99 protein-coding genes and 1 riboswitch (2 of these 100 only partly in view) are annotated in these 112,725 nt (G+C 71.7%); of the genes, 44 read left to right on the top strand and 55 right to left on the bottom strand.

Translation table 11 applies throughout. The features are described from left to right. Together AB0F38_RS18750 and AB0F38_RS18755 are read right to left on the bottom strand one after the other, a co-directional pair. On the bottom strand, nucleotides 1–754 hold the 5' portion of the coding sequence (locus tag AB0F38_RS18750) for a BMP family ABC transporter substrate-binding protein (protein ID WP_361894072.1). It extends 299 nt beyond the left edge of the window; only the first 754 of its 1,053 coding nucleotides appear in the window; it begins with the start codon at nucleotides 752–754; the stop codon falls past the left edge of the window. A gap of 138 nt (nucleotides 755–892) precedes the next feature. Next, entirely contained in the window at nucleotides 893–2,137 is a 1,245-nt protein-coding gene (locus tag AB0F38_RS18755; protein ID WP_361894382.1) for an amidohydrolase, read from the bottom strand. A 257-nt stretch (nucleotides 2,138–2,394) separates the two neighbouring features. Here AB0F38_RS18755 and AB0F38_RS18760 point away from each other — a divergent pair, with 257 nt between their 5' ends. From AB0F38_RS18760 to AB0F38_RS18785, 6 genes are all read left to right on the top strand, one after another. Continuing rightward, nucleotides 2,395–3,393 carry a DUF1648 domain-containing protein gene (locus tag AB0F38_RS18760; RefSeq protein WP_361894075.1) on the top strand — a complete coding sequence of 333 codons (999 nt, stop codon included), beginning with the start codon at nucleotides 2,395–2,397 and terminating at the stop codon, nucleotides 3,391–3,393. 1 nt (nucleotide 3,394) lies between these two features. Continuing rightward, complete coding sequence (locus tag AB0F38_RS18765; protein WP_361894078.1) at nucleotides 3,395–3,763, top strand: GntR family transcriptional regulator; 369 nt, start codon at nucleotides 3,395–3,397, stop codon at nucleotides 3,761–3,763. 442 nt (nucleotides 3,764–4,205) lie between these two features. After that, complete coding sequence (locus AB0F38_RS18770; RefSeq protein ID WP_361894080.1) at nucleotides 4,206–5,456, top strand: cytochrome P450; 1,251 nt, start codon at nucleotides 4,206–4,208, stop codon at nucleotides 5,454–5,456. A gap of 5 nt (nucleotides 5,457–5,461) precedes the next feature. Beyond that, entirely contained in the window at nucleotides 5,462–5,659 is a 198-nt protein-coding gene (locus tag AB0F38_RS18775) for a ferredoxin (protein WP_361894083.1), read from the top strand. A 152-nt stretch (nucleotides 5,660–5,811) separates the two neighbouring features. After that, entirely contained in the window at nucleotides 5,812–6,360 is a 549-nt protein-coding gene (locus tag AB0F38_RS18780) for a putative immunity protein (RefSeq protein WP_361894086.1), read from the top strand. 96 nt (nucleotides 6,361–6,456) lie between these two features. After that, a complete protein-coding gene (locus AB0F38_RS18785; RefSeq protein ID WP_361894385.1) occupies nucleotides 6,457–7,005 on the top strand; it encodes a YciI family protein in 549 nt (182 codons plus the stop codon). Nucleotides 7,006–7,188: 183 nt separating this feature from the next. Here AB0F38_RS18785 and AB0F38_RS18790 read toward each other — a convergent pair whose 3' ends face one another. Then, the gene (locus AB0F38_RS18790; RefSeq protein ID WP_361894089.1) at nucleotides 7,189–7,905 is read right to left on the bottom strand and encodes a hypothetical protein; all 717 of its coding nucleotides are present in this window, start codon (nucleotides 7,903–7,905) and stop codon (nucleotides 7,189–7,191) included. 338 nt (nucleotides 7,906–8,243) lie between these two features. Here AB0F38_RS18790 and AB0F38_RS18795 point away from each other — a divergent pair, with 338 nt between their 5' ends. Next, the gene (locus AB0F38_RS18795) at nucleotides 8,244–9,578 is read left to right on the top strand and encodes a helix-turn-helix transcriptional regulator (protein WP_361894091.1); all 1,335 of its coding nucleotides are present in this window, start codon (nucleotides 8,244–8,246) and stop codon (nucleotides 9,576–9,578) included. A gap of 2 nt (nucleotides 9,579–9,580) precedes the next feature. Here the strand turns inward: AB0F38_RS18795 and AB0F38_RS18800 are convergent, their stop codons facing one another. Next, the gene (locus tag AB0F38_RS18800) at nucleotides 9,581–10,255 is read right to left on the bottom strand and encodes a hypothetical protein (protein ID WP_361894094.1); all 675 of its coding nucleotides are present in this window, start codon (nucleotides 10,253–10,255) and stop codon (nucleotides 9,581–9,583) included. A gap of 136 nt (nucleotides 10,256–10,391) precedes the next feature. Next, nucleotides 10,392–11,000, bottom strand: a complete 609-nt coding sequence (locus AB0F38_RS18805; RefSeq protein ID WP_361894097.1) for a TetR/AcrR family transcriptional regulator — start codon at nucleotides 10,998–11,000, stop codon at nucleotides 10,392–10,394. A 79-nt stretch (nucleotides 11,001–11,079) separates the two neighbouring features. Between AB0F38_RS18805 and AB0F38_RS18810 the strand changes: the two genes are divergently transcribed. After that, nucleotides 11,080–11,832, top strand: a complete 753-nt coding sequence (locus tag AB0F38_RS18810) for an SDR family oxidoreductase (protein ID WP_361894100.1) — start codon at nucleotides 11,080–11,082, stop codon at nucleotides 11,830–11,832. Nucleotides 11,833–11,932: 100 nt separating this feature from the next. On the opposite strand, the gene AB0F38_RS18815 is transcribed toward AB0F38_RS18810, so the two are convergent. The 4 genes from AB0F38_RS18815 to AB0F38_RS18830 are packed head-to-tail and all read right to left on the bottom strand — an operon-like array spanning nucleotide 11,933 to nucleotide 16,616. Beyond that, nucleotides 11,933–12,979, bottom strand: a complete 1,047-nt coding sequence (locus AB0F38_RS18815; protein WP_361894103.1) for a hypothetical protein — start codon at nucleotides 12,977–12,979, stop codon at nucleotides 11,933–11,935. Nucleotides 12,980–12,990: 11 nt separating this feature from the next. Then, on the bottom strand, nucleotides 12,991–13,926 hold the full coding sequence (locus AB0F38_RS18820; RefSeq protein ID WP_361894106.1) for an N-acetylneuraminate synthase family protein: 936 nt from the start codon (nucleotides 13,924–13,926) through the stop codon (nucleotides 12,991–12,993). A 12-nt stretch (nucleotides 13,927–13,938) separates the two neighbouring features. After that, nucleotides 13,939–15,189, bottom strand: a complete 1,251-nt coding sequence (locus tag AB0F38_RS18825) for an acylneuraminate cytidylyltransferase (RefSeq protein WP_361894109.1) — start codon at nucleotides 15,187–15,189, stop codon at nucleotides 13,939–13,941. 41 nt (nucleotides 15,190–15,230) lie between these two features. After that, entirely contained in the window at nucleotides 15,231–16,616 is a 1,386-nt protein-coding gene (locus AB0F38_RS18830) for a DUF6716 putative glycosyltransferase (RefSeq protein WP_361894112.1), read from the bottom strand. 208 nt (nucleotides 16,617–16,824) lie between these two features. Between AB0F38_RS18830 and AB0F38_RS18835 the strand changes: the two genes are divergently transcribed. Both AB0F38_RS18835 and AB0F38_RS18840 read left to right on the top strand, forming a co-directional pair. Then, nucleotides 16,825–17,805, top strand: coding sequence for a glycosyltransferase family 2 protein (locus tag AB0F38_RS18835; RefSeq protein ID WP_361894115.1), 981 nt, complete (start codon nucleotides 16,825–16,827; stop codon nucleotides 17,803–17,805). Next, complete coding sequence (locus tag AB0F38_RS18840; RefSeq protein ID WP_361894118.1) at nucleotides 17,802–19,199, top strand: polysialyltransferase family glycosyltransferase; 1,398 nt, start codon at nucleotides 17,802–17,804, stop codon at nucleotides 19,197–19,199. The genes AB0F38_RS18835 and AB0F38_RS18840 overlap by 4 nt, the downstream gene beginning before the upstream one ends. Before the next feature lie 71 nt (nucleotides 19,200–19,270). Here AB0F38_RS18840 and AB0F38_RS18845 read toward each other — a convergent pair whose 3' ends face one another. Further along, entirely contained in the window at nucleotides 19,271–21,598 is a 2,328-nt protein-coding gene (locus AB0F38_RS18845; RefSeq protein ID WP_361894120.1) for a glycosyltransferase, read from the bottom strand. After that, the gene (locus tag AB0F38_RS18850; RefSeq protein WP_361894123.1) at nucleotides 21,595–23,145 is read right to left on the bottom strand and encodes a hypothetical protein; all 1,551 of its coding nucleotides are present in this window, start codon (nucleotides 23,143–23,145) and stop codon (nucleotides 21,595–21,597) included. Before AB0F38_RS18850 ends, AB0F38_RS18845 begins: the two co-directional genes overlap by 4 nt. Before the next feature lie 249 nt (nucleotides 23,146–23,394). On the opposite strand from AB0F38_RS18850, the gene AB0F38_RS18855 reads away from it, so the two are divergent. Together AB0F38_RS18855 and AB0F38_RS18860 are read left to right on the top strand one after the other, a co-directional pair. Then, complete coding sequence (locus AB0F38_RS18855; protein ID WP_361894126.1) at nucleotides 23,395–24,627, top strand: acyltransferase; 1,233 nt, start codon at nucleotides 23,395–23,397, stop codon at nucleotides 24,625–24,627. A gap of 34 nt (nucleotides 24,628–24,661) precedes the next feature. Next, nucleotides 24,662–25,120 carry a MarR family winged helix-turn-helix transcriptional regulator gene (locus AB0F38_RS18860; RefSeq protein WP_361894129.1) on the top strand — a complete coding sequence of 153 codons (459 nt, stop codon included), beginning with the start codon at nucleotides 24,662–24,664 and terminating at the stop codon, nucleotides 25,118–25,120. Between the two features lie 39 nt (nucleotides 25,121–25,159). Here AB0F38_RS18860 and leuE read toward each other — a convergent pair whose 3' ends face one another. The 3 genes from leuE to AB0F38_RS18875 all read right to left on the bottom strand — a co-directional run bounded on the left by leuE (nucleotide 25,160) and on the right by AB0F38_RS18875 (nucleotide 28,158). Continuing rightward, nucleotides 25,160–25,819 carry a leucine efflux protein LeuE gene (leuE, locus tag AB0F38_RS18865; protein WP_361894132.1) on the bottom strand — a complete coding sequence of 220 codons (660 nt, stop codon included), beginning with the start codon at nucleotides 25,817–25,819 and terminating at the stop codon, nucleotides 25,160–25,162. Between the two features lie 58 nt (nucleotides 25,820–25,877). Further along, nucleotides 25,878–26,486 carry a Uma2 family endonuclease gene (locus tag AB0F38_RS18870; protein ID WP_361894134.1) on the bottom strand — a complete coding sequence of 203 codons (609 nt, stop codon included), beginning with the start codon at nucleotides 26,484–26,486 and terminating at the stop codon, nucleotides 25,878–25,880. Nucleotides 26,487–26,577: 91 nt separating this feature from the next. After that, complete coding sequence (locus tag AB0F38_RS18875; protein ID WP_361894136.1) at nucleotides 26,578–28,158, bottom strand: methylmalonyl-CoA mutase family protein; 1,581 nt, start codon at nucleotides 28,156–28,158, stop codon at nucleotides 26,578–26,580. 259 nt (nucleotides 28,159–28,417) lie between these two features. On the opposite strand from AB0F38_RS18875, the gene AB0F38_RS18880 reads away from it, so the two are divergent. Continuing rightward, nucleotides 28,418–29,320 (top strand): L,D-transpeptidase family protein, encoded by a 903-nt coding sequence (locus tag AB0F38_RS18880; protein WP_361894139.1) that lies wholly within the window; start codon nucleotides 28,418–28,420, stop codon nucleotides 29,318–29,320. A 182-nt stretch (nucleotides 29,321–29,502) separates the two neighbouring features. Here AB0F38_RS18880 and AB0F38_RS18885 read toward each other — a convergent pair whose 3' ends face one another. Together AB0F38_RS18885 and AB0F38_RS18890 are read right to left on the bottom strand one after the other, a co-directional pair. Then, the gene (locus AB0F38_RS18885) at nucleotides 29,503–30,570 is read right to left on the bottom strand and encodes a hypothetical protein (RefSeq protein WP_361894141.1); all 1,068 of its coding nucleotides are present in this window, start codon (nucleotides 30,568–30,570) and stop codon (nucleotides 29,503–29,505) included. Further along, nucleotides 30,570–31,241: an RNA polymerase sigma factor gene (locus tag AB0F38_RS18890; RefSeq protein ID WP_361894144.1), complete on the bottom strand. Its 672-nt coding sequence runs from the start codon at nucleotides 31,239–31,241 to the stop codon at nucleotides 30,570–30,572. The genes AB0F38_RS18885 and AB0F38_RS18890 overlap by 1 nt, the downstream gene beginning before the upstream one ends. Nucleotides 31,242–31,920: 679 nt before the next feature. On the opposite strand from AB0F38_RS18890, the gene AB0F38_RS18895 reads away from it, so the two are divergent. Then, nucleotides 31,921–34,632 carry an FG-GAP-like repeat-containing protein gene (locus AB0F38_RS18895; RefSeq protein ID WP_361894147.1) on the top strand — a complete coding sequence of 904 codons (2,712 nt, stop codon included), beginning with the start codon at nucleotides 31,921–31,923 and terminating at the stop codon, nucleotides 34,630–34,632. Between the two features lie 75 nt (nucleotides 34,633–34,707). Here AB0F38_RS18895 and AB0F38_RS18900 read toward each other — a convergent pair whose 3' ends face one another. From AB0F38_RS18900 to AB0F38_RS18915, 4 genes are all read right to left on the bottom strand, one after another. After that, the gene (locus AB0F38_RS18900; protein ID WP_361894150.1) at nucleotides 34,708–35,304 is read right to left on the bottom strand and encodes a hypothetical protein; all 597 of its coding nucleotides are present in this window, start codon (nucleotides 35,302–35,304) and stop codon (nucleotides 34,708–34,710) included. 284 nt (nucleotides 35,305–35,588) lie between these two features. After that, nucleotides 35,589–36,446 (bottom strand): hypothetical protein, encoded by an 858-nt coding sequence (locus tag AB0F38_RS18905; protein WP_361894153.1) that lies wholly within the window; start codon nucleotides 36,444–36,446, stop codon nucleotides 35,589–35,591. Nucleotides 36,447–36,530: 84 nt separating this feature from the next. Beyond that, nucleotides 36,531–36,962 carry an ATP-binding protein gene (locus AB0F38_RS18910; RefSeq protein ID WP_361894156.1) on the bottom strand — a complete coding sequence of 144 codons (432 nt, stop codon included), beginning with the start codon at nucleotides 36,960–36,962 and terminating at the stop codon, nucleotides 36,531–36,533. Continuing rightward, nucleotides 36,962–37,189, bottom strand: a complete 228-nt coding sequence (locus tag AB0F38_RS18915) for a hypothetical protein (RefSeq protein ID WP_361894158.1) — start codon at nucleotides 37,187–37,189, stop codon at nucleotides 36,962–36,964. Before AB0F38_RS18915 ends, AB0F38_RS18910 begins: the two co-directional genes overlap by 1 nt. 196 nt (nucleotides 37,190–37,385) lie before the next feature. On the opposite strand from AB0F38_RS18915, the gene AB0F38_RS18920 reads away from it, so the two are divergent. The 3 genes from AB0F38_RS18920 to AB0F38_RS18930 are packed head-to-tail and all read left to right on the top strand — an operon-like array spanning nucleotide 37,386 to nucleotide 38,690. Next, on the top strand, nucleotides 37,386–38,240 hold the full coding sequence (locus tag AB0F38_RS18920; RefSeq protein WP_361894161.1) for a helix-turn-helix transcriptional regulator: 855 nt from the start codon (nucleotides 37,386–37,388) through the stop codon (nucleotides 38,238–38,240). Further along, nucleotides 38,221–38,442, top strand: coding sequence for a DUF397 domain-containing protein (locus tag AB0F38_RS18925; protein ID WP_361894164.1), 222 nt, complete (start codon nucleotides 38,221–38,223; stop codon nucleotides 38,440–38,442). Before AB0F38_RS18920 ends, AB0F38_RS18925 begins: the two co-directional genes overlap by 20 nt. A 29-nt stretch (nucleotides 38,443–38,471) precedes the next feature. After that, nucleotides 38,472–38,690, top strand: a complete 219-nt coding sequence (locus AB0F38_RS18930; RefSeq protein ID WP_361894167.1) for a hypothetical protein — start codon at nucleotides 38,472–38,474, stop codon at nucleotides 38,688–38,690. Between the two features lie 231 nt (nucleotides 38,691–38,921). On the opposite strand, the gene AB0F38_RS18935 is transcribed toward AB0F38_RS18930, so the two are convergent. Continuing rightward, nucleotides 38,922–40,514, bottom strand: a complete 1,593-nt coding sequence (locus AB0F38_RS18935; protein WP_361894170.1) for a family 20 glycosylhydrolase — start codon at nucleotides 40,512–40,514, stop codon at nucleotides 38,922–38,924. 242 nt (nucleotides 40,515–40,756) lie between these two features. Here AB0F38_RS18935 and AB0F38_RS18940 point away from each other — a divergent pair, with 242 nt between their 5' ends. The 10 genes from AB0F38_RS18940 to AB0F38_RS18985 all read left to right on the top strand — a co-directional run bounded on the left by AB0F38_RS18940 (nucleotide 40,757) and on the right by AB0F38_RS18985 (nucleotide 48,483). Then, nucleotides 40,757–41,440: a 2-oxo-4-hydroxy-4-carboxy-5-ureidoimidazoline decarboxylase gene (locus AB0F38_RS18940; RefSeq protein ID WP_361894387.1), complete on the top strand. Its 684-nt coding sequence runs from the start codon at nucleotides 40,757–40,759 to the stop codon at nucleotides 41,438–41,440. 166 nt (nucleotides 41,441–41,606) lie between these two features. After that, the gene (sdhC, locus tag AB0F38_RS18945; RefSeq protein WP_079099469.1) at nucleotides 41,607–41,987 is read left to right on the top strand and encodes a succinate dehydrogenase, cytochrome b556 subunit; all 381 of its coding nucleotides are present in this window, start codon (nucleotides 41,607–41,609) and stop codon (nucleotides 41,985–41,987) included. A gap of 5 nt (nucleotides 41,988–41,992) precedes the next feature. Further along, a complete protein-coding gene (locus tag AB0F38_RS18950; RefSeq protein WP_361894173.1) occupies nucleotides 41,993–42,472 on the top strand; it encodes a succinate dehydrogenase hydrophobic membrane anchor subunit in 480 nt (159 codons plus the stop codon). 29 nt (nucleotides 42,473–42,501) lie between these two features. Continuing rightward, nucleotides 42,502–44,256, top strand: coding sequence for a succinate dehydrogenase flavoprotein subunit (gene sdhA / locus AB0F38_RS18955; protein WP_361894176.1), 1,755 nt, complete (start codon nucleotides 42,502–42,504; stop codon nucleotides 44,254–44,256). Beyond that, nucleotides 44,256–45,023 (top strand): succinate dehydrogenase iron-sulfur subunit, encoded by a 768-nt coding sequence (locus tag AB0F38_RS18960; protein ID WP_361894179.1) that lies wholly within the window; start codon nucleotides 44,256–44,258, stop codon nucleotides 45,021–45,023. Before sdhA ends, AB0F38_RS18960 begins: the two co-directional genes overlap by 1 nt. Before the next feature lie 194 nt (nucleotides 45,024–45,217). Continuing rightward, complete coding sequence (locus AB0F38_RS18965) at nucleotides 45,218–45,814, top strand: hypothetical protein (RefSeq protein WP_361894182.1); 597 nt, start codon at nucleotides 45,218–45,220, stop codon at nucleotides 45,812–45,814. 19 nt (nucleotides 45,815–45,833) lie between these two features. Then, nucleotides 45,834–46,640, top strand: coding sequence for a hypothetical protein (locus AB0F38_RS18970; protein WP_361894185.1), 807 nt, complete (start codon nucleotides 45,834–45,836; stop codon nucleotides 46,638–46,640). A gap of 134 nt (nucleotides 46,641–46,774) precedes the next feature. Then, nucleotides 46,775–47,209, top strand: coding sequence for a hypothetical protein (locus AB0F38_RS18975; protein ID WP_361894188.1), 435 nt, complete (start codon nucleotides 46,775–46,777; stop codon nucleotides 47,207–47,209). Nucleotides 47,210–47,216: 7 nt separating this feature from the next. Continuing rightward, nucleotides 47,217–47,681 (top strand): DCC1-like thiol-disulfide oxidoreductase family protein, encoded by a 465-nt coding sequence (locus AB0F38_RS18980; protein ID WP_361894191.1) that lies wholly within the window; start codon nucleotides 47,217–47,219, stop codon nucleotides 47,679–47,681. 31 nt (nucleotides 47,682–47,712) lie between these two features. Further along, nucleotides 47,713–48,483, top strand: coding sequence for a TetR family transcriptional regulator (locus AB0F38_RS18985; RefSeq protein WP_361894194.1), 771 nt, complete (start codon nucleotides 47,713–47,715; stop codon nucleotides 48,481–48,483). On the opposite strand, the gene AB0F38_RS18990 is transcribed toward AB0F38_RS18985, so the two are convergent. From AB0F38_RS18990 to AB0F38_RS19000, 3 genes are all read right to left on the bottom strand, one after another. Continuing rightward, complete coding sequence (locus AB0F38_RS18990) at nucleotides 48,470–50,023, bottom strand: ABC transporter substrate-binding protein (protein ID WP_361894196.1); 1,554 nt, start codon at nucleotides 50,021–50,023, stop codon at nucleotides 48,470–48,472. The genes AB0F38_RS18985 and AB0F38_RS18990 overlap by 14 nt on opposite strands. 257 nt (nucleotides 50,024–50,280) lie before the next feature. After that, the gene (locus AB0F38_RS18995; protein WP_361894199.1) at nucleotides 50,281–51,585 is read right to left on the bottom strand and encodes a metallophosphoesterase; all 1,305 of its coding nucleotides are present in this window, start codon (nucleotides 51,583–51,585) and stop codon (nucleotides 50,281–50,283) included. A gap of 62 nt (nucleotides 51,586–51,647) precedes the next feature. Beyond that, nucleotides 51,648–51,893: a hypothetical protein gene (locus AB0F38_RS19000; protein WP_361894202.1), complete on the bottom strand. Its 246-nt coding sequence runs from the start codon at nucleotides 51,891–51,893 to the stop codon at nucleotides 51,648–51,650. 121 nt (nucleotides 51,894–52,014) lie between these two features. Between AB0F38_RS19000 and AB0F38_RS19005 the strand changes: the two genes are divergently transcribed. Next, nucleotides 52,015–53,259 (top strand): serine hydrolase, encoded by a 1,245-nt coding sequence (locus AB0F38_RS19005; protein ID WP_361894205.1) that lies wholly within the window; start codon nucleotides 52,015–52,017, stop codon nucleotides 53,257–53,259. Here AB0F38_RS19005 and AB0F38_RS19010 read toward each other — a convergent pair. Next, nucleotides 53,207–54,127, bottom strand: coding sequence for a YihY/virulence factor BrkB family protein (locus tag AB0F38_RS19010; RefSeq protein WP_361894208.1), 921 nt, complete (start codon nucleotides 54,125–54,127; stop codon nucleotides 53,207–53,209). The genes AB0F38_RS19005 and AB0F38_RS19010 overlap by 53 nt on opposite strands. A 127-nt stretch (nucleotides 54,128–54,254) precedes the next feature. Between AB0F38_RS19010 and AB0F38_RS19015 the strand changes: the two genes are divergently transcribed. Together AB0F38_RS19015 and AB0F38_RS19020 are read left to right on the top strand one after the other, a co-directional pair. Further along, nucleotides 54,255–55,604 (top strand): FAD-binding oxidoreductase, encoded by a 1,350-nt coding sequence (locus tag AB0F38_RS19015; RefSeq protein WP_361894210.1) that lies wholly within the window; start codon nucleotides 54,255–54,257, stop codon nucleotides 55,602–55,604. 100 nt (nucleotides 55,605–55,704) lie between these two features. Continuing rightward, nucleotides 55,705–56,463: a decaprenylphospho-beta-D-erythro-pentofuranosid-2-ulose 2-reductase gene (locus AB0F38_RS19020; protein ID WP_361894213.1), complete on the top strand. Its 759-nt coding sequence runs from the start codon at nucleotides 55,705–55,707 to the stop codon at nucleotides 56,461–56,463. A gap of 18 nt (nucleotides 56,464–56,481) precedes the next feature. On the opposite strand, the gene AB0F38_RS19025 is transcribed toward AB0F38_RS19020, so the two are convergent. Both AB0F38_RS19025 and trpS read right to left on the bottom strand, forming a co-directional pair. After that, nucleotides 56,482–57,072, bottom strand: coding sequence for a 2'-5' RNA ligase family protein (locus AB0F38_RS19025; RefSeq protein ID WP_361894216.1), 591 nt, complete (start codon nucleotides 57,070–57,072; stop codon nucleotides 56,482–56,484). Nucleotides 57,073–57,173: 101 nt separating this feature from the next. Then, nucleotides 57,174–58,187, bottom strand: coding sequence for a tryptophan--tRNA ligase (gene trpS / locus AB0F38_RS19030; RefSeq protein ID WP_361894219.1), 1,014 nt, complete (start codon nucleotides 58,185–58,187; stop codon nucleotides 57,174–57,176). Between the two features lie 222 nt (nucleotides 58,188–58,409). On the opposite strand from trpS, the gene rocD reads away from it, so the two are divergent. After that, nucleotides 58,410–59,615 (top strand): ornithine--oxo-acid transaminase, encoded by a 1,206-nt coding sequence (gene rocD, locus AB0F38_RS19035; protein ID WP_361894222.1) that lies wholly within the window; start codon nucleotides 58,410–58,412, stop codon nucleotides 59,613–59,615. A 73-nt stretch (nucleotides 59,616–59,688) separates the two neighbouring features. Here the strand turns inward: rocD and AB0F38_RS19040 are convergent, their stop codons facing one another. The 3 genes from AB0F38_RS19040 to AB0F38_RS19050 all read right to left on the bottom strand — a co-directional run bounded on the left by AB0F38_RS19040 (nucleotide 59,689) and on the right by AB0F38_RS19050 (nucleotide 62,691). Further along, complete coding sequence (locus AB0F38_RS19040; RefSeq protein ID WP_361894225.1) at nucleotides 59,689–60,876, bottom strand: glutathionylspermidine synthase family protein; 1,188 nt, start codon at nucleotides 60,874–60,876, stop codon at nucleotides 59,689–59,691. Nucleotides 60,877–60,882: 6 nt separating this feature from the next. Continuing rightward, complete coding sequence (locus AB0F38_RS19045; RefSeq protein WP_361894228.1) at nucleotides 60,883–61,158, bottom strand: hypothetical protein; 276 nt, start codon at nucleotides 61,156–61,158, stop codon at nucleotides 60,883–60,885. 135 nt (nucleotides 61,159–61,293) lie between these two features. Beyond that, complete coding sequence (locus AB0F38_RS19050; RefSeq protein WP_361894230.1) at nucleotides 61,294–62,691, bottom strand: PLP-dependent aminotransferase family protein; 1,398 nt, start codon at nucleotides 62,689–62,691, stop codon at nucleotides 61,294–61,296. A 47-nt stretch (nucleotides 62,692–62,738) separates the two neighbouring features. Between AB0F38_RS19050 and AB0F38_RS19055 the strand changes: the two genes are divergently transcribed. Next, nucleotides 62,739–63,251 carry a carboxymuconolactone decarboxylase family protein gene (locus tag AB0F38_RS19055; RefSeq protein ID WP_361894233.1) on the top strand — a complete coding sequence of 171 codons (513 nt, stop codon included), beginning with the start codon at nucleotides 62,739–62,741 and terminating at the stop codon, nucleotides 63,249–63,251. 105 nt (nucleotides 63,252–63,356) lie between these two features. Here AB0F38_RS19055 and AB0F38_RS19060 read toward each other — a convergent pair whose 3' ends face one another. From AB0F38_RS19060 to AB0F38_RS19070, 3 genes are all read right to left on the bottom strand, one after another. Next, nucleotides 63,357–64,346 (bottom strand): malate dehydrogenase, encoded by a 990-nt coding sequence (locus tag AB0F38_RS19060; protein WP_361894236.1) that lies wholly within the window; start codon nucleotides 64,344–64,346, stop codon nucleotides 63,357–63,359. A 484-nt stretch (nucleotides 64,347–64,830) separates the two neighbouring features. Next, on the bottom strand, nucleotides 64,831–65,391 hold the full coding sequence (locus tag AB0F38_RS19065) for a DUF3017 domain-containing protein (RefSeq protein WP_361894239.1): 561 nt from the start codon (nucleotides 65,389–65,391) through the stop codon (nucleotides 64,831–64,833). 20 nt (nucleotides 65,392–65,411) lie between these two features. After that, nucleotides 65,412–66,287: a bifunctional methylenetetrahydrofolate dehydrogenase/methenyltetrahydrofolate cyclohydrolase gene (locus AB0F38_RS19070; RefSeq protein ID WP_361894242.1), complete on the bottom strand. Its 876-nt coding sequence runs from the start codon at nucleotides 66,285–66,287 to the stop codon at nucleotides 65,412–65,414. Nucleotides 66,288–66,522: 235 nt separating this feature from the next. Between AB0F38_RS19070 and AB0F38_RS19075 the strand changes: the two genes are divergently transcribed. Beyond that, nucleotides 66,523–67,116 (top strand): hypothetical protein, encoded by a 594-nt coding sequence (locus AB0F38_RS19075; RefSeq protein WP_361894245.1) that lies wholly within the window; start codon nucleotides 66,523–66,525, stop codon nucleotides 67,114–67,116. Nucleotides 67,117–67,177: 61 nt separating this feature from the next. Here AB0F38_RS19075 and AB0F38_RS19080 read toward each other — a convergent pair whose 3' ends face one another. The 3 genes from AB0F38_RS19080 to purN form a co-directional block, all read right to left on the bottom strand. Continuing rightward, entirely contained in the window at nucleotides 67,178–68,674 is a 1,497-nt protein-coding gene (locus tag AB0F38_RS19080; RefSeq protein WP_361894247.1) for a DUF2079 domain-containing protein, read from the bottom strand. Between the two features lie 197 nt (nucleotides 68,675–68,871). After that, complete coding sequence (purH, locus tag AB0F38_RS19085) at nucleotides 68,872–70,425, bottom strand: bifunctional phosphoribosylaminoimidazolecarboxamide formyltransferase/IMP cyclohydrolase (RefSeq protein ID WP_361894250.1); 1,554 nt, start codon at nucleotides 70,423–70,425, stop codon at nucleotides 68,872–68,874. Beyond that, the gene (gene purN / locus AB0F38_RS19090) at nucleotides 70,412–71,068 is read right to left on the bottom strand and encodes a phosphoribosylglycinamide formyltransferase (protein WP_361894253.1); all 657 of its coding nucleotides are present in this window, start codon (nucleotides 71,066–71,068) and stop codon (nucleotides 70,412–70,414) included. The genes purH and purN overlap by 14 nt, the downstream gene beginning before the upstream one ends. Nucleotides 71,069–71,306: 238 nt before the next feature. On the opposite strand from purN, the gene AB0F38_RS19095 reads away from it, so the two are divergent. Further along, complete coding sequence (locus tag AB0F38_RS19095) at nucleotides 71,307–72,302, top strand: hypothetical protein (RefSeq protein ID WP_361894256.1); 996 nt, start codon at nucleotides 71,307–71,309, stop codon at nucleotides 72,300–72,302. Nucleotides 72,303–72,317: 15 nt separating this feature from the next. Here the strand turns inward: AB0F38_RS19095 and AB0F38_RS19100 are convergent, their stop codons facing one another. Further along, nucleotides 72,318–74,018, bottom strand: a complete 1,701-nt coding sequence (locus AB0F38_RS19100) for a DUF6350 family protein (RefSeq protein ID WP_361894390.1) — start codon at nucleotides 74,016–74,018, stop codon at nucleotides 72,318–72,320. 143 nt (nucleotides 74,019–74,161) lie between these two features. On the opposite strand from AB0F38_RS19100, the gene AB0F38_RS19105 reads away from it, so the two are divergent. After that, on the top strand, nucleotides 74,162–75,415 hold the full coding sequence (locus tag AB0F38_RS19105; protein ID WP_361894259.1) for a helix-turn-helix domain-containing protein: 1,254 nt from the start codon (nucleotides 74,162–74,164) through the stop codon (nucleotides 75,413–75,415). Between the two features lie 109 nt (nucleotides 75,416–75,524). Here the strand turns inward: AB0F38_RS19105 and sucD are convergent, their stop codons facing one another. The 5 genes from sucD to AB0F38_RS19130 form a co-directional block, all read right to left on the bottom strand. Beyond that, on the bottom strand, nucleotides 75,525–76,409 hold the full coding sequence (gene sucD, locus AB0F38_RS19110) for a succinate--CoA ligase subunit alpha (protein WP_361894262.1): 885 nt from the start codon (nucleotides 76,407–76,409) through the stop codon (nucleotides 75,525–75,527). A gap of 21 nt (nucleotides 76,410–76,430) precedes the next feature. Continuing rightward, the gene (sucC, locus tag AB0F38_RS19115) at nucleotides 76,431–77,612 is read right to left on the bottom strand and encodes an ADP-forming succinate--CoA ligase subunit beta (RefSeq protein WP_361894265.1); all 1,182 of its coding nucleotides are present in this window, start codon (nucleotides 77,610–77,612) and stop codon (nucleotides 76,431–76,433) included. 417 nt (nucleotides 77,613–78,029) lie between these two features. Further along, nucleotides 78,030–79,205: a VWA domain-containing protein gene (locus AB0F38_RS19120; RefSeq protein WP_361894268.1), complete on the bottom strand. Its 1,176-nt coding sequence runs from the start codon at nucleotides 79,203–79,205 to the stop codon at nucleotides 78,030–78,032. Nucleotides 79,206–79,243: 38 nt separating this feature from the next. After that, on the bottom strand, nucleotides 79,244–81,553 hold the full coding sequence (locus tag AB0F38_RS19125) for a DUF5682 family protein (protein ID WP_361894271.1): 2,310 nt from the start codon (nucleotides 81,551–81,553) through the stop codon (nucleotides 79,244–79,246). Continuing rightward, nucleotides 81,550–82,674, bottom strand: coding sequence for an AAA family ATPase (locus AB0F38_RS19130; protein WP_361894274.1), 1,125 nt, complete (start codon nucleotides 82,672–82,674; stop codon nucleotides 81,550–81,552). Before AB0F38_RS19130 ends, AB0F38_RS19125 begins: the two co-directional genes overlap by 4 nt. A 208-nt stretch (nucleotides 82,675–82,882) precedes the next feature. Between AB0F38_RS19130 and AB0F38_RS19135 the strand changes: the two genes are divergently transcribed. Both AB0F38_RS19135 and AB0F38_RS19140 read left to right on the top strand, forming a co-directional pair. Next, a complete protein-coding gene (locus tag AB0F38_RS19135) occupies nucleotides 82,883–84,271 on the top strand; it encodes an SWIM zinc finger family protein (RefSeq protein ID WP_361894276.1) in 1,389 nt (462 codons plus the stop codon). Nucleotides 84,272–84,326: 55 nt separating this feature from the next. Continuing rightward, nucleotides 84,327–86,012 carry a DUF5691 domain-containing protein gene (locus AB0F38_RS19140; RefSeq protein ID WP_361894279.1) on the top strand — a complete coding sequence of 562 codons (1,686 nt, stop codon included), beginning with the start codon at nucleotides 84,327–84,329 and terminating at the stop codon, nucleotides 86,010–86,012. A 242-nt stretch (nucleotides 86,013–86,254) separates the two neighbouring features. Here the strand turns inward: AB0F38_RS19140 and AB0F38_RS19145 are convergent, their stop codons facing one another. Next, nucleotides 86,255–86,668, bottom strand: a complete 414-nt coding sequence (locus tag AB0F38_RS19145; protein ID WP_361894282.1) for a cobalamin B12-binding domain-containing protein — start codon at nucleotides 86,666–86,668, stop codon at nucleotides 86,255–86,257. 345 nt (nucleotides 86,669–87,013) lie between these two features. On the opposite strand from AB0F38_RS19145, the gene AB0F38_RS19150 reads away from it, so the two are divergent. Further along, the gene (locus tag AB0F38_RS19150) at nucleotides 87,014–87,961 is read left to right on the top strand and encodes an alpha/beta fold hydrolase (protein WP_361894285.1); all 948 of its coding nucleotides are present in this window, start codon (nucleotides 87,014–87,016) and stop codon (nucleotides 87,959–87,961) included. 215 nt (nucleotides 87,962–88,176) lie between these two features. Beyond that, a complete protein-coding gene (locus tag AB0F38_RS19155; RefSeq protein WP_361894288.1) occupies nucleotides 88,177–89,835 on the top strand; it encodes a peptidoglycan DD-metalloendopeptidase family protein in 1,659 nt (552 codons plus the stop codon). Nucleotides 89,836–89,889: 54 nt separating this feature from the next. Here the strand turns inward: AB0F38_RS19155 and pcrA are convergent, their stop codons facing one another. Next, nucleotides 89,890–92,328, bottom strand: coding sequence for a DNA helicase PcrA (gene pcrA / locus AB0F38_RS19160; RefSeq protein ID WP_361894291.1), 2,439 nt, complete (start codon nucleotides 92,326–92,328; stop codon nucleotides 89,890–89,892). Between the two features lie 257 nt (nucleotides 92,329–92,585). Next, a riboswitch (cyclic di-AMP (ydaO/yuaA leader) is annotated at nucleotides 92,586–92,745 on the top strand. Between pcrA and AB0F38_RS19165 the strand changes: the two genes are divergently transcribed. Further along, the gene (locus AB0F38_RS19165; RefSeq protein WP_361894294.1) at nucleotides 92,744–93,904 is read left to right on the top strand and encodes a C40 family peptidase; all 1,161 of its coding nucleotides are present in this window, start codon (nucleotides 92,744–92,746) and stop codon (nucleotides 93,902–93,904) included. It overlaps the preceding riboswitch by 2 nt. A gap of 77 nt (nucleotides 93,905–93,981) precedes the next feature. Here AB0F38_RS19165 and AB0F38_RS19170 read toward each other — a convergent pair whose 3' ends face one another. Further along, nucleotides 93,982–94,335 (bottom strand): hypothetical protein, encoded by a 354-nt coding sequence (locus AB0F38_RS19170; protein ID WP_361894297.1) that lies wholly within the window; start codon nucleotides 94,333–94,335, stop codon nucleotides 93,982–93,984. Between the two features lie 356 nt (nucleotides 94,336–94,691). Between AB0F38_RS19170 and AB0F38_RS19175 the strand changes: the two genes are divergently transcribed. Continuing rightward, nucleotides 94,692–95,762, top strand: coding sequence for a C40 family peptidase (locus tag AB0F38_RS19175; protein ID WP_361894300.1), 1,071 nt, complete (start codon nucleotides 94,692–94,694; stop codon nucleotides 95,760–95,762). A 55-nt stretch (nucleotides 95,763–95,817) separates the two neighbouring features. Further along, nucleotides 95,818–96,597, top strand: coding sequence for a GNAT family N-acetyltransferase (locus tag AB0F38_RS19180; protein ID WP_361894303.1), 780 nt, complete (start codon nucleotides 95,818–95,820; stop codon nucleotides 96,595–96,597). Between the two features lie 30 nt (nucleotides 96,598–96,627). Here AB0F38_RS19180 and AB0F38_RS19185 read toward each other — a convergent pair whose 3' ends face one another. Together AB0F38_RS19185 and AB0F38_RS19190 are read right to left on the bottom strand one after the other, a co-directional pair. Further along, nucleotides 96,628–97,323 carry a response regulator transcription factor gene (locus AB0F38_RS19185; protein WP_361894306.1) on the bottom strand — a complete coding sequence of 232 codons (696 nt, stop codon included), beginning with the start codon at nucleotides 97,321–97,323 and terminating at the stop codon, nucleotides 96,628–96,630. After that, on the bottom strand, nucleotides 97,320–98,606 hold the full coding sequence (locus tag AB0F38_RS19190) for a PspC domain-containing protein (protein ID WP_361894309.1): 1,287 nt from the start codon (nucleotides 98,604–98,606) through the stop codon (nucleotides 97,320–97,322). The genes AB0F38_RS19185 and AB0F38_RS19190 overlap by 4 nt, the downstream gene beginning before the upstream one ends. 209 nt (nucleotides 98,607–98,815) lie before the next feature. Here AB0F38_RS19190 and AB0F38_RS19195 point away from each other — a divergent pair, with 209 nt between their 5' ends. Then, on the top strand, nucleotides 98,816–100,147 hold the full coding sequence (locus AB0F38_RS19195; protein ID WP_361894312.1) for a PspC domain-containing protein: 1,332 nt from the start codon (nucleotides 98,816–98,818) through the stop codon (nucleotides 100,145–100,147). Between the two features lie 156 nt (nucleotides 100,148–100,303). Here AB0F38_RS19195 and AB0F38_RS19200 read toward each other — a convergent pair whose 3' ends face one another. The 4 genes from AB0F38_RS19200 to guaA all read right to left on the bottom strand — a co-directional run bounded on the left by AB0F38_RS19200 (nucleotide 100,304) and on the right by guaA (nucleotide 104,797). Next, nucleotides 100,304–100,813, bottom strand: a complete 510-nt coding sequence (locus AB0F38_RS19200) for a DoxX family protein (protein ID WP_361894393.1) — start codon at nucleotides 100,811–100,813, stop codon at nucleotides 100,304–100,306. Between the two features lie 82 nt (nucleotides 100,814–100,895). Continuing rightward, entirely contained in the window at nucleotides 100,896–102,164 is a 1,269-nt protein-coding gene (locus AB0F38_RS19205; protein WP_361894315.1) for a hypothetical protein, read from the bottom strand. Between the two features lie 129 nt (nucleotides 102,165–102,293). Continuing rightward, nucleotides 102,294–103,049 (bottom strand): class I SAM-dependent methyltransferase, encoded by a 756-nt coding sequence (locus tag AB0F38_RS19210; RefSeq protein ID WP_361894318.1) that lies wholly within the window; start codon nucleotides 103,047–103,049, stop codon nucleotides 102,294–102,296. Between the two features lie 155 nt (nucleotides 103,050–103,204). Then, a complete protein-coding gene (gene guaA, locus AB0F38_RS19215; RefSeq protein ID WP_361894321.1) occupies nucleotides 103,205–104,797 on the bottom strand; it encodes a glutamine-hydrolyzing GMP synthase in 1,593 nt (530 codons plus the stop codon). Nucleotides 104,798–105,112: 315 nt separating this feature from the next. Between guaA and AB0F38_RS19220 the strand changes: the two genes are divergently transcribed. Next, nucleotides 105,113–105,415, top strand: a complete 303-nt coding sequence (locus tag AB0F38_RS19220) for a chorismate mutase (RefSeq protein WP_361894324.1) — start codon at nucleotides 105,113–105,115, stop codon at nucleotides 105,413–105,415. 295 nt (nucleotides 105,416–105,710) lie between these two features. Here AB0F38_RS19220 and AB0F38_RS19225 read toward each other — a convergent pair whose 3' ends face one another. The 4 genes from AB0F38_RS19225 to AB0F38_RS19240 form a co-directional block, all read right to left on the bottom strand. Continuing rightward, nucleotides 105,711–107,429: a peptidase gene (locus tag AB0F38_RS19225; RefSeq protein ID WP_361894327.1), complete on the bottom strand. Its 1,719-nt coding sequence runs from the start codon at nucleotides 107,427–107,429 to the stop codon at nucleotides 105,711–105,713. Between the two features lie 449 nt (nucleotides 107,430–107,878). Beyond that, nucleotides 107,879–109,762, bottom strand: coding sequence for a GMC family oxidoreductase (locus AB0F38_RS19230; RefSeq protein ID WP_361894330.1), 1,884 nt, complete (start codon nucleotides 109,760–109,762; stop codon nucleotides 107,879–107,881). Between the two features lie 74 nt (nucleotides 109,763–109,836). Beyond that, a complete protein-coding gene (locus tag AB0F38_RS19235; RefSeq protein WP_361894333.1) occupies nucleotides 109,837–111,468 on the bottom strand; it encodes a succinic semialdehyde dehydrogenase in 1,632 nt (543 codons plus the stop codon). A 270-nt stretch (nucleotides 111,469–111,738) separates the two neighbouring features. Then, nucleotides 111,739–112,725, bottom strand: partial view of a protein kinase gene (locus AB0F38_RS19240; RefSeq protein WP_361894336.1) — the 3' portion only. 693 nt of this gene lie beyond the right edge of the window; 987 of the gene's 1,680 nt are visible here — the last part of the coding sequence; its start codon lies beyond the right edge, outside the window; the stop codon is at nucleotides 111,739–111,741.

Genomic DNA, 112,725 nt, shown 5'->3' on the forward strand with positions numbered 1-112,725 from the left:
CGGCCTTGGAGACGGCCTCGATCGCACCGGAACCGGCCAGACCGGCCGCCGAGTAGACCACGTCGGCGCCCTTGTCGAGCTGGCCCTGGGCCGCGGCCTTGCCGAGGTCGGGCTTGGAGAAGCCGTCGAAGTTCGGCGGCTGGGTGAGGTACTGCGGGATCACCTTGACCGACGGGTCGGTGTCCTTGACGCCCTGCGCGTAGCCCGCCTCGAACTTCTTGATCAGCGGGGTCTCGACGCCACCGATGAAGCCGACCGTCTTGGTCTTGGTGACCTTGGCGGCGGCGACACCCGCGAGGTAGGAGCCCTGCTCCTCGTTGAAGACGATGTTGGCGATGTTGTCGCCGGTCACCGAGGCGTCGTCGATGATGCCGAAGGTGATCTTCGGGAACTTCGGCGCGACCTTCTTGATGGCGGGCGCGTAGGCGAACCCGACGCCGATCACCGGGTTGTTGCCGGCACGGGCCAGCGAGGTGAGGCGCTGGACCTTGTCCGCGTCCGACTCGCCCTCGGAGGGCTCGGCCTCGGTGCCCTTGACGCCGAGGTCCTTCTCGGCGCGGGCCAGACCCGCGTACGCGGCGTCGTTGAACGACTGGTCGCCGCGACCGCCGATGTCGTACGCGATGGCGGCCTTGTTGTCCTTGGAGTCGGAGCTGCTGCTCGACGAGGAGGACGAGTCGCCACACGCGGTGACGCTGAGCGCGAGCGCCGCGGACATAATGCCCACGGTGGCAATCCTGGTGATCCGGCGCAAGGGAAGGCTCCTTCAAACCTGACCGAAGCGCCTCTTCCGGCGCTGGTTTCGCCGAGATCGTAACGCGCGTAGATGTCAGATAATGACCTGTACGGAAGCCGTTATCGGATCGTCGCGAACAGAAGGTGTCCTGTCCGGTTACGAGTGGTTGCCGTCGAGCAGCGCCGAGGCGGTGAACAGCTCCACCCCGACGGTGATCGCCTCCTCGTCCACGTCGAAGTTCCCCCGGTGCAGGTCCAGGCCGCGGGTGTCTCCGGGTGTACGCACTCCGAGCCTGGCCATGGCGCCCGGGACGTGCTCCAGGTACCAGGAGAAGTCCTCCCCGCCCAGGCTCTGTTCGGTGTCCTCGATCGCATACGGTCCGCGCCGGGCGGTCATCGCGGCGTCCAGCAGGCCGATCGACTCGGCGTCGTTGACGACGGGCGGCACCCCGCGGATGTAGTTGATCACCGTCTTGGCCCGATGCATTCCGGCCACCTCGTCGATTGCCGCGTGGACCAGGTCCGGCGCCTCGCGCCACGCGTCCAGATCGAGGCAGCGAACCGTTCCGGACAGCTCGGCGTGTTGCGGGATGACGTTGGGCGCGTGCCCGGTCTCCAGCCGCCCCCAGGTGACGGCGAGACCGGCCCGTGCGTCGGCCCGGCGGGCGATCAGCGCGGGGACGTCGATGGCCACCCGGGCGGCGGCGGTGACCAGATCCGTGGTCAGGTGCGGCCGGGCGGTGTGCCCGCCGGGGCCGTCGAGGGTGACCTCCAGCCGGTCGCAGGCCGAGGTGATCGCACCGATCCGGAGCCCGATCTTCCCCACGTCCACCTTGGGGTCGCAGTGCACCCCGAGGATCCGCCCGACGCCTTCCAGCACCCCGGACTCGATGGCGTCGGCCGCCCCGCCGGGCAGCACCTCCTCGGCCGGCTGGAAGAGCAGGCGTACGGGGTGCGGCAGCAGCCCCTGCCGGTCGAGCTCGGTGAGTACGAGCCCGGCACCGAGGACGGCGGTCGTGTGGACGTCGTGACCGCAGGCGTGCGCCCGGTCGGGCACGGTGGACCGGTAGGGGACGCCCGCCTTGGTGTCGGGGATCGGCAGCGCGTCGATGTCGGCCCGCAGGGCCAGCATCGGCGTCACGCCGTCCCATTCCCCCACGTCACAGACGAGTCCGGTCCCGGTCGGGAGCACCTTCGGCGCCAGTCCCGCTCTCTCGAGCCGGGCCTTGATGGCCGCGGTGGTGCGGAACTCCTGGTTGCCGAGCTCGGGGTGCATGTGCAGATCACGCCGGAAGGCGATCAGCTCGGCACGCAGCTCGTCGGAGAGGCTGCCGGGCAGCGCGCCGGGCAGGCCGGCTCCCCCGGGCAGCTCGGCTTCGGTGTGGGGTGCGCGCGACTTCAACTGGTTCACCCAGTGAAGGGTAGGCCCCTTCCCCCCTCAACTGGCCACAGATCAACAAAACTTCAGCCGCTCAGGCGAACAAAAGAGGGTGTTGCGGCGTGTGACGGGCGATCTGGGTGGGTAAACTCACCCGCTTTTCGAGCGCGTCCCGACCCGGCCGCGAGGCCGTTCGCCTGCCTACGCCCCGCCCGGACCCCTCCCCGGTTGCCTCCATCCCCGCTCATTGTTCTATTATGATGCGAACAAGGGGGTAAAACATGCAGCAGATGACAGGGCGCGGCACCATGGCCGCGCTCACAGCCCTTCCCTTCGCCGTCGCGCTCGCGGTGGAACTGGCGCTCCTCGCCGTTCTCCGCGACCGGCTGCCCGACCCGCTCGCCACACATTTCTCCGGAATCGTCCCGGACGGGTTCACCGGACGGACCGGATTCGCCTTCCTGTGCGCCGGACTGACGGTGGGCATCGGCGCGCTCTTCGTCCTCGCCGGCACGCGACGCGCGACGTCCGCCCGCTGGTCGGTCGTCACCGGCTACGGGACCGCCGGTCTCGTGACGTCCGCCCTGGTCTCCGTGCTTCTGGTCAACGCCGATGCCGCCGATGCGGCGGCCGATGCCCGGACGCCGCTGTGGCACCAGATCGCCGCCCTGCTCGTCGGCATGGCCATGGGCCTCGTCGGATGGCTGGTCACCCGGTGCCTGAGGCTGCCGAACGGCCTCTCTGGTCAGGCTGGGGCCGATGCCGGCCGGCTCGACCTGGCCGAGGGCGAGGTCGCCGGATGGACCCGCACCGTCTCGTCCAGGCCGCTGGCCCTGCTCGGGCTCGTCCTCACCGTCCTGGGGTGCGCGCTGGCGGTGCCGACGGGCTGGCCGGTGGGCGTACCGCTCGCCCTCCTCGGGCTGCTGATGCTGAGCTTCTCCCGCATCACCGTCACCGTCGGCCCCCGCGGCCTGGGCGTCTCGTCGGCCGCGCTCCCCCGGCCCCGGATCCAGGTGCCTCTGGCCGGCATGTCCGGGGCGTCGAGCCGGCCGGTCAGTCCGCTCGGCGACTTCGGCGGATGGGGCTGGCGGATCCGTCCGGGCGCCACCGGGATCATCCTGCGCTCGGGGGAGGCGCTGGTGGTGAAGCGGGCGAACGGCCGCGAGATCGCCGTGACCGTGGACGACTCCGCCACCGCGGCGGCCCTGCTGAATTCGCTCATCCCACGGACCGTCCCGCCGGCCGGCACCACTCGGAACGAAGCGAGCGCGAGGCCCTGACATGCTCTTCCGCATCGAACCCGGCTCCGCCGTCCCGCTCGGCGACCAGATCGCCGCCCGGGTGCGGCGGGCCATCGCGGACGGGGAGGTGGCCCCGGGGGACCGCCTCCCGGCGGCCCGCGCCCTGTCCGACTCGCTGGGGATCAACATCCACACGGTCCTGCGCGGCTACCAGCGCCTGCGCGACGAAGGAATGATCGAACTGCGGCGCGGCCGCGGTGCGATGGTCCTGGACGCACCCGGCACCCAGGCCCGCGCCCAGCTCCTGGACCGGGTGCAGTCCCTCGTCGCCGACGCCCGGGGCCTGGGCCTCACGGACGAGGAGGTCCTGGCCCTGGTCCGCACGGGCATGGGCGTCTCGACGGACTGAGGCGCGACCGTTTTTCGAATACGGGCCTGCGGGCCTTCGTCGTCGGCCGGGCCACGGCAGCATGGTCCGGCCGCCGGCATTCCCGCCCCGCGCGGACGAGGCCGTGGACGTACCGCGACCACGAGAGTGCCCGGCGCGGCACCGACGCCACGGGAAACACACTGCGGCGACAGCGGACGGCATGATTCCGGTCGCGTTCCGGACCGGTTCCGGCCGCCGGCAGGCAGGTGACCTACCCGGCGCGAGCTCCCGGCACCCGCCGGAACTGAGCAAATGCCACACGATTCGAACGCGTACGAACAACCCTGGCCAGATCCGGCGTCAGAGTGAACTGGCCGGTCCGTCCGTCGACAGGTAGATGCCTGGGGCATCCAATGGCAGGTGAGGTGCGGACCGACCAGCTCCGCGCCCACGACCGAACAATGCGAGGCGATCCGCTCCCATGACGGAATCCACGACGGAACCGGTCCGCCAGGACCTCGACCCGACCGGCCCTGCCACCGCATCGAGCCCCGTGACGTCCTTCCCGCAGGACCGCAACTGTCCCTACCACCCGCCCGCCGGGTACGCGCCGCTGCGCACGGGCCGCCCGCTGAGCCGGATCACCCTCTTCGACGGACGTCCGGTCTGGGCGGTCACCGGACACGACCTGGCCCGCCGGCTGCTGGCCGATCCGCGGCTGTCCACCGACCGCACCCACCGCGACTTCCCCGTGATGACCGAACGGCTCGCCAACCTGCAGCAGCGCCGCGTGGCCCTGCTCGGTGTCGACGATCCCGAGCACAACACCCAGCGCAGGATGCTCATCCCGAGCTTTTCCCTGAAGCGGATCGGCGGGCTGCGTCCGCGTATCCAGGAGACCGTGGACCGGCTGCTCGACGCGATGGAACGGCAGGGGCCGCCGGCCGAACTCGTGAGCGCGTTCGCACTGCCGGTGCCGTCGATGGTGATCTGCGCGCTCCTCGGCGTGCCGTACGCCGACCACGATTTCTTCGAGGAGTGCTCGCGGCGGCTCCTGTGCGGCCCCGGTGCGGCCGATGTGGAAAGGGCCCGGGACGAACTCGAGGAGTACCTGGGTGCGTTGATCGACCGCAAACGGACGGATCCGGGGGACGGGCTCCTCGACGAGCTGATCCACCGGGACCACCCGGACGGGCCGATCGACCGCGAGCAACTGATTTCGTTCGCCGTGATCCTGCTCGTCGCCGGGCACGAGACGACGGCGAACATGATCTCGCTCGGCACGTTCACGTTGCTGCGCCACCCCGAGCAACTGGCGGCTCTGCGGGCCGGGGAGACGACGACGGCCGTCGTGGTCGAGGAGCTGCTGCGGTTCCTGTCCATCGCCGAGGGACTGCAGCGGTTGGCGGCCGAGGACATCGACGTGGCCGGGGTCACGATCCGCAAGGGTGAGGGTGTGGTCTTCGCGACCTCGCTCATCAATCGCGACGGCGACGTGTTCGCACAGCCGGAGACGCTCGACTGGGACCGGTCCGCCCGCCACCATCTCGCCTTCGGCTTCGGCATCCACCAGTGCCTGGGCCAGAACCTGGCCCGTGCCGAGCTCGACATCGCGCTGCGTACGCTCTTCGAACGGCTGCCGGACCTCAGGCTCGCTGTGCCCGCACAGGAGATCCCGCACAAACCCGGGGACACGATCCAGGGCCTGGTCGAACTGCCCGTGGCCTGGTGAGCGGTATGGGCATCCTGGTCGACAAGGACCTCTGTGTGGGGGCCGGCATGTGCGCGCTGACCGCTCCGGACGTGTTCACGCAGGACGACGACGGCTTCAGCGAGGTGCTCCCCGGCGGTGCGGGGGCACCCGGGGAGCATCCGCTGGTGAAGGAGGCCGTGCGGGCCTGTCCGGTGGGGGCGGTGACCCTCGCCGTCGACTGACGGGTGAGGACGCGGGGTGCGGCTCCACGGCTGCCGGGATCGGCACGTGGGGCGGCACCGCGTGGACGCCCCTCGTCCGGTGGTGACTCCGGCCGCTCCCCGGCGCGTGGAAACGGTGCGGCATTCCGGCGCGAGCGTGGAGGATGGAAACCATGACAGGGGACGCGAGCGAGATCGATCTGAGCAAGCAGGACCTTCGTGAGGTCACCGCGTTCGCCGCGGTGTGTGCAGAGGTGGTGCTTGAGATATTCGAGGCCGATCAGCCGGACGATTCGCGTCCTCGGGACGCTGTCGGCGCCGCGTGGGAGTTCGCTCGGGGCGGCGAACGCGGTAGGTCTCTGCGCGACACAGCCTCTGCGGCCCTCAAGGCGGCCAAGTGCGCGGACACCGCGGCGGCCCGCGAGGCGGCGTGGTCGGCGATGTCCGCGGCAGGCGCCGCCTACCTGCATCCGCTGGCCAAGGCCACCCAGGTCAAGCACATTCTCGGAGCCGGTGCCTACGCGGCCAGAGCAGCCGAACTCGTCGCGGGCGACGACCGGAGCGTCGGTGCCGAAACCCTTGAGCAAGTGGTACATCGTGCGACACCGGCCGTCGTCGCAGTGCTCAGGCGCTACCCGACGGCGCCGACCGGCGGCGGACGGGTCGGTGAGCTGATCCGTGCGCTGGACGCCGGCCTTCGTCCACTCCCCCTCGTGGAGTGACTTTCGGCGTCGGTCACCGTACCGGATCAGGACAGAGTGCGGTCGTCGCCGCGAAGCCCGTAGAGCTGCCGCCGTACGTCGGAGAAGGTCATGGGCATGGAGTTCTTCTGCTACCACCGCGACCGGCCCGACTCCCTCACCCTGCGCGACGCGCTGCTGCAGGAGCACTGGTCGTACATGGACCGGTACGCCGAGGAGATCATCGCTCGCGGCCCGGTCTTCGCCGCCGACGGCGAGACGCCCATCGGCAGCGTCCACGCCGTCGACCTGCCGGATCCCGCTGCCGCCCGCGCGTTCGCCTTCGACGAGCCCAACTACCAGGCCGGCGCGTACCGTGATGTGCTGCTGCGCCGGTGGCACAACATGCTGGGCCGCACCATGTGGGAGTTCCCCGGTGGCCCGGCCGGCGGCAACCGCTACCTGGTACTCGGCCTCGGTCCGGCCCGCCCTGCCGGCCTCGTCCTGCCGCCGGACCGGGACGGGCTGATCGCGTTCGGGCCGCTGCTGTCCGACGACGGCGACACCTGGCTGGGTACAGCGGTGCTGCTCGGTGCTCCTGACCCGGACACGGCACGCGCCGTCCTTGCTCCGGACAGGTACGCCGACGTCGAGGTGCACCTCTGGGAGTTCGGCGGGCGACGGTAATGAAGCAGGGAGGCAACGCACCGCCGAACCGCGCGGCAACGGGCACGAGCCGCGTGTACGGCCGCGTATGTACGGCGGGGGCGTCCTCCCGGCTCCCCCGCGGTGGGAGGACGCCCCGGCTTTCATGGTGGTCGTGCGTGCGTGCAGTCGGTCGGTCGGTTCGCGTTGCGGCCTGTCGGGGCGTCAGTGGAGCTTATTGACCGCCGTGGTCGTCGTGTTCTTGAAGGCGGCCTCCGACGCGTCGGCGAAGGTGCCCATCTGGCCCCAGCTCACGACGGTCACCGTCCGGCCGTCCCGGCCCACGGACAGCAGGTGGATGTCCGTGGCGCCGTAGGACGTCGTGGTGTGCAGACCGTGCACCCGCGCGCCCTCCTCGACCGGCAGCGAGCCGTAGTCCCGGCCCTCGGCCTCGATCTCCGGGTCGTTCTGTTCGAGCCGGTCCGCACAGGAGCTGATCTGCTCGTTCAGCAGGGCGGCGAGCGCCTTGCCCTTGGCGTCGGAGCCCGCGACGACGGTGACCTGCGCGGCGCCGGTGTCCAGATCGGTGGTGAAGACCCGGTGCCGGTAGTCGTAGGCCGGTACGCCCTCGCCCAGGCAGTAGGCGAGCTCCGCCGGGAAGCCGTCGGTGACCGGCCCCGCGATCCAGTCGGACGAGGGGTGCGGCGGCAGTTCGGACGCCTTGAGGAACGCGGGCGGGGCGGCCTTCGCCTGTGCGGCGGCCTCTGCCGGGGCCCCGGCCTCCTCGGATGTGTCGGCCTTGTCCGGCGCGGCGGCCTGCTGCGCTGCGGCGACCTTCCCCTGTGCCGAGCCCTCCTGAACCTGGGTCGGTGTGGTGCAGGCGGCGAGAGCGACGACGGAGAGCGCGGTGGCGAGCACGGCGGCGCGGGTGTGCATGGGCATGGGTGTCCCTCGTGTGGAGTGCGTGATGGGATGCGTCGTGGGATGCGGCGGTGACGACCCGACGTCTTCGCGCCGGCCGTCGTACGCCGAAGTCGCCGCGCCGGTCGCCGTGACGGTGCCGGTGCGTCAGGCGGGGTCGGGGCGGCACCACGAGCATCGGCGGTCGCGGCCGGGCGGCGCAAGGCCAGCCGCCGGATCGGCCGGGGTGGAACCATCCCAGCCCCTCTGACGTGCAGATATATGGGTGCCTGGGATGAGGTCCCCACCCCGGGACGCCTGCTCCCAGGACCGGCTCGAGCCTGACGAATGCGGAGGTGACGGTGCCGACACAGGACTCCGTGGCACAGTTCGCGGCGCTGCTGCGGGAGCTGAAGGAGCGTACGGACCGCAGTTACGGTTCGCTCGGCCGCCGTCTCCACATGAACACGTCCACGCTGCACCGCTACTGCACCGGCGAGGCCGTCCCGCTCGACTTCGCGCCCGTGGAGCGTTTCGCGGCCCTGTGCGGGGCGTCGGGTGCGGAACGTCTGGAGCTCCACCGCCGCTGGCTCCTGGCCGTGGCCGCCCGGCAACGCTCCAGCCCGGTCGGGGCCGTTGGGGAGGCGGAGGGGAGCTCGGACGACCCGGCGGACCGGCAGCCAGGCGACAGCGACAGCGACAGCGATGACGACGGCACCTCCACGACCGGGGACGCCGACGACCCGGCGGACACGGAAGACCTGGTGAGCGGCCCGGCGCCCACACCCCGCGATCCCCGCCCCCGCCCCTGGTACCGACGCAGGCGCGCCGCAGCCGCCGTATGTGCCGTGCTCGTCGGTGTGGGAGGTCTGTCCCTGCTGCCGGGCGGCCGGGACGCCGGCGACGGCGGTGCACGGACCGCATCGGCCGCCTCCGCGACCACGTCCGCGACCACTGGCCCCACGGCCTCGAACACCCGCTCCGCGTCGCCGTCCGGCGGTCCGAAGAACGGCACCGAGAGCTCTCCGGGACCCCGGCCCAAGCCCTCGGAACCGGCCGGTGCCACGAGCGCCCCGTCGGGCTCCGCATCCGCGGGGCCTCCCCTCACCTGGACCGTCGACTCCCATGCCTGGGCGTTCGGCTGCGGTCACGACTACGTCATCGCCGAGCCCCCGGAGCGCGTACCGCCGCCCCCGGCCGCGCAGGACGACGCCACCTGGGCGGCGACCCAGCGGGCGGTGCACGGCGGTGAGACGATCGTGAAACTGTCCGTGCAGGGGACGTCCGACACCGCTGTGGTCCTCGAAGCGTTACGGGTACGCGTGACCGGCCGTGCCGATCCCGCTCCTGGCAACGCGTACTCCATGGCCCAGGGCTGCGGCGGCTCCCTCACCCCGCGAACCTTCGCCGTGGACCTGGACAAGGACCGGCCCATCGCCCGCGCGACCGCCGGAAACGACGCAGGCACGCCGATCCCGGCGGTGAGCATGCCCTACAGGGTGTCCGCCGAGGACCCCGAGGTGCTGCTCGTCACCGCCAGGACCGGTTCCTGTGACTGCAGTTGGTACCTGGAGCTGGACTGGTCGTCCCAGGGCCGCGCGGGCACCGCACGGATCGACGACCGCGGCCGCCCGTTCCGCACCAGCGCCGTCGAGGGCCTGACCCCCTACGAGTACGACACCTCCGCCCGTGCCTGGGCGCCCCGCGTGGACTGAACTCAGTCCTTCCGCGCGTCCCAGGGACCGCCGATCCAGCCGTCGAAGGAGGGGATCAACGCGGTGAGGGCTGCTCCGAGCCGCCAGTCGAGGTCCGGCGCGTACAGCTTCACCGTGTTCCCGGACGACTTGAACTCCAGTGGGATCTGTCCCGCCGAGCGCCACTTGATGCGGCGGGGGCCGCGGGGGAAGTCCCCGCCGCCGCCGCCGAACAGGACGGCCACGAGCATGAGCGGCAGCAGGGGTGCGCAGAGCCACCACGCGCACCACCAGAAGAGCCGGCCCTTGTACCCCACCGCGTCGGGGGCACCGGAGCGGCTCACGGTCCAGCGCGTGCGCAGTCCCCGGCTGAACGCCTTGTCGCGCGTGAGCACACCGAGCAGTTCGCCCTGCGGGCCGAGGATTTGGAACTGTGCCCGTCCCCCGCTCGCGGAGACGGTGACCAGGGTGGCGACCCGTGCCTGGCGGTGCTCGTCCGCCCACAGGACGAAGGAGCGGGCGCCGCTCTTACGGGCCGCGAGGTAGGCGGGTATGCCACCGGGCGGCAACTCGCGTTCCACATGGGCGACCGTCCGCGACGTTCCCGGTCCGTCGGCGAAGGTGACCTGGCAGTCGAGCTGCCCACCAGGGGTGGTCCTCAGCTTCCCCAGGGCTTGCAGGGTCAGAGTGCTGGTCACCCGATGGGCTCCTTCGTATGTCCGTGCCGACGGTCAACAACCAATCTAATGCAGCCGGCTGCCGGTCCATCCAGGATGCGGCACCCGGGCCGCCGCCGAGATGTGAGGGCGTGGACCGGCCCCCTCGGCGGCACGTTCAGGTCCCGTCGGGTTCTGCCGGCCAGGCGCGCATGGCAAGTTCCGCGAGCGCTTCCAGTTCCTCCCGGCTCGCTCCGTCCCGCGACTGCTGGGACATTCCCTGGATGACGGCTCCGGTGTAGCGGGCGAGGGCCCCCGCATCGGCGTGGGGAGGCAGGACGCCCGAATCGATGTCCGCCTGGATCCGCCGCCGGAAGTCCCGCACGCTCTCGACCCGAAGCTCCCGCAGTGCCGCGACGACCTGGTCCGAGGTGCAGTTCTGCGCAGCGGTGATCACCATGCAACCGCGTGGGTGGCGAGGGTCGGTGTACTCCCGCGCCGCCTCCCGCAGCAGCCGCGCGACGCCGCGACGCGCGGTCGGCTCTTCGTCCATGGCCCGGCCGCCGAAGGTTCCGTAGGTGGCCTGGTAGGCCTCGACAGCTTCCCCGAAGAGCGCCCGCTTGTCACCGAAAGCGGCGTAGAGGCTCGGCGCCCCGATGCCCATCACGCGTGTCAGGTCCGCGATGGAGGTCGCCTCGTAACCCTGCGCCCAGAAAGTCAGCGTGGCCTCGCGGAGAGCCGCCTCCCTGTCGAAGGAGCGGGGCCTGCCACGCTGTTTCGTCGCCATCCGCCAATTCTATAGCGACCGCTAGCGAACGTGTTACGGTTTTTCTGTAGCGATCGATAGAGAAAGAGGGGGCGTAGCCATGGGCTCGCTGACGGGAAAGACGGCGCTGGTCACCGGCGGCAGCAGGGGAATCGGACGGGGCATCGCCGAACGGCTGGGGCGTGACGGAGCGGTCGTCGGCGTGCACTACGGGAGCAACGAAGCGGCGGCCGAGGAGACCGTGGCCACCATCGAGGCGGCGGGGGGCACGGCCTTCGCGATCGGTGCGGAACTGGGGACACCGGGCGACGCGGCGGCCCTCTGGGCTGCTTTCGACCAGCATGCGAACGGCCTGGACATCCTCGTCAACAACGCGGGGATCGGCACGTCACGAGCGTTCACGGAGATCGAGGAGGCGGAGTACGACCGGCTGTTCGCCGTCAACACGAAGGCGCCGTTCTTCCTCACGCGGCTTGGACTCGACCGGCTACGGGACGGTGGGCGCGTCATCAACATCTCGACGGGCCTCACACACGCGGCGGTGATGCCGGATCTGATCGCCTACGCCATGTCCAAGAGCGCACTGGACGTGTTCACCACGCACCTGTCCAAGGTGCTGGGCGACAGGGGAATCACCGTCAACGCGGTGGCACCCGGCATCGTGGACACCGACGTCAACGCGGACTGGCTGCGCGCCGACAGCGGGGCGTGGGCGGGCGCGGCCGCCATGTCGGCCCTGGGGCGGGTCGGCACCCCGGCCGACATCGCCGACGTCGTCGCATTCCTGGCCTCGGACGACGGCCGGTGGGTCACGGGCCATTGGATCGATGTGACCGGCGGTTCGCTTCCTTAGGTTCCGGCTGCTCCGTCGCCCTCGGTCATCCGCGGCCAGGAGCACTCGGGCCTCGTTGGTGACGGTGCGTCAGGACTTGGCCGGTCGTGTGCGGCCGGCCTCACCCCTCCGCCGTGACCGCCGTGACCCGCCACGGCGACAGCCGCTGCACGTCCCGGGCCGTTTCCGTGACCCCGCTCAGGAAGCCGTGCGCGCGCGGGGACGCCGTGTCACGGAGCCATTCCGGCGCTATGTCGCACACCGCGACCTTCACCCCGGTGCCCGCCAGGGCCAGCGGGAGGGTGTGGACCACCGTGGAGGGGAAGCTCAGGACCGTGTGGCCGATGGGGCCGCGGCGGGCGATGAGTTCCAGGGGGAGGTCCGGGCGGACGATCTCCAGGCCGGTGGCGGCTTCCAGGGCGTGGAGCTTCTCCGCGGATTCGCGGCGGTGGGCGAAGTAGCGGGTGGCGCCGTGGGTGCGGGCCAGGGCCGTGACCGCCTCCTGGTAGGGGACCGGGTCGACGACGCCGGTCTCGACCAGGGACGTGCCGACCAGGTCGGCGCCCTTGGTGATCAGGGGCGGGCCGAAGCGCTCGCGGGTCCAGGCGAAGGTGTTGGACGTGATGTCGACGCCCTGCGGTGCCTGAACCGGCATCGCGGTGAACACCTCGACCGTGCGGGTCGCCGAGGGGGTGAAGGTGCGGCGGGCCGCCGAGGTGACCGGGGCCAGGAGCAGTTCGCGCGGACCGAGGCTGCCGCGCCGGTGCCAGCGCACCAGGCGTTCGCCGCGAGCCAGTTGGGCGACGAACTCCATGGTGGCGGTGCCGTCGTCGACCACCGTGATCCGACGGGTGCGGACCAGGGAGAGGAGCAGTTGCACGTAGCGGGAGAACGGGTCCCCGATGACTATGCGGTCGGCCTTGCGGATCAGCCCGGTCAGGGCGCGCAGGGCCTTCAGAGGCGCGCCGGTCTCCCCGCGCGCCTCCTGCCAGCGGACGGTGATGCCCTCGTCGCGGGCCAGCTCCGCCATCCTGCGCAGCTGGCCGCGCGACATCGGGTCGACCGGGGGGAGGACGACGACCGTGGTGTCGGCCGGGCCTCCCCGCGTGTGGGTCCACTCCAGGACGTTCAGGAGCTGGACCGGGCTCTCGACGAAGGCGAGGTTCACCGGTCGGCCCGTCAGACCGCGGCCGGCTCGGCGGCCGGCGCGTTCTCGTTCTCGGCGACGACGCCCGTGACCCGGCGGAGCTTCTTCATCGGGCCGAGCTCCGACTCGTACACCTTCTTGACGCCGTCACCGAGGGAGGCCTCGATGGTGCGGATGTCGCGGACCAGGCGCTGCAGGCCCTGCGGCTCGACGGAGGCGGCCTGGTCCGAGCCCCACATGGCGCGGTCGAGGGTGATGTGGCGCTCGACGAACGCGGCGCCGAGCGCGACGGCGGCGAGGGTCGTCTGGAGGCCCGTCTCGTGGCCGCTGTAGCCGATCGGCACGTTCGGGAACTCGCCCTGCAGGGTGTTGATGACGCGCAGGTTGAGCTCCTCGGCCTTCGCCGGGTACGTCGACGTGGCGTGGCAGAGCAGGATGTTGTCGCTGCCGAGGACCTCGACCGCGTGGCGGATCTGGCGCGGGGTGGACATGCCGGTGGAGAGGATGACCGTGCGGCCGGTGGCGCGCAGCGAGCGCAGGAGCTCGTCGTCGGTGAGGGAGGCCGAGGCGACCTTGTGCGCCGGGACGTCGAACTTCTCCAGGAAGGCGACCGCCTCGGTGTCCCACGGGGAGGCGAACCAGTCGATGCCGCGCTTGGCGCAGTGGTCGGAGATGGCCTGGTACTCGGCCTCGCCGAACTCGACGCGGTGGCGGTAGTCGATGTACGTCATCCGGCCCCAGGGGGTGTCGCGCTCGATGTCCCACTGGTCGCGCGGGGTGCAGATCTCCGGGGTGCGCTTCTGGAACTTGACGGCGTCGCAGCCGGCCTCGGCGGCCACGTCGATCAGCGCGAGGGCGTTGTCGAGCTCGCCGTTGTGGTTGATGCCGATCTCACCCGTGATGTAGACGGGGTGGCCGGGGCCGGCGGTGCGGGTGCCGAGCGTACGCAGACGGGAGGTGCTGCTCATGGTGGTGCTTCCTTACTTGGCGGGGGTGTTGGCAGGGGTGGGGCTGGTGGTGAGGGTGGGACCCAGGAGCCAGGCCGCGATCTCGCGGATGGCGCCGAAGCCGCCGGGTGTGGTCGTGACGGCGCGCGCCGCGGCGCGTACCGAGTCGTGGGCGCTCGCGACGGCGACGGGCCAGCCCGCCAGACCGAAGCAGGGCAGGTCGTTGACGTCGTTGCCGACGTACAGGACGCGGGAGGGGTCGAAACCCTGCTCCTCGCACCACTGCTTGAGCGCCAGGTCCTTGCGGTCGATGCCGTGCAGGACGGGGACCTGGAGCTTGCGGGCGCGGGCGGCGACGACCGGGTTCTGCTCCGTGGACAGGATCAGGAGCGGTACGCCGGCCTTGCGCAGGGCGGCGATGCCGAGTCCGTCGCCGCGGTGCACGGCGACGATCTCGTGTCCGTCGGAGTCGATGAGGACGCGGTCGTCGGTCTGCGTGCCGTCGAAGTCGAGGACGACCGCGTCGACGTCCTCGCGGGTCGGCAGCGGCGACGGGTCCAGGAGCGGCGCGAGGGCGCGGGCGCGGGCCAGGTCGTGCGGGTCGTCGATCTCCAGCACCCGGGCGGGGTCGGTCCGCACGAGCGCGGTGCGGCCGAAGAAGCGGTGGCGGTGGGTGCGGAAGCCCGGGACGTCCATGGCGTACGCGGCGCCGGTCTCCAGCAGGTCCTGCGGGCGGTCCTGGCGGCGGGGGCGTACGGCCTTGTCGTGGTTGACGCCGTAGGTGTCGTCCTCCACCGCGCTGCCGTCGCGCCAGACGAAGCCGTGGAAGGGGGCGACGGTCACGGCCGTGTCCGCGCCTTCGCGGGCGACCGCGGCGGCGACGCCGTCGATGTCCTCGCGCGTGATGAAGGGGCTGGTGCACTGGACGAGGAGCACCACGTCGGCCTTCCGGCCGGGCTGCATCGACTCGTAGGCGTCCAGGGCGTGCAGGACCGCGGCCTCGCTGGTCGCGGTGTCGCCGGCGATGGCGGCGGGGCGGTGCACGCAGTGCAGCCGGCCGGACTCGCCGAGCGCGTCGCCCGCGGCCCGGGCCGCGTCCGCGATGGCCGGGTCGTCGGTGGTGACGACGACGTCCGTGATCTCCGGGGAGGCGAGGCAGGCCCGGACCGCGCGGGCCACCAGGGGGACGCCGCCGACCTGCGCGAGGTTCTTGGCGGGGACGCCCTTGGATCCGCCGCGGGCGGGGATCACGGCGAGCACGGTCGGGGCCGGGGGCGGGGTCATGGCTGCTCCTGAAGCGAGGGACGTGGCGGCGGGGTCGGCGGTCACAGCTCGCCCATCCGGCGGATCACGGGGGCGACCCGCTGGACGCCGTGGCGGTAGGCGCCGCGCGCCGCGTTGCGTACGGTCTGGCGCACCGCGCCCCTGACCCGGCCGGTCTCCTTGGGCGTCGCGGCGCCCGGCAGCGGCCGGCCGTCGGCGGAGAGGTGGTGGCGGGCGAGGATGCCCGGGAGGTATCCGGGGGCGGTGGCGGAGGTGTAGTACGGCGCGAGGCCGGGAAGGGTGCCGCGTTGGAGCAGGACGGCGACCTTGGCCCGGGCGGTGTCGTAGGCCGACTCGTACGAGCCGTCGGCGGCGACGCCCTGTCCGGACACCCATTCCTCGTCGGGCCGCGGGCGGTGTCCGCCGTCGAGCCGGTCCCAGGAGGTGACCAGGCCGGAGCCGATGAAGTGGTGGTTGCCGAGGTTCTCCCTGACGCCGAGGTCGGAGAGGATCGCGGTCGGGATACGGCGGTGCAGGGACTCCAGCGCCGCCGTCGAGGAGACCGTGACCAGCAGGTCGGTGCGGTCCAGGACCTCGCCCATGTGCCCGTACACCAGACGGAAGTTGGGCGGCAGCCCGCCCGGGAGCCGCTCCGCGAGCCGCTGGTAGGGGAGTTCCTCGATGTGGGTCGTGTGCTCGCCCGGCTTGGAGCGCAGCTTGAGGAGCACCTCGCGCTCGGGGTGCAGCCGGGCGTGCTCGACGAGCCTGCGCAGCAGGTAGGTGCGGTCCGCCCGGGAGGCCGGGACGGAGGGCTGGGCGGCGAACACGACGGTGTCGCGGCCCTCTTCCGGCCGGTACGGCGCCCCGCCGAGGAACGGCAGGGCGGCCTCGGTGACGGCCGACGGGTCGGCTCCGACCCCTTCGTACACCGCGCGGAACCGCCTGGCGTCGTCGCGGGAGTTGGCGAGGACGATGTCCGCGCCGTGGCGCAGCAGGAGCCCGTCGGCGAGCTTCTCGTAGACGACCCCCACGTACCCGGTGACGACCACGGGCCTGCGGGGCAGGCCGAGGGCGGCGAGGCCGTGCAGCATCGCCTGGACGGCGCCGCCGACGAGGGCGAGGACGAGGACGTCGTACCCCTCGTCCCGCACGGCGTGCAGGAATTCGACGGCCGTCACCTCGCGCACCCGGCCGGCGTCCACGCCGACCTCGCCGACCTCGGCGAGCTGCCGGGGGGTCGGGGTGGCACGGCCACGCAGCAGCAGCCCGCTGATCTCGACGGGGCGGTCGTCCTCGGCGGGTCCGGCTCCCGGGGCGGTCAGGCGGCGCGCGGTGAGCGCGCCCCACTTCCACCGGGTGTCGGAGTCGGCGAGCACGGCAACCCTGAGCGCCGGGGAGGCCGCTGCGGTGTCGGCCGGGTCAGCCGCATTACTGGTACGTGGAGGCACGTCCTAAAAGCTAGGAAGGCATTTCGATGGGCGGCCCAACGCGGGGGCAACAAATGGTTAACAGCCCACCGACGGTTGGCCAATCGGCTCCGGATCGGCTCCGATTCCGCCTGGAATCCGGCCGGTTCACCATTCCTACATTCGCCGTTCACCCACCGTCCTCGCCGGGGACAAGGCAAATGACAGGGCCGGCCCTAGCGTGATGCGGGTGGTTAAGCTCTCCGTCATCATGCCGTTCTTCAACGTGCAGACATACGCGCCCGACGCCCTGAGAAGCCTGCGGAACAACGCCCGCGAGGACTTCGAGTTCATCCTCGTCGACGACTGTTCGACCGACGGGACACGGGAGATCCTGGAGCGCGCGGCACGCGACCTCCCCGGCGCCGTTCACATCAGACGGGAGGAAAGCGGGGTGTCGGCCGCCCGCAATACGGGCCTGAATGCGGCACGCGGTGAATACATCACATTCCTGGACGGCGACGACTGGGTGGCCCCCGGATATTTCGAACAGCTGGTGGCGAACATCGAGGGTCTGGGCTGCGATTTCCTGCGTACGGACCATGTCAGGTGCACCGGCACCGAGCGCACCGTGTACCGGGTGCCGTACGGTCCGCGCGACACGGTGGTCGATCCGCGTTCGGTGATTCTGCCCGGGGACCGCTCGACACCGGTCGACTATCCGTACTCCTGGGCGGGCGTCTACCACCGCAGGCTCCTGGACGGCGGCCTGCTGCACTTCCCGGAGAACCTCCGCACGGCCGAGGACCGGCCGTGGATCTGGCGGCTGCACCGCGAGGCCGAGTCCTTCGCCGTGTCCGGTCTGCTGGGCGTCTTCTACCGGCGGGGTGTGACCTCCTCCCTCACGCAGATCGGCGACATGCGACAGCTCGACTTCATCCCGGCGTTCGACCAGGTCATCGCTGATACCTCCCAGGACCGCGACGCGGACCTGTTCCTGCCGAAGGCCGTACGTACCTACTGCGCGATCATCACGCACCACCTGTCCGAGATCTCGAAGTTCGAACCGGATGTGGCCCGGGCGCTGCGCGCCATGAGTGCGGCGGCGCTGCAGCGGATGCCGCAGCGGGTGCTGGACGACGCCCTCGACTCCCTGGACGTCGAGCGGGCGACCCGGCTGCGCCGCCTGCGGCGCCGGCCCGGCACCGCGAAGGAGGTGGCGGCGGCATGAGCACCTCCCGGACGAGCACTCCCCGCACCGGCACCGCACGCCGCACCACGCAGATCTTCCTGGCCTCCACCCTCTACGGAACGGCCACCCTCGCCGCCGCCCTCGACTCGGGCCACTTCGGCGAGGCCGGCCGGCGCATCCTGCTCGTCGCGAACAACGCGGCGGTCCCGGAGACGTCCCTGGCCGTCGACGCGATGCCGGGGTTCGAGCGGCTGCGCGGGCGGTTCGACGACGTGGTGTCCTGGAACGAGACCATCGCCCCCTTCCATCCGGGCAACTGGTCACCCCGGCCGGACGATCTTCCCCTGTGGGAGCGGCATCTGCGGCTCGCCTGGGACCTGGGCGACGACGACGTCGAGCTGACGATCGAGTCCATCCAGGTCAACCCGGCCATCGCGGTCGCCCAGATCTTCACCGGCGTCCCGATCGACGTGTACGCGGACGGGCTGATGAGCTACGGCCCCACCCGCAACAAGGTCGATCCGCTGGTCGGGACGCGGGTGCGGCGCGTGCTCCACCTCGACCTGGTGCCGGGGCTGAAGCCGCTGCTGCTCACCGAGTTCGGTGCGGCGCCGGTGGTCGTGGAGAGCGAGAGCTTCCTCAAGGTGCTGGGCGAACTGGCCGACGTGTCCGTGGACCTGCCGTCCGTGGACGCGCCGGCGCTGCTGCTCGGCCAGTACCTCTCCGCGCTGAAGCTGATCTCTCCGGACGAGGAGGAGGAACTGCACCTGCGGATGATGCGCGGCGCGGTCGCGCTCGGCCACACCCGCCTGGTGTTCAAGCCGCATCCGACCGCCCCGGCCCGGTGGACGCGGGGGATGGAGGCGGAAGCGGTCCGGCTCGGCGCCGAACTGACCGTGCTGGACGCCGGGATACTCACGACTCCGGTGCTCGCCGAGGTGCTCTACCAGCGGATGCGGCCCGCGCTGGTCGTCGGTTGCTTCTCGACCGCGCTGCTCACCGCGTCGGCGCTCTACGGGCTGCCGGTCGCACGGGTCGGTACGGAGATGCTCCTCGACCGGCTCGCCCCGTACGAGAACAGCAACCGGATGCCCGTCACCCTCGTGGACGCGCTGCTGCCCGAGCTGACCGACCGTGCGGCGGTCGAGGCCCAGCGGCCGTCCGCGGGTACGGAGCTGGATGTGCCCGCGCTGGTCAGGGCGGTCGGCTTCGCCATGCAGCCACGGATACACGCCGGTCTGCGGCCGGAGGCGGAGCGCTATCTCTCCACCCGGCTGGACGGCACGACCTGGCGGTACTTCAAGCGCCGCCGGCTCACCTCGCTGGGGCTGCCGGGCGGGGTGCCCGCGCAGTTCGCGTTCCTGCCCCGCAACGCCGCCGTGCGCCGGGTGGTGCGCCAGGCACGGTCGCTGCGGCGGGCCGTGCGGAAGTAGGACGGGCGTCCCACGACAGGAGCCGGGCGGACCTGGGACCAGGTCCGCCCGGCTCCGTGCGGTGAACGGGGTCAGACGGTCCGGCCGCCCAGGATGACCCGCAGGTCCGCGGCGTTCGCCTCGGTGATCTTCCACAGTTCCTGCTGACGGCCGTGGACATCGGCGACCGTCGCCGCGTGGTCGGACAGCAGCCCGGCCGCCCGCTCGACGAGACGTGCGCCGAGGTGCCGGTCGTGCACGGAGATCCCCCACTCGGGCCGCTCGATGTCCGCCAGGAAGTAGGCCATCTTGGGGTGCGAGATCAGGCTGATGATCGGTGTCCCGCAGCCGAACGGGATCATGCCCGCGTGGCCGCGCATCCCGATGACCAGCTTCGTACGGGCGTAGGTGTCCAGGATCGCGGCGTTGTCGAAGTCGTACATCGGGATCACCGGCAAGGAGATCCCGTGCTCGCGCCGCAGGTCGAACGCGATCCGCTCGTCGTCCAGCGAGTGCGCCACGCACTTCACCTCGGCGTACCCGCCGAGCCCCTTGACCGCGGCGGCCATCTCGCCGAGGAAGTGCCCGTAGTCGTGCCCGAAGCGGAGCCCGGCCCTGTCGTACGCGGCGTTCACCAGGATGGTGTTCTCGCGCTCCGCGGGGTCGGTCCAGCCCGCCACCGTCTGCCGGGTGACGGTCGTCGGGCAGGGCTGGAAACGCACCTTGTCCCGCAGGTCGGCCGGGAGCAGGTCCCGCACCTTCTCGATCGAGCCGTGGTTGCGCAGCCCGAAGAACGCGGAGCGCTCCACCAGCTTGCGCAGACTGGACAGGAAGCGGTCGCGGCTGCGGCCGTAGGCCTGTCCGTCGAAGGCGTTGAAGCCGACGGCGTAGACCATGACGGGGACGTCGATCCGGTCGAGGAGCGCGTCGGGGACGTTCCACTGCCAGCCGCTGTTGCCGTTGGGCGCGGTGTCCGGGATGAAGAGTCCTCCGCCGCCGATGACCAGGCCGCGGCGGGCGTTGACCCGTTCCAGCGCCGCCTCGTCGAAGAGGCGGTGGGCGTGCACGGAATGCCAGCGGGCCGGACCGGTGTCCTGGTCGAAGGCCAGGCGCACGCTCTCCGGCAGCAGCTTGTCCCCGGCGTTGCCCTGCTGCTCCATGTAGAAGGCGACATGGGCGAGCTGGTCGCCGGGAGCGCCTTCGGCGGGCCGCCGCGCGGTCGTGGTGCGCGTGTACATCAGCCGGTTCGCCCGGTGCGTCGGGTCGACTCCGAGCCCGTCCAGGGCGTAGTCCGCGGCCGCCTCGTCGTCGCCGTGGATCCAGGCGATCTGGGCGAGCCGCCCGAAGGAGGTCGCGGCCCGGTTGGGTGCGGCGGTGGCCAGCAGCAGCTCGGCGCGGGCCTCCGCGTAGCGGGAGACGCTCATCAGGGCGTGGCCGAGCACCTCGTGCGCCCAGGCCTCGTCCACGGGGATCCGGATCCCGCCCAGGAGGTCCACCGCCTCCTGGTACTCCCCCGCGCCGATGTGGGCACCGGCGACCCGGCGGGCGGTCTCCACGTCACCGGTCCGCCGGACGTGCGGGGTGCCGTAGTGCACCAGCAGGTCGTGGTGCTTGGCGCCCGGCAGGGAGACGTAGGCATCGTGGAACTCGGCGTCGGACAGCTCGTACGCGTGCCAGCGGTCCTCGGCCTGGCCGTAGCCGGCCTCACCGCCCTGCCACGGCTTGTGCCGCCCGGTGAAGTGCAGGATCGCGGTGTCCTCCGGGACCGGGAGGTCCCCCGAGAGCCGCCGCTTGACGAAGTTGTACCGGGCGTCGAGGTGGAGGAACCCGCCGTCGAGCACGGCGTTGAGGATGCCCTGGTCATGCTTGTCGAGCTCGTACGAACCGCTGCGCCCGACCTCGTCCAGCTTCGCGCAGAACGCGTCGCTCAGGAACTCCCGCTGGATGACGAGCAGACCGCTGTTGAGCTTGTGCTGCCCGTAGAAGAACTGCGGTACGGCGGCGAGGCCGTCGCGCAGCTCCAGCAGTTCACCCAGGTCGCCGAGGACCACCATGTCGGTGTCCAGGGTGATCACGGTGTCGTAGTCGCGCACCCGGAACACGTCGAGGATGAAGTACGCCTTGCGCACCAGGTAGTTGTCCTGGTCGCCCTTGGCGTAGCTGTCGTAGTGCGCGGCGTCGACCTGGCGGAAGGAGACGCGCGGGTGCAGGGCGCGGATCCTCGCGAGGGAGTCGGTGCGCAGGCCGTCGTGGAGGACGAGGAAGTCCTCGCAGACGGACGGGTTGGAGAGGGCGAGGCTGCGCAGCAGCGTGAGGAAGCCCGGGAGGTAGTTCTCGTCCACGAAGCTCGCGAAGGCGACCCGGCGCTTGCCGGTGAGCGCGTTGGCCGCGGTCGGAATGGAAGGCGCGGTCGTCGTCATCGCAGTCGGATCCTCGCATCGGTGACGCTCTGGGCGCGTTCCATGACCCACGCCTTCTCGCTGGTGTACTCGTGCACGGAGGTGATGGGCATCTTCATCGCGCCGGACAGCCGGTAGGCGCCGCTCTCGTAGAAGTCGAAGCCGATCAGGTCCAGTCGCGGGCTGACGTCCAGGAAATCCAGCAGCCACAGCATGTTGAAGCCGGTGGTGGGGATGGCGGGCCAGACGTCACTGCCGACCTTGCCGATCTCGCGCAGCGGCCAGCGCAGCGACTCGTCGCCCAGGCAGGTCTGCGCGCCGGGCACCAGCCTGCTGCGCAGCGACTGCTTCCAGCCGCCGGAGACCCCGCCGAAGACCAGTCTGGTGTCCACGCGCTGGTCCCAGTTGAAGCTGTGCTTGTGGATGGTGGCGTGGATGTCGGTACGCCGGCCGGTGGCCGCCGGGTCGATCTTGTACGAGTTGAAGCGGACGACGAGGTCGTATGCGTCGATCTCGGCGCCCATGGAACCGTTGCCGACGCGCTGCGAGTTGGCGATCAGGCAGATCGACCTGCCCGCGATGCGGTTGCGGAACTCACCCAGGGTGAGCCACTCGACGCCGCCGAAGGTGGGGTCCGCGACGGCACCGCGCGCCCGGTTCCTGCGCTGCTCGGCGTAGAGCTCGGTGAGCTCGGTGAGCTCGGTGAGCGGGGCGGGACCCGTGGGAGCGCCCGTGCCGCGTCCGCCGCCGATGACGCCGCTCGCCTCCCTCGCGAGGCCGAGGTACTGGGACGCCGTCTCCTGGATCTCCGTCACGGGGGTGCCGTCCCGGGTCTGCGCGAGCAGCGCTCCGACCAGCCGGGGCTGCGCCTCGGCCCAGTCGCCGCGCGCGTGCAGCTCCAGGCCCTCGGCCCAGGACTCGGTGACGGGGCGGTCGGCGAACCGGCGGGCGCCGGGGCAGTCGTCCTCCAGCCTCCGGACCAGCTCCTGCTGGATCTCCCCTCCCAGCCGCAGTCCGGCGACCTTGGCTGCCACGCCGAATCCGTCCTCGTCGGTCAGACCGAGGTAGCGCTCGTACGCGTCGACGGCGGCGGTCTCCGCGCCCATCGCCTCCAGGACCCGGGCGCGCAGCCGCCAGCCCGCGCGGGAGCGCTTGCGCTGGGTGAGCACGGTGTCCGCGACGAGCAGGGCGAGCTTCGTCTCGTCCTCGTAGCCGCACTCCAGCGCCTTGTTGCCGACCGCGAGCAGCGGGTCCATGAGCTCGTCGCCGAGTACGGGGCCGGTGCTCGGCCCGCCCTTGACGGTGCGCCGTATCAGCGGCAGCGGGGCGGCTGCCGCCGGAGCGGCGGGGGCCGTCGTCGCGTGGGTGGCGAGCAGGTGACGCAGCGCCTCCGCGAGTGCCGTGCGACGCCGGTCGAGTCCCGCGACGAGCTTTCCGCTGTGGGCTGCGCAGGCGCGCAGGCACACGTCCAGGTCGGTGGGGGTGACGGCGATGGAGGCAGTGCCTTCGCGTGGGGCCGGGACCTCCACGTCACGTGGCCGTTGCCAACGGGGGCGGGCTTTCGTCATGGCGCTCCAAGCGTCTGATGCCCGTGGGGGGAGGTGGGCGTCGGTTCGTACGCGGTCAAGGACACCTCCGCCGAAACGGTCCGGAGGTGACGTCCGCACAGCAGGTTGCGGTTCGGCGTCACGGTAGAAAACCCGTACGACTGCCAGATGAACTCGCCCTGTCAGCCCGGAAAACTGCGCGCTTCCTGACCGTTCTGTCCCTCTGCCCGGACCTACGCTGACGCCGCGCACCGGCTGAAGGGAGTGGCTGTGACCATCACACCGCAGGACGCGGAGAGGACCGGAGCGGGGTCGCGGGCGGCCGCCACGGCACCGGGAGCGGCCGGGACCTCCGCGCCGTCCCACCGCCGCGACGGCCCCGAGGAGTCCGCGCCGCCGCCCGGTCCGCCCCGGTCACGGCCGCGGTTGCGCGCCCTCGACGGGCTGCGGCTGCTCGCCGCGCTGATGGTCGCGGCCTACCACTACGGCGGCCGGGGCGGTGACATCACCGCGGCGTGGGGCAGTTCGCCCGCGGTCCAGTTCCCCACCGCCCACACGTGGTTCGCCTACGGCCCGCTGGGCGTGCAGATCTTCTTCGTCATCAGCGGCTTCGTGATCTGCATGAGCGGCTGGGGCCGGTCGCTGTCCTCCTTCTTCGCCTCGCGCGTGGCGCGCCTGATGCCCGCCTACTGGGCGGCGGTCGTGCTGGTGACCCTGGTCTTCGCACTGCCCGTGGTGGCGTACGAGGCGGTCTCGCCCAGCGACGCGCTGGTCAATCTGACCCTGCTCCAGCAGCCGTTGGGGGTGGACCGGGTGCTGGGGGTGTGCTGGACGCTGTGGGCGGAGATCCGCTTCTACGCGCTGTTCGCCCTGTTCGTCGTCCTGCCCGGGGCGGACCGGCGGCGGATCGTGCTGTTCTGCGCGGTGTGGACGCTGGCGGCGGCTCTCACGAAGGCGGCCGGAGAGCCGTTCCTCGACGTGCTCCTGATGCCGGAGCACGCCCCCTTCTTCATCGGGGGCATCGGCCTCTACCTGGTCCACCGCGACCGCCGGGACGCGGTGGCCTGGGGCATCGTCGGGGTGAGCTGGCTGCTGGGGCAGCACCACGCGGTGGCGGACCTGTGGCATCCGGCGGGCCAGGACGCCTTCTCGTACCGCTCGTCGGCGGTCATCATCCTGATCGTGACGGCCGGCTTCGCCGTGGTCGCCGCCATCGCCCTGGGCGCGCTGCACCGCGTCGACTGGCCCTGGCTGACGGTCGCGGGTGCGCTGACGTACCCCTTCTACCTGGTCCACGAGCACCTGGGGTGGGTGGTCGTGGGGGCTCTGCACCGGACCCTCGGTGTCCCGGCGGCACCGACGGCCGTGCTCACGGTCGGCGCGATGCTGGGGCTGGCCTGGCTGCTGCACCGGTATGTGGAGCGGTGGTCCACCCCGCTGCTGCGGAAGGCCCTCACCCCCTCGGCCGCCCCACGGAACCGCGGGCGCACCTCCGCCCCTTGACCTCAAGCGCGCTTGAGGTCCTACGTTCGGGGCCATGGACTACTCCCATGACGACGCGGGCCTGGCACGGCAGCCGATCGGCTACTGGAGCTGGGCGGCCCACGAGGCGACAGTCACCCACATCCGCAGCGCCCTGGCCGAGCACGGCCTCACCCAGCCACCCTGGTGGGTCCTCAACCAGCTCGTCAACGCGGACGACGCGGGCCGGCCGCGGGCCGAGGTGGTCGCGGTGCTCCGCGGCTATCTGAACGTCGGGGACAGGCTGGAACCCGAGATCGACGCCCTCGTCGTCAAGGGCCTGGTCACCCAGGACGCCACCACCCGGCTGCGGCTGACCGCGGAGGGGCACGCACTGCGCGAGAAGGCGCACGAACGGGTCAGCCGGGCGAGGGCCGAGATCCACGCCGGTATCCCGGACGAGGAGTTCGTCGCCGCGCTCAAGGTCCTCCAGCGCATGATCCACAACGTGGGAGGCAGGGCCTGGCACCACTGAGCGCCCGGGGCAACGGTCCGCCGAGCAGCCCCGGACCGCTCAGACGCTGCTGAACGTGAGCTTCGCCGCGAAGCCGAGGAACAGCACGCCCGCCGCCGAAGTGGCCCCCGCCGAAAGCCGCTTGCGGCGGCGGAAGGTGGCGGCCAGGCGGGTGCCGCCGAATATGAGCGCCGAGAGGTACAGGAAGCTGCCGATCTGCAGCAGGCCGCCCAGCAGCAGGAAGGACAGCGCCGGGTAGGCGTAGCCCGGATCGACGAACTGCACGAAGAAGGAGATCAGGAACAGGATGGCCTTCGGGTTGAGCAGGCTGACCACCAGCGCCCGCCGGTAGGGACGCTCGACCGCCGTAGCGGGCGCCGTGTCCGCCTCGGTCAGCTCGGCGACCCGCTGATGCCGCTCGCGCCACATCGACACGGCGGCTCGCAGCATCCCGATGGCCAGCCAGGTCAGATAGCCGGCGCCCGCGTACCTGACCACGGCGAAGAGCAGCGGTGTCGTCTGCAACAGGGAGGCGGCGCCCAGCGCGGACAGCGTCATCAGGACCGCGTCCCCGGTCCACACACCGGCGGCGGCCAGATAGCCCGTCCGCACCCCGCGCCGGGCGGCGACGGACAGCACGTACAGCGAATTGGGCCCCGGGAGCAGAATGATCAGCACCAGGCCGGCGAGATAGGTCGGAAGATCGGTCACACCCAGCATGGACGGAGTGTCGCACGCGGGTACGACACTCCGTCCGGGCGTTCCGCGATGCGGCGGATCAGCCCTCGTCGCCGTCCAGCAGCCGGTCCACGGAGAGTTCCATCTCCAGGCCGACGACCTCCGGCACGGAGAAGGACATCCCCCGCTTGTGGGGCGTCTGGTTCCGGTACTCGCCGCCCCGCGGGTCGGTACAGACCAGCACCTGGTCGTGCTTCCGGTCAGCCACCACGTAGACCGGGATGCCCGCCTGGGCGTAGTCCTCCACCTTGGGGCCGAGATCGTCCGCCCAGTTGGTGGAGGTGACCTCCAGGACCATGCGGAAGACGTGGGGGGCGTAGCAGTTCTTCATGACGTGCGCGTCACGGAAATCGGACTCGACAACCGCGAGATCGGGAATCGCGTAGTCGTCCGGGCCGGTGGGCAGCCAGAGCCCGACCGCCTGGACCAGTCTCAGCCCGACCCCACGCGCTCTGACACCGAATTCCTCGCTGAGCCAGGACAGTGCCAGAGCATGCGATCCGTCGGCCGGTGGTGTCGCAGTGAGCCTCCCCTGGAGGATCTCCACGCGATGCCCAGGCAGCGAGCGCGCGGCCTGTTCGGCCGCCTCGCCGATCGTCAGCTCGGACTGCATCGTCGTCACCTGCTCCTCGTGCTGTATCACAGCCACGGCATCCTCCTTTCGGAGACCACTGTTCACGAGCTTCTCCACGGGCGCGGGTGATCGGCGGGAGATCACCCGCGAGGGTGGACCCCGCCGATCAGAAGGCGTCCGTCGGGACGTACGTCCCCCAGACCTCCCGCAGCGCGTCGCAGACCTCGCCCACCGTCGCCCGCGCCCTGAGCGCGTCCTTCATCGGATAGAGGACGTTGTCCGTGCCCGCGGCCGCCTCCTTCAGCTCCGCCAGCGCCGCGTCCACGGCCCCCTGGTCGCGCTCGGCCCGGAGCTTGGCCAGCCGGGCGGCCTGCTGGGCCTCGATCGCCGGGTCGACGCGGAGGGGCTCGTACGGCTCCTCCTCGTCCAGGCGGAAGCGGTTGACGCCGACGACGACGCGTTCGCCGCTGTCGGTCTCCTGGGCGATCCGGTAGGCACTGCGCTCGATCTCGCCCTTCTGGAAGCCGCGTTCGATCGCGTTGACCGCGCCGCCCATGTCCTCGACCTTCAGCATCAGCTCCAGGGCCGCGGCTTCGACGTCGTCGGTCATCTTCTCGACGACGTACGACCCCGCGAAGGGGTCCACCGTCGCCGTCACGTCCGTCTCGTAGGCCAGGACCTGCTGGGTGCGCAGGGCCAGGCGGGCCGACTTGTCGGTGGGAAGGGCGATGGCCTCGTCGAAGGAGTTGGTGTGCAGCGACTGCGTGCCGCCGAGGACCGCGCCGAGGCCCTGTACGGCGACCCGGACCAGGTTGACCTCGGGCTGCTGGGCGGTGAGCTGGACGCCCGCGGTCTGGGTGTGGAAGCGGAGCATGAGCGACTTGGGGTTCTTCGCGCCGAACTCGTCCTTCATCACCTTCGCCCAGATCCGGCGCGCGGCACGGAACTTGGCGACCTCCTCCAGGATCGTCGTACGGGCGACGAAGAAGAAGGAGAGCCGCGGGGCGAAGTCGTCCACGTCCATGCCGGCCGCGACGGCCGTGCGGACGTACTCGATGCCGTCGGCCAGGGTGAAGGCGATCTCCTGCGCGGGCGAGGCTCCCGCCTCGGCCATGTGGTAGCCGGAGATCGAGATGGTGTTCCACTTCGGGATCTCGTCGCGGCAGTACCTGAAGATGTCGGCGATCAGCCGGAGCGAGGGCTTCGGCGGGAAGATGTAGGTGCCCCGGGCGATGTACTCCTTGAGGACGTCGTTCTGGATGGTGCCGGTCAGCCGGTCGGCCGGGACGCCCTGCTCCTCACCGACCAGCTGGTAGAGCAGGAGGAGGAGCGAGGCGGGGGCGTTGATGGTCATCGAGGTGGAGACCTTGTCCAGCGGGATCCCGCCGAACAGGACGCGCATGTCGTCGAGGGAGTCGATCGCCACGCCGACCTTGCCCACCTCTCCGGAGGCGATCGGGGCGTCCGAGTCGTGGCCCATCTGGGTGGGCAGGTCGAACGCGACCGACAGGCCCGTGGTGCCGTTGGCGATCAGCTGCTGGTAGCGGGCGTTCGACTCGACGGCGGTGCCGAAGCCGGCGTACTGCCGCATGGTCCAGGGCCGGCCGGTGTACATCGTGGGGTAGACACCGCGCGTGAAGGGGTACGCACCCGGCTCGCCCAGCTTCTCCTCGGGCTGCCAGCCTTCGAGTGCGTCCGGCCCGTACACCGGCTCGATGGGCAGTCCCGATTCGGACTCACGCGTCATGTGCAGTGCCTCCCGCTCAAGCTACTTATCGGTAACAAACCTCGCGACGGACTCTAGCGGCGGCGGGACCGCCCGGGAGAGCCACCGGCTGGGACCTTGCTCACAGCGCTCGCCCCACCGCGGGGCTGGACGCACGCTTCCCATCATGCGCAGGATTCGGCGACCGGGCAGGGCGGGAACCCTCCCCGTGAGACATCCGCGCCGCGCGCCACCCGGGCGCGGGGCACCGGGGCGGCGACGGACGGGCCAGGGGGTCGGAATGAGACGCATACGGACGAACGGCCGTGCGGGCGGGACGCGTACGGCGGTGTCGGCGGCCATCGGCGTGCTCGCCCTGGCCACGGTCACGGCGGGCTGCCGGACCGACGTGGGCGCGGCGCAGCCGACGGCCCCGGCCACGGCGGCGAGCCCCACGGACGGCGGCGGGCCGAGCGGCAGTCCGACGAGCGCCTCCCCGTCGGCCTCGCCGTCCGTGTCGCCGTCCGTCTCCGCCCCCGAGGAGACACCGGGCGCGCGGTCCTCACCCGTGCCGGAGACCCTGATGTCGACCGGTGACCGGGGCGAGCGGGTACGGGAGCTCCAGGCCCGGCTGCGCCAGATCGGCCACTTCGGCCGCACCCCCACCGGGTTCTACGGCACCGTGACCGTCGCGTCCGTGCGGTCCTTCCAGGGCAAGCGGGGCCTGCCCCGCACGGGGAGGACCGACACCGTGACCTGGGAGCGGCTGCTCGGGATGACCCGCAGGCCGACGGCCCAGGAGCTGGATCCGCCGACCGACAGGCCGGTGGCGACACCGGACGCGCGCTGCATGACGGGCCGGGTCCTGTGCATCAGCAAGAACAGCCGCACCCTGTCGTGGATGATCGACGGCCGCGTCCTCTCGTCGATGGACGTCCGCTTCGGTTCGCAGTACACGCCCACCCGGGACGGCACCTTCTCGGTGTACTGGAAGTCCCGCCACCACGTGTCGACGCTCTACGACTCCCCCATGCCGTACGCCATGTTCTTCAGCGGCGGCCAGGCGGTGCACTACTCGGCGGACTTCGCGGCCCGCGGCTACGACGGTGCCTCGCACGGCTGCGTGAACGTACGGGACGAGGGGAAGATCGCCTCGCTCTTCGCCCAGGTGAAGAACGGCGACAAGGTCGTCGTCCACCGGTGACCTGCGGAGAGGGGCGCGGGCGGGACCGGGGGAACGTGTCCCGCCCGCGCCTGATGCGCAGAGCCGAAGGTACGGGGGGAACCCCGGCTCATATGCGCTGCCGATGACCAGTCGGCACTCTGTACTGCGCCGGGCAGCCGGAAAATGTCACACCGTATGACCGCGGCGATTATCCGCGCAGGTCAGGGCGCTGCCGGTGAGAGAGCGGGAGGGCTGGACGCCGGGTCACCGAGGCCGTCGGGCGGCGGGGTGCGGAAGGAGACCGACGGGAGGGACGCCTCGCCGCCCTTGTTGCTCTCCGAACCTTCCGAGCCGCCCCCGGTGTCGCTTCCGCCGGCGGAACCGCCCTCGCTCCCGCCCCGGTCGGGGTCGCCCCTCAGGACGCGGTCGCAGAAGCGGTCCAGGTTGCTCTCGCCGTCCGCGAGTTCGAGGAGGCGGCGCTCGTCCTCCCGGCTCAGATCGTCGTCGCGGTAGTCGCGGCAGGCCTGGGCCGCCTTCTCGTACAGCTCGGCCGCGTTTCCGCCTGCGGAGCCGCCGGGCAGCTCGCGTCCGTCCGTGCCGTCCGGGGCGCCCTCCGCTCCGTCGGCATGGTCCGGGGCTCCGCCGGCGCCGTCCGTCCCGCCCGCGGCCGTGCCGTCCTCGGGGCTCCGCCCGTCGTCCGGATCCGTCCCGCTGCCCGCGCCGCCGGGGGCGGCCGGCGGCGTGGACACGTCCGGCGGCGTCGGCGCGGCCGAAGGTCCGCCGGTGTCCGGCACCCCGGCACCCAGCTCCTCCGGGGACGCCGCGACCGAGACGGACGAGGCGGGAGCCGGGGAGTCATGGCCGCCGAACGGCGCGGGAAGCATGCCCGTGCCCCCGGCGACCGCCACCCCGCCGAGTGCGCACCCGGCGAGCGAGACGGCGAGGCCGTAGCGCACGGGACGGGTCCAGCGGGGGCGCCGGGACGAAGGTGCGCGCGTGGCGCCGATCCGCACCGTGTGCACGCTGTCCTGCTGCCCCGCAGGGCCGGCGGCCCGCGCCGTGCCGTCCCGCTTCGTCCGGGCACCGGACACCTCACGGAAGGCGGCCATCACGGTCGCCTCGCCGGGCAGTTCACCGTCCGAGGGGCCCGGGGTGCGCACCTCGCGCAGCGCCGCCTCCAGCTGCCGGGCCACGGTGCGGGCGTGATCGGCGACGGGCTCGACACAGTCGCCGCGGAGCAAGGCCTCCGCAGCGTCCGCATCAAGCCACTCCTGCTGCTCGTCGGCCATCACATGTCCTTCTGCGTCCACGGACGCGAATGCGTCACACCGGCGGGCGCCGCCGCACCGTTGCGGGCGGGGCGCTGGGCGGGAACGGCACCGAGCCCCGGACCCTCGGCCGGATTCCCGTCCTCCGCTCCGACCAGCTCCGCCAGCCGCTTGAGTCCCCGGTGCGCGGCCGTGCGGACCGCGCCGGGGCGTTTGCCCAGCGTGCGGGCCGCGCTCTTCGCATCCAGCCCGACCACCACGCGCAGGACCACGGCCTCGGCCTGGTCCTGCGGCAGCTGCGCGATGAGGGACAGCGTACGGCCGGTGGCCAACGACTCCAGCGCCTCGACCGCCGTGTCCGATTCGGCCGCCCGGCCCGCCAGTTCGCTCTCGTCACCGCCGACCGCCGGGCGCCTGCCCCGCATCCGGATGTGGTCGAGCGAGCGGTTGCGCGCGATCCGGGCGGCCCAGCCGCGGAACCGGTCGGCGTCCCCGCTGAACCGGCCGAGATCGCGCGCTATCTGCAGCCACGCCTCGGACGCCACGTCCTCGGCGTCCGGTTCACCGACCAGCGTCCGTATGTACCCCAACAGCCGTGGGTGCACAGCGCGGTACACAGTACGGAAAGCGTCCTCGTCCCCGTCCTGTGCCGCGAGCACCGCGGCCGTCAGCTCCGCGTCGTCCCCCAGCACTCCCTCAACCCGCCCTGCTGATCTGAATCACAGCTGGTCACTGCTGCTGCGCCACCCTGCGCGACTCAGCACGCTACGTGGTCGGACGGTGTCACGTCCATGACTTGTACAACCCGCAACAGTCCCCTGACGCAGCGCGGTGTGACAGAAAACGCACGCGCGGCGCTGAGATGAGTACGGGGTCGCACTGCGGCCACGTGGAAGACGACCGGGGCCTCTCCTGTGGGGGGTGGCGGCCCCGGTCGTCGCCCCAGCCCTCTCCTGGCCGCCCGGATCACGCGGCTGAGCGAGCCGTCGGCCCGCCCCGTGGCACTGCGGCTCCCGCTCCCGCGATCAGTCGATCGGCATCGTTCCGTCCGCCCTTCTCCGCCCGGTCGTGTCGTATCCGGCTGTCCGGGGCCCCGAGGGCTCCCCCGGTGACACCGGCCGAGGAGTGCGCGCGGTGCCCGCACGGAGTGCCGGAGACCGTGCAGGGGCTGGAAGGGGCGGGGCGGCGGCATCACCTCAGCTGTGACACATGCCACGTTCACGAGGATCGATGTGACGTTTGAGGCCCGGGCTTCGCTGGGCGGGTCGAGCCGCTCGTGCGAGCGGGTGGGGCTCCTACGTACTTCTGATTGCTTAAACTCTCTTAAGGGGTGGGCATTTGAGCCCGCGCAGTTCGCATGCGTACAAACCGATGGGCCTGAAGCGCCGCGCCTGGCTGACCATCGGAGCAGTCGTGCTCGGTGGCGCGGGGGCGGTCACGGTCGCCGTCGCCAACCCCGAGGACGCGTCGCAGGCTCGCGGACCGAAGGTGCGCAAGGCCTCGGTCCACGAGCTGACGTTCAAGGGGACCGGCAGGTCCGAGCGGACGCTGCCGCGCACCGACACCGACCCGTTCTCCATGGTCGGTGTCGTCTGGGCGGACCCGGACGCGGAGATCGACGGCAAGGCCGAGGTCCGGACGCGCAATCGTGTGACGGGCCGGTGGGGCGGCTGGCTGGAGGTACATCTGGAACAGCACCTGGGCGCCGAGCGTGACGACGAGGACGCGAAGCTGCCCGGTCTGTCCGAGCCGCTGTGGGTCGGGCCCTCCGACGCCGTCGAGGCGCGGGTCGTGGGTGCCGACGGCACGGCCGCCGCCGGGCTGCCCAAGGGGCTCGAACTGTCCCTGGTCGACCCGGGCGTCACCGCCAAGGAGGCCGCGGCGCCGGGCGCCGACGCGCAGACCGCGTCGTTCGCCGTCGAGGAGACCGCGACACCCACGGACACCCCCACCGGGACGGCGACGGAAACGGCGCCCCCGGCGCCGGCAGACACGCCCACGGAGACGGCGACCGCGGCGCCGACCCAGACCGCCTCGGCCACGCCGACGGAAACCGCGACTCCCACCGGCACCCCGTCGCCGACGCCGACCGTCCCGACCGCGCCGCCGTCCACGGTGAACCGGCCCGCGATGACGCTGCGCGCGGGCTGGGGTCCGGACAGGTCGCTCGCCACGAACTACAGCGGCCCGGAGTACATCGAGAAGATCCAGGCCGCTTTCGTCCACCACACGGTGGGCTCGAACGACTACAGCTGCGCCGAGTCCGGTGCGCTCATCCGCGGCATCTACGCGTACCACGTCACGCCTCGGGGCAAGGACACCGCGACCACCGCCGACGACTACGACGGCTGGAAGGACATCGGCTACAACTTCCTCGTCGACAAGTGCGGCCAGATCTTCGAGGGCCGTGAGGGCGGCGCCGACCTGCCCGTCCTCGGCGCACACACCTACGGCTTCAACTCCTACTCGACCGGCATCGCGCTGCTCGGCGACTTCGAGAAGGGCAGGCCCACCCCCGCGGCGCTGAACTCGGCCGCCCGTGTGGCCGCCTGGAAGCTCGGCCAGTACGGCGTCAGCCCGACCACCACGGTCACGCTGACGGCCGCCGCCGACACCGGCAAGTACACCCAGGGCCAGAAGGCCACGCTGAACACCCTCTCCGGCCACCGCGACGGCTTCGCCACGGTGTGCCCCGGCGCCAACCTGTACAGCAAGCTGGGCACGATCCGTGCCTTCGCCGCCGGGGCGGGCCGCAACTCGGCCATCCCCACCTCCGACTTCGACCGGGACGGCACCAACGACCTGGTCGTCGGCCTGCCGAAGGCGACGAGCGCCAACGGGCGGATCACCGTCCTGCCCGGCACCAGGACCGGTCCCGACTCGGTCACGAAGAAGATCCTGACCCAGAACAGCGCGGGTGTGCCCGGTACCTCCGAGGCGGGCGACCAGTTCGGCGCCTCCAACGCCTGGGGCGACGTGAACGGTGACGGGTACGCCGACCTCGCGGTGGGTCTGCCCGGCGAGGACGGCACGCACGCCGACTCCGGCCAGGTCTCGGTGCTCTACGGCCCCGGTCTGAGCTCCGGCAGGGCCTACCTGACCGACGCCGCGACCCGCGTGGCGGGCGAGAAGCTCGGCACCACGGTCACCGTGGGCGACTTCAACGCGGACGGCAGGGCCGACGTCCTCTCCGTCGCTCCCGGAAAGCCCGGCCGCTGGTGGGCCTGGGACAGCAGGACGGGGGCCGTGAAGAAGGGCTACCTCAACAGCACCGCGTACACCGGCGCCGTCGGCTACGCGGCCGCTGTCACCGGTGACTTCAACAAGGACGGCTACGCCGACGTCGCCGTCAACTACCGCGACCCGAGCGGTATCGGACGACTGCTGTGGCTGAAGGGTTCGACGACCGGTCTCCAGCGGGTCGGGGTACTCTCGGCGCGCGGTGGACGGTCACTGGCAGCGGGCGATCTCAACGGTGACGGGTACGCCGACCTCGCGGTCGGCCAGCCGAGCGCGACCGAGTCCGGGCACACCTCCGTCGGCGGCGCCGTGACGGCCGTCTTCGGCTCCTCCACCGGGCTCACCTCCACGGGCCGCAAGACGATCAACCAGAACATGGTCGCCGCGGCCAACGGCGAGACCAGCGACGACATGGGCGCCGCGGTGTCCGTCGGTGACGCGAACCAGGACGGCTACGCCGACATCCTCGTCGGCATCCCGAACGAGGACCTCACCCGCAGCGGCGTCAGCCGGGTCAACACCGGCCGCGTCCTCCTGATCCGGTCCACCTCCACCGGCCCCACGGCCACCGGCGCGGTGAACTACTCCCAGGACACGTCCTACGTGCCCGGATCGACGGAGTCGGGCGACCGGTTCGGTTCCGCCGTCTCGCTCGCCGACCTGACCGGTGACGGTCTGGGCGACCCGGCCATCGGCGTGGACGGCGAGGACACGAACAGCGGAACGGTCCTCCAGCTCGACAACAGCTACGACAAGGGGATCAACCCGGCCGGCGTCCACTACGGCGTGACGCAGCTCGGAGCTCCCACCGGGATTCGGATCGGCTCGCTCCTGGCCCCGTAACCCGCACACCGACCCCGGCGCCCCTCGCCCTGACACGAGGGGCGCCGGCCTCTTTGGTCAGGACTCCGGGGCCGGTCAGCTCCGGCCGCGCGCGCGGCGCGACATCACCGCGCGCAGCACCCGCCGGCCCTCGGTCGACCGGTCCAGCGCACCGCGCAGTCCGCCGGCGCTGCCCGCCGTGCCCGCGGTCTCCGCGAGGGTTTCCAGGATCTTGATCTGCCGGTGGAGTTCACCCGCGACGAGCGGACCCGCGCCGTCCGCCTCGCCCGCGCTCCAGCGCTTCAGCTGCTCGGTGGAGTCCTGGACGCCGTCCCCGCCCGTGTCCCCACCCGTGGGGATGTCGAACTGACGGTGGATCTCCAGCGCGACCAGGGAGCACGCCCGCGCCCACTCCCGCAGCGGATCGGCGGACCAGTCGGAGGGGGCCGCGCCCAGCATCTTCCGTACCAGGGCCGCCGTCTCGTCCGCGACGTCCTCGCCCTCCATCGCCTCACGAGCGGCGGTCAGACGGGTGTCCCAGTCCCGGCCGTCCTCACAGCTCCCCCAGAGCGGCCGCAGCAGCTCGGGCTCGCCGCCGTCGGCGAGCAGTGGCAGGCAGCGGTCGAGGCAGGCAAGCCCGCTCGCGGCCAGCCCTCGCTCGTCGGCAACAGCGATGAGCTCCAGCAGGCTCATGGGCGTCTCCCCTCGGTCCGGAAGCCGGCGTGGTCGGGGGACCGACCGTGCCGGGACACAGCGGACGCTGTACTTCCTGATATCGCATACTGCGCCGGATGGCTGAAAAGCGTCACCCATAAGACAAGGAAACGGGCCGAGTGAGGCCCTTCAAGGACCCCGTGACTGGTTTCCGCCGCCCATCCACCGGCGCGGGCGCGACCTCCGGGCAGCCGCCGGGCTCTCGCGGACTAAGGCGGCCTAAAGGTTCCGCCCAGCGGCCTACGGCGTGGAGAAGCGATACGTCAGCGCACGCCGGCAGGAAGCTCGATACGGCCGGCGAACGGGCCCTGGTTCTCCTGCCGTACATCCTGCTCGAAGGTGATGTCCTGCCCGCCGTACGGGACGAGGAAGCCGAACTCGAAGTGATGGCTCCTGACGCGGTACGTCTTCGCGTCCAGGACCAGCACCTCCTTCAGGCCGGACAGGGTGAGCTGCGCGTCGTTCACGGCGATGCCGGCCGTGCGGAGCTGCTCGGCGGTGGGGGCGAACTCCCGTACCGCCTTCTTCACCCAGGCCCGGTCCTGGACGGCTGTCAGCTTCTGCTTGTCGCTGCCGACGCGGAGTTCGACCGTGCCGTCCGCCTCCGTCACGCCGACCTCGTCGCCGGTGGCAGCCTTCGCGTACGCCCGGAACTCCTCGACGACCGCGACCGGGTCCTCGATCTTGTTGCTCATCCCGGGGTCGGAGGCGGGCGCCTCCTTCCAGGGCGCTGCCCCCTGCTTGAGGTACGCCGTGCCGTCGACGACGTATATCTCCTCGTTCTCCTCGGCCCCCTTGCTGCTGGTGCTGACGCCCTGGGAGTGCAACGCCTCGGGCGCCATGCCCCGCCGGACCGTGGCCCGGTAGGAGGCGGTGCTCTTCTGGCCCTGGAGCGTCAGCCCTTCCTGCCCTGTCACGGAGAACGTCCACGGGCCTTCCTCGGCCATCGCCTTCTCGGCGAGGCCGAGGAAGTCCTCAGGGGACTCGGGCGAGGGAGCGGCGGCGGGCTTCGGCGACTGCTTCGCCTCCGCGCTCTTCGGCCCGTCCGTCCCGACCGGCTCCGTCTTCCCGTCGTCCGTGCCGCAAGCGGCGAGCGAGAACGACAGAGGGAGGACCAACACAGCACACCTGAAGCGATTTCGCACGTACCTGTTCCTTCGTCCGGACCACCGACCCTGCACAGCGGGCGGACGGTACAGCAACATTCACCGCGCGATCACGTCCACGGACAATCGTGGTGAATCGACCCGCCCGTGGACGCCCCCGTCCTCCACCGGCAGCTCGCACCACACCGTCTTGACGCCGGGCCCCTGCACCACGCCCCAGCGCAGGGCCAGGGCATCGAGCAGGGCGAGGCCGCGGCCGGCTTCGTCCTCGTCGGCCGCCGCGCACAGAATGGGCAGGGCCCGGGGATCGGGGTCGGCGACCTCCAGTCGCGCACGGCCTCGGGCGGCACAGAGCAGGCGGACGGTCACAGGAACGCCCTCGCCGAGGTGGCGGATGACGTTGGTGATCAGCTCACTGGCACACAGCTGGAGGTCGGCGCAGGGGCCGCCCATGTGCGCACGCAGGGCGCGGCGCACCTCGGCTACGGCTTGCGGGGCGGCGAGAAGCTCCAGGATCAGCGGTTGTCGCATCACGCGACTCCCTTACGGAGGGCGGCGACCAGGGCACGGGCGACGGGCAGGTTGCAGTTGCCCAGCGCGATGAGCGGCGGGGTGCGGTAGCGGGCCGCGAAGGTCGGCGGATCGACGCCGAGGGAAGGCAGCGTGATGCCGTGGGCGGCAAGGGCGGCCCGCAGGTCGTCCGTGCAGTCCCGCACATCCGTGTCCGCGTCCGTGCCGTCGTAGGGCTGGTCGTTCATGGGGGGTCACACCTTCCAGTGCGCTCTGTGACGAACAGATCACACTCTGACGTGTCGGGAAGTACCGTGAAAGAGGTTCGGACTCCCGGCCACGAAATGCGCGTATGCCCTGGGAAGTCGGTATCGGCGCGGAAATCGGGAGCCCTGGCCGGACACGTGGGGAAACGGGCGGCAACGGCACCAATGGCGGTGGGCGATGGGGCAGCGCAAGGACATCGACGGGTCGGCAAGCGTCCCGACCTTCTACGGCAAGGAGCTTCGCTGGAAACGGGAGGAGGCCGGGCTGACCCTCCAGCAGCTGGTCGAGGGCAGCTTCTACGGCCCCAGCCACCTCAGCGAGATCGAACGCGGTGAGCGCCGCATGCCGGCGGAACTGGCGGAGCACGTGGACCAGGCGCTCGGCACCGACGGCTTCTTCATGCGGCGCTGCGAGGACGTACGGAGGGCGAAGAGGCGAGGCCACGCCAGCTACTTCGAGCGCGTCCTGGGGGCGGAGAAGCACGCGAAGTCGATCGAAGAGTGGTGCCCAACCCTCGTTCCCGGCCTGCTGCAGACTGACGCGTATGCCCGAGCGCTGGTACGGGCAGCGATGCCGCTGGCGCCCGACGACGAGGTGGAGGAGAAGGTCAGCGCCCGGTTGGCGCGGGCTCGCCTCTTCGAGAACGACCACAGAACACCGATGTACTGGGCGATCCTGTCCGAGTCACTGCTGCGCCAGCCGATCCTTCCGCCGGAACAGACCGCCGAGCAGCTGGAGCGGATCGCTGCGCTGACAAGGCGTCGCCGGATCGTTCCACAGATCCTTCCGTGGAACTGCGGAGCGCATCCCCTCATGATGGGCATGGCCAAGATCATGGCCTTCCCCGACGCCCCGCCCCTGGTCTACCTGGAGTCCCAGCACAGCGGTGACACCATCGACGATCCAGCCCTCGTGGAGGAGTACCGAAGGTCGTACGATCTGCTCAGGGCCGCCGCACTGCCGCCGGAGGCGTCCCTCGCCATGATCGAGGAAGCGGCTGAGGATGATCGAAATGGCAAGCAACGGGATTGACTTGAGCACCACTGCCTGGCGCAAGAGCAGCTACAGCAACGGCACCGGAGGGGACTGCGTCGAGGTCGCCGACGGCCTCGCAGGCATCGTCCCCGTCCGCGACTCCAAGGTCCCCCACGGCCCGGTCCTGACGGTCGCGGCCCCCGCCTGGACATCGTTCGTCATCGCCCTCACGGACGGCCCGGCCCCGCTCGCTTCGTAGGGCGGGGCACAGAAGGCCGGGCGCACGTCGTGAAGAACGCAGCACTGCCGTGGAGGAAGACGGTGCGCGTGCCCCTCGGCACGCCCCCCGTCGTCGACATCACCCTCGGCGAGAAGGGCGGCGAAGCCGGCTGCACACTCGCCATCAGCGGCAAGCGCGTCCAACGCGCCACCGCATCGGGGGCCTTCGGACGCAGCACATGCACCACCGGCGAGCCCCCCACCCCCGAAGCATCCGCAAGCCCCTGAAGTGGGCCGGTGACGCCGGGCTCCCGCGTCGTGGTCAGGGGCGTGACTGACACCGCCGTCACCCTCTCGCGCCCCTCGGCATCACATGGGCCGACGCGCACGCCGGGCTCGGCCGCACGGCATGGGGCAGGGCGGCGGCACACGTGACATCGCGCTCCGAACCGCGCCCCTCCCCGGGGCGCGGCAGCGGAACCCGACCTCTCGCGGCGGTGTTGTCCTCGGAGTTGCGCATCAGTCCGACGAGTCGACCTCGTTCGCGAGCGTCCGGAACTGTGCCCAGGTCAGCTCCGGTTTCCTGGGGTCCCACAGCTTCTGGGAGACCGCGTTGAGCGGCATCCGGATGCCGTCGGCCACCTGCTGCGGGGTCTGCGCGTTCGGCAGGTCGCCCCAGACCGCGAACCGGCCGCCGAGGATCTGCTTCGAGTAGCGCGCGGACACCGGCTCGGTGCCGCGCAGGACGAGCGGGGTCCACCGCTGGTAGATCCGCTCACCCGTCGGGTAGACGAAGGCGTTGGGCTCGCCGAGCACGTAGTAGAGGAACTCGTCGTTGAGGTTGATGACCTTGCGGCCCTCCGCGAGGTAGTCCTGGGGCGGCCGGGCGCCGATCTCCTTGCCCGTCCAGTACTCGACCTCGATGCCCTGGTCGGCGGTGACCTGCCCGCCGCTGAAGAAGCCGTCGTTCCACGCCTTGGGCGTCTTGTCCGCCTCGCGGACCACCGCGGCGCGGTCGTTCAGCCAGCCCTCCGCCAGGTCCTGGATGGTGGCCCCGGCGCCGTACTTCTCGCGGGCCGCCGCGGCCAGCTGCGGGTAGGAGGCCTGCGGGTCGCTGACCGTGAGCGCCTGGTACTCGTCCGCGCCGACGTGGAACCACGCACCGGGAAACAGCTCGGTGTACTCGCGCAGCAGGTCGTCGACGATCTCGGCCGACGCGGTCCGGGAGATGTCGATGGCGCCCTGCCGGGCGACCCCCTGGGTGTCGCGCAGCTGGAGGTCGGGGTGGGCGCGGAGCACGGCACCGAGGTGTCCGGGGGAGTCGATCTCGCCGACGACTGTGATGTGGAGACTCTCGGCCAGCGCGATGATCCGCCGGATCTCGGCCTTGGTGAGGTGCTGCTCGGCGACCACTTCCGGGTGCGACTCGGACTCGATCCGGAAGGCCTGGTCGTCGGAGAAGTGCAGGCCCAGCTGGTTGAGCTTGAGGTCGGCCATCTCGCGCAGCCGGTCCTCGATCCAGTCCGCGGAGTAGTGCTTGCGTGCGATGTCGAGGTTGAGGCCGCGCTGCGGCCGGTCGGGGGTGTCACGCACCACGCCTTCCGGCACGGTGCTGTCGGCGCTCAACGACTGCTTGAGGGTGCGGGTCCCGTAGAAGACCCCTGCCTGGTCGGGCCCGCTGATCCTGACCCGGTCACCCGCCGTCTTCAGGGTGTACGACTCCGGGGCGCCCTTGCCGGGGGTCCCGAGCGCCAGCTCGACGTCACCGGCCCGGGCGGCGGCCTCGCCCCGGTAGCGGATCTTCAGCTCTTCGGCGAGCAGCTCGCCCTCGTCGGCGAGCTCGGGGTCGGCCACGACGACCGTGCTGTTCCCGGCGGGCTTCCAGCCGGGGCCGCGTGCGGGGGTGTGCTCGCGCACCGCGGGTATCGTCCGCGGCGTCGTGGAGAGGGGGTAGCTCCGCGAGGGGGACGGCGAGGCCGAGGTGCTGGACGAGGATGCCGCGCCCTGCGTCCCGGGGCCGGAGCCCTCGGGCCAGGCGACGACGGTGAGGGTGACTGCGGCTGCCACCGTGACGGCCGCGCCGGCCACCAGAACTCCGCGTGAGGGCGACATCAGTCAGAATCCTCCGATTTGGGGGCGAAAATCGATAAAAGGGGAGAAGGGTGGCAATTCACCCTTATAGAGACGTCCATCAAGTGTTCCGAAACTCTCCCGTCCGGGTGAATTTCGCGCAGGCTTCGGGCGCCCGTCGCCCGGCCTCGCTAGCGTTGCGTCACATTCATCTCAGCCTTCACTCTCTCCCCCGCGCAACCTGGTCGCTCTCCGGCCCCTCTCCCACGTCACAGAAGCCCTTCATCCGAGGAGTTCCGCTGTCCAGGTCCAGCGAGTCCCCCGCCGGCCTGCCGGAGCATCCGCAGCAGGCCGGACGGGCGGGCGTCCCCGTCCAGAGTCGCGGCACCGCTCCGCACGAGGCACAGACGCGGACCCCGGTTCCGGAACCAGTCTCGGCGAGTACCTGCGCGAACGCCCACTCGAGAGGGCTCGGCCGCTTCAACGGCTGGCGCCGCGACACCGCCTTGTCGGTCCTGCTGGAGTGCTTCGGCAGCCACCGCTGGGCGCTGCGGATGGCCGCCCACCGCCCGTACCCGGACCTCGGCGCGCTGCTCGCGGCCTCCGACGAGGCGGGGTACGACCTCTCCCCGGCGGACATCGCGGAGGCGCTCGCCGCGGAGAGTGCCCCCTGTCTGCACCATGCCGCGCCCCGCGCCGCCCATCTGGCGCTGCGCGCGGCGCACGCCGCCTACGAGAGCCGCTTCGGCCATGTGTTCGTCATCTGCCTGGACGGTCTGCCGCCCTCCCAGCACGTGGACCAGGTGCTCGCCGCCATCCGTACCCGGCTCGCGCACGACCCGGACGAGGAGCGGGCCCTCACCGCGGAGGAGATGCGACGACTCGCCCGGGGCCGGATCATCGACCTGGTGACCGAGGCGGGCAGTGCGCCGGGCCCGTTCCGGGCCGCCGGACAGCCTGTCGGGTAGCCCGTCCGTGGCTGTTTGATTGCCGCTTTGATCACACCGGAGGCCCCGCCGCCATCGAACCGACAAACCGTCGCTACGATGGCCGGGGCCGGTCGACCGTACCCGGCCGGGTCAGACCGACAGTCAAGCCGGCCGACCCCAATCCCCGCTCCCGGAGGGTTCTTCCGTGCCGGCTGGAACGCTGTACCGCGGCCGGGAAGGCATGTGGTCCTGGGTGGCTCATCGAGTCACCGGTGTCCTCATTTTCTTCTTCCTGTTCGTACACGTCCTGGACACCGCTCTCGTGCGTGTCTCCCCCGAGGCGTACGACGACGTCGTGGCCACCTACAAGACCCCGCTCGTCGCGCTGCTCGAGTACGGCCTGGTGGCCGCTATTCTCTTCCACGCGCTGAACGGTCTCCGCATCGTCGCCGTGGACTTCTGGGCCAAGGGCCCGCGCTACCAGAAGCAGATGCTCTGGACCGTCCTGGGTATCTGGGTCGTGCTGATGGTCGGGGCCCTGTACCCCGTCCTCGGTCACGCCGTACGCGAAGTCTTCGGGAGCTGAGGCCAATGTCCAGCGAGACCTCTTCCCCCGCGATCGGCGACGTCGAGGCCGTAGGCCTGTTCGACGTCGACAACCCCGCCCCGGTGATCGAGCCCCCGCGCAAGCGCACGGGCAAGACCCCCAAGGGATCGCGCACCAACTTCGAGATGTACGCCTGGCTCTTCATGCGCCTGTCGGGCATCGTGCTGGTCGTTCTCGTCATCGGCCACCTGCTGATCCAGCTGGTGCTGGACGGCGGCGTCTCCAAGATCGGCTTCGCCTTCGTGGCGGGCCGCTGGGCCTCGCCGTTCTGGCAGGTCTGGGACCTGGCGATGCTGTGGCTCGCCATGCTCCATGGCGCCAACGGCCTCCGTACGGTCATCAACGACTACGCCGAACGGGACAACACCCGCTTCTGGCTGAAGATGCTCCTGTACACCGCCACGGTGTTCACCGTCCTGCTGGGCACGCTGGTGATCTTCACCTTCGACCCGAACATCCGCTAGGCGCCGGGACAGAGGGACCAGAGGAAACCATGCAGATCCACAAGTACGACACCGTCATCGTCGGCGCCGGCGGCGCCGGCATGCGCGCGGCCATCGAGTCGACGAAGCGCAGCCGCACCGCCGTGCTGACGAAGCTCTACCCCACCCGCTCCCACACGGGCGCGGCGCAGGGCGGCATGGCCGCCGCGCTCGCCAACGTGGAGGAGGACAACTGGGAGTGGCACACCTTCGACACGATCAAGGGCGGCGACTACCTGGTCGACCAGGACGCCGCCGAGATCCTGGCGAAGGAGGCCATCGACGCGGTCCTCGACCTGGAGAAGATGGGCCTGCCGTTCAACCGCACGCCCGAGGGCCGCATCGACCAGCGCCGCTTCGGCGGTCACACCCGTAGCCACGGCGAGGCCCCGGTCCGCCGGTCCTGCTACGCGTCGGACCGCACCGGCCACATGATCCTCCAGACGCTGTACCAGAACTGCGTCAAGGAGGGCGTGGAGTTCTTCAACGAGTTCTACGTCCTGGACCTCCTGCTCCAGGACGTGGACGGGGTCAAGAAGTCCGCGGGCGTCGTCGCCTACGAGCTGGCGACCGGCGAGATCCACGTCTTCCAGGCGAAGTCGATCATCTTCGCCTCCGGCGGCACCGGCAAGTTCTTCAAGGTGACGTCGAACGCCCACACCCTGACCGGTGACGGCCAGGCCGCCGCGTACCGTCGTGGTCTGCCGCTGGAGGACATGGAGTTCTTCCAGTTCCACCCGACGGGCATCTGGCGCATGGGCATCCTGCTGACGGAGGGCGCCCGCGGTGAGGGCGGCATCCTCCGCAACAAGGACGGCGAGCGCTTCATGGAGAAGTACGCGCCGGTCATGAAGGACCTCGCGTCCCGTGACGTCGTGTCCCGCTCCATCTACACGGAGATCCGTGAGGGCCGCGGCTGCGGCCCCGAGGGCGACCACGTCTACCTCGACCTCACGCACCTCCCGCCGGAGCAGCTGGACGCGAAGCTCCCGGACATCACCGAGTTCGCGCGGACGTACCTCGGTATCGAGCCCTACACGGACCCGATCCCGATCCAGCCGACCGCGCACTACGCCATGGGCGGCATCCCGACCAACGTCGAGGGCGAGGTGCTGGCCGACAACACCACCGTCGTCCCGGGCCTGTACGCCGCCGGCGAGGTCGCCTGCGTCTCCGTGCACGGCGCCAACCGCCTCGGCACCAACTCGCTGCTCGACATCAACGTCTTCGGACGCCGGTCGGGCATCGCCGCCGCCGAGTACGCCGCGAAGAACGACTTCGTCGATCTTCCCGAGAACCCGGCGCAGCTGGTCCAGGACCAGGTCGAGCGGCTGCGCAACTCCACGGGCACCGAGCGCGTCGCCGCGCTCCGCCTGGAGCTGCAGGAGTGCATGGACGCCAACGTGATGGTGTTCCGCACCGAGCAGACCATCAAGACGGCGGTCGACAAGATCGCCGAACTGCGGGCGCGCTACCTCGACGTGTCCATCCAGGACAAGGGCAAGCGGTTCAACACCGACCTGCTGGAGGCCGTCGAGCTGGGCAACCTGCTCGACCTGGCCGAGGTCATGGCGACCTCCGCGCTGGCCCGCAAGGAGTCCCGCGGCGGTCACTACCGCGAGGACTACCCGAACCGCGACGACGTCAACTTCATGCGCCACACCATGGCGTACCGCGAGGTCGCGGACGACGGCACCGAGTCGATCCGGCTCGACTACAAGCCGGTCGTCACGACCCGCTACCAGCCGATGGAGCGTAAGTACTGATGGCTACCCCGACCCTGGACAAGACCGACAAGGCCGAGGCCGGCTTCGCCGACAGCCCGTACATCACGGCCACGTTCCGGATCCGCCGCTTCAACCCGGAGGTCTCCGACGAGGTCCAGTGGCAGGACTTCCAGATCTCGATCGACCCGAAGGAGCGTGTCCTCGACGCCCTTCACAAGATCAAGTGGGAGCTGGACGGCACCCTGACCTTCCGGCGCTCCTGTGCGCACGGCATCTGCGGTTCCGACGCGATGCGGATCAACGGCAAGAACAGGCTCGCCTGCAAGACGCTGATCAAGGACATCAACCCGGAGAAGCCGATCACGGTCGAGGCCATCAAGGGCCTCACGGTCCTCAAGGACCTCGTGGTCGACATGGACCCGTTCTTCCAGGCCTACCGCGACGTGATGCCCTTCCTCATCACCAAGGGGAACGAGCCGACGCGTGAGCGTCTGCAGTCCGCCGAGGACCGCGAGCGCTTCGACGACACCACCAAGTGCATCCTGTGCGCCGCGTGCACGTCCTCGTGCCCGGTGTTCTGGAACGACGGCCAGTACTTCGGCCCGGCGGCCATCGTCAACGCGCACCGCTTCATCTTCGACTCGCGTGACGAGGGCGGCGAGCAGCGCCTCGAGATCCTCAACGACCGTGACGGTGTGTGGCGCTGCCGCACCACGTTCAACTGCACGGACGCCTGCCCGCGTGGCATCGAGGTCACCAAGGCGATCCAGGAAGTGAAGCGCGCGCTGATCACGCGTCGCTTCTGACCCACGGGCCCCCGGGCCCACGGAGCGGTCTTCGAGAGGCCCCGTTTCCGCGCACCGACGGTGCGGGAAGCGGGGCCTCTTGGTGCGTCGGGGGTGCGGGGACGGTACGGTCGTGCGGGGCCGTCGACCGGCTCACGCTCTCCCGGCGCAGCACGGCACGGGAGCAGAAGGTCTGATGGAGAACGGGGAACGTCGTGAGCGATCCGAATCCGTACGCGGACGACTCATACAAGTGGGGCCCGCCCCAGCAGCCGGGCAACCCGCCCACGATGCCCGACGGGCAGGGCTACGGCTATCCGGCGCCGGGAGCCGCTCCGGCGTACGGCTACCCCCAGCCGCTGCCCGAGTCCGCCACCCAGCCCGGTCCCGGATACGGCTATCCGGGCACGGGGCAGCCGACGCAGCCCGGCTTCAACCTGCCGGTGCAGCACGGACAGCCGGGCGGTGGTGTGCCGATGCTGTCGTTCGGTGACATCACCGTCATGAACGACGGCATCGTGACACCGTCCGGCACGATGCCCCTCAAGGGCGCGGTGTGGACGGCGACCGACATGTCGCGCACGGAGGAGAAGATCCCCACCGTGGCGATCGTGCTCGCCATCGTCTTCGCGCTGTTCTGCCTGATCGGCCTGCTCTTCCTCCTCATGAAGGAGAAGCGGACGACCGGCTTCGTCCAGATCACGGTGACGAGCGGCGGCCGCCACCACTCGACGATGATTCCGGCGACGGGCCCCGAGACGTTCCAGATGGTCATGGCCCAGGTCAACACCGCGCGTTCCATGAGCGCCTGAGACCGGGTACGGCCTCCGTATGGCCCGCTTCGACCACACGGTCACCGTCGCGTCCCTGGACCGCGCCTGGTTCGAGGAGTGCGCACGGCTCGTCCTGGACACGGCCGAGTCCACGCGGGCGCGCGGTGGCGACATCGTGCTGGGGGACGCCGGGCCGCAGGTCGTGGGCATCCGGCTGCTGAAGGGCCGTCACCTGCGCCCGGGCGCCCGGTACGAGATCACCTCGGACGCCGGCGAGGCGGACGCCGCATGGGCCGACGGCCCCTCGGACGACCGGATCGTGACGACCGTACGGGAGTGGCGGCGCTCCACCGCGATCGCCGTCGAGCAGCGCATGGAGTCCGCCGGGCTGATCGCCCGGCTGGCCGTACGGCTGCGCACCCCCGAGCGGCCCGGGGCACTGGAGGTGGGCTTCGACGTGCGCGATCCCACCGGGGGTGCGCTGCAACGGGTCTCCGGACGGGCGAAGCTCGACCTGACGGCCTGGTGGGCGGCTGCGGCGGCCCGGCCCGGGTCCCTCCCGCCGGCGCGCGCCCCGCTGGCGGCCCGCGCCAGGCACCGGCTGGGGCGGGCGCGTCTCACCGTCACTCCGCGTCCTGCCGCCGACGGCGCGTGGGAGGTCGGCGTGACGCTGACCGTGCGCGGGCGGTCGCTGCTGCGGCCGGTGGCCGCGCTCGCCCTGTTCTTCGGGCAGGTGCCGGTGCGGCGTGCGTTCCGGTCCGGCGTCGACCGGGCGGCGGCCGGCTGGAACGAGGCACTGGCTTCCGCACCGCTCCCGGGCGCGGACGAACTGCGGGCCGAGCTGGTCAAGGCCCTCACCGACTGAATCCCGCGTCACCCCTCCCGGCTTACCGCCACCCCGGCGTTCCGGCAGTCACCGGGACGCTACTTGAACATGTTCAAAGACGGGTCTACAGTCACGACATCAGCATTTTGAACGCGTTCAAGGGAGGGTGGGGCATGGACCTCACTGTGCTCGCGTACGTCATCTACCTGCTCATCAGCGTGGCGCTCACCATCTGGGTCGCCCGCACACTCAGCCGCAACGGCAAGGTCTTCCTCGCCGACGTGCTCCAGGGCGACGCGAAGCTCGCGGACGCCGTGAACCACCTGCTGGTGGTCGGCTTCTACCTGGTCAACCTGGGCTTCGTGACCCTCTATCTGAAGAACGCCGACGGGGTCGCCGACGCCCGGGAGCTCTTCGAGGCGCTGTCGGTGAAGGTCGGCGTCGTCCTGCTGGTCCTGGGCGTGCTGCACCTGGGCAACGTCTACGTACTCAACAGGATCCGCCGCCGCGGCCTGATGGAGCGCGAGCAGACCCCGCCCGTGCCGCCGCAGGGCTGGGCGGGCCCCGCCGGCCAGGGGCCCTGGGCCGCGCCCGCCACCGGGCGGTGAGCGGGCCGTGACGGACGCCCCGGTCACGGACGGCAGTGCGCCCGCCCCGGTCGCGTACCCTCCGGTCACCCGGCTCACGGTGCTCTACGACGACCGGTGCCCGCTCTGCGTCCATCTGCGGCACTGGCTGGGCAGACAGCGCCAGCTCGTCCCGCTCGATCTCGTCCCGGCCGGTTCGCGGGAGGCGAGGGACCGCTTCCCCGGGCTCGACCACACGGCAACGCTCGAGGAGATCACGGTGGTCGGGGACGGGGGCCAGGTCTACCGGGGGACCGCCGCCTGGATCGTCTGCCTCTGGGCGCTGGCCGAGCACCGGCCCAGGGCCCACTGGCTGACCACCCCCCTTGGCCGCCCGTTCGCCCGCGCGACGGTGCTCGCCGCGGCGAAGTACCGGTCCGTCACGGCGGCGCCGTGCGGCTCCGCCGAGGGACGCTGCCGGGTGCCGGATCCGGCGGGCGGGTCTCCCGGATAGCCTGGGGACCGTGGTCAAGGAAGAGAAGAACGTGTCTGACGCGAACGCAGCGAAGCCGGCCGGAGCGGGCAGGACCGACAGGACCGCCAGAGCCCCGAAGAGCGAACAGACCCGCTCGCTGATCCTGGAGACCGCGCTCCGGCTCTTCGCGGAGCGCGGGTACGACCGGACGACGATGCGCGCCATCGCCCAGGAGGCCGGTGTCTCCGTCGGGAACGCCTACTACTACTTCTCCTCGAAGGAGCACCTGGTCCAGGGTTTCTACGACCGGATCGCCGCCGAACACGAGGCCGCGGTCCGGCCGGTCCTGGCAGGCGACACGGACCTCGCCGTACGCATCCGCGGTGTGCTGCTCTGCTGGCTGGACGTGGCCGAGCAGTACCACCGCTTCGCCGCCCAGTTCTTCAAGAACGCAGCCGACCCCGACAGCCCGCTCTCCCCCTTCTCCGAGGAGTCCGTGGCCGCTCGCGAGGCGGCGATCTCCGTGCACGAGCGGTGCCTCGCCGGATCCAGCACGAAGCACGACCCCGAACTGGCGCAACAGCTGCCGCAGTTGATGTGGCTGATGCAGATGGGTCTGGTGCTGTTCTGGGTCTACGACCGGACCGAGGGCACCGAGCGCAGCCGCCGGCTCGTCGAGCGCACCGCGCCGATCGCCGCACGGGCGATCGCGCTCTCCCGCTTCCGGGTGCTGCGACCGCTCGTACGGCAACTCCACGACGTCCTGGTGGAATTCATGCCAGGCGCGGTGCGCCGGCCGGAACGGGGCGCGCCCGACGCCGCGGACGTCAGATCCAGCTGAGTTCCCACAGCCGCCAGATCCCGGTGCCGTCCGAGAGGTACTGGGAGCCGGAAACACCGGCCTTGCTGACGACGTAGTCCTTCTTCTGCCACAGCGGGATCAGCGGCACGTCCTCGCCGACCAGTCGCTGGAGCTCCTTGAAGTCGGCCGAGGTGCGGCCGCGGTCGCTGTACTGCTGCGTGGCCGTGATCAGCGCGTCCATCTTCTCGCTGACGTAGCCGTTGTGGAGGGTGCTGTCGCGGCCGACCAGAGGCTGGCTGAAGGTGTCGGGGTCCGGGTAGTCGGGGAGCCAGCCGACGGTGTACGCGTCGTAGTCACCGGCCGCGTAGCCCTTCTGGAAGGCCTGCCACTCCACGGCCTTCTCCGTGACCTCGAACAGGCCGCTCTCCTCCAGCTGGCGGACCAGCTCGGCGCTCTCCTTCCTGTTCGCGTCCTCGTCGCGGTGGGCGAAGGTGAGGGGCAGCGGGATCTGCGCCCCGGCCTCTTCCATCAGCGCCCTGGCCCGCTTCGGGTCGGGCTCCGGGTAGGAGTCGAAGAAGGGGGTGCTGTGCCCGATGTAGCCCTGCGGGATCAGCGAGTAGAGCGGTTCGACGGTGCTCTTGTAGACGTCGGTGACCAGGGGGCCGCGGTCGATGATCCAGGCGATGGCCTGCCGGACCCTCTTGTCCGAGAGTGCCGAGCCGTCACGGACGTTGAAGACGAGGTTGCGGATCTCGGCGCTGTCCGCCTCGGTGACGCGCTGCTCGGTGGAGGCGACGTTCAGCTCGGCCAGGTCCTCGGGCGGGAGCTGACGGTGCGTGACGTCGACGTCGCCGGCCTTCCAGGCCGCCCGGAGCTGGTCCGAACCGTCGAAGTAGCGGATGTCGACGGCGACACCGGTCCGCTTCAGAGCGCCCCTGTACGTCGGATTCGGCACCAGCCGCGCGCGCACGCCCGGCTCGTACGACTCCAGGGTGTACGGCCCCGATCCGTCGACCTGGTCCCCCGTGCGGAGCTTGTCCTTCGGGTACTGGGTGGGGTCGACGATGGACCCGGCGCCCGTGGCGAGCTTCTGCGGGAAGGTGGCGTCCCGGGCCGAGAGGTTGAACGTGACGGTCCGCCCCTCGGCCACGATCGTGTCGAGGCTGGGGAAGAGCACCGAGGGACCGACGTCCGTCTTGATCTTCAGCATCCGGTCGAAGGAGTACTTGACGTCGCCGGCGGTGACCTTGCGGCCGTTGGCGAAGGTCAGGTCGTCCCGCAGCCTGCACTGGTAGGTCTGGAGCTTCTGGCCGACGAAGCCGCAGCTCTCGGCCGCGTCCGGCTCCGGCACGATCGCCCCGGACCTGAAGGTCATCAGGGACTGGTAGAGGTTGCTGTAGATCGCCCAGGAGCCGGCGTCGTAGGCGCCGGCCGGGTCGAGGGAGGTGACCTCGTCCGACGTACCGACCGCGATCGGGTCCTCGTTCACCTCGTCCGAGGGGAGCAGCTGCCAGGCGCCTACGCCGACGATGATCAATACCGCGAGAATCGCGAGAATCCGAAGCCGGATCAACCGCATGTGCCGTGCTCTCCCTTACCAGCCCTGCCACGGTCCATGTGCATGAATGCGCACATTGCCGCATGTTCAGACCCACCCAATCACACGATTTTCACATCGGGAAGAGCAAATCGTGCGCTCACGGCTTCTTGTTCGATATACGCCGAGAAATAGCCCGAATAGGGCATGGCACAGCCTCCCACCAGGCACTTTGGTGGCTGCACGTGATGACTGTGTGTGATTTCCGTGTGCGAGCAGGGCAGTTGCCCAGGCGATGCTCAGGCCTGTCGGGAGGCGAGCTCCACCACGGTGATGTCGGAGGGCGCGCCGACGCGGACCGGCGGCCCCCAGGCGCCCGCTCCGCGCGAGACGTAGAGCTGGGTGTCGCCGAAGCGTTCGAGTCCGGAGACGGTGGGATTGGCGAGACCGGCCAGCAGATTTCCCGGCCAGAGCTGTCCGCCGTGCGTATGGCCGGAGAGCTGGAGGTCGACGCCGTGCTCGACGGCCTCGTCGATGACGACGGGCTGGTGCGCGAGGAGGACGGAGGCACGGCTGCGGTCCCGGTCGCCGAGCGCCCGTACGAAGTCGGGTCCCTGGCCTTCGCTTTCACCCGCGACGTCGTTGACACCGGCGAGGTCGAAGCCGCCGATCTCGACCCGGGCGTTCTCCAGCGGGTGCAGGCCCAGCTCGCGTACGTGGTCGACCCACTCCGCTGCGCCGGAGAAGTACTCGTGGTTGCCGGTGACGAAGTAGCTGCCGTGGCGGGCTTCGAGTCCGGCCAGCGGTTCGGCGGCGGTACCGAGGTCGGCGACGGAACCGTCGACGAGGTCACCGACGACGGCGACCAGGTCGGGCCGGGTCGAGTTGATCGCGTCGACGATCCGCCGGGTGTGGGCGCGGCCCAGGATGGGGCCGAGGTGGATGTCGCTGACGACGGCGATCCGGAAGCCGTGCGCGGAACGCGGCAGTCTGGCCAGGGGCACGGTGACGCGCTTGACCCCGGGGCCGCGCAGCACACCGTAGGTGCCGTATCCGACCGTGCCGAGCCCGGCGAGGGCGGCCGCGCCGCCGACGGCCCGGGAGACGAACAGCCGCCGCGAGGGGTCGGCGACGGGCGGGGCCGCCGGGGCCTCGGTGCGGGGCGCGACATCCGTACGGGTGCCGCCCGTGCCGGCGTCCGCGCCCGTGACGGCGGCTTCGCCCGCCACCACGGCTCCGCTCGTGACGGTGCCCGCGGCGGGCACCTCCGTGCCCGCCGCGGCCCGGCGTGCGAGGACCCGGTGCAGCAGGGGGCGTACGGCCTCCCCCACCAGCAGAGCGAGCGTCAGATACATCAGCACGGCCAGCCACAGGTACCCCGGCCAGGCCAGCACCTGCTGCAGCCGGAACGGGAAGCCCGCGCGGGCCGACACCAGGGCACCCAGGCTCAGCAGGGGCAGCACGAACGCCGCGGCCGTGCCGGCACGGCGCGCGAGGCTGCCCTTCGCCGTGGTGTCACCGACCAGCCGGCGCCACACATAGCGGTGCGCGCCGGCGAGCAGGGCGAGGACCGCGACGATCACCAGTACAACGACCACAACCACTTACGCTCCCCCGCCCACCCGCTGGCCTGCTGCTGTCCGGACTCTCGCCTTTGCCCGGCTTGTCATGTGCGTTCGGACCGCAATGCCCTGACACCACGGAACCCGATGACTCCGACGGCCGTCCCCAGAAGAAACGACGTGATGGTGAGCAGCAGGTGGACCCAGAAGTACGCGGTCGGCTCACCGGCGTCGTCGAACGCGAGCCCGCTGCCGTCCTTCCACAAGTTCTTGGCGAAAGTGATCCAGATGAACCAGCTCCACACCCCGAAGGCGAGCAGGAACCAGGAGACGGGGCGGCTGAGCTTCATGGACCCAGTATCGCCGCCGCGTTCGAGTCCGGGTGCCCGGGGTGGGCTGTCCCGGCGGTACATACGGCGGGTCAGGCCATCCGGGTCCCCATCCTCATCCACGCCCTGTACGTTTCCGACCGTGCCTGCTCTGAAAAAGACCGTAGTGACGGTCCTCGCTGCCGCATTGCTGTCCGTATGTGTCGTCGGTCCCGCGAGGGCGGCCGACAGGGACAAGACCGACGACAAACAGCCGAAGCCGACGGGTCCGATGTCGACCGTGGGCGGCGAACGCCTGGGCGAGGTGGGCACCCAGGTCGAGCTGGGCCCCGGCGCACCGGTCCTGCCGAAGAAGCTCACCGGCAGGTCGTGGATCGTCGCGGACGCGGAGAACGGCGAGGTGCTGGCGTCCCACAACGCCCACTGGCGGCTGCCGCCCGCCTCCACCCTCAAGATGCTCTTCGCCGACACGGTCCTGCCCGCCCTGCAGCCGAAGACCATGACCCACATGGTGACCGAGGAGGAGCTCGCCGGGGTCGGCGAGGGCAGCAGCCTCGTGGGCGTCAAGGAGGACCACACCTACACGGTCCATGACCTGTGGCTCGGTGTGTTCCTGCAGTCGGGCAACGACGCGGTGCACGTCCTGGCCGAGATGTACGGCGGCGTGGACGCGACGGTCGCGGCGATGCAGCGGCACGCGGAGGAACTGCAGGCCCTCGACACGAAGGTCGTCTCGCCCGACGGCTACGACGCCCCGACCCAGGTCTCCAGCGCGTACGACCTCACCCTGTTCGCCCGCAGCGGTCTCCAGAAGGCCGACTTCCGCGAGTACAGCGCGACGGCCACCGCGCAGTTCCCCGGCGAGAAGAAGAAGGGCAAGAAGCGCGCGGTCTTCGGGATCCAGAACACCAACCGGCTGATCACCGGTGACATCGGGGTGGAGCCGTACAAGGGCATCGCGGGTGTCAAGAACGGCTACACCACGCATGCCGGCAACACCTTCACGGGAGTGGCCGAACGCGACGGCAAGGTGCTCCTCGTCACCGTCATGAACCCGTCGTCCGAGGAGAGCCACGCCGTCTACAAGGAGGCCGCCAGCCTGCTGGACTGGGGCTTCGCGTCGAGCGGCAAGGTGACCCCGGTCGGCGAGCTGGTGCCTCCCAGGTCGGCTGCGACGGGGACCGGGAAGGGTGCCCGGCCGGCCGGTGGCTCCAGCGAGGCGGAGGACAAGCAGGCGGCCACCGCCACGGCCCCCGCGGGCTCCAGCGGGGTCTGGATCGCGCTGTCGATCGTCGGCGGACTGCTGGTGGTCCTGGCGGCCGGGGTGTTCCTGGTCAACCGGCGCTGGCCGCTTCCCGACCTGGTGCGCCGTCTTCCTCGTCGCTGACGGTTGCGGCCGGTTCCTCCTTGCTCGGCGTCGCCGTCCAGGCGGCGCAGAGCAGCAGCAGCTTCGCGCTGAAGTTGATCCACAGGAGCAGCGCGACGGGCACCCCGAAGGCGCCGTACATGCTCTTCGACGCGACGCCCTTCATGTAGCTGCCCAGGAGCAGCTTGAGCAGTTCGAAGCCGACCGCGCCGACCAGCCCGGCGACGATCAGCCGCCGGCGCGGCGGCTCGACGCCGGGCAGCAGGGTCAGCAGGTAGATCAGCAGCAGGAAGTCGGCGAACACCGCCACGGCCAGGGCCGCGACCTGGAGCAGCACACCTCCCGCGCCGCCTCCGGGGATGCCCAGGAGGTCGGCCGTCCAGCCGATGGCGGTGGAGCCGGCCGTGGAGGCGGCCAGGGTCACGAGCGCCGCGCCGCCCAGACCGAGCAGCAGACCGGCGTCCTTGAGCTTGCGGACGACCGGGTTGCCCTCGTCCGTGTCGTCCTTCTCCCAGACGGCGCGCAGGCATTCCCGCATCGAGCCCACCCAGCCGATGCCGGTGAAGAGCAGCAGCACACCGGCGACCAGTCCGACCGTGCCCGCGTGCGCCACCAGGTTGTCGATGCCGAGCTGGTCCGAGATCCCCGGGACCTGTTCGGCGAGCTTGTCCTTGATCGTGTCCAGCTGCTCGGTGGAGAGCAGGGCGGCACCGATCGCCGCACCCACCGCGATCAGCGGGAAGAGCGCGAGGAAGCTGAGGAAGGTGATCGCCGCGGCGAGCCTCGTCCAATGGACCCGTTCCAGCGTCTCGTAGGAGCGCCAGGCGTGCGTCTCCATGAGCCGTGCGACGAGCGGCCCGATGACGGGTAGTTTTTTCAGCCAGTCCATGACGTACGCGTACCCTCCCGGGCGCAGAAAACCGTTCCCCGGGACGTCCCGGTGGACGGGTCACCCATTTCGGTGAGTGCTGTAACAAATCCCTCAAAAGGGTTTTCGCGGGCTATACGGTCACGTCATGTCTGTCGACACGGTGTCCATGACCGGCTGGGGCCGCACCGCCCCGACGACCGCGCTGCGGTTCCGCCCCCGCACGTACGAAGAGGCCGTGGTCGCCGTACGGGGCCGCGGGCCACGCGGGGTCGTCGCCCGCGGACTGGGCCGCGCCCACGGTGACGCCGCGCAGAACGCGGGCGGTTCGGTGGTCGACATGACCGCGCTGGACCGGATCCGGTCGGTCGACGCCGTCACGGGCACGGTGGTCTGTGACGCCGGGGTGAGCCTGCACCGCCTGATGGGGGTGCTCCTGCCGCTCGGCTGGTTCCTCCCCGTCACGCCCGCCACCCGTTATGTCACCGTCGGCGGGGCGATCGGCTCCGACATCCACGGCAGGAACCACCTGACCGCGGGTTCCTTCGCCCGGCACGTGCGCGCCCTGGAGCTGCTGACGGCGGAGGGCGAGGTGCGCACGGTGCTGCCGGGCACCGCTCTGTTCGACGCGACGGCGGGTGGTCTGGGGCTGACCGGGGTCATCCTCTCCGCCACCCTCGCCCTCCGTCCCGTCGCCACGACGCTGATGTCGGTCGACACCGAGCGGGCGGCCGATCTGGACGAGGCGATGGCCCGCCTCGCCTCGACCGCCGGCAGCGCCCCGTACGCGGCGGCCCGGATCGATCTCCTGGCACAAGGAAGGGCGACGGGCCGTGCCGTCCTCACCCGGGGGGAGCACGCACCCCTCGACGCACTCCCGGCGCACGCCCAGCGCACACCGCTGGTGTTCCGCCCGCTGCACCTGCCCACGGCCCCTGCCTTCCTTCCGGAAGGGCTGCTCGGGCGGGCCTCCGCGGCGCTCCTCAACGAGCTCCGCCACCGCGGAGCTCCCCTGTCCCGCACCGGGGAGCTCCGTAAGATCTCCTCGTTCTTCCACCCCATGGACGCCTTCGGGCACGGGAACCGCCCCTGCGGCCGGGGCGGCTTCGTGCAGTACCAGTTCACCGTCGGGGACAGGCACGGGGAGACGCTGTACCGCATCGTCCGGCGGCTCTCGACGCGCCGCTGTCCCGCCGTCCACGCCGTGCTCAAGCGGTTCGGCGAGGGCGGTACCGGCTGGCTCTCGTTCCCGGCGCCCGGCTGGACCCTCTCCTTCGGGCTGCCCGCCGGCCTGCCCGGCCTGGCACGCCTGCTGGACGGTCTCGACGAGGAGGTGGCGGCGGCCGGCGGCCGGGTCTGCCTGGCGAAGGACGCGCGGCTGCGGCCCGACGTGCTCGCCGCGATGTACCCGCGGCTGCCCGCCTTCCGGGCCCTGCGCCAGGAGCTGGATCCGGGCGGTGCCTTCCGGTCCGACCTGTCCCGCCGCCTCGCGCTCTGACCCCCGCGCCCCTGTCCCGGGGGCCGGCCTCGTGCTCCCGCCTCGCGTCGCGCTCCCTTTCCCGACCTCCCGCTCTGTCATCGTCGCTAGGAGTTTCCCTGTGAAGGACGCCTTCGGTGCCCCGCAGTCCCTGCTCGTCCTCGGCGGCACCTCGGAGATCGGTCTGGCCACCGCGCGCCGGCTGATCGCCCGCCGCACGCGCACGGTCCGGCTGGCCGGACGGCCCTCCCCCGCCCTGGAGCGGGCCGCCGCCGAACTGCGCGAGCTGGGCGCCGACGTCCGTACCGTCGCCTTCGACGCGCTCGACTCCGCGTCGCACGAAGAGGTGCTCGGGAAGCTCTTCACCGAGGGCGACATCGACATGGTGCTGCTGGCCTTCGGCATCCTCGGCGACCAGGCGCGCGACGAGGAGGAGCCGCTCCGGGCGGTCCGGGTCGCCCAGACCAACTACACGGGGGCGGTCTCCGCCGGCCTCGTGTGCGCGGGCGCACTCCAGGCGCAGGGGCATGGCTCGCTGGTGGTGCTCTCCTCGGTGGCGGGTGAACGCGCCCGGCGGGCCGACTTCATCTACGGCTCCAGCAAGGCGGGCCTGGACGCCTTCGCGCAGGGGCTCGGCGACGCCCTGCACGGGACCGGGGTGCACGTCATGGTCGTGCGCCCCGGCTTCGTACGGTCGAGCATGACGGCCGGACGCGAGGAGGCACCGCTCGCGACGACTCCGGGCGCGGTCGCGGACGCGATCGTGACGGGCCTGCGGCGGCGCTCGGAGACCGTGTGGGTGCCCGGCGCCCTGCGGGTGGTGATGTCGGCCCTTCGGCACGTGCCGCGTCCGCTGTTCCGGCGGCTTCCGGTGCGGTAGGCCGTGCCGCCGAGGGGGTCAGGACCGCAGAGAGGGCTGGTCCACGGAGCAGCCGCCCTGGACGGGTACGGCGGGTGTCCCGCCGCCCGCCCGGAACGGGAACTCGTTGATCTTGCGCCAGACGCCGTCCGCGCCCTGTTCGTACAGCGCGAAGGAACCGCAGGTCCAGGCCGCCTCGTACGAGGAGAGCTCCTCGTACGCGCGGTCCATGGCCTCCTCGGCGATGCCGTGCGCCACGGTCACGTGTGGGTGGTACGGGAACTGGAGCTCGCGGACCAGGGGGCCCGAGGCCTCCCGGATCCGCTCCTGGAGCCAGGAACAGGCCGAGGCGCCCTCGACGACCTGGACGAAGACGACCGGCGTCAGCGGCCGGAAGGTGCCCGTCCCGGACAGCCGCACCGGGAAAGGGCGGCCGGCCGTGGCGATCTGGGCGAGGTGCGCCTCGATCGCCGGCAGGTCGGCCGCCGCGGCCTCGGTCGGCGGGAGAAGGGTGACATGGGTGGGAATGCCGTATGCGGCAGGGTCCCCGAAGCTCGCGCGCCGCTCCTGGAGCAGGCTGCCGTAGGGCTCCGGGACCGCGATCGAAACGCCGAGCGTTACGGTCCCCACATCGTTCTCCTCAATCGTCGATGGTCGGTTTTCGGTCGTGCCGGCACGCGTGCCGACGTCAGTGTGACCCCTGGGCCGTCATCTCGCCAGGGTCCTGGGACTCAGTGCTTCGCGGGCAGGAGTCCCATGCGGTCGTAGGTCTGCGCCAGCGTCTCGGCGGCGACGGTCCTGGCCTTCTCCGCTCCCTTGGCCAGGAGCGAGTCCAGCGTCTCCGGGTCGTCCAGGTATTCCTGCGTACGGGTGCGGAAGGGGGTGACGAACTCCACCATGACCTCGGCGAGGTCGGTCTTGAGCGCGCCGTAGCCCTGGCCCTCGTACTTCTGTTCCAGATCGGCGACGGCGGTGCCGGTGAGCGTGGAGTAGATGGTCAGGAGGTTGCTGACGCCGGGCTTCTTCTCCGCGTCGAAGCGGATCACGGTGTCCGTGTCGGTGACCGCGCTCCTGACCTTCTTGGCGGTGACCTTCGGGTCGTCCAGGAGGTTGATGAGGCCCTTCGGCGTGGACGCCGACTTGCTCATCTTGACCGCCGGGTCCTGGAGGTCGAAGATCTTCGCCGTCTCCTTGAGGATGTACGGCGACGGAACGGTGAAGGTCTGCCCGAAGCGGCCGTTGAAGCGCTCGGCGAGGTCGCGCGTGAGCTCGATGTGCTGGCGCTGGTCCTCGCCGACCGGCACCTGGTTGGCCTGGTACAGCAGGATGTCGGCCACCTGGAGGATCGGGTAGGTGAAGAGGCCCACGGTCGCCCGGTCGGTGCCCTGCCTGGCGGACTTGTCCTTGAACTGGGTCATGCGGGACGCCTCGCCGAAACCGGTGAGGCAGTTCATGATCCAGCCGAGCTGGGCGTGTTCGGGCACATGACTCTGGACGAAGAGCGTGCAGCGATCGGGGTCGACCCCGGCGGCCAGCAGCTGGGCGGCGGCGAGCCGGGTGTTGGCCCGCAGCTCCGCGGGGTCCTGCGGGACGGTGATCGCGTGCAGGTCCACCACCATGTAGAAGGCGTCGTGGGACTCCTGCAGCGCCACCCACTGGCGGACCGCGCCGAGGTAGTTGCCGAGGTGGAACGAGCCTGCGGTGGGCTGGATTCCGGAGAGCACGCGGGGTCGATCAGAGGCCATGGACCCATTGTCTCAGGTGCGGAAGGGATCTCCGGCAGCCGGTGCGGCGAAGACCGGGGGCGCACGGGGGCCCGCCGACGGCGGACCGCGGCAGGCGGCGGGGGAATCGCGGCAGGGGCGCACGAGGGGCGCGCCGCGCGGCGGAGGTTTCCCCGGCCGTGGCGCGACCGACGATACAAAGTGGGCACACCCCGCCCACGCCGCACGACGAACGGAGATCCCGTGTCGACCACGGAGAACGCCATCGCCTCCGCCGAGGCGCACAGTGCGCACAACTACCACCCGTTGCCGGTCGTCATCGCCTCGGCGGACGGCGCCTGGATGACCGATGTCGAGGGCCGCCGGTACCTGGACATGCTCGCCGGCTATTCGGCGCTCAATTTCGGCCACGGCAACCGGCGCCTGATCGACGCCGCCAAGGCCCAGCTGGAGCGTGTGACGCTGACCTCGCGCGCCTTCCACCACGACCGGTTCGCCGACTTCTGCACGCAGCTCGCCGAGCTGTGCGGCATGGAGATGGTCCTGCCCATGAACACCGGGGCGGAGGCTGTGGAGACGGCCGTGAAGACCGCGCGCAAGTGGGGCTACCGCGTGAAGGGCGTCCCGGACGGCATGGCCAAGATCATCGTCGCCGCCGACAACTTCCACGGCAGGACGACCACCATCATCAGCTTCTCCACGGACCCCGAGGCGCGGGCCGACTTCGGTCCGTACACACCCGGGTTCGAGATCGTGCCGTACGGGGACCTGACCGCGCTCGCCGCCGCGATGACGGAGAACACGGTGGCGGTCCTGATGGAGCCGATCCAGGGCGAGGCCGGCGTGCTGGTGCCGCCGGCGGGCTATCTCGCCGGGGTACGGGAGCTGACCCGGGAACGGAACGTGCTGTTCGTCGCGGACGAGATCCAGTCGGGGCTCGGCCGCACCGGCCGGACCTTCGCGCTGGAGCACGAGGGCGTCGTACCCGACATGTACGTGCTGGGCAAGGCGCTGGGCGGCGGTGTCGTGCCGGTGTCGGCCGTGGTCTCGTCGGCCGCGGTGCTGGGTGTCCACCGCCCCGGCGAGCACGGATCCACGTTCGGCGGGAATCCGCTGGCGTGCGCCGTGGCCCTGGAGGTGATCGCGATGCTGCGCACCGGTGAGTTCCAGCAGCGGGCGGCGGAGCTGGGTGACCATCTGCACCGCGAGCTCGGGCTGCTGGCCGGCGGGGGCGCGGTGAAGGCCGTGCGGGGCCGGGGGCTGTGGGCGGGCGTCGACATCGCCCCGGAGCTCGGGACGGGCCGGGAGATCTCGGAGAAGCTGATGGACCGCGGCGTGCTGGTCAAGGACACCCACGGCTCCACGATCCGGATCGCCCCGCCGCTGATGATCAGCAAGGAGGACCTGGACTGGGGCCTGGACCAGCTCCGCGGCGTCCTGGCGGGCTAGGGGTCTCGTCCGGGTCAGGGCGCGAATTCAGGCCCGACCCGGACGAAAGGCCCGGGCCCGCCCGGGACGGGGGTCAGAGGATGACGTGGGGCAGGAAGCGGGCGTACTCGTCCGTGACCGGACCCGCCGATTCCCGGATGCCGAGCCCGGCGGCCTCGTTCTCGACCACCCAGGCGCCGAGCACGACGCGGTTGCCCGCGAAGTCGGGGAGCGGCGCGAGCTCCTGGTAGCAGCAGGGTTCGTCGCGGAGCACCGGTGCGCTGCCCGGCTCGTGGAGCGTGACTCCGGCGCCCTCGCGGCCGAGCAGGGGCTTGGCCACGTAGCCCGCGCCTTGCTCGGCGGCCAGTTCCCTGGGGCCGTCGAGGTAGGCGGGCAGCAGATTGGGGTGCCCTGGATACAGCTCCCACAGGACGGCCAGCAGCGCCTTGTTGGAGAGCAGCATCTTCCAGGCAGGCTCGATCCAGCAGGTGGTGCCGGTGCCGCCCCCGTTGTCGAGGGTGTCCAGGACGTGCGGCCCGAACCGGTCGGTCGTCAGCCACTCCCAGGGGTAGAGCTTGAAGCAGCTGCGGATGAAGCGGAGCTTCTCGTCGACGAAGCGGCCGGTCAGACGGTCCCAGCCGATCCTCTCGACGGAGAGCGCCTCGGTGTCGATCCCGGCCTGTGCCGCGGTCTCACGGAGGTAGGCGACCGTCATCAGGTCCTCGCCCAGCTCGTCGCCGTCGGAGTGGGCGAAGTGCAGGGGTCCTGGCGGCAGCAGCGCCGCCTGCCGCTTCCATGCGCCGACGAGGCGCTCGTGCAGGGAGTTCCACTGGTCGGCGCCGGGGAAGCGCTCCTCCATCCAGAACCACTGGGGGCTGGCGGCCTCCACCAGCGACGTGGGGGTGTCGGCGTTGTACTCCAGCATCTTCGCCGGGCCACCGCCGTCGTAGCGCAGGTCGAACCGGCCGTACAGGGAGGGGAGTTCGTCGCGGCGCCGCCAGGACTCGGCGACCAGTCCCGCCAGCCGGCGGTCGGTGATGCCCAGATCGGTGAAGCGGTCGTGCTCGACGATGTGCGCGGCCGCGGCCAGGCACATGGTGTGGAGCTCCTCCACGACTTCTTCCAGCGCTTCGACCTCGGGCAGCGAGAAGACGTAGTAGGCGCTCTCGTCCCAGTACGGGCGCAGCGTTCCGTCCGGGTAACGGGTCAGGGGGTAGATCAGCCCCTGTTCCTCGACGGTCTCCTGCCAGCCGGGCCGCGGCTCGACGGTGCGACGCTCCACGACGTCTCAGCCGCCGCTGGACCCGGAGGAACCGAATCCGCCGCTCTCGACCGCGGACTTGTTGAAGCTGCCTCCGGAGACCCGGTTGCCGGAGCTGCTGCCGCCGTAGTAGTACGAACCACTGCCGCTGCTGTCACTGCACTCGTAGCTCGGCAGGATCTCCTGGGTCACCGGGTCCACGCACCGCCTGTCCGGTTCCGACCCGCAGGAGGTGAGCGTCGCCGCGAGCACCCCCATGCCGCCGAGCATCACGGTGCCCGACCTCAGCCTGCGCCTGTCCATGTTCTGTTCTCCCCCGTCGTACCGCGAGACATGGGGCTGCCAGTCAGCCACCGAACTTGCAGTCAGATTAGATGCATGACTGTCTCGGCTGAAATCCGGTGCACCCGTCGCCCCCGCACGTACGGGCGTCCGCGCCTACGGCAGCACCCGGCAGAGCGCTTCCAGGGCACCCGCCCATCCGCTCTCCGACGGAGATCCGTAGCCGATCACCAGCCCCTCACGGCCGTCAACGTCGGGATGCCGGAAGCGCGAGAGCCGCTCCAGGGCGAGCCCCTGCCAGGCCGCTGCCTGGACCACCGCCTGTTCGGTGCCCTCGGGGAGTTCGAGCACGGCGTGCAGCCCGGCCGCGATCCCGCTCACCCGGAAGGCCGGGGCCCGTTCGGCGAGTGCCTCGACGAGCTGGTCGCGGCGGCGCCGGTAGCGCAGCCGCATCGCACGCACATGGCGGTCGTACGCCCCCGACGCGATGAACTCCGCGAGCGCCAGCTGCTCCAGCACCCCGGACGTCCAGCCGATACCGCCCTTCGCCGCTTCCACCTCCCCCACCAGTCCCCGCGGCAGCACCATCCAGCCCAGCCGCAGCGCGGGCGCCAGCGACTTGCTGGCCGTCCCCATGTAGACGACCCGTTCCGGATCGAGGGCCTGGAGCGCGCCCACCGGCTGCCGGTCGTAGCGGAACTCCCCGTCGTAGTCGTCCTCCAGGACCAGCCCCTGCGTGGACCGCGCCCAGTCGATCACCGCGGTCCGCCGCCCGGAATGGAGCGGGACGCCGGTCGGGAACTGGTGCGCGGGGGTCAGCAGCACCGCGCCCACACTCCGCATCCCGCCCAGCTCCCCGGTGACGGCGCCGAGCCCGTCCACGGGCAGGCACGGGGTGCGCAGTCCCGACCGGGCCAGCAGATCCCGGTGGATGTCGAGCCCGTACGACTCGACGGCCGTCTCCCGCACCCGGCGCTGCCGCATCACCTGTCCCATCAGCATCAGGCCGTGGACGAACCCGGAGCAGATCACGATGCGTCCGGGGTCGGCGTACACCCCGCGTGCCCGCGCCAGGTACTCCGCCAGTGCGGTGCGCAGCTCGATGCGGCCCTGCGGATCGGCGTACCCGAAGGACTCGTCCGGGGCGGCGGTGAGCGCGCGCCGGGCGGCCTTGAGCCATTGCGCGCGCGGGAACGAGGAGAGGTCCGGCGATCCGGGCACGAGGGTGTGAGCGGGCCGCCGCGCCTGCCGTGACGGCGGCGTCCGCGCGGCGGGCGCGGCCGCGGCGGCGGCACGCCGGGCGACCCTGGTCCCCGAGCCCTGCCGCGCGGTGAGCCAGCCCTCGGCGACGAGCTCGGCGTAGGCGTCGGCGACGGTGTTGCGGGCCACCCCGAGGTCGGCGGCGAGCGTCCGCGACGAGGGCAGCCTGGTGCCGGGGGCCAGCCGCCCCGTGCGCACGGCCTCCCTCAGCGCCCCCATCAGCCCGCTGCGCAGCCCCGCGCCGACGGGTTCGAGGTGCAGGTCGGCACCGAAAGCGGCCCAGGAATCCGTCATGGAAATGGACCATACCGCTGCGCCAACCGCGCCGTAGCGTCTTAGGCATGACACCCCGTGAACACCAGCACACGCCTACCGGTCACGCCCCCGAGCACCCCGCCCGTCTCGCGTGGGCCCAGCTCGCCCCCGATGTCTACAAGGCCATGGTCCGCCTCGACGTGGCCTCCCGTAAGGGCCTCGACCCGACGCTGCTCGAACTGGTGAAGGTACGCGCCTCGCAGCTCAACCGCTGCGCGCTCTGCCTGGACATGCACACCAAGGACGCGCTCGCCGCGGGCGAGTCCGTCGAACGGATCGTCCAGCTCAGCGCCTGGGAGGAGTCGCGGCACTTCTACACGGAGCGGGAGCTGGCGGCGATCGGGCTGACGGAGGCGGTGACGGTCCTGACCGACGGCTTCGTACCGGACGAGGTGTACGCGAAGGCCGCCGAGCACTTCGAGGAGGCGGAGCTGGCTCAGCTGATCGCCGCCATCACGGTGATCAACGCGTGGAACCGCTTCGGTGTGACCACCCGTCAGGTGCCCGGCCGTTACACGCCCGGTGACATCAAGCACTGACGGCGCCCGCTCCTCCGGACGGCCGCGCGACGGCCGGGCCCGTACGCGCGAAGGGGCGCCCCCGGCAGCGTGTGCTGCCCGGGGCGCCCCTTCAGGCGTGCCGGATCAGATCAGGCCGAGCTCGCGGACCGCGTCGCGCTCCTCGGTGAGCTCCTGCACCGACGCGTCGATGCGCGCACGGGAGAAGGCGTTGACGTCCAGGCCCTGGACGATCTCGTACGTGCCGTCCTTCGTGGTGACCGGGAAGGAGGAGATGATGCCCTCGGGGACGCCGTAGGAACCGTCCGACGGGACACCCATCGAGGTCCAGTTGCCCTCGGCCGTGCCGTTGACCCAGGTGTGCACGTGGTCGATGGCGGCGTTGGCCGCGGAGGCGGCCGAGGAGGCGCCACGGGCCTCGATGATCGCGGCGCCGCGCTTGGCGACGGTCGGGATGAAGGTGTCGGCCAGCCATGCCTCGTCGTTGACGACCTCGGCGGCGTTCTTGCCCGCGATCTCCGCGTGGAAGATGTCCGGGTACTGGGTCGCCGAGTGGTTGCCCCAGATCGTCAGCCGCTTGATGTCGGAGACGGCGGCGCCGGTCTTGGCGGCCAGCTGCGAGATCGCGCGGTTGTGGTCCAGACGGGTCATCGCCGTGAAGCGCTCCGCCGGTACGTCCGGGGCGGCGGCCTGCGCGATGAGCGCGTTGGTGTTGGCCGGGTTGCCGACGACGAGGACCTTGATGTCGTCCGCGGCGTTGTCGTTGATGGCCTTGCCCTGCGGCTTGAAGATGCCACCGTTGGCGGAGAGCAGGTCACCACGCTCCATGCCCTTCGTGCGCGGGCGCGCGCCGACCAGGAGGGCGACGTTCGCACCGGCGAAGCCGACGTTGGGGTCGTCCGTGATCTCGATGCCGCGCAGCAGCGGGAAGGCGCAGTCGTCGAGCTCCATCGCGGTGCCCTCGGCGGCCTTCAGGCCCTGCGGGATCTCGAGGAGTCGCAGGTTGACCGGCACGTCCGGGCCGAGCAGGTGGCCGGAGGCGATGCGGAAGAGCAGCGCGTAGCCGATCTGGCCGGCTGCGCCGGTCACGGTGACATTCACGGGAGTGCGGGTCATGGCGATCTCCGTTAGACAGCTGGCGGTGGGGGTCCCTGCCCCTGGTGTGGGATACCTCTGAATCTTGACGTGAAGAGATATCCAGCGGTCAGGCTATCCGACCCGCACCTTCCCGGCTGCCCGCCCCCCTGTGGGACCGCGCACAACCGGTCACGTACCGCATCCGGGGCTCCCCACCCGTCCGGCGTGGCGAAGCGGCCTGCCCGGCAGTGCGGGTCGCGCAGGCCCTCGCACATCGTTGCCGGGCGGTCACACGGTGGCGGAATGGTCACTTCCGTGCCACAGGCCCCAGGCATCCCTTGATCCAGGGACCTCATGTACATGACCCTGGAGGCAGGACGGGGCAAGGCCGCTCACGTCGCCTCACCACGGTGCTTCTCGCACCGGTACGCGCCGTCCGGTGTCCGTCCCTCCTCGGGGGAGGGGACGGACACCACCATCACTTCCGGCGGCCGGCCACCCGGCGCGGGGGGCCGGCGGTGTCCTAGCGGATCGTGAAGTGCACGACGTCCTGCAGGATCGGGACATGCAGCCACGGCTCGGGCTGCGCCATCAGCGCGAGCAGCACGATCAGCGCGCCCATGAGGCCGTACGTGACGATGTCGGTGAACCGGGACCGCACGGCCAGCATGCCGACCGAGGGAACGGCCCAGCGCAGCACCGCACCCGCGACGAGGGCCACGCCGATCAGCACCGCCCCGATCCGGAAGGCCTCGGTGAAGGGATCGGTCCCCACGATCAGCAGTCCGGCCCCTGCGGTGCAGAGCACCGTGAGCAGCGGCCACTGCCGCGCGGGGGCGGGCGCGTCCCCCGGTGCCGCCCGGCCGCCGCCTTCGGGGCGGGCGGTGTCGTGGGTCAGTGAGAAGCGGCGCGACGGCGCCCGGGTCGAGGCGCTGCCCTCGGAGCCGCTGCCCTCACCGGCCTCGGCCGTGCCGCCCGGCTCACCGGCCGTACCCGTGGCGGCCTTCTCCTCGGACCCGCCGTCGGCGTCCTCGGCCGCATCGGGGGCGTGCGAACCGTCCGCCGCACTCGTACCAGCACCCATGGCGTTCCTTCCGGTCCCGGTCAGCCGGCAGCCGGGGCAGCGGCCTCGGCGGCGAGTTCGGCCGCCTCGACCACGTTGACCAGCAGCTGGGCGCGGGTCATGGGGCCGACACCCCCGGGGTTCGGCGCGACCCAGGCGGCCACCTCGGCCACACCGGGGTGCACATCGCCGACGATCTTGCCGTTCTCGTCGCGGCTGACGCCGACGTCCAGCACGGCCGCGCCCGGCTTCACGTCCTCGGGCCTGATCAGGTGGGCGACACCGGCGGCGGCCACGATGATGTCCGCCCGGCGCAGGTGCGCCGAGAGGTCGCGGGTGCCGGTGTGGCACTGGGTGACCGTGGCGTTCTCGGACTTGCGGGTCAGCAGCAGCGGAAGCGGCCGCCCGATGGTGACGCCGCGGCCGACGACGACCACGTGCGCGCCGTTGATCTCCACACCGTGACGGCGGAGCAGGGTGACGACTCCCTGCGGGGTGCAGGGCAGCGGGCCGGACTCGTTCAGCACGAGCTTGCCCAGACTCATCGGGTGCAGCCCGTCGGCGTCCTTCGCCGGGTCCATCAGTTCCAGGACGCGGTTGGTGTCGATCCCCTCGGGAAGGGGGAGCTGCACGATGTAGCCCGTGCACTCGGGGTCGGCGTTGAGCTCCCGTACGACGTCCTCGATCTCCTCCTGGGTGGCGGTGCCGGGGAGTTCGCGCTGGATGGACCCCATGCCGACCTCGGCGCAGTCGCGGTGCTTGCCGTTGACGTACCACCGGCTGCCCGGGTCGTCGCCGACGAGGAGCGTCCCCAGGCCGGGTGTGACTCCCCGCGCCTTGAGGGCCGCCACGCGGACGGTCAGATCGGACTTGATCGCAGCTGCGGTGGCCTTGCCATCGAGAATCTGGGCAGTCATGGCACCCATCCTCGCGGATGACCCCGCCCGCGTACCAATTCCGGGTTGCCAGGTGGACGCTTGGTTGCACTTGCACAACACAATCGGCAATCGGCTGGACAGAAAGCCGATGTCAGGACGACGATGAGGCGCGCAGTACCGCGGACAGTGTCGGGGGGACCAGCCGTTCAGATTGCGCAGCGTTCCTCCGCCCGGGCCGCGTCGTCCCCGCACAGTGCAACGGAGGAAACTAGCCATGAGCTTCGGCGACCCCAACAACCCCTACGGCCAGCAGCCGGGCGGGCAGCAGCCGGGCTACGGCTATCCGCAGCAGGCCCCCCAGGGAGTCCCGCAGCAGGGCTACGGCTACCCGCAGGCACCGCCGGTCCAGGGCGGTTACGGCTACCCGGGCGTTCCCACGGAGATGCCCGGCGGAGTGAAGTCCGCGCGCGTCATGCTCTATGTGATCGCCGGTCTGCAGGTCATCGGCGCGATCATATTCGCGATCGCCGCCGCGGCCGTCAACGCCGCGAAGAACGACGCGACCCTGAAGGAGGACGTCCAGTTCCAGCAGCTCGCCGACTACTCCGGCAACGCTCTGTGGGGCATCGTCGCCTTCGCGGTCCTGTGGGGAGTCTTCGCCGTCGTCCTCGCCGCCAAGTTCGGGAAGGGCGGCAACGGGCTGCGCATCACGACCATCGTCTTCGGCGTGATCACCGCGATCCTCGGCATCTACCCGTTCCTCGTGATCGGGCTCGTCCACACGGTTCTCGCCGTCCTGATCATCGTCTTCGTCGCGAAGTCCGACGGCGGTGCGTGGTTCAACCGGCAGCAGCAGCCGCAGTACTGACGGGCGCGCCGGCGCTCCTCGCACGAAGGCCGTGACACCCGCACCCGCGGGTGTGCGGCCTTCAGCCCTTTCCGGGCACCGGCGTCGTCCGCTCCATCACGACGAAGGAACCCGACCGGTGCTTGAGCCGGTAGCGCGCCTCGGGATGGAGCTGCTCGGCGTACGCCACCGGGTCGTCGATCGGCATCGACCAGCCGAAGTCCAGGTTGATCGCGACGACATCGGGCGCGGTCCCCGGGGCTCCGCCGACCCAGTAGACCGTGCGGTCACCGGTCAGGTGCGCCATCAGTGTGATGTCGGTCTCCACGCGCGCACCCACGGGAATGGCGTCCAGCGCCTCTTCGGCCGCAGCGGTGCGCGCGTCGGCGCTGTACGTCTCCGGGCGCAGCAGCTCGCGCAGCGGAAGGTGCTGGGTGAGGGCCACGGCGATCGCGGTGGCGACGGGGACGGCTACGTTCGCGTACGAGACCAGCCAGGGCCGCTTCGAGGCGCGGCTACGGCGGATGCCGTCGGCCATGGCCAGGAAGACCACGGGCATGAGGATCGCGCTGTAGTGCCAGACCATGCCCCAGTGGTTGGCGTCCTGGGACAGCAGACGCCAGCCGAGCGTGGGCACGACGAGCAGGAGCAGCGGGGAGCGCAGCGCCATGAAGGCGGTGATGCCGACCAGGAAGATCAGCATCTCCACCTTGACGGAGGAGCCGAGCGCGCCGAGGACGGAGTCGAGCAGGGAGACCTCCCGCTCACCGTCCTTGTCGATCTTCTTCCAGTAGTCGTACGTCCCCGCACTGCTGGCCGCGGGTATGAGGACGAGGACGGTCAGCGCGAACGCGAACACTCCGTAGGCCGCCAGCAGGAAGCCCTGGACCCGCCGCCCGCGGAGGGCGAGGAGGGCGCCGACGACCGCGACGGTGACCCCGAGGTCCTCCTTGACCAGGACCAGGGGGAGGGACCAGAGGACGACGGCCCGCGAGTGCTCCAGGAGCAGGGCCCGGCAGACGAGTGCGATCAGCGGGACGGCGAGCGCTATCTCGTGGAAGTCGGCCTTCACGGCTTCCTGGAGGCCCCAGGAGAGCCCGTAGGCGACGGTGACACAGAGGCCGGAACGGCCGCCCAGGAGCTGCTGGGCGGTACGCCCGACGATGACGGCGGAGGCGGCGAACAGGGCGGCCTGCGCGAAGAGCAGGGCGACGGCGGACGGCCAGATCCAGTAGAGCGGGACCAGGAGCGCGACCAGCGGGCTGAAGTGGTCGCCGAGGATGAGGTAGCCGGGGCCCTTGATGTCGACGACCGGAGCGTTCAGCCCGGCGTACGCGCGGACCTCCTGCTCGAAGATCCCCAGGTCCCAGGAGGGCGACTGGAAGTGGCTGTACCGCAGGTAGCCGTAAAGGAAGTAGAGCGTGCACAGGAGGGCGGCGACGATCAGGCAGGGGCGCAGCGGTGCCGGGTGCGGCGGGCCGGCGGCCGTCTCCGGCGTGCCGTTCCCGGCCTCGTCCCCGTTCTTGTCGCCGTTCTGGTCCCCGGGCACGTCCGTCCCGCTCTGGTTCAGCTCAAGCAACGATGCCCCCGCAACGGAATTCCCTCACTGGTCACTGCCGACCGCACCGATCCCGCAGGCTGCGGCCCGGCGAAGGCCATTCATTAGAACAGAGGGGCGACCGACTTCCGTAGGCCGGGACATGCCGCAGGCCGTACCCGGAGCGGGCACGGCCTGCGGCGACTACGGCGGGTCCTCGCCGGGTCCGCGCCGGGACCTCAGTGGAAGAAGTGGCGCGTCCCGGTGAAGTACATGGTCACGCCCGCCTTCTTCGCGGCCTCGACGACGAGCTCGTCGCGGACCGAGCCGCCCGGCTGGGCCACGGCCTTGATGCCGGCGGCGGTGAGGATCTCCAGGCCGTCGGGGAAGGGGAAGAAGGCGTCCGACGCGGCGTACGCACCGCGCGCCCGCTCCTCACCGGCCCGCTCGACGGCGAGCTTGGCCGAGTCGACGCGGTTGACCTGGCCCATTCCGACGCCGACGGAGGCGCCGTCCTTGGCGAGCAGGATCGCGTTGGACTTGACCGCTCGGCAGGCCTTCCACGCGAAGGCGAGCTCCCTGAGCTCGTCCGCCAGGAGCGCCTCACCGGTGGCGAGGGTCCAGTTGGCCGGGTCGTCGCCGTCGGCCTGGAGCCGGTCGGTGACCTGGAGGAGCGCGCCGCCGTCGATCGGCTTGACCTCGACCGTGGAGGCCGGGGCGTCGGGGCAGCGCAGTACGCGGATGTTCTTCTTGCGGGCGAGGACCTCGACCGCGCCGGCCTCGTACGCCGGGGCGACGATGACCTCGGTGAAGATCTCCGCGACCTGCTCGGCCATCTCGACGGTCACCGGACGGTTGACGGCGATGACACCGCCGAAGGCCGACAGCGGGTCGCAGGCGTGCGCGTTGCGGTGCGCCTCGGCCACGTCGTCCGCGATCGCGATGCCGCACGGGTTGGCGTGCTTGATGATCGCGACGCACGGCTCGGCGTGGTCGTAGGCGGCACGGCGCGCGGCGTCCGTGTCCGTGTAGTTGTTGTAGGACATCTCCTTGCCGTGCAGCTGCTCGGCCTCGGCGAGGCCGCCCGCGCCGGAGGTGTAGAGCGCGGCGGGCTGGTGCGGGTTCTCGCCGTAGCGCAGGACGTTCTTGCGCGCGAAGGTCGCACCGGAGAAGTCGGGGAAGCCCGAGTCGTCGGCGGGGGCGTAACCGTCCGCGAACCAGGCGGCGACAGCCACGTCGTACGCGGCGGTGTGCTGGAAGGCCTCGGCCGCGAGCCGCTTGCGTGCGGTCAGGTCGAAGCCGCCGGCCCTGACCGCGGCCAGGACGTCGGCGTACCGCCCCGGGCTCGTCACGACGGCCACGGACGGGTGATTCTTGGCAGCGGCGCGGACCATCGACGGACCGCCGATGTCGATCTGCTCCACGCACTCGTCGTCGGAGGCGCCGGAGGCGACGGTCTCCTTGAACGGGTACAGGTTGACGACCACGAGGTCGAACGGCTCCACGCCGAGCTCGGCGAGCTGCTCTCGGTGGGCGTCCAGACGCAGGTCGGCGAGGATGCCTGCGTGCACCCGGGGGTGCAGGGTCTTGACGCGGCCGTCGAGGCACTCGGGGAAGCCGGTGAGCTCCTCGACCTTGGTGACCGGCACTCCGGCGGCAGAGATCCTCCCGGCGGTGGAGCCGGTGGAGACCAGCTCGACACCCGCCTCGTGCAGACCGCGGGCGAGGTCTTCGAGCCCCGTCTTGTCGTAGACACTGACCAGGGCGCGGCGGATGGGCTTATTCACCGACATGACCGAGATGAACCTTTCGTCCCTCAATGCGATAGCCGTCGCGGGCGAGCCGCCCTACGGCCTCGACGAGCAGCTTGCGCTCGACTTCCTTGATGCGTTCGTGGAGAGCGGCTTCGCCCTCCGCCGTGTCCTCTTCGGTCACCTCGACCACGCCCTGCGCGATGATCGGACCGGTGTCGACGCCGTCGTCGACGAAGTGGACGGTGCACCCGGTGACCTTCACGCCGTACGCGAGCGCGTCACGCACCCCGTGGGCACCGGGAAAGCTGGGGAGCAGGGCGGGGTGGGTGTTGACGATCCGGCCGCCGAACTCGGCGAGGAAGTCCTTGCCCACGATCTTCATGAATCCCGCGGACACGACGAGGTCCGGACCGTGCTCCGCCACGGCTGCGGTCAGCGCGGCGTCCCACTCCGCGCGGCTCGCGTGGGCGCCGAGCTTGCACACGAAGGTGGGAAGCCCGGCACGCTCGGCGCGCTCGAGTCCGACGGTGCCGTCGCGGTCGGCGCCGACAGCGACGACCTGGGCACCGTAGCGCTCGGGGTCGTCGCCGATCGCGTCGAGCAGCGCCTGCAGATTCGTACCGGAGCCGGAGACGAGCACGACCAGACGGGCCGGAGCGGCGGAGGGGGGCGGGGAGGCCACAGCAGGGCCCTTTCTCGCGTGGTAAGGCAGGTGCGATGTACCGAAGTTGCGTTTGTATGGTCGTACGAAAGAATCTCGCCCCTTGATACGGGGAACTCTACGAACGGGCCGACCGTCAGCAACGATACCGGCACACCCGGCGGCCCCCACGGGACGGGGGCGCGGCCGGGAGGTAGCGTCAGGTGACAGGCAACCGTCCTCAGGGCGGACATGACGAGATGGGGAAGACGTTCACCACATGCCGGACCGCCTCCGCACCGCTTTTGGCCACCCGCTGCCCGAGCGGACTTCCGCGCTGATGCGGGAGCGCCGGCCCTCGTCGCCGGACCCCTCCTCCTCGCCGGAGTCCTCCTCGGCGCCGGACTCCTCGCGGGCGTCCGGTTCCTCCTCGGACGCGGTTTCCGCCCCGGATTCCGGTTCCTCCTCGGATGCGGGTTCCGCTCCGGCCTCGGGTTCCGCCCCGGCCTCGGGTTCCTCCTCGCCGTCCTCGGACGACAACCCGTTCGCGGCGCCGCCCGAGGACCGGCCCGACCAGCCCTGGCAGCCCCGCCACCCCTCCCCCGGGGCGGGGAACGAGAGCGGCGGTGACGGCTCGTCCGGCGACCGCCCCGTCTGGGGCAGCAGGTGGAGCGACCAGCAGCCGGGCCGGCAGAACGGCGGCTTCGGCAGCCGTCCCGGAGGCACCGGCGGGCAGGGCGGCAAGGGCGGCCCCGACGGCAGCCCCGGTGGAATGCGCTGGGACCCCACCGATCCTGCTCAGCGGCGCGCACGCTACGCCGTACTGGGCGGCATGTGGGCGTTCTTCTTCGCCCTCTTCGACTTCCCCGAGATCGCCCTGCTCCTCGGCGCCCTCGCCGTGTACTGGTCGATCAGCGCCCTGCGCACGGGGCCGCGGAAGGCCGCGGCGCCCGGCGGGGCACAGGACCGTACCCCTGCCCCCACCGCGCCGTCCGGCACCGCTGCGGGAACCGCCCCTGGCGGAGCTGCCGGTGCCGTTCCCGGCGCCGTTCCCGGTGGCGGGCAGATCACCGGCCGGCAGCAGACGGCGGCGGCCGTGAGCGGCCTGGTGACCGCGCTGCTCGCGCTGACGATCGTCGCCACGAGCTTCACGGTCGAGCTGGTCTACCGCGACTACTACACGTGCGTGAACGACGCCCTCACCAAGTCCGGCGCCCTGGCCTGCAACGATCTGCTGCCCGAGCCGCTGGAGCCGTTCTTCGGCGTGAAGAAGTAGCCTCCGGAGCGACGGTCAGGCTCCGCTCTCCCCGGCCGGATTCCGGTGCCCCTCGGCATCCGGGACCCGGCCGGTCGCCCTTCCGCCTCCCGATACGTGTTCGGGTCCGTTTCCGGGTCCCGGATCTGGGCCGGGGCCGGGAGCGTGGCCCGGACTGGAATCGGGCCGCTGACCGCGATCCGGGTCGGCGCTCCGGTCGGCCGGGAAGTCCGCCATCAGACCGCCGGAAGCCTTCCGGAGCGCGGCCCAGCGGGCCTTCCTCGCGCCGTCCGCGTGCCACGGGTCGGCCGACAGGAAGTCGTACGGATCGGCGTCCGCGCCCGGCATCCCCTCCCCCGGCTCCTTCCCGGAACGCGCCCGGGCCTCCTTTCCCGCCCGCTTCTCCGCCTTCGCCGCCTTCTTCCGCTCTTCCCTCTCCGCCTTGTCCTCCTCGTTCCCCTTCTCCGTCAGGACCCGCCGCCATCCCCACCGGTGCTCCCGCAGCCTCCATGTCCTGAGCAGCAGCGCCGCGGGCACACCGATCACGGCCGTCCAGGCGAGAGCGGCAGGACCCACCAGCCACCACACCGGACCGAACTCCGCGAGCGCCCCCGTCCCCAGCGGACCGCCCGACGCCGCCGCGAGCACCGCCGCCCCCGCGCCGCAGCCCACGGCCGCGAGCACCGCCGCCAGCGCCGTGCCCCCCGCACTCCAGGCGTCGTCCCGCTCCCCATGGACGGGAGCCGCGCCCCGTACGGTGAAGCGGGCGACGGTCAGGCCGGCGACGACCGGCACCGCCACGGCCGCCCAGTTGGCCATCGTCCCCGGGCCCTGGGACGGGACCGCGTGGAGCAGCGGGAAGTCCGGCAGCGCCGGCCGGCCCGCGAAGGCGAGCGGGGTGACCGTGGCGGCCGTACCCAGGGAGAAGCCGGGACCGAGCCCGTAGGCGGCACCCCACATCGCCGCGTTCGGTACGAGCGCCAGCGCCAGCAGCAGGACGGAGACCCTGCCCGCCCAGTGACCCGACAGCGCCAGGAACGACTCCCGCGCCGGCCCCGCATGCCAGACGAGTGCCACGGCGACGAGCAGCGCCCCGCCGCCCAGCAGCACCATCACCCCGGCCGCCGCCGACCGCAGGACCGTCTCCGCCCCGGCCCTGAACCGGGCGCGGGCGGCGGCCTCCTGCAGCGCGAGCGGCGCCCAGGCCAGCAGGGGCCCCAGCGGTCGCCCGCGCGCCGCCCACACCCCGGCCGCCGCCGCACCCGTCACCACGGCGGTGAGCGGGAAGGCGAGCGAGGTCCGCTCGGCAGGCAGCCCACCGCCCTGTGCGTACGCCGCCGTGGCCATCGCGACCAGCAGGTATCCGGCGCTCACCGCACAGAACGCCCCGACCGCCGAGTGTCTCCCCGCAGGGTCCTCCTCGGTCTCCGCGGAGTCCCGGGCGGCGCGGTGCACCAGCCACACCGGCAGGGCGACGAGCAGCAGCGGGACAGTCGCGACGGGGGCCGGGTGTCCGCCGAGGGTGTCGGACCTGATGAGCTCCGCGCCGTGCGCGAGGAGCCAGAGGCCGGCCGCGACGTGCAGGGCGCCGCCCGGGCCGCTGTCCGGGTCCGGGGAGCTGATCCACAGCACCGTGACCAGCACGGCGAGCGAGCCGAGCCCGAGCCCCGCCGCGATCGTCCCGCGTAAGAAGGCTGAGGCCAGCGCGGCGGACCTGCTTCGATCGGCCGGCAACATCGGGCTGCGCTCGGTCACTTGGGTCACCGGGCCATGCTCCCAACGACACGCGCCTATTCCGTGTAACGGGCGAATGGTCGCTGTGTCGCTCAATATACGTTTATGTACTTTTTCACCCAGTGCAGTGGCGACGGGGGCCGGACATGACACGGAGCACCACCGGTCCGGCCTCCCTCGCCCCGCTGCCCCCTCCCAAGGAGCGCCGCAGGCTGCGCGAGGCCCGGGCACTGAGTGAGGAACAGGTGGCGGCGGCCGTGGGCGTCACACCCGCCACCGTCCGCGCCTGGGAAACGGGGCGCACCAGCCCGCGGGGGCGCCGGCGTGCGGCCTACGCCAGGCTGCTCGGCTCCACCACGTCCCGCACGGCGGTGCGGGACGCGGTGCCCCTCTCCGTCGAAGCCACCGGGAGCACCACGATGTCCCCGACCGAGCCCGGCACCGGCACCACGACAGGCACCGGCACCGCCGCCCCCGTACCGGCCGAGCCCGCCCCCGTACCGGCCGAGCCCGCCCCCGTACCGGCCGGGACCGCTCCAGCCGCCCCAGCCGCGCCGCCCACGCCGACCGGCTGCCCGACGGCCGAGGAGGCGTTCGACGCCCTGTACGCGCACACGGCGCCCGGCCTCGTCGGCCAGACCTATCTGCTGACCGGGCGCCGGCAGTTGTCCCGGGAGGCCGTCGAGCACGCGTTCCAGCTCGCCTGGCACCGCTGGCCCGAGGTCGCCAGGGACCGCGACCCGGCCGGCTGGGTGCGGGCGGCCGCGTACGAGTACGCGATGTCGCCCTGGCACCGGCTGCGCCGCGCCCACCGTCGCCCCGACCCACGACCCGACGATCCGGGACGCCGTGCCCTCCTCGACGCGCTGCTGGACCTGCCGCCCTCGTACCGCCGCACCCTGCTGCTCTACGAGGGTGTGGGGCTGGACCTGCCGGAGACGGCGGCGGAGACCGAGGCGAGCACCCCCGCCGCGGCGAGCCGGCTGATGAACGCGCGGGCCGCGCTCGCCGAGCGGGTCCCCGGACTGGCCGGTCCCGCGTCGCCGCGTGAGCAGTCCGCACTGCTCCACGAGCGGCTGGGCTCCCTCGCCCTCACCGGGGCCGAACAGGTGCCCGCACCGTCTCCGGCCCGTGCCGTACGCCGGAGCAGCGAGCGCAAGGCCGAGCTCTGGACCCGGGCGACGATCTGCTTCTGCGTGGTGCTGATCGGCACGACGGCCTTCACGCTGAAGACGGCCCCCACCCAGTACGAGCAGCCGCTCGCACCCGCCGAACGGGTGGGCGGCGTGCCCCCGCGGGGCGGCCCGCAGAAGCTCACACCGCAGGATCTGAAGCTGCAGAAGGCGCTGCGCGGCGAGCTCGCGCACGGTCCGGAACGCCTGGTGCCGCGCATCCCCTGACCGGGTACGGAAACGGCGCGGGCCCGCACCCCTTGGACGAGGGGTGCGGGCCCGCGCCGTCGCTACGGGTGACGCGGTGCCGCGGCGGACGGGCCGCCACGACGGACGGTCAGCCGCCGAGGATCTCGCGCGCCAGCCGGGCGGTCTCGGTCGGCGTCTTGCCGACCTTCACACCGGCGGCCTCGAGGGCCTCCTTCTTGGCGGCGGCGGTGCCGGAGGAGCCGGAGACGATGGCGCCCGCGTGGCCCATGGTCTTGCCCTCGGGTGCGGTGAAGCCCGCGACGTACCCGACGACCGGCTTGGTGACGTTCTTCGCGATGTAGTCGGCCGCGCGCTCCTCGGCGTCGCCGCCGATCTCGCCGATCATCACGATGAGGTCGGTGTCGGGGTCCGCCTCGAACGCCGCGAGGGCGTCGATGTGCGTGGTGCCGATGACCGGGTCGCCACCGATGCCGACGGCGGACGAGAAGCCGATGTCACGGAGCTCGTACATCATCTGGTAGGTCAGCGTGCCGGACTTGGACACGAGACCGATGCGGCCGGGCTTCGTGATGTCGCCCGGGATGATGCCGGCGTTGGACTGGCCGGGGGTGATCAGGCCGGGACAGTTCGGGCCGATGATCCGGGTCTTGTTGCCCTTCGAACCGGCGTACGCCCAGAAGGCGGCCGAGTCGTGGACGGCGATGCCCTCGGTGATCACGACGGCCAGCGGGATCTCGGCGTCGATCGCCTCGACGACCGCGGCCTTCGCGAAGGCCGGCGGCACGAAGAGGACGGACACGTCGGCGCCGGTCTTCTCGATCGCCTCGGCGACGGAGCCGAACACGGGTACCTCGGTGCCGTCGAAGTCGACGGAGGTGCCCGCCTTGCGCGGGTTCACGCCACCGACGATGTTGGTGCCGTCGGCCAGCATGAGCTTGGTGTGCTTCATGCCCGTGGCGCCGGTCATCCCCTGGACGATGACCTTGCTGTCCTTGGTGAGGAAGATAGCCATGGTGTTGGAGTCCCTCGTCCCTTACTTCGCAGCCGCGGCGAGCTCGGCGGCCTTGTCGGCCGCGCCGTCCATGGTGTCCACACGCTGTACCAGCGGGTGGTTGGCGTCGGAGAGGATCTTGCGACCCAGCTCCGCGTTGTTGCCGTCGAGGCGCACGACCAGCGGCTTGGTGACCTCTTCGCCCTTGGACTTGAGCAGCTCCAGGGCCTGGACGATGCCGTTGGCGACCTCGTCACACGCGGTGATGCCACCGAAGACGTTGACGAAGACGGACTTGACGTCCGGGTCGCCGAGGATGATCTCCAGGCCGTTCGCCATGACCTCTGCGGAGGCGCCGCCACCGATGTCGAGGAAGTTGGCGGGCTTCACGTTGTCGTGGCTCTCACCGGCGTACGCGACGACGTCCAGGGTCGACATGACCAGACCGGCGCCGTTACCGATGATGCCGACCTCGCCGTCGAGCTTCACGTAGTTGAGGTTCTTGGCCTTGGCGGCGGCCTCGAGCGGGTTGGCCGCGGCCTTGTCCTCGAGGGCCTCGTGGCCGGGCTGGCGGAAGTCGGCGTTCTCGTCGAGAGACACCTTGCCGTCCAGCGCCAGGATGCGGCCGTCCTTGGTCTTCACCAGCGGGTTGACCTCGACGAGGAGCGCGTCCTCGGCGACGAAGGTGTCCCAGAGGGTCACCATGGCCTCGGCCACGCCCTCGGCCACCTCGGCCGGGAACTTCGCCTGGGCCACGATCTCGCGGGCCTTCTCGATGTCGACGCCGTCGACGGCGTTGACCGGCACCTTCGCGAGGGCCTCGGGGGTCTTCTCCGCGACCTCCTCGATGTCCATGCCGCCCTGCACCGACGCCATGGCGAGGAAGGTGCGGTTGGTGCGGTCGAGGAGGTACGAGACGTAGTACTCCGCCTCGATCTCCGGGGACAGCTCGGCGATCATCACCTTGTGGACCGTGTGGCCCTTGATGTCCATGCCGAGAATGTCGGTCGCGCGAGCGACCGCCTCGTCCGGGTCTGCCGCCAGCTTCACGCCGCCGGCCTTGCCTCGGCCGCCGACCTTCACCTGCGCCTTGACGACGGACTTGCCGCCCAGCCGCTCGGTCGCCTCGCGGGCTGCCTCAGGCGTGTCGATGACTTCACCGGCCAGCACCGGTACACCGTGCTTGGCGAAGAGGTCCCTCGCCTGGTACTCGAACAGGTCCACGCGCGTCCGTCCCTATTTAGTGGTCTCGCGGTTCGTTTTCTGCGTGGGCGTGCCGCGAGGGCAACGTGACTGCGCAGTCACTAGGGAGGCGCACACGGTGTCCGAGTACGCGGCATGTCCATCCGGCAGGTTATCCCCGCGCTCGGCAGGACCCTAAATTGCAGATCACACCTGAGCGGTGATAACGGTCACAGATCGCGCTGGTGACCGGGGTGCGAGGGACAAAACGGCGTGTGGGGCGGGCGTGCCCGGCGGGTCCGGGGCCCGGGGACGGGGCCCCCGGACCCGCGAGGTCCGGATACGCCATGACGCCGACCGGCCCCTTAGGCGCCGTCGAGCGCCCGTTCGCAGCCGTGGCCGCTCGCGCCGGAGACGGCGGTCCGCACGCAAGGGTGGCGGCGGAAGGCGAAAGCCTCCTCAGCCGGTGTCCGGTATCGGCAGGGGCCTCTTCTCGATCGCCGCCGCCATGACCTCCGGGAAGAGGTCCGGCGTGCAGGCGAAGGCCGGTGCGCCGAGCGCCCCCAGCGCGGCCGCGTGTTCACGGTCGTAGGCGGGCGCGCCCTCGTCCGAGAGGGCGAGCAGCGTCACGAACTGCACGCCGGAGGCCTTCATCGCGGCGGCCCGCTTGAGCATCTCGTCGCGGATGCCGCCCTCGTACAGGTCGCTGATGAGGACGAGGACGGTGTCGGAGGGGCGGGTGATCTTCGACTGACAGTAGGCGAGCGCTCGGTTGATGTCCGTACCGCCGCCGAGCCGGGTGCCGAACAGCACGTCGACGGGATCGTCCAGCTGGTCGGTGAGGTCGGCCACGGCCGTGTCGAAGACGACGAGCCGGGTCGCCAGCGTGCGCATGGAGGCGAGCACCGCGCCGAAGACCGCGGCGTGGACGACGGAGGCCGCCATGGACCCCGACTGGTCGATGCAGAGGATGACCTCCTTCCGTACGGCCCGGTCGGCGCGCCCGTATCCGACGAGGCGCTCGGGAACGACCGTGCGGTGGGCGGGCAGGTAGTTCTTGAGGTTGGCGCGGATGGTGCGGTCCCAGTCGATGTCCCGGTGGCGCGGTCTGCTGACGCGGGCCGAGCGGTCCAGGGCTCCGGTCAGCGTCGCCCTGGTGCGGTTGGCCAGGCGCTTCTCCAGGTCCTCGACGACCTTGCGTACGACGGCCCGTGCGGTCTCCTTCGTCGTCTCGGGCATGGCCCTGCCGAGCGAGAGCAGCGTGCCGACGAGATGGACGTCGGGCTCCACGGCCTCCAGCATCTCGGGCTCCAGCAGGAGGGTGGCCAGCCCGAGGCGGTCGATCGCGTCGCGCTGCATGACCTGGACGACGGAGTCCGGGAAGTACGTACGGATGTCGCCGAGCCACCGGGCGACGGACGGGGCGGACACCCCGAGTCCTGCGGAACGGTCGCTGCCGCCCCGTCCGCCGGGCTTCTTCCCGCCGCCGTACAGCGCGGTCAGCGCGCCGTCCATGGGGACGTCGCGGCCGGTGAGCGTGTGTCCGGTGCTCTCCGCGCTTTCCGCGCCCAGCACCATGCGCCAGCGTCGCAGCCGCTCCTCGTCGGCCGGAGGTCCGGCCGGGGTCGCTGTCATCGCCTTCTCCTGTTCTTCCGCTTCCGCCCGGTCCGTCGTCATCGGGTCGTCGCTCCCGTCGCTCCGTGGTCGAGCCCGAGGAGCAGCCGGAGCACCGGGACCACCGCGTCCGCCCGCTCCTCGTCGAGTCCGGCGCCGAAACCCGGCGCCCCGGCCGGGTCCGCGCCGCGCGCCGCCTCGTGGGCCGGACCGCGGCGGACGAGCTCGCCCAGAGTGCGCCGTACGCCTGCTTCATAGGCCGAGAACGTACGGCGCAGGAGGGGCAGCACATCGGTGAACAGGTCGGCCGGCACGCCGGTCAGCCAGGCGTCGACGAGTCCGAGGAGCCGCTCGTCGTGGACGAGCAGCATGCCGCCGCCCGACGCGCCGCCGACGAAGCCCTCGATCCATGCCGCGGCGTCGGCCGGTGGTGTGCCGGGTGAGAGCGCCAGGCCGATCAGGCGTGCCGCTTCCTCCTCGGCGAGCTGCCCCTCGTCCAGGAGGAGGCGCGTGGCCCGGCCGCGGATCACACCCGTGACCGTGTCCCTGGCGGACAGCTTGCGCAGGACCTCGGCCCAGCGCTCCCGCAGTCCGTCCGCGGGTACGGCGCCGGCCAGCAGCCCGACCGCGGTGTGCACCCCGTCCACCCGGTGCCGCAGCTCCGCCGCGCCGTCCGCGTCGAGGTGGGTGCAGGCGGGCGGCAGGGCGACACAGATCCGCTCGGCGAGGCCGACGGCGACCTCGCCCAGGGCCGCCGTGTCCGTGGACCGCACGTCCCCGTACCGCAGGGAGCGGGCCAGGGCGGGCAGCGCGTCGGCGAGACGGCCGACGTCCGCGTCGAGGGCGGCCAGGTCGGCGAGAGCCTTCATGACGACGGGCAGCGCCTCGGTCAGTCCGGCCAGGAGACACCGCTCGGCGAGCGCGGTGACCTCGGCGAGCGCGGTCGCCGAGACGGCTTCCGACTCGGCCCTGGCGGTCGCGGCGGAGAGCACCGTGGTGCCCCATACGCCGGCTTCCGCGATCCGGACGGACAGCTCCGGCTCCCAGCGCAGCCGCCAGCTCTCCCGGAACGTCCCGGTGCCGGCCCGGCCGGCCGCGGGCTCGCCCCAGCCGACTCCCAGGAGCCGAAGACGGTGCAGCAGCCTGCTGCGGGCCGCGTCGGAGTCCTTGCGCAGGTCGAGACCCAGCTCCCGCTCCCGCGCCTCGGGTCTGAGCCTCAGGGTGCGCTGCTGCCGGGTCAGGTCCCGCTGGAGGGGAACGGCGGGGGCGGTGTCGGGCACCTCGCCGAGGGTCTCGCCGACGACGAGCCTCGCGTGGACCAGGGCGAGCGGCACGTCGGACCCCTCGCACATGACGGCCCGCACCGCGTCGGTGACCTCGGCGAGGCCGGGGAACGGGCGGTCCCGCACGGCAGCCAGCGTCACGGCGAGCCGGACGGACTCGATGACATGGGCGGAGGAGACGGGCCGGTCCTCGTCGCGCAGCATTCCCGCGACCTTCGTCATCCAGCGCTCGACGGGACGGTCGCGCACGCCGAAGAGGTGCCCGTACCAGCCGGGCGAGTCGATCCCGGCACCGTATCCGCTGTACCGGGCGAGCCGGCGGTGGGTCCAGGGCACCCAGGTCAGATCCGTCCTCACCTTGGGGATCCCCTTGAGGAGGGCCCGGTCGGCGGCGAGCGTCGTTCTGGTGGCGAGGGCGGGGACGTGCCAGGCACCGCAGACGACGGCGATGTCGTCGCCGAACTCCTTGCGGGCGGTGCGCAGCTGGATGCGCATATGAGCCTCCCGGACGGCGTCCCGGGGCTGTCCGCCGTCCCCGTACGCCTCGCGCAGCGCCGTCATCGCCTCGGCCAGGGCGGCGAACGGTGCCTGTGGGTCGGCCGGTGCACCGTCCGGGGCGCGGTGCTCGACGACGTCCTCCCACCAGCGCTCGGGGTCGTCGTAGCCCGCGGTCGCGGCGAGGACGCCGATCGGATCGACGGCCGTCTCCTCCGGTCGGCCCGCCGGCTGCTCCGTCATGGCCAGGGAGTGCGCGGCGGGCAGGTCCATGAAGCGCACCGGGACCTGGTGCGCCAGCGCCCAGCGGATCGCCACCCACTCGGGCGAGAAGTCGGCCATCGGCCAGAACGCGGCCCGCCCGGGGTCGTCCACCGCGTGGGCCAGCAGCGCGACGGGCGGCCTCATCCGTTCGTCGGCGGCGAGCGGCAGGAGCGCGTCGCCCTCGGGCGGTCCTTCGACGAGCACGGCACGCGGCCGTGCGGAGTCCAGGGCGGCCAGGACCGCGCGGGCGGATCCCGGCCCGTGGTGGCGCACCCCGAGCAGAAGCGGTCCTCCGGACACGGCGGGGCCCGTCGTACGGACCGTCATGCGGAGACCTCGCGGCAGGCGCGGTAGAAGTCCTTCCAGCCGTCCCGCTCGCGGACCACGGTCTCCAGGTACTCCTGCCAGACCACGCGGTCGGCGGCGGGGTCGCGGACGACCGCACCGAGGATGCCGGCCGCGACGTCGCCGGACCGCAGCACCCCGTCGCCGAAGTGGGCGGCGAGCGCCAGGCCGTTGGTGACGACGGAGATGGCCTCGGCCGTGGACAGCGTGCCGGAGGGCGACTTGAGCCTGGTGCGGCCGTCCGTGGTGATGCCGTCGCGCAGCTCGCGGAAGACCGTGACGACGCGCCGGATCTCGGCCGTGCCGTCGGGGGCCGCGGGCAGGTCGAGGGAGCGTCCGATCTGGTCGACACGCCGGGACACGATGTCCACCTCGGCCTCGGGGGTCTCGGGCAGCGGCAGCACGACGGTGTTGAAGCGGCGGCGCAAGGCGCTGGAGAGCTCGTTGACCCCGCGGTCCCGGTCGTTCGCGGTGGCGATGAGGTTGAAGCCGCGCACGGCCTGGACCTCCTGGCCCAGCTCGGGTACGGGAAGCGTCTTCTCCGACAGGATCGTGATGAGCGCGTCCTGCACGTCGGCGGGGATGCGGGTGAGCTCCTCCACCCGGGCGGTCATGCCCTCGGACATGGCGCGCATGACCGGGCTCGGCACGAGCGCGTCGCGGCTGGGGCCGTGGGCCAGCAACTGCGCGTAGTTCCACCCGTAGCGGACCGCTTCCTCAGGAGTGCCCGCGGTGCCCTGGACGAGCAGGGTCGAGTCTCCGCTGACCGCTGCGGCGAGGTGCTCGGACACCCAGGTCTTGGCGGTGCCCGGAACGCCGAGGAGGAGCAGGGCCCGGTCGGTGGCGAGCGTGGTCACGGCGACTTCGACGAGGCGGCGCGGCCCCACGTACTTCGGTGTGATCACTGTTCCGTCCGGGAGCGATCCGCCGAGGAGGTAGGTGGCGACGGCCCACGGCGAGAGCCTCCAACGGGCGGGCCTGGGCCGGTCGTCGGCGGCCGCGAGCGCCTTGAGCTCGTCGGCGAAGGCGTTCTCGGCGTGCGGCCTCAGGATCTCGCCGCCTAGGTCTGCGGCTGCGGTGTGCACGGATGCGGACGCGGTCATGGATCCCCCTCCAGATCGTTCGACCCGATGTGGATCCACCGTGCACCACGCCACTGACAATCGGCCCTGGCCGCGGGCCGCGCAGGTGTGCCGAACGTGCTCAGGTCGCGGGAAGTGCGCGCGGACCCGGCGTGGTCAGGACGTCGCGCACCCAGGTGAAGGCGCAGGTGGGAGCGGATTGTCAGTGGGGCGCCCTACCGTCGTTCCCATGCTGCTATCTCACGGGGGAGAGTCCTCGCGCACCGCCGGTCCGGTGGCGCGCTGGACGGTGGAGCAGGTGCTGGCACTGGCTCCTGACGAGGCGTCACGCAAGGCGGGGAGCAGGCTCGGCTCCGGGCGCCCCTGGTCCGACGCGGGCCTCGGCGGCGCGGGGACGCTGTGGGGGTCGTGCGAGGGGAGCGGCAGCACGCCGTACCGCACGGTGATCGACACGGACGGACCGGCGTACGCGTGCAGTTGCCCGAGCCGGAAGTCTCCGTGCAAGCACGCGTTGGGGCTACTGCTCCTCTGGGCCTCCTGCGACGCGTCGCTGCGGGAGGGCGAGGCGCCGGACTGGGCCGGGGAGTGGCTGGAGGGCCGGCGCGGGCGGGCGGCGGCCCCGGCGGGCGGGGGTCCGGCCGCGGGTCCGGCCGATCCGGAGGCGGCCAGGAAGCGCGCCGACCGCCGGGCCGGGCGCATCACGGGGGGCGCGCAGGAGTTGGAGCGGCGCCTCTCCGACCTGCTGCGCGGCGGGCTGGCGGCCGCCGACCGTCCGGGGTACGGCCAGTGGGAGGAGACCGCGGCCCGCATGGTCGACGCACAGGCTCCGGGACTCGCCGGACGGGTGCGGGAGCTGGCCTCGATCCCGGCGTCGGGCCCGGGCTGGCCGGTGCGGCTGCTGGAGGAGTGCGCGCTGCTGCACCTGCTTGACTCGGCGTGGCTGCGGCTCGACCAGTTGCCCGGCCCCCTGGCGGCGACGGTGCGTTCCAGGGTCGGGCTGACGCTCCCCGCCGAGGGACCGCCCGTCCGGGACCGGTGGCTGGTCCTCGCGCAGTACGACACACCGGACGGCAAGATCGTCACCCGCCGCATCTGGCTGTACGGAGCGGAATCGGGGCGCACGGCACTGCTGCTGTCGTTCGGGGCGGCCGGGCGCTCCCCCGGCCTTGCGCTGCCGGTGGGTGTGACGATCGATGCCGAAGTGACGCCGTATCCGGGCGGCGGCCGTCTGCGGGCCGAGCTGGGAGAGCGGTTCGGCACACCGGCCGCCGCGACGGCACCGCCGCCGGGCGGGACGACGGCCGGGGCCGCCGCCGCGTACGGACGTGCCCTGCTGGACGATCCATGGCTCGACGCGTGGCCGGCCACCCTGCGCGAGGTCATACCCGTGCCGTCAGGGGACGGCTGGCAACTGGTCGGCGCGACGGACGGTTCCGCCCTGCCGCTCTCCTCCTCGGCGCTGTCCCGGCCGGGCCTGTGGAAGCTCGTGGCGCTCTCCGGGGGCGGCCCCGTGACGGTGTTCGGCGAGTGCGGGCACCGGGGCTTCGACCCGCTCGCGGCATGGGGTCCCGAGGCCGCCGACGACGTGGGGGCGGGCGCGACCGTGGCGCTCGTCTGACGTGACGCAACCGAATCTCTCGATCCGCGACGCCCTGGACAACCGGAGGGGACCGATGCCCACCACCAACTCGACGGCCGCCGTGCCGGTGAACATCCCGTGGGAGGAACTCGTCACCTCGGCGCTGCTCGGTACCGACCGGCGCCCGTTGCGGACCGGTCCGCCGGGCGCGGGACCCGTGGGCGACCCGCCGGCCCTGCTGGACGCGGCGGCGCTGCACACCGTGCGGCGCCGTGCCTCGCTGCTTCCGGCCATCGGGGCACCCGCGCCCGGACCCGCACCCGCCGACCCGCGGCCGCCGCTTCCCGCGGCGGCCCGGCACCGGCTCGCGCAGCTGCTCGCCGACCGGTCCGCGCCGCCGGGCGGCGGACGGCGGGGCACGGCCCCCGATCTCACCGAGCTCATCCCCCAGTGGCTGGCCTCGGCAGGAGCGCGCGGATTCCGCGCTCCTGCCGAGCTGCTGCCCGCGCTGCTGGACGCGGCCCGGGCGCGCACGGACCTGCGGCCGCACGTGCTGGCGTTCGCAGGTCCTCGCGGGCTCTGGCTGGCCGGGCTGAATCCGGAGTGGAAGTTCGCGCTACGGGCCTCGCCGGGCGGTGTGCACCGGCCCGGCACCGAGGATCCGGAGGCGGTGCACCGGCTGTGGGAGGAGGGGCTGTTCGCGGAGCGGGTCGCGCTCCTCGGGGCCGTACGGGCGGAGGATCCCGCCGCGGCGCGGGCGCTGCTCGCGACCACCTGGGCCGCGGAGCGCGCCGAGGACCGGCTGATGTTCCTCGATTCCCTGCGGACCGGCCTCAGCGGTGACGACGAGGCGTTTCTGGAGGAGGCGTTGGCGGACCGCAGCCGCAATGTCCGCGCCACCGCCGCCGAGCTGTTGTCCGCCCTGCCGGATTCGGCACTCGCCCGGCGGATGGCGGACCGCGCCACGTCCTGCGTGAACCCCGAGCGTTCGGACGCCGCCGTGTCCGTCGCCGTGGAGGCCCCGCACGAGTGCGACGCCGCCATGCAGCGTGACGGAGTGGTGGAGGTGCCCCCCTCCGGACGGGGTGAACGGTCCTGGTGGCTGGGGCAGCTGGTGGAGGCTTCCCCGCTGGCCGTCTGGCGGGAGAGGTTCGGCGGCCGCACCGCTCGGGAGATCGTCGCGCTGCCCGTCGCCGACGACTGGGGTCCCGAGCTGCACGCCGCCTGGTGCCGGGCGGCCGTACGGCAGCGGGATCCCGACTGGGCGCGGGCGCTGCTCGGCGCCCCCTCGACCCCTCCGGCGAACGGCCCCGGAACGGTCTCCCTGGCGGAACGGTCGAAGCTCCTCGCCACCCTGCCCGCCGGCGAACGGGCGCTCTGGGTGGCGGACTTCATAGCGTCACACGGTCTGTCGGAGGCGTTCCAGCTGCTCGGCGTCTGCACCGTCCCCTGGGCCGGACCGCTCGGCCGGTCGGTGGTCGACGCGCTGGACATCGCCCGGGACGCGGGGAGTTACCCGTGGAGCTTCAGCGGGGTGATGGGCCTGGCCGAACGCTGCCTGGAGCCCGCGGAGGCGGACCGGCTGGAGGTGCTCACCACCACACCGGACGAGCCGGAGGGCGCGTCACCGGGCGCGGGTGGTTACTGGTCGGAGGCCTTCCAGCGCCTGGTCTCCACGCTGCGCCTGCGCGCGGCCATGGACGCGGAGCTGGCGCCGGACACGGTGGGCGCCGCGGGCAGCCCGGACGGGGACGGCCTGGCGCGGTCCGGCGCCGTGTGACCGGAGACGGAAGGGAGCGGCGCTCCGCGGACCGCCCCAGGGCCGCTGGGCCGGTCAGCGGGCGGGCCAGGCGCTCCTGCTCCTGCGGGCAGGCTGCGGCAGGCGCAGACCCAGGGCATGCGGGCCGGCGGCCTCGGGCTCCGGCAGGCGCACAGCCCCGGCGGGCCCGGACCTGGAGAAGGAGGCCACGGGGCCGGCAGGGCCCCGGCCGGACAGCGGCCCGGGTGCCCCGGGGCGCCGGCTCAGGCCTCCGCTGCCTGGCGGACGTGAGCGTTCACCCAGTCGACGATCGACGCCGTCGTGGCGCCGGGGGTGAAGATCTCCGCAACGCCCTGCTCCTTCAGCGGAGCGATGTCCGCCTCGGGGATGATGCCGCCGCCGAACACCTTGATGTCCTCCGCCTCGCGCTCCTTCAGGAGCGCGATGACCTTCGCGAACAGCGTGTTGTGCGCACCGGAGAGGATCGAGAGACCGATCGCGTCGGCGTCCTCCTGGATCGCTGTGTCCACGATCTGTTCAGGGGTCTGGTGGAGCCCGGTGTAGATGACCTCCATCCCCGCGTCCCGCAGCGCCCGCGCGATCACCTTCGCCCCGCGGTCGTGGCCGTCGAGGCCCGGCTTGGCCACCACCACACGGATCGGACCGGTCACACCCATCACTGCCTCCACATGCGTCTCCCGTGCCTGAAGGGCCGGGGATGTGAACGAACGTTATCCACAGCATCCCGTACGGCGCCGTTTCGCGGTGGACGGGGAGGGGGAAATCACACATGGGACAAGTTCGCCGAGCGGCGTTCCCTGCGTCAGGCGGCCCACCGGCCGTGCGGGGCCCGCCGTCAGGGGAGCCGCAACGAGGTCGTCGTACCACCGTGCCGTCAGCCGCACGGCACGGTGGTACGGCTCCCGGCCGAGCAGAGCCGTCGCCACCTCCGCCGCGACACCCCATGAGGGCATCCGGGGCAGGGAGCCGCCTTGCCGCATGCCAGTGCAGGAGGTCCGGCCATGAAGGTCCCGTCCTTCCTTCCCCCACCGCTGCGCCGGCCGTGCCTGCGCAGCGCCTGGCTGCCTTCGGCGCTGATGAGGGCCACCCTCCTGGAGCTCGCGATCCTCGCCGGGCATGTACTCATCTACCCCTCGGGGATCGCCTCCGAGCGCAGGAACCCCACCACCCCGCCGGGCCCCGCGCCCGAGCCCGGTGACAGCCCGGTCCGCGACGACAGGGCTGCCGGGCCCGCGGCGCCCTCTCCCCTCACCCCTTCGGCCGACACCGTCACGTCACCGGTCACGACACTCGGCCCCCCGTCCGACGACGACCGCCCGCCCGTCGTCCTCATGCACGGCTTCATCGACAACCGCTCCGTCTTCGTCCTGCTCCGCCGCGCCCTGTCCCGGCACGGCTGGCACCATCTGGAGTCACTCAACTACTCGCCGCTGACCTGCGACATCCGCACAGCGGCGGAGCTGCTCGCCCGGCATGTCGAGGAGATCTGCGCCCGCACCGGACACCGAGAGATCGACATCGTCGGGCACAGTCTCGGCGGCCTGATCGCGCGGTACTACGTGCAGCGGCTGGGCGGCGACCGGCGGGTACGCACCCTGGTCACCCTCGGCACGCCGCACGGGGGTACGGCTGTCGCACCGGTGGCGGCCGCGCACCCCATCGTCCGCCAGATGCGCAGCGGATCGGACCTGATCGAGGAGCTGCGCCACCCGGCTCCCGGCTGCCGGACCCGGTTCGTCAGCTTCTGGAGCGAGCTGGACCGGGTGATGGTCCCGGTGGAGACGGCCCGTGTGGACCACCCCGACCTCGACGCGGTCAACGTGCGCGTCACCGGCATCGGCCATCTCGCGCTTCCGGTGCACCCCGCGGTCGCCGCAGCGATCCGTCAGGCGATCGAATCGGACGATTCGGTCACCCTCGGCACTCCGGGAGTCACTTCCGTGGCCTGAGCGGTCCGAAGGAATAGAACTAACTTCGAACATAGAGCCAAGCCTGTTCCCACAGTCCACCGAAAGGCGGCCGATTGCCCGTTTCCTGAGGTGCCAAAACCTGTCGGAGATTGTCGTCGTCACGTACCGCCGGGTACAGTCGCGGCCACTGCTCACCCTGGGATTCCCCCACCGGACCCAGAACAGGCCCTGCTGCCGAGGCGAGAGAGAAGTTGGTGAACGACCAGCACCCCCACGCCGGGTACGCCGGATACGACAGCCGGCTCACCGGAAGTTTCGACACCGACCCGCTCTTCGGATCCCTGCCGGACCATCAGGACGGCAGTCACGGAACGGGGTACGGCAGCGGCTGCACCACCGCGCACGACGGCACCTACGGCGGCTACGACACCGCTTACGCGGCAGGGCCGCAGCAGACAGCCCCGTACGACACCGCCCAGCACGAAGGCCGGTGGGACACCGGAGCACATCAGCAGGCCTCCTACGACGCCTACGGCGCACAGGCCTACGACACCACCGCCGCCTGGATGCCCGAAGCCACGATCCCCGCGCAGGCCGCGCACCCCGGGACGGCCACCCCGGACTCGACGGGCCAGTGGGACACCACCGGATGGGACCACACGGGCCAGGCCGACCAGTGGGCGACGAGCGACACCGGCGCCTTCCCCACCACGACGTTCAGCAGCACGGCCTATGCCACGGGCACGTACGCGGCCCCGGTCTTCGAGACCTCCGGGTACGAAACGGCCGACACCGGCGCCTACGACGCCACCGCCTGGAACACCGGCGCCTCGCCCGAGACCGCGGCTTACGCACCCGAACAGACGTCGCATCCCGCATACGAACACCAGGCCGCGTCGTACGAGGCGGCCGAGTTCAGCCCTCAGGACCACGCGGACGGGACCGCCGCCACGAAGACCGCGGTCATGACGGCATCCGACACGCCTGCGGCAACCGGTGCGTACGCCCCGGACAGTGCGTACGACCCGGCCGGCGTATACGACCCGGACGGTGCGTACAGCCCGGCCGGCGAACACGACGCGGTCACCGACATCGTGGACGTCATCGACGTGACCGCGTCCCACCCCGCCTCGGCGGCACGCCCCGTCGGCCGTTCCGCCCCGCGTGGCGGCGGCCGTGGCCGGCGCCGCACTCCGGCGAAGCGCTCCGCGCTCCTCACCGTCGCTGTCCCCTCCGCCTGTGTCATGAGCGTCGCGGGCATCGCCGCCGCTTCCGTGGGCGGCGTCGGCAGTGCCGAGGAGCAGAAGGACGAGACCACCTCCATGGCGGTCGCCGACACGGTCGAGCCGGACGTCGCCAACAACGAGCTGGACACCCAGCTCGCCAACCTCAGCGCCGACGCCGAGAACTTCGCCGACCGCGCCAGCCGCACCCAGGAGCGCATCGACCTGAAGGTGCGCCAGGCCGCAGAGAAGAAGAAGCGTGAGGACGAGGCCGCACGCCGCGAGGCGGCACGCCCCAAGTTCGCCCTGCCGGTCAGTCAGCACGGTCTCAGCGCCTACTACGGTCAGGCGGGCGTGAACTGGATGTCCGCGCACACGGGCATCGACTTCCCCGTGGGCCTCGGTACCCCCGTGATGGCGGCGACCGACGGTACCGTCCGCACCCAGTTGAACAGCGCCTACGGGAACATGGTGATCGTCACCGCGGCCGACGGCACCGAGACCTGGTACTGCCACCTCAGCGCCGCGAAGATCCGTTCCGGTTCGGTCAAGGCCGGTGACGTCATCGGGTACGCGGGGGACTCGGGCAACTCCACCGGCCCGCACCTGCACTTCGAGGTACGGCCCGGCGGCGGTGCGTCGATCGACCCGTTGGCGTGGCTGCGCAGTCACGGCCTCAATCCGAGCTGAACCCCCCGGGGCCCGGGCGTGAATCCGGGCCCCTGAGCCGTCCCGATCCGGCTCCTAGAGCTTCTCGACGGGCGCGTACCGCAGCAGCAGCTTCTTCGGGCGCTCGTCGCCGAAGTCGACCGTGGCCTTCGCCTGGTCGCCGAACCCCTCGACGGCCGTCACCGTCCCCAGCCCGAACTGGTCGTGCGTGACCCGGTCCCCCACCACCAGGGTGGCCACCGGCTTGTCCGCGGTACGCCGGGTCGCGAAGCCCGAGGGGCCCGACCTGGAGCGCGAGGAGGACAACGACGACGTGATCCCCGACGTCGGTCCCGCCGAGGCCGCCATCGGGCCCTTGCGCTTCCACTCCAGATGCTGGTCCGGGATCTCCTCCAGGAACCGCGACGGCGGGTTGTACGAGGGCTGTCCCCAGGCGCTGCGCATGGAGGCCCGGGTCAGATACAGCCGCTCGCGGGCCCGCGTGATGCCCACGTAGGCGAGCCGGCGTTCCTCCTCCAGCTCCTTCACCTGACCCAGCGCGCGCATGTGCGGGAAGACGCCGTCCTCCATACCGGTCAGGAACACCACCGGGAATTCGAGACCCTTGGCCGTGTGCAGCGTCATCAGCGTGATGACGCCCGAGCCGTCCTCGTCCTCGTCCGGGATCTGGTCGGAGTCGGCGACGAGCGCGACCTTCTCCAGGAATTCGGCGAGCGTGCCCGCCCCTTCCTCCTCCGCCCGCTCCTGCTCGAACTCGAGGGCGACGGCGGCGAGCTCCTGGAGGTTCTCGATGCGGGTCTCGTCCTGTGGGTCCGTGGACGCCTGGAGTTCGGCGAGGTAGCCGGTCCGCTCCATGACCGCCTCCAGCACGACCGCCGGTCCGGCACCGGACTCCACGATCGTGCGGAGCTCCTCCATCAGCGTGTTGAACCGCTTCACGGCGTTGGCCGACCGGGCCGCCATGCCGTACGCCTCGTCGACGCGGCGCAGCGCCTGCGGGAAGGAGATCTTCTCGCGCAGCGACAGGGCGTCGATCATCGCCTCGGCCCGGTCGCCGATGCCCCGCTTGGGCACGTTGAGGATGCGGCGCAGCGGGACGGTGTCCTCGGGGTTGGCGAGCACCCGGAGGTAGGCCAGGACGTCCCTGACCTCCTTGCGCTCGTAGAAGCGCACTCCGCCGACGACCTTGTAGGGCAGCCCGACGCGGATGAAGATCTCCTCGAAGACACGGGACTGCGCGTTCGTACGGTAGAAGACGGCGACGTCGCCCGCCTTCGCGTCCCCGGCGTCCGTCAGCCGGTCGATCTCGTCGGCAACGAACTGCGCCTCGTCGTGCTCGGTGTCGGCGACGTAGCCGGTGATCCGGGTACCGGCGCCCGCGTTCGTCCAGAGGTTCTTGGGGCGGCGGCTCTCGTTGCGCTCGATGACGGCGTTGGCCGCGGACAGGATCGTCTGCGTGGAGCGGTAGTTCTGCTCCAGCATGATCGTCGTGGCGTCCGGGTAGTCCTCCTCGAACTGGAGGATGTTGCGGATGGTCGCACCGCGGAAGGCGTAGATCGACTGGTCCGCGTCGCCGACGACGCACAGCTCGCCCGGGGCGTCGGCCTCGCCCGCCGGGCCCACCAGCTCGCGTACGAGGGTGTACTGCGCGTGGTTGGTGTCCTGGTACTCGTCGACCATGACGTGCCGGAAGCGGCGGCGGTAGTGCTCGGCGACGTCGGGGAACGCCTGGAGCAGGTGGACCGTCGTCATGATGATGTCGTCGAAGTCCAGCGCGTTGGCCTCGCGCAGCCGCGCCTGGTAGAGCGCGTAGGCCTGCGCCAGCGTCTTCTCGAAGCCGTCGGACGCCTGGCCGGCGAAGGTCTCCTCGTCGATCAGCTCGTTCTTCAGGTTCGAGACCTTCGCCGTGAACGACTTCGGCGGGTAGCGCTTCGGGTCGAGGTCCAGATCGCGGCAGACCAGCGCCATCAGCCGCTTGGAGTCGGCGGCGTCGTAGATCGAGAACGACGAGGTGAAGCCGAGGAGCTTCGACTCGCGGCGCAGGATCCGTACGCAGGCGCTGTGGAAGGTCATGACCCACATGGCGTGGGCACGCGGGCCGACGAGCTGCTCGACGCGTTCCTTCATCTCGCCGGCGGCCTTGTTGGTGAAGGTGATCGCCAGGATCTGGCCCGGGTGCACCCCGCGCTCGGCCAGCAGGTGCGCGATCCGGTGGGTCAGCACCCGGGTCTTGCCCGAGCCCGCCCCGGCCACGATGAGCAGCGGGGAACCGGCGTGCACGACGGCGGCGCGCTGCTCGGTGTTCAGCCCGTCGAGCAGCGCGGCGGGGTCGACCACGGGGCGCGGGGCGCCGTCGCGGTAGTACGCGTCACGCGGCGGCGGAGGCGTGTCGAAGACGTCCTCGAAGAGACCCTCCGGCACCGCCTCGGGCGCGTGGTCCTCGGGGGGCGGCGGGGGGCCTTCGTCCGCTTGCTGGAGGCCGGTCAGGAAACTGTCGTCAAAGAGGCTGCTCATCGCCTCACGAGTCTAGGCCGCCGGACCGACAGCCCGGGGCCGCATTCCGCACGAGGGCCCGATCCGTGCGCGTACGGAGACGGGCCGCCCACGGTGCGTAGGAATCCGGGGCCCGTCACCGCCCGGCGGACCGTCGGTCCGGAGAGGTCACGGAAATGTATCGGGCATATCGAACATCAACCTTCACAGGGACACCACGGGTTGGCTAGCGTGCTCCGACGGGTGACCCGTACCCCTCTGAGGCGACCCACGCCGCGCGGGCACCCCCGCCGAATCCGTGCCGACCTCGAGGGAGCCGGAACCGGGGACCCACACGCAGTACCGGGGTGAATCGGTCCGTTCCCCAGGACCGTAGGGCAGCCTTCCGTTCCGCCCGAACCCGACAGCTAACCCGGTAGGCGGTCCACGGAAGGAGATGCCGGTCTTGGCATCGCATCGCAAGCCGCGCACGCGGGTGCGCACCACCACCCCTGCCGTCGGCCTCACGACGGCGGCACTGGCCTCCGTCACCCTGCTCTCGACGCAGAGCGCGACGGCCGCCCCGGCTGCGCCCAGGCCCAGCATCGAGGAAGTGCGGAAGAAGGTCGACGACCTGTACCGCCAGGCGGGCACGGCGACGCAGCAGTACAACAAGGCGAAGACCGCGTCCGCACAGCAGCGCTCCGAGGTCGACGTGCTGCTGGAGGCCGCGGCCGAGCGGGCCGACAAGCTCAACGAGACGCGCCGGGAGCTGGGCCACTACGCGGCCGCCCAGTACCGGGGCGGCGCGATCGCCCCGACGGCGACGTTCTTCCTCGCGGACGACCCGCAGGCGTACTTCGACCAGGACCAGCTGATGGCGCGGATGACCAGCCGGCAGCAGAAGGCGGTCGCCGACTTCCGTACGCAGCAGAACGAGGCGGCGGCGAAGCGGGTCGAGGCGACGAAGAGCCTGGAGACGCTGACCGAGTCGCAGGCGACGCTCCGCACCAGCAAGCAACAGGTGCAGAGCAAGCTCACCGAGGCGCGCTCACTGCTGTCGAAGCTGACCACCGAGGAGAAGGCACGCCTCGCGGAGCTGGAGCGCGAGAAGGCGGCGGAGGCCGAGCGCAAGGCGGAGGAGCTCGCGCGTCAGCAGGCCGCCGCGAAGGCGGAGGCCGACCGGGCCGCCGAGGAGGCGGCCCCGAAGGAGGAGGCGGGCCCCGGCACCGGAACGGGTGACGAGACGGGCTCCGACAGCGGCTACGCGTCCAAGGCCGACAAGGTCCTGGCCTTCGCCCGGGCCCAGATCGGCAAGCCGTACGTCTGGGGGGCGACGGGCCCGGCCTCGTACGACTGCTCAGGCCTCACCCAGGCCGCCTGGAGGGCCGCGGACGTCACCCTGCCCCGGACGACCTGGGACCAGGTGGAGGTCGGCACCCGGGTGGCCACGGCGGATCTGCAGCCGGGGGACCTGGTCTTCTTCTACGACGACATCAGCCACGTCGGCATCTACAAGGGCGACGGCATGATGATCCACGCTCCGAAGCCCGGCACGAACGTCCGTGAGGAGTCGATCTACTCCATGCCGATCTACGGCAGCGTGCGCCCGGCATAGCGCACGGACGCACGGAGGGCGGGCGTACGGGGCCGTACGCCCGCCCCGCGGAGAGACAGGCGGGTACGGGAGCCGGCTCAGGTCCAGAGCGTGGCGATGAAGACGTTGGCGACCGTCAGCCCTCCGACGGCGGCGAACTCGCCCTTGCCGGCCTTCTCCTCGTCCCGCCTCACGTACACGAGCGCCAGGATCACGATCAGGACCATCAGCTTGATGCCGATCTTGACGTTGTTCACCGTCCGGTCGTCGGCCTGGTCGAGCCCGACGAGGGCGACGCCCGTGACCAGCATGGTCAGCGCACCGTGCAGCATGGCGGGCACGAAGCGTGCCGTGCCCGCCCCCATGGCCTTCATCTGGGTCAGGAAGCCGCCCAGCAGGGAGGCGATACCGATGATGTGCAGGGCCACGAAGACATTGATGAGTACGTCCATGGCCGCAGCCTAGCCGCGGGCATATCACCACTCTTCGGCCAGGTAGGACTTCCCTACGAGCTCACTCACACCTGGTGCGAATTGCCGGACTCCGGTCGATCTTTCCGATCACTCCGAGAAAACGAAACGTCACATTGAGGCAATAGCTGTCATTACGCCTCTTACTCGCGCCTCGGGTCTAGCGTCCCTCCCAGGTGACCGATTCCCCACCGCCGCCCCCGTACCCGGCGGTACCCCGGTCGCCCCGCCAGGACATCCGGCGGTGGGCCACTCCCCCTTCGGTGGCTCGCCGGGGACCCTCGGCGGGCCGGCCGGTACCCCCCGGCGGGCAGTCGAACGGAAGGACCCACGCCCTCGTGGCCGCCCATCGCAAAGCCGCTCACCGCAAGCCCAAGCAGCGCCTGTTCACCGGGCCTGCTGCCCGGACCGCAGCCACCCTGGCCCTCGCCGGGGCGGCGACCGCGACCGCCCTCGAAGGTGCCGCCCAGGCCGAGCCCCAGCTCTCCCCGGCCCAGGTCAGGGCCAAGGTGGACCGGCTCTACCACGATGCCGAGGTCGCGACCGAGAAGTACAACGGCGCGAAGGAGAAGGCGACCGCGTCAGCGAAGTCCCTCGACACGCTGCGCGACGAGGCCGCACGCAGGACCGGCCGCCTCAACGCCGCCCGCGACGCGCTCGGTTCGTTCGCCGCGGCGCAGTACCGCAGCGGCGGCATCGACCCCGCCGTCCGGCTGGCGCTCTCCTCCGACCCCGACGAGTACCTGGAGCGGGCCGCGTTCCTGGAGCGGGCCGGTGATCGCCAGGCCGGCGCGGTCAACGGCGTACGCCGGCAGATCAGCGAGGTGGCCCGGCTGCGCGCCCGGGCCGAGGACGAGCTCGCCGTCCTCGCCTCCCGCCAGGCCGACCTGAAGAAGCACAAGGACGCGGTCCGCACGAAGCTGGCCGACGCCCAGCGGCTCCTGGCCACCCTGACCGCGGCCCAGCGCGCCGACTACGAGCGCTCCGCCGACGCCGGGCACGGCGGCCCGGCCGTGCGCGCCGACCGCAGCACCACGCGCGGCTCCGTCGCCGCCCCCAACGCCCGTGCGGCGCGGGCCGTCGCCTTCGCGTACCAGGCACTGGGCAAGCCGTACGTCTGGGGCGCCACCGGCCCCGCCTCCTTCGACTGCTCCGGCCTGACCCAGGCCGCCTGGCGTGCCGCGGGCGTCTCGCTGCCCCGCACCACGTACACCCAGATCAACGCGGGCCGGCGCGTCTCTCGCTCCGAACTGGCCCCCGGGGACCTGGTGTTCTTCTACTCCGGAATCACCCACGTCGGGCTCTACATCGGCGGCGGCCAGATGATCCACGCCCCGCGTCCGGGCGCACCGGTCCGCATCGCGCCGATCAGCGAAATGCCTTTCTCGGGAGCGACCCGGGTGGCGTAGGCTCCGCGCCGACCGGCCGGCAGTGCCCGGAACCCGCGAGAGAGAAGGCTCCACCGTGCCCGTGGACACAGACGTCCAGAATTACGCCCGTGCGCTCACGCTCCGCTCCCCCGACCACTACCGGGTGGGCCCGTTCACGGTGCGTCACGACCCGGGCTGGGAGCTGAAGTTCGCCAACTACGCCATCCCGGACCGGGGTGCGGAACCGACCGGCCAGGACGTCGCCGAGCTCGTCGCGGCGTTCCGCGAGCGGGACCGGCTGCCCCGCCTGGAGTACCTGCCCTCCTGGGCTCCCGAGGTCGAACCGGCGCTGCTGGCCGCCGGTTTCACCGTGGAGAACCATGCCCCGGTGCTCGCCTGCACCCCGGACGAGCTCCTCGCGCCCAAGCCGGTGGACGGACTCCGGGTCGCCGAACCGGTCACCGACGCGGAGTTCACCGCGGCGGCGGCCGTCCAGCACACGGGATTCGGCGGGGAGGGGGGCCCCGACGACGGCGAGATCGCCTGGCTGCGCGGGGCCGTGGCCGACGGGGGCGTCGCGGCGCTCGCCGTGCTCGGTTCCGAACCCGCCGGAGCGGGCGGCTGCTCGGTCCCGGTCGACGGCATCAGCGAACTGACCGGCCTCGCCGTCTCCGAAACCCTTCGCCGCCGCGGCGTCGGCGCCGCGCTGTCCGCCTGGCTGACCAGGACGGCGTTCGACCGCGGCTGCCACACCGTCTGGCTGGAGCCGGGCAGCCCGGAGGTCGAGCGGATCTACGCGGGCGTCGGCTACCGCAGGATCGGCGAGAAGCTCAACATCTCGCTCGCCCCGCAAGCCGCCCCTGACCGCCCCTGAGGGCGCCCCACGTCTCCAGGTGGCCGCGGCTCAGACCAGCCGTCGCGCCGTCGCCCACCGCGTCAGTTCGTGCCGGTTGGACAGCTGGAGCTTGCGCAGCACCGCCGACACGTGCGATTCGACGGTCTTCACCGAGATGAACAGCTGCTTGGCGATCTCCTTGTACGCGTACCCGCGGGCGATCAGCCGCAGCACCTCGCGCTCGCGCTGCGTCAGCCGGTCCAGGTCCTCGTCGACCGGCGGCGCGTCCGTCGAGGCGAAGGCGTCGAGGACGAAGCCGGCCAGCCGCGGCGAGAACACCGCGTCGCCGTCCTGGACCCGGAATACGGAGTCGACCAGGTCGGTGCCGGTGATGGTCTTGGTGACATAGCCGCGGGCGCCGCCCCGGATGACACCGATGACGTCCTCCGCGGCGTCCGAGACGGACAGTGCGAGGAAGCGCACCGGGTTCTCCACCTGGCCCATCATCGGGGCACAGCGCCGCAGCACCTCGACGCCGCCGCCGCCGGGGAGGTGCACGTCGAGGAGGACGACCTCGGGCCGGGTCGCCGTGATCACGGTGACCGCCTGGTCGACGTCGGCGGCCTCGCCGACGACCTCGACCCCGGTCTCCTCGGTGCGGCCGATCTCGGCCTGGACGCCGGTGCGGAACATCCGGTGGTCGTCGACGAGCACGACCCGTACCCGCCGCTCCGGGCCCCCGGTGGCTTCGGTGTTCTCGGTCATTGGCTCGCCCTCTCCATCTCCAGCTCGACTTCCGTGCCCCCGCCGGGCACCGAACGCAGTCGCGCCGTACCGCCGTTGCGCTGCATCCGGCCGATGATTGATTCTCGTACGCCCATCCTGTCCCCCGGGACGGAATCCAGGTCGAATCCCGGCCCCCGGTCCCGTACGGAGACGAAGACCGTACGGCCCTCGACCTCCGCGAAGACCTGGACGGCGCCGCCCTCGCCACCGTACTTGGCGGCGTTGACCATCGCTTCACGTGCGGCCTGCATCTGGGCGGCCAGCTTCTCGTCGAGCGGGCAGTCGCCGACGACGACGACCTCCAGCGGGACCCCGTGCTTGTCCTCGACCTCGGCGGCGGCCCGCTTGACCGCCTCGGCGAGGGTCGCCGGCTCGTCGTCCTCGTCCTTGCCGGTGCCCTCCGGGTTGTACAGCCAGTTGCGCAGCTCGCGCTCCTGGGCGCGGGCGAGCCTGCGGACCTCGCCGCCGTCGTCCGCGCTGCGCTGGATCAGGGTGAGTGTGTGCAGGACGGAGTCGTGGACATGGGCCGCGACCTCCGCGCGCTCCTGGGCGCGGATGCGCATCAGCCGTTCCTCGGAGAGGTCCTGGGTCATCCGCACGAGATAGGGGCCCGCGAGCAGCGCGATGCCGGTGAGCACGGCGATGGCGGCGGTCAGCACGTTGCCGAGCTGGGCCGCCGAGCCGCGGACCACCATGAAGACGGCCAGGCCGAGGCCGACGAGCGCGACGCCGGCCAGTCCGCGGGCCAGCTGCAGCACCCGGCGGCGGCGGCCGACCTCGATCCAGCGCGCCCTGCGGGCGTTGTCTGCCTGCCGCCAGACCAGGACGGAGCCCGCTCCGATCAGCAGCGTCGGCCAGATGTAGCGGTCGGCCTCGCTGCCCATGTCGACGTTGCCGACGAAGATCATGGCGCCGACGAGGAGCGCGACCAGGGCGAAGACCTGCCCCTTGTCGGGCTTGCGGAGCCTGCGCCGGCCGTCCGGTGCGGTCTCGAAGACGGACCGGGTGGTCTCCACGCCGCCCACGCCGAGCGGGACGACGATCCAGAACACGGCGTAGAGCAGGGCACCGAGGCCGTCCGCGAAGAACAGCCCGAGGAAGACGAAGCGGACCCAGGCGACGGGCAGTCCCAGATGACCGGCGAGCCCGCGCGCGACACCGCCGAGCAGCCGTCCGTCGGCGCTGCGGTACAGCTTGCGCACCGGCGGCTCCTCCAGGTCCGGTGCGTGGGGTCCCGGAGGCCGGGTCGTGGCGGCTGGCATGGTCCGATCGTCACATGCCCCGGCCGGTCGTGGCATCAGGGTCGGCCCCGGAATCGACCCTGAGAAGCCGCTGCCCGCCGGTGCGGCGTGCCCGGGAGGGCATGTCCGGGGTCCCGGCGGTCCCTCAGGGGCTGCCCGGGAGCAATATCAGGGATGGGCCAGGGTCGTCGCGGGTCCCACGGGGCCGTACGGACCGTCACCATGGAGCCATGACCGTTCCCCAGGGTGCCGCTCCCGGCGTCGCGCCGCCCACCGAGCCGAAACCGCAGCTGCGGCGCAGCCCGCGGCAGAAAGTGGTGGCCGGGGTGTGCGGCGGACTCGGCCGCTACTGCGACGTGGACCCGGTGATCTTCCGGATCGTGCTGGGCGTCCTCTCGGTGACCGGTGGCATCGGCCTGATCTTCTACGGCTTCGCCTGGCTGCTGCTCCCGCTGGAGGGCGAGGAGGAGAACGAGGCGCGCAGGCTGCTGTCGGGCCGGGTCGAGGGCACATCGCTGGTCGCGCTGCTGCTCGCGCTGGTGGGCTGCGGACTGCTCCTGTCGATGCTGCACAACGGCGGGATGCTGGCGTTCGCCGCGATGCTGTCGCTGGCCGTCATCGGTTTCTCCGTGTGGACCCAGCACCGCAGGACAGCCCCCGAGGAGCAGCCGGGCGCGGCGCCGCAGGCACCGGGGAGTACCGCGCACGCGGCGGGCCACGGCGCGCCGCCCGAGGTGAAGGCACCGCCGACGCCCGGCAGCCCGTCCTGGTGGCGGGATCCGATCGTCAAGGACGGCACGACGGGCCCGGTGGGGACCGGCTACCTGTGGGGCCCGGCGGACGCGGCGCACGACACGGCGGCGCGGGACAGGCGCAGGGCGACCCCCGACGCCCCGTACCGGGCCCCCTACCGTGCGCCGGGGACCCGGGGACCGCGCTCGATCGGCGGTGCCGTGTTCCTGTGCGCGCTGGTCGCGGGCGGTCTGGGCACGGGGCTGAGCTGGGAGCAGCAGCCGCTGGGCACGAGCCTGCAGACCGGGCTCGCCTCGGCACTCGCCGTGTTCGGCCTCGGCCTGCTGATCGCGTCCGTCCTCGGCCGCACGGGATTCGGCACGATCCTGCTGGCGGTGATCACGGCGGGTCTGCTGGCAGGGGCCTCGGCCGTGCCGAAGGACATCGGCACCGACTGGGTGCGCAAGGACTGGCGTCCGGCGTCGGTCGCGGCGGTCCAGCCCCGGTACGAGCTGGGCACGGGGGCCGCGGAGCTCGACCTGTCCGAGGTCCTCGTCCCCGAGGGCGACACGCTGCGCACCGGCTTGGAGGTCGGGGCGGGACGCGCCCTCGTCGTCGTACCGCGCGGGGTGACCGTGAAGCTGTACGCCGAGGTGGGGCTGGGTGACGTCCAGCTGCCCTCCGAGGCGCGCGAGGACGTGGTCGTCGCCCCCGACCGGCGGACGCGGAAGACCATCGGACCCGTGAAGGGCGGCAGGCCGGCCGGCACGGTCGAGCTGCGCATGGAAGTCGGCATCGGACAGGTGGAGGTCGCCCGTGCTGCGTCATGAGATCCGGCCCGGCCGCGCGGTGGCGGGCCTCACGATGCTCGCCCTGGCCGGGGGTTACGCGGCGGACGCGGCGGGCGCCTGGAACGTCCCGTGGACGTTCACCGCCCCGGTGCTCCTCGGAGGGCTCGGGCTGTCGGCCGCGGTGACGTGGCTGAGCTACCGGCTGCGCCGCCGCCGTGACGCGAGGAAGGCGTCGGCGGAGAATTCGGCGGCACCCGCGAGCAGCAGCGGCAGCCAGGCCATGAGGTAGACGAGATCGTTGCCGTAGTAGTACGGCTCGGTCGGCCAGCTCACGGTCAGCCAGAGGCTGAGCGAGATCAGCGCCCCGCCGAGGGCCGCGAGCCGCGCCCACAGCCCGAAGAGGGTGCCCAGGCCCACGGCGAGCTCGCCGGACGCGATGGCGTAGCCGAAGCCCTCGGGGCTCTTCAGTGCGAGGTCGACGAGGCCCGGGACCGCCGAGGTGTCGCGAACGGCGCTCATCATCTCGCCGATGGACCCGGCCCCGCTCGCCGACATGAACGCGCTGTCGGTCAGCTTGTCGAGACCCGCGTAGACGAAGGTGACGCCGAGGAAGATCCGCAGGGGCAGCAGCGCGTGCCGCCGCGCTCGGGCCCGGAGACCTCTCGGCTCGTCCGTTCCGTAGGAACCGCCGCCGTATCCATACATCACTGCCCGCCTTCCGTCGGCCGTTCGACAGACCATACGTGCGGCGTGCGGGCGCGGCTCACCGGCTGTGCGGTGGGGTGCGTCAGTCCGTGACGTCGATCGAGCAGGGGGTGGTCTCCACGCCCGCCGCCGTGATGACCTGTACATCCACGATGCCGGGTTCCACCTCGACCGGCACGGGCACGGTGAGCACCGTGTCGGCCGGGTTCGCGAAACCACCGGCGACGGGGATCAGCGGCACGTGGACGTGCACCCGGCCGATCCTGACGACCACTCGGGCCAGCCGGTCGGGGCTGCCGGCGCCGGGCGGCACGAAGCCCGCGCCGCGGATCTCGATGTCGTCGCCGGTACGGATCGGGGCGTCCAGGTCCCCGGCCTCCCGGGCCCGCACGACCGACAGGATGACCGGGCGGCCGCCCTCCGCGTACTTCCCGGAGAAGTACGTCGCGGCGGAGACGGCCACCAGGAGGGCCAGGCCCCACGGCAGGTCGGGCAGCTGCTCGGGGCGGCGCGCGAGGCGGACGGCGGCGAACAGCACGGCGACGGCGCTGACGAGCACGTACTGCACATCGGTGAAGCTGCCGCGCCCGGAGTCGTCGGTGAGCAGGTCGGCGGCCCGCGGCCGGTCGGCGCGCAGCTTCTGCAGGCGCTGGCCCAGGACGCGTACGGTCACCACCCGGCGTACGAGAACGGCGACCGCGCACACCAGCGCGAGCACGGTCAGTACGCCCGCCGAGCGGACCAGGTCCAGGCCCTCGATCAGCTCGTCGCGGTCCGCGTGGTCGGAGGCGCCGGCGAGCTGGAGGGCGAGGACCAGGACGGCGAACACGGCGAGCAGCACCCAGGCGGCGGCGACGGTGCGCGAGGTGGAGAGCCGGTTGTCCTCGCCGATCAGCGGGGCGAGCAGACCGCCGCGGGCCCGGTGGACCCGGGCGGCGCCGGTCAGCAGGCCCGCGGTGACCAGGCCGGCGATCAGGCCCGCGGTGCGTGCGGTGGACCAGCCGGCGCCGATGGCGGTGACGGCCTCGCCGACCACCAGGAGGGCGACACCGCCCCAGACGAGGACGAGGGTGCGCCGCCAGACCACGTGGAGCCAGGCGTCACCGGCCTCGCGGCTTCGCTCGGCGACCGTGCGGGCCGACTCCGTCAGCTCGTCCGACACCCACTGCCGGGAGGCGGAGGCGGACTGGGCGACCCCGGCGGGCAGGCCCTTGCCGGCCGCCAGTTCGTCCCGTTTGGCGAGGAAGGCCGCCACCGCGCGCCGATGTCCTTCGCGTGCTCCGTGCGGGCAGTCGCCGCACGTACAGCCACCGCCGTGTGTGCTGCTCACCCTCGCCTCGTCCAACGCCACGGAGTGCTCCGCCCTTCCCCACCCAGGTACAACCAACTCACTTGCGATTTCTGCGAATTGTGCCGTACGGAGCGGGCCCGTCCCGCACTGGGGCGGGCTGCGCGTACATGTCGTCCACATGTGCGAATGTCAGGAGCTGAGCACGAGGTACGCGAGACCCAGCGTGCCGCGGTACCCCCCGTAGTATCCCGTGCGGCGCGCGTCGACGGCCGCGGTCACGTCGGCGTGGAGCGGGTGCCCGGGACTGGCCAGGGCCCAGCGCTCACCCCGTCCTATGTTGGCGGCGGATTCGAAGAGGTCCCACTCACGCTGATCGGCGACCGTGACCTGGAGCGCCCGCAGGCCGACGGCCTCCGCCTGCCGGACCAGGCCGAGGAGCGAGCCGAAGTCGCCCGGCTCCGCGCCGAGCCCCTCCAGCGCGGATGCCGAGGGCTCACGCTCCCAGAACCCGTCCCCGAACAGCACCCGCCCGCCCGGCCGCACGGCGGTCCGCAGCGCCCTGAGTGCCGCGGGGGTGCCGCCCGGCCAGGCGTGCGAGGAGCCGATGCAGACGGCCAGGTCGTAACCGTCCCCCGGATACTCGGCCGCGGGCACCTCGTGGAACCGCACCCGCCCGGTGAGTCCCCGTTCCCCCGCCAGACGCCGGCCGCGGGCCACGGCTTCCGGGTCGGTCTCGACCCCGTCCCCGGTCGCCCCGGGTGCCGCCTCCACGAGGCGCATCAGCAACTCGCCCCAGCTGCTGCCGAAATCCGCGATCCGCGCCCCCGGGGCGGGTGCGCAGGCGGTGATCAGACGAGCGGCGTGCTCTTCGGAGAGCGGGGTGTTCCACGTGAGGTGGTCGTTCCCCGGGGCGGACATGAGGGTGCGGGCTTCATCGGCGGACATGGGCGGGGATCCTGTCACGGCGGCGGCGGGCCAGGCCACCGGTTTCCGTCCGGGTGGTCCGGAAGGGCGGGAGCTCCGGGAAAGCGGCGACGCCGCCACCCCGAGGGGCGGCGGCGTCGGCACGGTCCGGACGATCCGGCTGGATCGTCGTGGGACTACTCCCACTCGATGGTCCCCGGCGGCTTGCTCGTCACGTCGAGGACGACGCGGTTGACGTCGGCGACCTCGTTGGTGATGCGGGTGGAGATCTTGGCCAGGGTCTCGTACGGCAGGCGCGACCAGTCGGCCGTCATCGCGTCCTCGGAGGAGACGGGGCGCAGCACGATCGGGTGACCGTAGGTGCGGCCGTCGCCCTGGACGCCGACGCTGCGGACATCCGCGAGGAGGACCACCGGGCACTGCCAGATGTCGCGGTCCAGACCGGCAGCGGTCAGTTCCTCGCGCGCGATGGCGTCGGCCTCGCGCAGCAGGTCAAGCCGCTCCTTGGTGACGTCACCGACGATGCGGATCCCGAGGCCGGGGCCGGGGAACGGCTGGCGCTGGACGATCTCCTCCGGCAGGCCGAGCTCCTGGCCGACCATCCGGACCTCGTCCTTGAACAGCTGGCGCAGCGGCTCGACGAGCTGGAACTCGATGTCATCGGGCAGACCGCCCACGTTGTGGTGGGACTTGATGTTGGCGGTGCCGGTGCCGCCGCCGGACTCGACGACGTCCGGGTAGAGCGTGCCCTGGACGAGGAAGGCGACGTCCTCGCCCTCGGCCGCCTCGGCGACGATCTCGGCCTGGGCCTGCTCGAAGACGCGGATGAACTCGCGGCCGATGATCTTCCGCTTCTGCTCCGGGTCGGAGACACCGGCCAGCGCGTCGAGGAAGCGCTTCTCGGCGTCGACGACCTTGAGCCTGACGCCCGTGGCGGCCACGAAGTCCTTCTCGACCTGCTCGGTCTCGCCCTTGCGCATCAGGCCGTGGTCGACGTACACGCAGGTGAGCTGGGAGCCGATGGCCTTCTGCACGAGGGCCGCGGCGACCGCGGAGTCCACGCCGCCGGAGAGGCCGCAGATGGCGCGCTTGGTGCCGACCTGCTCGCGGATCAGGGCGATCTGCTCCTCGACGACGTTGGTGGTCGTCCAGGTCGGCTCGATGCCCGCGCCCCTGTAGAGGAAGTGCTCCAGGACCTGCTGGCCGTAGGTCGAGTGCATGACCTCCGGGTGGTACTGGACGCCGTACAGCTTCTTCTCGTCGTTCTCGAAGGCTGCGACCGGTACGACGTCCGTGGACGCGGTGACGGTGAAGCCCTCGGGGGCGGCGGAGCAGGCGTCGCCGTGCGACATCCACACCGACTGCTCCGTGGGCGTGCCCTCGAAGAGGGTGGAGCCGGCCTTGGAGACGGCGAGCGGGGTGCGGCCGTATTCGCGTGCGCCGTTGTCGTCGACCGTGCCGCCGAGCGTGGTGGCCATCAGCTGGAAGCCGTAGCACATGCCGAAGACCGGGACCCCGGCCTCGAACAGCGAACGGTCCAGGCTGGGCGCGCCCTGCGCGTACACCGAGGACGGACCGCCGGACAGGATGATCGCCCGGGGGTTCCTGGCCAGCATCTCGGCCACCGGCATGGTGGACGGGACGATCTCGCTGTAGACCCGGGCCTCACGGACGCGTCGGGCGATGAGCTGGGCGTACTGGGCGCCGAAGTCGACAACCAGGACCACGTCGGTGGTGGTGTCGGGGGCGGCGGGGGGCGCTGCTGGCACGGGGCGGCCTTCCGGCGGTGGAGAGGGGGTCGGTCCTCCCAATTCTACCGGCCGTGGGGCCACGCCCTGCCGGGCTCCCGTCTCACCATCCGGGCCCGGCGTGGACCCGGCCCGGGGGACGGGTCCATACTGGCCCGCATGCGTCAGCACACGACCTTCGTCTTTACCTATGGCACCCGGCCCGCCGGCTGCCATGGTCGTGCTGCTTGAGCAACTGACGAGCAACGTTCCAGGCGCCCCGGGCCGACAGGCCCGGGGCGTTCTGGCGTTCCGGACCTGTCGCTCCGGGGCCCTCAGGCCCACCGGGAGTCACAGATGACCAGCACCGCACCCACGAAGACGGCCGCCGAGCGGACCGGCGCGCGCACCGACGAGGCCGCCTCCCTGATCGGCGACGCCCGGACGCGCATCGACGCCCTGGACGACCGGATCATCGGTCTCGTCCAGGAACGGATGGCCGTATCCACGGTCATCCAGGAGGCGAGGATCACGTCCGGGGGCCGCCGGGTGAACCTCTCCCGCGAGATGGACGTCCTGAGCCACTACAGCGACGCCCTGGGCAAGCCGGGCACGGCACTCGCCATGACGTTGCTGGAGCTGTGCCGCGGCCGGGTGTGACGTGCCGGAGGGCTGTACGGCCGTACCGGCGTTCGGGTCCGCTCTCACCCGTACGGCGCGTGACCGGGTCCCGGGCGGCTTCGTTGGTCCGTGTGTCCGTGCCAGCCAGGGGCGGAAGCGGTGGGAAACCGCGCGTGGCTCCGCCGGGACGTGTGACGTGCCGCAGGTACGTCGTGGGACCGCGTTCCGGCGCGTGTGACCGGTCGGCAGGGGACAGCAGCCCGGTCACCTCTGTGCGGCCGGCCCCGGGGACGCCCGGGACCGGCCGCCCTCGGACAGGTGCGGCGCGGGTGACTCAGCCCTGTGGGGCGCGGCGCCGGGTCGCCGCGTACAGCACGCCGCCCGCGGTCAGGGCCACGGCCGACGCTCCGGAGACCAGCAGCGCGACCGAGCCGGCGGAGGCGAGAGGGCCGCCGGTGTGCGCCGGCGCGGAGCCGGTCGTGCCGGTGGAACCCGAGGCGGACGACGGACCTGGGGTGCCCGATGTCCCGGGCGTGGGGCCCGGGGTGTCACCACCGCTGGAGCCGCCCGTTCCGGTGGTGCCGTCCGAGGTTCCGCCGGTGTTCTCGGACGCGTCCCCGGCGTTCAGCACCAGGTGCGCGGTGTTGTTGGCCGGCTCGGGGTCGAAGGGCAGTCCGGGGCCGGCGAGCCGGGTGTTCCTGACCGTGACCGTGCCCGCGGCGTCCGGGACCACCTCGGTGATCCTCAGGTCGAACGGGAGCCCGGTCTCCGCTCCGTCGCGCACCGTCATGGACGTGTCGCAGACGTAGCGGGGTGCGCCGAGCTGTTCCTCGCGGTACGTGCCCGCGGCCGTCACACCCTGGCACGAGTCCGGCTTCCCGGTGACCTCGGCGCCCTCGGGGACGGTGAAGTCGACCGTGGCGACGGGCTCGCCGGAGCGGATGCGGCTGATCCAGGCCGGCCCTTCGTTGCGGAACCCGACCTCGGCGGTGACGGTCTCGCCGGCGGAGCCCGTCGCCTTTCCGCCGGTCGCCAGGAAGTCGGCGGTGTTCTCCGTACGGAAGTCGACCTCCTGCTGGTTGTCCCGGGGTTCGAGGTCCACGCTCCGGGCGGGGGCCGTGACCTTCTTCAGGGCCAGCTCCGGACCGGTGCCCCGGGTGAAGGGCGCTCCCGCGCGCTGTGCGGTGCGCCCGGAGGCACTGTCCTCGTCGATGCGATAGACGAACGTGTCGTCGTACGCGCGCTCGGTGGCCTCGACCGACAGCGGTACCGCGAGCGTGTACGTGACGCCCGGCTCGTACGAGCCCTCGACCGAGCACAGCGCGGTGGACCAGGCGGAACCTTCCTGAGGCCCCTCCTCGCTGTACTCGCAGTTGGCGTAGCGCTCGGGAATCTCCAGGCCGCGGGAGTACATCAGGGTCAGCAGGACGCCGTCGGCGGCCGTCGTGCCCTTGTTGGTGAAGGTGATCGGGGCGGGCTGTACGTCACCCGGCTGGAGCGCCTGCTCGAACGGGAGCCGCTTCATGACCAGGTCGGGGCCGCCGATGGTCACCTCGGTGAAGAAGGGGGTGAAGGTGACCCCGTCCGCCGAGCCGGTCACCACGATGGTGCCCCTCGCGCCGTCCTTGCTGCCCTCGGCCGCCGCGAGGTCGAAGTCGGCGACGAGGCTGAGGCCGGGGCGGACGCCGTGGTCGCGGCAGACGGCGGTGGCCCCGGTGATCTCGCAGTCCGCGCCGGTGTCCTCGGCGACGGAGGCGTCGGCGATGCCCGCGATGCCGCTGAGGTCGAGGCTGTAGGTCACCTCACCCACGTACCCGTCCCCGTCCCCGTCCTGGACCGGGTTGTCGACGGTGAGCCCCAGCGAGGACTTCCGCGGGGAGCCGCTCTCCGGGTAGGGGTGCACGGCTGTTCCGGCGGGACCGCCGAGCGTGAGAACGGGGCCGGCGGCCTGTGCCGGAGCACCGACGGCGAGCGGACCGGCCGCGAGCAGCCCGGCGGTGGCGAGGCCGCCGGCGGCACGGCGCAGCGCTGCTCCGGGGGAAAGGCGTGTCATCGCGAACCTCTGGGGATCGGCGGAAGCCGTGTCACCGCTGTGACGCGTTACGAGTTCGACCGCGCGGCGGTACGAAGAGTTGCACGGGACTGGATCACGGATCGGGCACGAGCAGGAGTGTGGCGAGCGCCACATGAAGTTCCTGCGAGGCCTGGGACAACCGTTTCTCCTGTCCACAGGTCATGCATGGCGAACACACCGGCTCGTTCCGTGCGCCGCACCGGATGCCGGGGACGACCAGGGTGAGAAGCCGCAGGAGAGTGGCGGGATTCCGGCTCCGGCCGGGAAGCCCGCCCACACCATCCATCTCAGCGGCACGCTCGCGGAGACCGGTTCGTCCTCGGCGGGTGCGGCGCCGCAAGAACGGTGACGCCGCGTGAGGCGCAGCACCGGTAGAAGCCTGAGGGGCTGCACTCGGAGGGGGGTGCAGCCCCTTGGCGTTCCCGTGCTCAGGTCCCGGAAGCGGTGGGCTCCGACGCGGCGGGCCGGGCGCTCGTGGCCCCGGGAGCGGGTGCCTTCGGCGGCACCACGGGTATCGCCAGGAACGGCAGCCTCAGCGCGCCGAACGCTCCCTCGGGCACGGCGGGTGCCTTCGGCTCCACCGCGGCCAGCCGCTCGTACGCCCGGCCCTGGGCCGGACGCGGGTCCGCCTCGCCCTTGTTGGGCCAGAAGGACATCGCGCGCTCCGCCTGCGCGGTGATGGTCAGCGACGGGTTGACCCCCAGGTTGGCGGAGACCGCCGAGCCGTCGACGACGAAGATGCCCGGGTGTCCGTACAGCCGGTGGTACGGGTCGATGACGCCCTCCTCGGCGCTCGCCCCGATCGGGCAGCCGCCCAGGAAGTGCGCGGTGAGCGGGGTGCCCATCAGTTCCCCGATGTTCGACCCGGCGAAGCCGTTGATCTCCTGGGCGAGGAGCGTCGCGCCCTGCGTCGCCTCGGCTATCTGGGTCGGGTTGGGCGCACCGTGCCCCTGCCGGGCGGTGAGCAGGCCCTTGCCTATGCCGCCGGGCTTGCGGTACGCGATCAGCGAGTTGTCCACGGACTGCATGACGAGGCCGATGATGGTCCGCTCCGACCACCGCCGGTTGGACAGGGACCGTGCGGTGAGCAGCGGATGCCGGACCACGCTGCCGAACCAGCTCAGCACCCGGTGCGTGCTGTAGGGGACCTGGAGGATGGTGAGCGCGCCCATCGCGTTGGATCCCTTGCCGTAGCGCACCGGCTCGATGTGGGTGTTCTCGTCGGGGTGGATCGACGAGGTGATGGCGACGCCCCGGGTGAAGTCGGCCTTGGCGGTGCCGTGCTTCTTGCGGTAGCGGCGGTCGCTGGTCTGCGCGCCCACCAGGCCCTCGGAGTTCGTCCGCGTCAGTTCGCCGAGCTTCGCCGGGATCCGCGGCAGCAGCCCCTCGTCCTTCATGGTGTGCAGCAGGGTCTGGGTCCCGTACGTCCCGGCCGCCATGACCACCTTCCGGGCCCGCAGCACGGACGGCTTCGCCTTCCTGCGGCGTTTCGTGGGGACGGTCGACACGCGGTAGCCGCCGTCCGGGTCGTCCGCGACCGCGACGACGGACGTCATGGGGTGGATGACGGCACCGGCCTTCTCCGCGAGGTACAGATAGTTCTCGTTGAGGGTGTTCTTCGCACCGTGGCGGCAGCCCGTCATGCATTCGCCGCACTCGGAACAGGCCCTGCGGGCGGGGCCCGCACCGCCGAAGTACGGGTCGGCGACCGGGGCGCCGGGCTTCGCCCGGGCCGCCCCGTCGGCGTCCCGGCCGTCCCCGAAGAAGACCCCGACCGGGGCGAAGTGGAAGGTGTCGCCGACGCCCATGGCCTCCGCGGCCGCCTTGAGGTGGACGTCCGCCGGGGTCATGGTCGGGTTGAGCCGGACCCCCAGCATCCGCTTGGCCTGGTCGTAGTACGGCGCGAGCTCGTCCTGCCAGTCCGTGATGCCGGCCCACTGCCGGTCCTCGAAGAACGGCGCGGGCGGCACGTACAGCGTGTTGGCGTAGTTGAGGGAACCCCCGCCGACTCCCGCACCGGCCAGCACCATCACCTTGCCGAGCAGGTGGACGCGCTGGATGCCGAACAGCCCGAGGGCGGGGGCCCACAGGTAGTTCCTGATGTCCCAGGAGTTCTTGGGGAGGGTGGCGGCCGTGAAGCGGCGGCCCGCCTCCAGGACACCGACGCGGTACCCCTTCTCGCTCAGCCGCAGGGCCGAGACCGCGCCGCCGAAACCCGATCCGACGACAAGGACGTCGTAGTCGTACGCGGCGTCGTCGTCGGGTCCTTCGGCGGGCGGGGTCTGGTTCTGGGCAGCGCTGTCCTGGGACATGGCTCTCCTCGGTGCGAAAAGGGAAGGAAAGGCAGGAAAGGGGCTGCCGGACGGTCAGCGCAGCCGGAGGGGGTTCAGCGCAGCCGGCAGGCCTTCATCGCCCTGAGGCCGAAGCTCATCACCGCCGCGTACTTCTCGTCGTCCATCCCGAAGGCCGGGCCGAGCGGGATCAGCCGCTGCTGGGCGACGGTCTGGGCCTCGGTGTACTTGAGGATGCCCTCGGAGCCGTGCCGCCGGCCCAGGCCGGAGTCCTTCATGCCTCCCATCGGGGACCGGACACTGCCGTAGGCGGGCGCGTAGCCCTCGTTGATGTTGACGGTGCCGGCCCGCAGCCGGGCGGCTATCCGGTGGCCGCGCCGTCCGTCCTTGGTCCAGACGCTGGCGTTGAGGCCGTACGGGGTGTTGTTGGCGAGGGCGACCGCCTCGTCCTCGTCGGTGAAGCGGTAGATCGAGACGACGGGTCCGAAGGTCTCCTGGGTGCAGACGGCCATCGGTTCCTGGACGTTGTCGAGGATGGTCGGCTCGTAGAACAGCGGGCCGACGTCCGGGCGGGCGGCGCCGCCCGCGACGAGCGTGGCGCCCTTCTCGACCGCCTCGGAGACGTGCCGGGCGACGGTCTCCAGTTGCCGCTCGCCGGCCAGGGAGCCCATGTCGGCACCGTACGCGAGGGAGTTGCCGAGGCGCATCGCCTTCGTGCGGGCGGCGAAGTGTTCCACGAACGCGTCCGCGACGGACGCGTGGACGTACAGGCGCTCGATGGAGATGCAGAGCTGTCCGGCGGAGGAGAAGCAGGCCCGGACGGCGCCCGCGGCGGCCTTCTCCAGGTCGGCGTCCTCCAGGACGAGCATGGGGTTCTTGCCGCCGAGCTCCAGCGAGACGCCGACGAGCCGGGCCGCCGCACGCCGGGCGACGTCACGGCCGGTCGCGGTCGAGCCGGTGAAGGAGACGTAGTCGGCGCGTTCGACGACCTCGGGGCCGACGACGGGGCCCTCCCCGATGACGACCTGGAACACCCCGGCGGGCAGTCCGGCCTCGATCAGCAGGTCACGGGCCCACAGGGCGGTCAGCGCGGTCTCCGTGTCGGGCTTCATCACGACGGCGTTGCCGGCCACGAAGGCGGGCAGCGCGTCGCCGACGGAGAGTTCGAGCGGGTAGTTCCAGGGTGCGATCTGCCCGATGACTCCGCGCGGCTGGCGCAGCTCGGTGACCTTGGTGAGGGCCGGGACGACGCCGGTGTGCCGCTTCGGCCTCAGATAGGCGGCGGCCCTGCGCCCGTAGTGCCGGGCCGAGACGGCGACGGCCAGTACTTCCTCGTGGGCGTGCAGCCGTGCCTTGCCGGTCTCCAGCTGAATGAGGTCGAGGATCTCCGACTGACGCCGCAGGACCAGGTCGTGGAAGCGCAGCAGCACCCCGGCCCTGGCGCGGATCGGGGTCGCGGCCCAGGCGGGCTGGGCGGCACGGGCACGCTCGAAGGCCGTCGCGACGTCCTCGGGGGTGGACTCCGGCAGGTCGGCCAGCTTGTCCCCGGTGAAGGGCATGTGGTTCGCCGTGCGGCCGGAGCCGACGACACCACGGGTCAGCCGGGCGATCACCTCGGGGGTGACCACATCGGCGGCGGTGCGCACGCCCTCGGGGGCGGCAGCCACCGGGTTGGTGCCGACGCGGGTGCCGGGGGCGGCGGTCGTGGAGGCCTGCGAGTCCGTCATGAGGGCGAGAGTATGTCCGGCGCAACACTTTGGGTACCCGTCGGTAACAGCTTTTCACAGAGCCTACAACTGTCCCCGGCCCCGCCCGGCGACACAGCCAGTGATCACTGGCGACATAACCGCTGATCAGGGGCTATCTTCCGGTGGCACGAGGAATCGCGGAGGATCAGGCGTTCCTTGGCCCGGCGCGTGAATCTTTTCGCCGGCCCGCACGGCAGGATGCGCCGAAAGCCCGGGGGCCCGCCCGGGGGCGCCGCGCACGGACGGTCGTCAGCCGTCCTGCCCCGGGGGCTGCCAGCTGCGCAGCATCGTCTCGAAACGTTCCCGGTTCTCGGCCCGGTCCTCCTCCGGCCCGGTCATGTACAGCGCGTACTCCGGACCGCCCGTCTCGCCGAAGTACATCTGGTCGATCCCGTGGCGGGTGCCCGGGTGGTCCTTGGACTCGACCCAGGTGAACTCCCACCGGGAGCCCGGCCGGTCCCGGAAGGTGTTCGCCCGCAGGGTCAGCCGCTCGTACCCCGGCAGCCGCTCGGCAAGGTCCTTCTCCATGCTCAGCATGTGCAGGTACGCGTTGTCGAAGTCGGGTTCCGGATCGAGGCTGATCCGGATGCGATGTGCCCCGTCGTCCGGGGTGTAGTCGATCTGGCCGCCGTCCGTCTGCCGTGTCCAGCCGTCGGGGACGGCGAGGCTGAAACCCTCGGGGTCGTCGACCCGGTGCCAGCCGTCGGGGATCTCCTTCGGCGCGGGCTTGGGGTCCGCTTCCCCGTCGCCTCCGGCCGAGGAGGCCGGGGACGCGGACGGGCCGGGGGTCTCGGGGCCGGCGGTGTTCCGCTCCCCCGCGCCGCCGCTCCCCTCGCCTCCCCCGTCGTCCGCGAGCTTCATCACGGCCAGCCCCGCCGCCCCGCCGAGCAGCGCGGCCAGGGCGACGACCAGCAGGGCGGTGTGCCACCGGCCCCTGCTGCGCCGGATGCCGGACGCCGGGGCGTACGGGAGCACGGCCGGTTCGGGCACGGGCCGCGCGACTCGGGCCGTCGACCCGTCGGGGACCGAGGCGGCACGCAGGTCCTCGCCGGAGATCCGCTGCGTCGGTACGTGCGCCTGTGCCGCGCGGGGCTTGCGGCCCTCCATCGCGTCCAGCAGCATGCGCTCCGTCTCCTCGGCCGTCGGCCGGTCGGCGGGGTCCTTGCGCAGCAGCGCCGTGATCACGGGTGCCAGCGCGCCGCCCCGCAGCGGCGGCGGCGGTTCCTCCGCGACGAC

The organism is Streptomyces sp. NPDC025273, assembly GCF_040638585.1.
GTDB classification, from domain to species: Bacteria; Actinomycetota; Actinomycetes; order Streptomycetales; family Streptomycetaceae; genus Streptomyces; species Streptomyces cinereorectus.

Excerpts from the sequence above, each read along its gene's own strand:
- AB0F38_RS18760 (WP_361894075.1), top strand. The coding sequence starts at position 2,395 with ATGCAGCAGATGACAGGGCGCGGCACCATGGCCGCGCTCACAGCCCTT.
- AB0F38_RS18765 (WP_361894078.1), top strand. The coding sequence starts at position 3,395 with ATGCTCTTCCGCATCGAACCCGGCTCCGCCGTCCCGCTCGGCGACCAG.
- AB0F38_RS18770 (WP_361894080.1), top strand. The coding sequence starts at position 4,206 with ATGACGGAATCCACGACGGAACCGGTCCGCCAGGACCTCGACCCGACC.
- AB0F38_RS18775 (WP_361894083.1), top strand. The coding sequence starts at position 5,462 with ATGGGCATCCTGGTCGACAAGGACCTCTGTGTGGGGGCCGGCATGTGC.
- AB0F38_RS18780 (WP_361894086.1), top strand. The coding sequence starts at position 5,812 with ATGACAGGGGACGCGAGCGAGATCGATCTGAGCAAGCAGGACCTTCGT.
- AB0F38_RS18785 (WP_361894385.1), top strand. The coding sequence starts at position 6,457 with ATGGAGTTCTTCTGCTACCACCGCGACCGGCCCGACTCCCTCACCCTG.
- AB0F38_RS18790 (WP_361894089.1), bottom strand. The coding sequence starts at position 7,905 with ATGCCCATGCACACCCGCGCCGCCGTGCTCGCCACCGCGCTCTCCGTC.
- AB0F38_RS18805 (WP_361894097.1), bottom strand. The coding sequence starts at position 11,000 with ATGGCGACGAAACAGCGTGGCAGGCCCCGCTCCTTCGACAGGGAGGCG.
- AB0F38_RS18810 (WP_361894100.1), top strand. The coding sequence starts at position 11,080 with ATGGGCTCGCTGACGGGAAAGACGGCGCTGGTCACCGGCGGCAGCAGG.
- AB0F38_RS18820 (WP_361894106.1), bottom strand. The coding sequence starts at position 13,926 with ATGAGCAGCACCTCCCGTCTGCGTACGCTCGGCACCCGCACCGCCGGC.
- AB0F38_RS18825 (WP_361894109.1), bottom strand. The coding sequence starts at position 15,189 with ATGACCCCGCCCCCGGCCCCGACCGTGCTCGCCGTGATCCCCGCCCGC.
- AB0F38_RS18840 (WP_361894118.1), top strand. The coding sequence starts at position 17,802 with ATGAGCACCTCCCGGACGAGCACTCCCCGCACCGGCACCGCACGCCGC.
- AB0F38_RS18845 (WP_361894120.1), bottom strand. The coding sequence starts at position 21,598 with ATGACGACGACCGCGCCTTCCATTCCGACCGCGGCCAACGCGCTCACC.
- AB0F38_RS18850 (WP_361894123.1), bottom strand. The coding sequence starts at position 23,145 with ATGACGAAAGCCCGCCCCCGTTGGCAACGGCCACGTGACGTGGAGGTC.
- AB0F38_RS18860 (WP_361894129.1), top strand. The coding sequence starts at position 24,662 with ATGGACTACTCCCATGACGACGCGGGCCTGGCACGGCAGCCGATCGGC.
- leuE (WP_361894132.1), bottom strand. The coding sequence starts at position 25,819 with ATGCTGGGTGTGACCGATCTTCCGACCTATCTCGCCGGCCTGGTGCTG.
- AB0F38_RS18875 (WP_361894136.1), bottom strand. The coding sequence starts at position 28,158 with ATGACGCGTGAGTCCGAATCGGGACTGCCCATCGAGCCGGTGTACGGG.
- AB0F38_RS18880 (WP_361894139.1), top strand. The coding sequence starts at position 28,418 with ATGAGACGCATACGGACGAACGGCCGTGCGGGCGGGACGCGTACGGCG.
- AB0F38_RS18885 (WP_361894141.1), bottom strand. The coding sequence starts at position 30,570 with ATGGCCGACGAGCAGCAGGAGTGGCTTGATGCGGACGCTGCGGAGGCC.
- AB0F38_RS18895 (WP_361894147.1), top strand. The coding sequence starts at position 31,921 with ATGGGCCTGAAGCGCCGCGCCTGGCTGACCATCGGAGCAGTCGTGCTC.
- AB0F38_RS18900 (WP_361894150.1), bottom strand. The coding sequence starts at position 35,304 with ATGAGCCTGCTGGAGCTCATCGCTGTTGCCGACGAGCGAGGGCTGGCC.
- AB0F38_RS18910 (WP_361894156.1), bottom strand. The coding sequence starts at position 36,962 with ATGCGACAACCGCTGATCCTGGAGCTTCTCGCCGCCCCGCAAGCCGTA.
- AB0F38_RS18915 (WP_361894158.1), bottom strand. The coding sequence starts at position 37,189 with ATGAACGACCAGCCCTACGACGGCACGGACGCGGACACGGATGTGCGG.
- AB0F38_RS18920 (WP_361894161.1), top strand. The coding sequence starts at position 37,386 with ATGGGGCAGCGCAAGGACATCGACGGGTCGGCAAGCGTCCCGACCTTC.
- AB0F38_RS18925 (WP_361894164.1), top strand. The coding sequence starts at position 38,221 with ATGGCAAGCAACGGGATTGACTTGAGCACCACTGCCTGGCGCAAGAGC.
- AB0F38_RS18935 (WP_361894170.1), bottom strand. The coding sequence starts at position 40,514 with ATGTCGCCCTCACGCGGAGTTCTGGTGGCCGGCGCGGCCGTCACGGTG.
- AB0F38_RS18950 (WP_361894173.1), top strand. The coding sequence starts at position 41,993 with ATGTCCAGCGAGACCTCTTCCCCCGCGATCGGCGACGTCGAGGCCGTA.
- sdhA (WP_361894176.1), top strand. The coding sequence starts at position 42,502 with ATGCAGATCCACAAGTACGACACCGTCATCGTCGGCGCCGGCGGCGCC.
- AB0F38_RS18960 (WP_361894179.1), top strand. The coding sequence starts at position 44,256 with ATGGCTACCCCGACCCTGGACAAGACCGACAAGGCCGAGGCCGGCTTC.
- AB0F38_RS18970 (WP_361894185.1), top strand. The coding sequence starts at position 45,834 with ATGGCCCGCTTCGACCACACGGTCACCGTCGCGTCCCTGGACCGCGCC.
- AB0F38_RS18975 (WP_361894188.1), top strand. The coding sequence starts at position 46,775 with ATGGACCTCACTGTGCTCGCGTACGTCATCTACCTGCTCATCAGCGTG.
- AB0F38_RS18990 (WP_361894196.1), bottom strand. The coding sequence starts at position 50,023 with ATGCGGTTGATCCGGCTTCGGATTCTCGCGATTCTCGCGGTATTGATC.
- AB0F38_RS19000 (WP_361894202.1), bottom strand. The coding sequence starts at position 51,893 with ATGAAGCTCAGCCGCCCCGTCTCCTGGTTCCTGCTCGCCTTCGGGGTG.
- AB0F38_RS19010 (WP_361894208.1), bottom strand. The coding sequence starts at position 54,127 with ATGGACTGGCTGAAAAAACTACCCGTCATCGGGCCGCTCGTCGCACGG.
- AB0F38_RS19015 (WP_361894210.1), top strand. The coding sequence starts at position 54,255 with ATGTCTGTCGACACGGTGTCCATGACCGGCTGGGGCCGCACCGCCCCG.
- trpS (WP_361894219.1), bottom strand. The coding sequence starts at position 58,187 with ATGGCCTCTGATCGACCCCGCGTGCTCTCCGGAATCCAGCCCACCGCA.
- AB0F38_RS19045 (WP_361894228.1), bottom strand. The coding sequence starts at position 61,158 with ATGGACAGGCGCAGGCTGAGGTCGGGCACCGTGATGCTCGGCGGCATG.
- AB0F38_RS19050 (WP_361894230.1), bottom strand. The coding sequence starts at position 62,691 with ATGACGGATTCCTGGGCCGCTTTCGGTGCCGACCTGCACCTCGAACCC.
- AB0F38_RS19055 (WP_361894233.1), top strand. The coding sequence starts at position 62,739 with ATGACACCCCGTGAACACCAGCACACGCCTACCGGTCACGCCCCCGAG.
- AB0F38_RS19060 (WP_361894236.1), bottom strand. The coding sequence starts at position 64,346 with ATGACCCGCACTCCCGTGAATGTCACCGTGACCGGCGCAGCCGGCCAG.
- AB0F38_RS19065 (WP_361894239.1), bottom strand. The coding sequence starts at position 65,391 with ATGGGTGCTGGTACGAGTGCGGCGGACGGTTCGCACGCCCCCGATGCG.
- AB0F38_RS19070 (WP_361894242.1), bottom strand. The coding sequence starts at position 66,287 with ATGACTGCCCAGATTCTCGATGGCAAGGCCACCGCAGCTGCGATCAAG.
- AB0F38_RS19075 (WP_361894245.1), top strand. The coding sequence starts at position 66,523 with ATGAGCTTCGGCGACCCCAACAACCCCTACGGCCAGCAGCCGGGCGGG.
- purH (WP_361894250.1), bottom strand. The coding sequence starts at position 70,425 with ATGTCGGTGAATAAGCCCATCCGCCGCGCCCTGGTCAGTGTCTACGAC.
- AB0F38_RS19095 (WP_361894256.1), top strand. The coding sequence starts at position 71,307 with ATGCCGGACCGCCTCCGCACCGCTTTTGGCCACCCGCTGCCCGAGCGG.
- AB0F38_RS19100 (WP_361894390.1), bottom strand. The coding sequence starts at position 74,018 with ATGTTGCCGGCCGATCGAAGCAGGTCCGCCGCGCTGGCCTCAGCCTTC.
- AB0F38_RS19105 (WP_361894259.1), top strand. The coding sequence starts at position 74,162 with ATGACACGGAGCACCACCGGTCCGGCCTCCCTCGCCCCGCTGCCCCCT.
- sucD (WP_361894262.1), bottom strand. The coding sequence starts at position 76,409 with ATGGCTATCTTCCTCACCAAGGACAGCAAGGTCATCGTCCAGGGGATG.
- AB0F38_RS19120 (WP_361894268.1), bottom strand. The coding sequence starts at position 79,205 with ATGACAGCGACCCCGGCCGGACCTCCGGCCGACGAGGAGCGGCTGCGA.
- AB0F38_RS19125 (WP_361894271.1), bottom strand. The coding sequence starts at position 81,553 with ATGACGGTCCGTACGACGGGCCCCGCCGTGTCCGGAGGACCGCTTCTG.
- AB0F38_RS19130 (WP_361894274.1), bottom strand. The coding sequence starts at position 82,674 with ATGACCGCGTCCGCATCCGTGCACACCGCAGCCGCAGACCTAGGCGGC.
- AB0F38_RS19135 (WP_361894276.1), top strand. The coding sequence starts at position 82,883 with ATGCTGCTATCTCACGGGGGAGAGTCCTCGCGCACCGCCGGTCCGGTG.
- AB0F38_RS19140 (WP_361894279.1), top strand. The coding sequence starts at position 84,327 with ATGCCCACCACCAACTCGACGGCCGCCGTGCCGGTGAACATCCCGTGG.
- AB0F38_RS19145 (WP_361894282.1), bottom strand. The coding sequence starts at position 86,668 with ATGGGTGTGACCGGTCCGATCCGTGTGGTGGTGGCCAAGCCGGGCCTC.
- AB0F38_RS19150 (WP_361894285.1), top strand. The coding sequence starts at position 87,014 with ATGAAGGTCCCGTCCTTCCTTCCCCCACCGCTGCGCCGGCCGTGCCTG.
- pcrA (WP_361894291.1), bottom strand. The coding sequence starts at position 92,328 with ATGAGCAGCCTCTTTGACGACAGTTTCCTGACCGGCCTCCAGCAAGCG.
- AB0F38_RS19165 (WP_361894294.1), top strand. The coding sequence starts at position 92,744 with ATGCCGGTCTTGGCATCGCATCGCAAGCCGCGCACGCGGGTGCGCACC.
- AB0F38_RS19170 (WP_361894297.1), bottom strand. The coding sequence starts at position 94,335 with ATGGACGTACTCATCAATGTCTTCGTGGCCCTGCACATCATCGGTATC.
- AB0F38_RS19185 (WP_361894306.1), bottom strand. The coding sequence starts at position 97,323 with ATGACCGAGAACACCGAAGCCACCGGGGGCCCGGAGCGGCGGGTACGG.
- AB0F38_RS19190 (WP_361894309.1), bottom strand. The coding sequence starts at position 98,606 with ATGCCAGCCGCCACGACCCGGCCTCCGGGACCCCACGCACCGGACCTG.
- AB0F38_RS19195 (WP_361894312.1), top strand. The coding sequence starts at position 98,816 with ATGACCGTTCCCCAGGGTGCCGCTCCCGGCGTCGCGCCGCCCACCGAG.
- AB0F38_RS19200 (WP_361894393.1), bottom strand. The coding sequence starts at position 100,813 with ATGTATGGATACGGCGGCGGTTCCTACGGAACGGACGAGCCGAGAGGT.
- AB0F38_RS19210 (WP_361894318.1), bottom strand. The coding sequence starts at position 103,049 with ATGTCCGCCGATGAAGCCCGCACCCTCATGTCCGCCCCGGGGAACGAC.
- AB0F38_RS19220 (WP_361894324.1), top strand. The coding sequence starts at position 105,113 with ATGACCAGCACCGCACCCACGAAGACGGCCGCCGAGCGGACCGGCGCG.
- AB0F38_RS19225 (WP_361894327.1), bottom strand. The coding sequence starts at position 107,429 with ATGACACGCCTTTCCCCCGGAGCAGCGCTGCGCCGTGCCGCCGGCGGC.
- AB0F38_RS19230 (WP_361894330.1), bottom strand. The coding sequence starts at position 109,762 with ATGTCCCAGGACAGCGCTGCCCAGAACCAGACCCCGCCCGCCGAAGGA.
- AB0F38_RS19235 (WP_361894333.1), bottom strand. The coding sequence starts at position 111,468 with ATGACGGACTCGCAGGCCTCCACGACCGCCGCCCCCGGCACCCGCGTC.